Source organism: Agarivorans sp. TSD2052 (assembly GCF_023238625.1).
GTDB lineage: Bacteria > Pseudomonadota > Gammaproteobacteria > Enterobacterales > Celerinatantimonadaceae > Agarivorans.
This window is the reverse complement of the sequence record NZ_CP096670.1, coordinates 1,873,945-1,989,287: the sequence shown is the minus strand read 5'-3', so window position 1 is coordinate 1,989,287 and position 115,343 is coordinate 1,873,945. Positions and strand designations below refer to the sequence as shown.

97 protein-coding genes, 7 tRNA genes and 1 riboswitch (2 of these 105 only partly in view) are annotated in these 115,343 nt (G+C 44.2%); of the genes, 25 read left to right on the top strand and 79 right to left on the bottom strand.

Annotated elements, in window-relative coordinates; all coding sequences use genetic code 11:
- A protein-coding gene (locus M0C34_RS09010; protein WP_248715293.1) for a heparinase II/III domain-containing protein crosses the window boundary here: on the top strand, positions 1-1,759 show its 3' portion. 389 nt of this gene lie to the left of the window's left edge; 1,759 of the gene's 2,148 nt are visible here — the last part of the coding sequence; the start codon falls outside the window, past its left edge; its stop codon occupies positions 1,757-1,759.
- Positions 1,760-2,333: 574 nt separating this feature from the next.
- Here M0C34_RS09010 and M0C34_RS09005 read toward each other — a convergent pair.
- From M0C34_RS09005 to M0C34_RS21245, 6 genes are all read right to left on the bottom strand, one after another.
- Positions 2,334-3,056 carry a FadR/GntR family transcriptional regulator gene (locus tag M0C34_RS09005; RefSeq protein WP_248715292.1) on the bottom strand — a complete coding sequence of 241 codons (723 nt, stop codon included), beginning with the start codon at positions 3,054-3,056 and terminating at the stop codon, positions 2,334-2,336.
- Between the two features lie 442 nt (positions 3,057-3,498).
- Positions 3,499-4,254, bottom strand: a complete 756-nt coding sequence (locus M0C34_RS09000; RefSeq protein ID WP_248715291.1) for an SDR family NAD(P)-dependent oxidoreductase — start codon at positions 4,252-4,254, stop codon at positions 3,499-3,501.
- Positions 4,255-4,368: 114 nt separating this feature from the next.
- Complete coding sequence (locus M0C34_RS08995; RefSeq protein WP_248715290.1) at positions 4,369-5,049, bottom strand: oligogalacturonate-specific porin KdgM family protein; 681 nt, start codon at positions 5,047-5,049, stop codon at positions 4,369-4,371.
- Positions 5,050-5,320: 271 nt separating this feature from the next.
- Positions 5,321-6,169 carry a polysaccharide lyase family 7 protein gene (locus M0C34_RS08990; RefSeq protein ID WP_248715289.1) on the bottom strand — a complete coding sequence of 283 codons (849 nt, stop codon included), beginning with the start codon at positions 6,167-6,169 and terminating at the stop codon, positions 5,321-5,323.
- 1,452 nt (positions 6,170-7,621) lie between these two features.
- Positions 7,622-7,960 carry a cupin domain-containing protein gene (locus tag M0C34_RS08985; RefSeq protein WP_248715288.1) on the bottom strand — a complete coding sequence of 113 codons (339 nt, stop codon included), beginning with the start codon at positions 7,958-7,960 and terminating at the stop codon, positions 7,622-7,624.
- 377 nt (positions 7,961-8,337) lie between these two features.
- A complete protein-coding gene (locus tag M0C34_RS21245) occupies positions 8,338-9,057 on the bottom strand; it encodes a FadR/GntR family transcriptional regulator (protein ID WP_305883160.1) in 720 nt (239 codons plus the stop codon).
- A gap of 475 nt (positions 9,058-9,532) precedes the next feature.
- Here M0C34_RS21245 and M0C34_RS08970 point away from each other — a divergent pair, with 475 nt between their 5' ends.
- The gene (locus M0C34_RS08970; protein WP_248715287.1) at positions 9,533-11,305 is read left to right on the top strand and encodes a sodium:solute symporter family protein; all 1,773 of its coding nucleotides are present in this window, start codon (positions 9,533-9,535) and stop codon (positions 11,303-11,305) included.
- A 336-nt stretch (positions 11,306-11,641) separates the two neighbouring features.
- Here the strand turns inward: M0C34_RS08970 and M0C34_RS08965 are convergent, their stop codons facing one another.
- Both M0C34_RS08965 and M0C34_RS08960 read right to left on the bottom strand, forming a co-directional pair.
- Entirely contained in the window at positions 11,642-12,349 is a 708-nt protein-coding gene (locus M0C34_RS08965; protein ID WP_248715286.1) for an exonuclease domain-containing protein, read from the bottom strand.
- A gap of 10 nt (positions 12,350-12,359) precedes the next feature.
- On the bottom strand, positions 12,360-14,225 hold the full coding sequence (locus M0C34_RS08960; RefSeq protein ID WP_248715285.1) for a DUF294 nucleotidyltransferase-like domain-containing protein: 1,866 nt from the start codon (positions 14,223-14,225) through the stop codon (positions 12,360-12,362).
- A 780-nt stretch (positions 14,226-15,005) separates the two neighbouring features.
- On the opposite strand from M0C34_RS08960, the gene M0C34_RS08955 reads away from it, so the two are divergent.
- A complete protein-coding gene (locus M0C34_RS08955) occupies positions 15,006-15,953 on the top strand; it encodes a LysR family transcriptional regulator (protein WP_248715284.1) in 948 nt (315 codons plus the stop codon).
- A gap of 129 nt (positions 15,954-16,082) precedes the next feature.
- Here the strand turns inward: M0C34_RS08955 and acuI are convergent, their stop codons facing one another.
- The 8 genes from acuI to nifL all read right to left on the bottom strand — a co-directional run bounded on the left by acuI (position 16,083) and on the right by nifL (position 27,362).
- The gene (acuI, locus tag M0C34_RS08950) at positions 16,083-17,063 is read right to left on the bottom strand and encodes an acrylyl-CoA reductase (NADPH) (protein WP_248715283.1); all 981 of its coding nucleotides are present in this window, start codon (positions 17,061-17,063) and stop codon (positions 16,083-16,085) included.
- A gap of 320 nt (positions 17,064-17,383) precedes the next feature.
- Positions 17,384-18,739: a hypothetical protein gene (locus M0C34_RS08945; protein WP_248715282.1), complete on the bottom strand. Its 1,356-nt coding sequence runs from the start codon at positions 18,737-18,739 to the stop codon at positions 17,384-17,386.
- A gap of 487 nt (positions 18,740-19,226) precedes the next feature.
- Positions 19,227-21,350 (bottom strand): methyl-accepting chemotaxis protein, encoded by a 2,124-nt coding sequence (locus M0C34_RS08940; RefSeq protein ID WP_248715281.1) that lies wholly within the window; start codon positions 21,348-21,350, stop codon positions 19,227-19,229.
- A 496-nt stretch (positions 21,351-21,846) separates the two neighbouring features.
- Positions 21,847-22,476 (bottom strand): nitrogen fixation protein NifQ, encoded by a 630-nt coding sequence (locus tag M0C34_RS08935; protein WP_248715280.1) that lies wholly within the window; start codon positions 22,474-22,476, stop codon positions 21,847-21,849.
- Positions 22,477-22,486: 10 nt separating this feature from the next.
- The gene (locus tag M0C34_RS08930; protein WP_248715279.1) at positions 22,487-22,753 is read right to left on the bottom strand and encodes a 4Fe-4S dicluster domain-containing protein; all 267 of its coding nucleotides are present in this window, start codon (positions 22,751-22,753) and stop codon (positions 22,487-22,489) included.
- Positions 22,753-24,093 carry a nitrogenase cofactor biosynthesis protein NifB gene (nifB, locus tag M0C34_RS08925; protein WP_248715278.1) on the bottom strand — a complete coding sequence of 447 codons (1,341 nt, stop codon included), beginning with the start codon at positions 24,091-24,093 and terminating at the stop codon, positions 22,753-22,755. The genes M0C34_RS08930 and nifB overlap by 1 nt, the downstream gene beginning before the upstream one ends.
- Before the next feature lie 159 nt (positions 24,094-24,252).
- Positions 24,253-25,800 carry a nif-specific transcriptional activator NifA gene (gene nifA, locus M0C34_RS08920; protein WP_248715277.1) on the bottom strand — a complete coding sequence of 516 codons (1,548 nt, stop codon included), beginning with the start codon at positions 25,798-25,800 and terminating at the stop codon, positions 24,253-24,255.
- The gene (gene nifL, locus M0C34_RS08915) at positions 25,800-27,362 is read right to left on the bottom strand and encodes a nitrogen fixation negative regulator NifL (protein ID WP_248715276.1); all 1,563 of its coding nucleotides are present in this window, start codon (positions 27,360-27,362) and stop codon (positions 25,800-25,802) included. Before nifL ends, nifA begins: the two co-directional genes overlap by 1 nt.
- Before the next feature lie 304 nt (positions 27,363-27,666).
- Between nifL and rsxA the strand changes: the two genes are divergently transcribed.
- The 11 genes from rsxA to M0C34_RS08860 all read left to right on the top strand — a co-directional run bounded on the left by rsxA (position 27,667) and on the right by M0C34_RS08860 (position 35,488).
- Complete coding sequence (gene rsxA, locus M0C34_RS08910; protein ID WP_248715275.1) at positions 27,667-28,245, top strand: electron transport complex subunit RsxA; 579 nt, start codon at positions 27,667-27,669, stop codon at positions 28,243-28,245.
- 11 nt (positions 28,246-28,256) lie between these two features.
- Positions 28,257-28,781: an RnfABCDGE type electron transport complex subunit B gene (locus tag M0C34_RS08905; RefSeq protein WP_248715274.1), complete on the top strand. Its 525-nt coding sequence runs from the start codon at positions 28,257-28,259 to the stop codon at positions 28,779-28,781.
- A 9-nt stretch (positions 28,782-28,790) separates the two neighbouring features.
- Entirely contained in the window at positions 28,791-30,260 is a 1,470-nt protein-coding gene (gene rsxC, locus M0C34_RS08900) for an electron transport complex subunit RsxC (protein WP_248715273.1), read from the top strand.
- Entirely contained in the window at positions 30,260-31,270 is a 1,011-nt protein-coding gene (locus tag M0C34_RS08895; RefSeq protein WP_248715272.1) for an RnfABCDGE type electron transport complex subunit D, read from the top strand. Before rsxC ends, M0C34_RS08895 begins: the two co-directional genes overlap by 1 nt.
- Positions 31,267-31,893, top strand: a complete 627-nt coding sequence (rsxG, locus tag M0C34_RS08890) for an electron transport complex subunit RsxG (RefSeq protein ID WP_248715271.1) — start codon at positions 31,267-31,269, stop codon at positions 31,891-31,893. Before M0C34_RS08895 ends, rsxG begins: the two co-directional genes overlap by 4 nt.
- Positions 31,894-31,895: 2 nt before the next feature.
- Positions 31,896-32,582: an electron transport complex subunit E gene (locus tag M0C34_RS08885; RefSeq protein WP_248715270.1), complete on the top strand. Its 687-nt coding sequence runs from the start codon at positions 31,896-31,898 to the stop codon at positions 32,580-32,582.
- Positions 32,583-32,594: 12 nt separating this feature from the next.
- On the top strand, positions 32,595-32,864 hold the full coding sequence (locus M0C34_RS08880) for an RnfH family protein (protein WP_248715269.1): 270 nt from the start codon (positions 32,595-32,597) through the stop codon (positions 32,862-32,864).
- A 177-nt stretch (positions 32,865-33,041) separates the two neighbouring features.
- On the top strand, positions 33,042-33,581 hold the full coding sequence (locus tag M0C34_RS08875; protein ID WP_248715268.1) for a flavodoxin: 540 nt from the start codon (positions 33,042-33,044) through the stop codon (positions 33,579-33,581).
- Between the two features lie 285 nt (positions 33,582-33,866).
- Positions 33,867-34,268, top strand: coding sequence for a hypothetical protein (locus tag M0C34_RS08870; RefSeq protein WP_248715267.1), 402 nt, complete (start codon positions 33,867-33,869; stop codon positions 34,266-34,268).
- 20 nt (positions 34,269-34,288) lie between these two features.
- The gene (locus M0C34_RS08865) at positions 34,289-34,825 is read left to right on the top strand and encodes a GNAT family N-acetyltransferase (RefSeq protein ID WP_248715266.1); all 537 of its coding nucleotides are present in this window, start codon (positions 34,289-34,291) and stop codon (positions 34,823-34,825) included.
- Positions 34,826-34,870: 45 nt separating this feature from the next.
- A complete protein-coding gene (locus tag M0C34_RS08860) occupies positions 34,871-35,488 on the top strand; it encodes a hypothetical protein (protein WP_248715265.1) in 618 nt (205 codons plus the stop codon).
- Between the two features lie 551 nt (positions 35,489-36,039).
- Here the strand turns inward: M0C34_RS08860 and M0C34_RS08855 are convergent.
- Positions 36,040-36,447, bottom strand: a complete 408-nt coding sequence (locus M0C34_RS08855) for a hypothetical protein (RefSeq protein ID WP_248715264.1) — start codon at positions 36,445-36,447, stop codon at positions 36,040-36,042.
- A 57-nt stretch (positions 36,448-36,504) separates the two neighbouring features.
- Positions 36,505-36,936, bottom strand: coding sequence for a hypothetical protein (locus M0C34_RS08850; RefSeq protein ID WP_248715263.1), 432 nt, complete (start codon positions 36,934-36,936; stop codon positions 36,505-36,507).
- 815 nt (positions 36,937-37,751) lie between these two features.
- Here M0C34_RS08850 and M0C34_RS08845 point away from each other — a divergent pair.
- Positions 37,752-38,222, top strand: coding sequence for a DUF2780 domain-containing protein (locus M0C34_RS08845; protein WP_248715262.1), 471 nt, complete (start codon positions 37,752-37,754; stop codon positions 38,220-38,222).
- A gap of 92 nt (positions 38,223-38,314) precedes the next feature.
- On the opposite strand, the gene M0C34_RS08840 is transcribed toward M0C34_RS08845, so the two are convergent.
- The 11 genes from M0C34_RS08840 to nifE form a co-directional block, all read right to left on the bottom strand.
- Positions 38,315-39,199, bottom strand: coding sequence for a peptidylprolyl isomerase (locus M0C34_RS08840; protein WP_248715261.1), 885 nt, complete (start codon positions 39,197-39,199; stop codon positions 38,315-38,317).
- Complete coding sequence (locus tag M0C34_RS08835; RefSeq protein ID WP_248715260.1) at positions 39,189-39,647, bottom strand: nitrogen fixation protein NifZ; 459 nt, start codon at positions 39,645-39,647, stop codon at positions 39,189-39,191. Before M0C34_RS08835 ends, M0C34_RS08840 begins: the two co-directional genes overlap by 11 nt.
- A gap of 18 nt (positions 39,648-39,665) precedes the next feature.
- Complete coding sequence (locus M0C34_RS08830) at positions 39,666-39,959, bottom strand: nitrogenase-stabilizing/protective protein NifW (RefSeq protein ID WP_248715259.1); 294 nt, start codon at positions 39,957-39,959, stop codon at positions 39,666-39,668.
- Positions 39,956-41,155: a homocitrate synthase gene (gene nifV, locus M0C34_RS08825; protein WP_248715258.1), complete on the bottom strand. Its 1,200-nt coding sequence runs from the start codon at positions 41,153-41,155 to the stop codon at positions 39,956-39,958. Before nifV ends, M0C34_RS08830 begins: the two co-directional genes overlap by 4 nt.
- A gap of 16 nt (positions 41,156-41,171) precedes the next feature.
- On the bottom strand, positions 41,172-42,389 hold the full coding sequence (gene nifS / locus M0C34_RS08820; RefSeq protein WP_248715257.1) for a cysteine desulfurase NifS: 1,218 nt from the start codon (positions 42,387-42,389) through the stop codon (positions 41,172-41,174).
- A 12-nt stretch (positions 42,390-42,401) separates the two neighbouring features.
- Positions 42,402-43,262, bottom strand: a complete 861-nt coding sequence (gene nifU, locus M0C34_RS08815) for a Fe-S cluster assembly protein NifU (RefSeq protein ID WP_248715256.1) — start codon at positions 43,260-43,262, stop codon at positions 42,402-42,404.
- Between the two features lie 273 nt (positions 43,263-43,535).
- Positions 43,536-44,030, bottom strand: a complete 495-nt coding sequence (locus tag M0C34_RS08810) for a SoxR reducing system RseC family protein (protein WP_248715617.1) — start codon at positions 44,028-44,030, stop codon at positions 43,536-43,538.
- A gap of 187 nt (positions 44,031-44,217) precedes the next feature.
- On the bottom strand, positions 44,218-44,523 hold the full coding sequence (fdxB, locus tag M0C34_RS08805) for a ferredoxin III, nif-specific (protein WP_248715255.1): 306 nt from the start codon (positions 44,521-44,523) through the stop codon (positions 44,218-44,220).
- 31 nt (positions 44,524-44,554) lie between these two features.
- Positions 44,555-45,022: a NifB/NifX family molybdenum-iron cluster-binding protein gene (locus tag M0C34_RS08800; protein WP_248715254.1), complete on the bottom strand. Its 468-nt coding sequence runs from the start codon at positions 45,020-45,022 to the stop codon at positions 44,555-44,557.
- A gap of 7 nt (positions 45,023-45,029) precedes the next feature.
- Entirely contained in the window at positions 45,030-46,415 is a 1,386-nt protein-coding gene (gene nifN / locus M0C34_RS08795; RefSeq protein WP_248715253.1) for a nitrogenase iron-molybdenum cofactor biosynthesis protein NifN, read from the bottom strand.
- A gap of 2 nt (positions 46,416-46,417) precedes the next feature.
- The gene (nifE, locus tag M0C34_RS08790; RefSeq protein WP_248715252.1) at positions 46,418-47,824 is read right to left on the bottom strand and encodes a nitrogenase iron-molybdenum cofactor biosynthesis protein NifE; all 1,407 of its coding nucleotides are present in this window, start codon (positions 47,822-47,824) and stop codon (positions 46,418-46,420) included.
- A gap of 879 nt (positions 47,825-48,703) precedes the next feature.
- Here nifE and M0C34_RS08785 point away from each other — a divergent pair.
- Positions 48,704-51,373 carry a phospholipase C gene (locus tag M0C34_RS08785; protein WP_248715251.1) on the top strand — a complete coding sequence of 890 codons (2,670 nt, stop codon included), beginning with the start codon at positions 48,704-48,706 and terminating at the stop codon, positions 51,371-51,373.
- Between the two features lie 401 nt (positions 51,374-51,774).
- Here M0C34_RS08785 and M0C34_RS08780 read toward each other — a convergent pair whose 3' ends face one another.
- From M0C34_RS08780 to M0C34_RS08745, 8 genes are all read right to left on the bottom strand, one after another.
- Entirely contained in the window at positions 51,775-52,170 is a 396-nt protein-coding gene (locus M0C34_RS08780; RefSeq protein ID WP_248715250.1) for an ACT domain-containing protein, read from the bottom strand.
- A gap of 70 nt (positions 52,171-52,240) precedes the next feature.
- Positions 52,241-52,873 (bottom strand): GyrI-like domain-containing protein, encoded by a 633-nt coding sequence (locus M0C34_RS08775; RefSeq protein ID WP_248715249.1) that lies wholly within the window; start codon positions 52,871-52,873, stop codon positions 52,241-52,243.
- A 207-nt stretch (positions 52,874-53,080) separates the two neighbouring features.
- Complete coding sequence (locus M0C34_RS08770; RefSeq protein ID WP_248715248.1) at positions 53,081-53,758, bottom strand: hypothetical protein; 678 nt, start codon at positions 53,756-53,758, stop codon at positions 53,081-53,083.
- A 109-nt stretch (positions 53,759-53,867) separates the two neighbouring features.
- Complete coding sequence (locus tag M0C34_RS08765; RefSeq protein ID WP_248715247.1) at positions 53,868-54,251, bottom strand: hypothetical protein; 384 nt, start codon at positions 54,249-54,251, stop codon at positions 53,868-53,870.
- Between the two features lie 319 nt (positions 54,252-54,570).
- Positions 54,571-54,741 carry a hypothetical protein gene (locus M0C34_RS08760; protein ID WP_248715246.1) on the bottom strand — a complete coding sequence of 57 codons (171 nt, stop codon included), beginning with the start codon at positions 54,739-54,741 and terminating at the stop codon, positions 54,571-54,573.
- 159 nt (positions 54,742-54,900) lie between these two features.
- Positions 54,901-55,698, bottom strand: a complete 798-nt coding sequence (locus M0C34_RS08755) for a hypothetical protein (RefSeq protein ID WP_248715245.1) — start codon at positions 55,696-55,698, stop codon at positions 54,901-54,903.
- Positions 55,699-56,209: 511 nt separating this feature from the next.
- Positions 56,210-57,298, bottom strand: coding sequence for a sensor domain-containing diguanylate cyclase (locus M0C34_RS08750; RefSeq protein ID WP_248715244.1), 1,089 nt, complete (start codon positions 57,296-57,298; stop codon positions 56,210-56,212).
- Positions 57,299-57,533: 235 nt separating this feature from the next.
- Entirely contained in the window at positions 57,534-58,019 is a 486-nt protein-coding gene (locus tag M0C34_RS08745) for a MarR family transcriptional regulator (protein WP_248715243.1), read from the bottom strand.
- Positions 58,020-58,114: 95 nt separating this feature from the next.
- On the opposite strand from M0C34_RS08745, the gene M0C34_RS08740 reads away from it, so the two are divergent.
- Together M0C34_RS08740 and M0C34_RS08735 are read left to right on the top strand one after the other, a co-directional pair.
- Positions 58,115-59,314 carry a multidrug effflux MFS transporter gene (locus M0C34_RS08740; RefSeq protein ID WP_248715242.1) on the top strand — a complete coding sequence of 400 codons (1,200 nt, stop codon included), beginning with the start codon at positions 58,115-58,117 and terminating at the stop codon, positions 59,312-59,314.
- A gap of 76 nt (positions 59,315-59,390) precedes the next feature.
- Entirely contained in the window at positions 59,391-59,660 is a 270-nt protein-coding gene (locus M0C34_RS08735) for a hypothetical protein (RefSeq protein WP_248715241.1), read from the top strand.
- A 27-nt stretch (positions 59,661-59,687) separates the two neighbouring features.
- On the opposite strand, the gene M0C34_RS08730 is transcribed toward M0C34_RS08735, so the two are convergent.
- The 9 genes from M0C34_RS08730 to nifH form a co-directional block, all read right to left on the bottom strand.
- Positions 59,688-60,746 (bottom strand): acyltransferase family protein, encoded by a 1,059-nt coding sequence (locus M0C34_RS08730; protein WP_248715240.1) that lies wholly within the window; start codon positions 60,744-60,746, stop codon positions 59,688-59,690.
- Positions 60,747-61,130: 384 nt separating this feature from the next.
- Entirely contained in the window at positions 61,131-61,958 is an 828-nt protein-coding gene (locus tag M0C34_RS08725; RefSeq protein WP_248715239.1) for a phosphotransferase family protein, read from the bottom strand.
- Between the two features lie 64 nt (positions 61,959-62,022).
- The gene (locus M0C34_RS08720) at positions 62,023-62,973 is read right to left on the bottom strand and encodes a homocysteine S-methyltransferase family protein (protein ID WP_248715238.1); all 951 of its coding nucleotides are present in this window, start codon (positions 62,971-62,973) and stop codon (positions 62,023-62,025) included.
- A gap of 126 nt (positions 62,974-63,099) precedes the next feature.
- On the bottom strand, positions 63,100-63,528 hold the full coding sequence (locus M0C34_RS08715) for a hypothetical protein (protein WP_248715237.1): 429 nt from the start codon (positions 63,526-63,528) through the stop codon (positions 63,100-63,102).
- Positions 63,516-64,217: a dinitrogenase iron-molybdenum cofactor biosynthesis protein gene (locus M0C34_RS08710; protein WP_248715236.1), complete on the bottom strand. Its 702-nt coding sequence runs from the start codon at positions 64,215-64,217 to the stop codon at positions 63,516-63,518. Before M0C34_RS08710 ends, M0C34_RS08715 begins: the two co-directional genes overlap by 13 nt.
- Positions 64,218-64,264: 47 nt before the next feature.
- Positions 64,265-64,477 (bottom strand): putative nitrogen fixation protein NifT, encoded by a 213-nt coding sequence (gene nifT, locus M0C34_RS08705; RefSeq protein ID WP_248715235.1) that lies wholly within the window; start codon positions 64,475-64,477, stop codon positions 64,265-64,267.
- Positions 64,478-64,545: 68 nt separating this feature from the next.
- Positions 64,546-66,117: a nitrogenase molybdenum-iron protein subunit beta gene (nifK, locus tag M0C34_RS08700; protein WP_248715234.1), complete on the bottom strand. Its 1,572-nt coding sequence runs from the start codon at positions 66,115-66,117 to the stop codon at positions 64,546-64,548.
- Between the two features lie 91 nt (positions 66,118-66,208).
- On the bottom strand, positions 66,209-67,666 hold the full coding sequence (gene nifD / locus M0C34_RS08695) for a nitrogenase molybdenum-iron protein alpha chain (RefSeq protein WP_248715233.1): 1,458 nt from the start codon (positions 67,664-67,666) through the stop codon (positions 66,209-66,211).
- 43 nt (positions 67,667-67,709) lie between these two features.
- The gene (gene nifH, locus M0C34_RS08690; RefSeq protein WP_248715232.1) at positions 67,710-68,588 is read right to left on the bottom strand and encodes a nitrogenase iron protein; all 879 of its coding nucleotides are present in this window, start codon (positions 68,586-68,588) and stop codon (positions 67,710-67,712) included.
- Positions 68,589-69,080: 492 nt separating this feature from the next.
- Here nifH and M0C34_RS08685 point away from each other — a divergent pair, with 492 nt between their 5' ends.
- Positions 69,081-70,481: a hypothetical protein gene (locus M0C34_RS08685; RefSeq protein ID WP_248715231.1), complete on the top strand. Its 1,401-nt coding sequence runs from the start codon at positions 69,081-69,083 to the stop codon at positions 70,479-70,481.
- Positions 70,482-70,864: 383 nt separating this feature from the next.
- Here M0C34_RS08685 and M0C34_RS08680 read toward each other — a convergent pair whose 3' ends face one another.
- The 7 genes from M0C34_RS08680 to M0C34_RS08650 form a co-directional block, all read right to left on the bottom strand.
- Positions 70,865-71,293, bottom strand: coding sequence for a GFA family protein (locus M0C34_RS08680; protein ID WP_248715230.1), 429 nt, complete (start codon positions 71,291-71,293; stop codon positions 70,865-70,867).
- Positions 71,294-71,776: 483 nt separating this feature from the next.
- Positions 71,777-72,253, bottom strand: coding sequence for a hypothetical protein (locus tag M0C34_RS08675; protein ID WP_248715229.1), 477 nt, complete (start codon positions 72,251-72,253; stop codon positions 71,777-71,779).
- 363 nt (positions 72,254-72,616) lie between these two features.
- On the bottom strand, positions 72,617-73,198 hold the full coding sequence (locus M0C34_RS08670) for a hypothetical protein (RefSeq protein WP_248715228.1): 582 nt from the start codon (positions 73,196-73,198) through the stop codon (positions 72,617-72,619).
- Between the two features lie 398 nt (positions 73,199-73,596).
- A complete protein-coding gene (gene modC, locus M0C34_RS08665; protein ID WP_248715227.1) occupies positions 73,597-74,670 on the bottom strand; it encodes a molybdenum ABC transporter ATP-binding protein in 1,074 nt (357 codons plus the stop codon).
- Complete coding sequence (gene modB / locus M0C34_RS08660) at positions 74,667-75,341, bottom strand: molybdate ABC transporter permease subunit (protein WP_248715226.1); 675 nt, start codon at positions 75,339-75,341, stop codon at positions 74,667-74,669. Before modB ends, modC begins: the two co-directional genes overlap by 4 nt.
- Before the next feature lie 95 nt (positions 75,342-75,436).
- On the bottom strand, positions 75,437-76,192 hold the full coding sequence (gene modA / locus M0C34_RS08655) for a molybdate ABC transporter substrate-binding protein (protein ID WP_248715225.1): 756 nt from the start codon (positions 76,190-76,192) through the stop codon (positions 75,437-75,439).
- Positions 76,193-76,217: 25 nt separating this feature from the next.
- Positions 76,218-77,054, bottom strand: a complete 837-nt coding sequence (locus M0C34_RS08650) for a TOBE domain-containing protein (protein ID WP_248715224.1) — start codon at positions 77,052-77,054, stop codon at positions 76,218-76,220.
- A 411-nt stretch (positions 77,055-77,465) separates the two neighbouring features.
- On the opposite strand from M0C34_RS08650, the gene M0C34_RS08645 reads away from it, so the two are divergent.
- Positions 77,466-78,116, top strand: coding sequence for a class I SAM-dependent methyltransferase (locus M0C34_RS08645; protein WP_248715223.1), 651 nt, complete (start codon positions 77,466-77,468; stop codon positions 78,114-78,116).
- Positions 78,117-78,228: 112 nt separating this feature from the next.
- Here M0C34_RS08645 and M0C34_RS08640 read toward each other — a convergent pair whose 3' ends face one another.
- On the bottom strand, positions 78,229-79,005 hold the full coding sequence (locus M0C34_RS08640; RefSeq protein ID WP_248715222.1) for a fumarylacetoacetate hydrolase family protein: 777 nt from the start codon (positions 79,003-79,005) through the stop codon (positions 78,229-78,231).
- Between the two features lie 224 nt (positions 79,006-79,229).
- Between M0C34_RS08640 and M0C34_RS08635 the strand changes: the two genes are divergently transcribed.
- Complete coding sequence (locus M0C34_RS08635; RefSeq protein ID WP_248715221.1) at positions 79,230-79,850, top strand: LysE family translocator; 621 nt, start codon at positions 79,230-79,232, stop codon at positions 79,848-79,850.
- Positions 79,851-79,914: 64 nt separating this feature from the next.
- Here M0C34_RS08635 and atzF read toward each other — a convergent pair whose 3' ends face one another.
- The 7 genes from atzF to M0C34_RS08600 all read right to left on the bottom strand — a co-directional run bounded on the left by atzF (position 79,915) and on the right by M0C34_RS08600 (position 89,649).
- Positions 79,915-81,729 (bottom strand): allophanate hydrolase, encoded by a 1,815-nt coding sequence (gene atzF / locus M0C34_RS08630; RefSeq protein ID WP_248715220.1) that lies wholly within the window; start codon positions 81,727-81,729, stop codon positions 79,915-79,917.
- The gene (uca, locus tag M0C34_RS08625; protein WP_248715219.1) at positions 81,729-85,373 is read right to left on the bottom strand and encodes an urea carboxylase; all 3,645 of its coding nucleotides are present in this window, start codon (positions 85,371-85,373) and stop codon (positions 81,729-81,731) included. The genes atzF and uca overlap by 1 nt, the downstream gene beginning before the upstream one ends.
- Before the next feature lie 119 nt (positions 85,374-85,492).
- Positions 85,493-86,137 carry an urea amidolyase associated protein UAAP2 gene (locus M0C34_RS08620; RefSeq protein WP_248715218.1) on the bottom strand — a complete coding sequence of 215 codons (645 nt, stop codon included), beginning with the start codon at positions 86,135-86,137 and terminating at the stop codon, positions 85,493-85,495.
- Between the two features lie 51 nt (positions 86,138-86,188).
- A complete protein-coding gene (locus M0C34_RS08615) occupies positions 86,189-86,935 on the bottom strand; it encodes an urea amidolyase associated protein UAAP1 (RefSeq protein ID WP_248715217.1) in 747 nt (248 codons plus the stop codon).
- Between the two features lie 12 nt (positions 86,936-86,947).
- Positions 86,948-87,733 carry an ABC transporter ATP-binding protein gene (locus M0C34_RS08610; protein ID WP_248715216.1) on the bottom strand — a complete coding sequence of 262 codons (786 nt, stop codon included), beginning with the start codon at positions 87,731-87,733 and terminating at the stop codon, positions 86,948-86,950.
- On the bottom strand, positions 87,730-88,557 hold the full coding sequence (locus M0C34_RS08605) for an ABC transporter permease (protein WP_248715215.1): 828 nt from the start codon (positions 88,555-88,557) through the stop codon (positions 87,730-87,732). The genes M0C34_RS08610 and M0C34_RS08605 overlap by 4 nt, the downstream gene beginning before the upstream one ends.
- A 9-nt stretch (positions 88,558-88,566) precedes the next feature.
- Positions 88,567-89,649, bottom strand: coding sequence for a putative urea ABC transporter substrate-binding protein (locus tag M0C34_RS08600; protein ID WP_248715214.1), 1,083 nt, complete (start codon positions 89,647-89,649; stop codon positions 88,567-88,569).
- Positions 89,650-89,708: 59 nt separating this feature from the next.
- A riboswitch (guanidine-I (ykkC/yxkD leader) is annotated at positions 89,709-89,803 on the bottom strand.
- Positions 89,804-90,254: 451 nt separating this feature from the next.
- On the opposite strand from M0C34_RS08600, the gene M0C34_RS08595 reads away from it, so the two are divergent.
- Positions 90,255-92,258, top strand: coding sequence for a methyl-accepting chemotaxis protein (locus tag M0C34_RS08595; protein ID WP_248715213.1), 2,004 nt, complete (start codon positions 90,255-90,257; stop codon positions 92,256-92,258).
- Between the two features lie 102 nt (positions 92,259-92,360).
- Here M0C34_RS08595 and M0C34_RS08590 read toward each other — a convergent pair whose 3' ends face one another.
- The 15 genes from M0C34_RS08590 to M0C34_RS08520 all read right to left on the bottom strand — a co-directional run bounded on the left by M0C34_RS08590 (position 92,361) and on the right by M0C34_RS08520 (position 108,847).
- Entirely contained in the window at positions 92,361-95,078 is a 2,718-nt protein-coding gene (locus tag M0C34_RS08590) for a glycoside hydrolase family 3 protein (RefSeq protein WP_248715212.1), read from the bottom strand.
- Between the two features lie 351 nt (positions 95,079-95,429).
- The gene (locus tag M0C34_RS08585) at positions 95,430-96,428 is read right to left on the bottom strand and encodes a LacI family DNA-binding transcriptional regulator (protein ID WP_248715211.1); all 999 of its coding nucleotides are present in this window, start codon (positions 96,426-96,428) and stop codon (positions 95,430-95,432) included.
- Positions 96,429-96,604: 176 nt separating this feature from the next.
- Positions 96,605-96,691: transfer RNA gene (locus M0C34_RS08580), tRNA-Leu, on the bottom strand.
- Between the two features lie 29 nt (positions 96,692-96,720).
- A tRNA-Cys gene (locus tag M0C34_RS08575) sits at positions 96,721-96,794 on the bottom strand.
- A gap of 19 nt (positions 96,795-96,813) precedes the next feature.
- Positions 96,814-96,889, bottom strand: a tRNA-Gly gene (locus tag M0C34_RS08570).
- A 291-nt stretch (positions 96,890-97,180) separates the two neighbouring features.
- Positions 97,181-97,267 (bottom strand) — tRNA-Leu (locus M0C34_RS08565).
- 18 nt (positions 97,268-97,285) lie between these two features.
- Positions 97,286-97,359 (bottom strand) — tRNA-Cys (locus M0C34_RS08560).
- A gap of 18 nt (positions 97,360-97,377) precedes the next feature.
- Positions 97,378-97,453: transfer RNA gene (locus M0C34_RS08555), tRNA-Gly, on the bottom strand.
- A 234-nt stretch (positions 97,454-97,687) separates the two neighbouring features.
- On the bottom strand, positions 97,688-98,236 hold the full coding sequence (gene pgsA / locus M0C34_RS08550) for a CDP-diacylglycerol--glycerol-3-phosphate 3-phosphatidyltransferase (RefSeq protein ID WP_248715210.1): 549 nt from the start codon (positions 98,234-98,236) through the stop codon (positions 97,688-97,690).
- Between the two features lie 46 nt (positions 98,237-98,282).
- Positions 98,283-100,109 (bottom strand): excinuclease ABC subunit UvrC, encoded by a 1,827-nt coding sequence (uvrC, locus tag M0C34_RS08545; RefSeq protein WP_256469357.1) that lies wholly within the window; start codon positions 100,107-100,109, stop codon positions 98,283-98,285.
- Between the two features lie 2 nt (positions 100,110-100,111).
- Complete coding sequence (uvrY, locus tag M0C34_RS08540; protein ID WP_248715209.1) at positions 100,112-100,756, bottom strand: UvrY/SirA/GacA family response regulator transcription factor; 645 nt, start codon at positions 100,754-100,756, stop codon at positions 100,112-100,114.
- 270 nt (positions 100,757-101,026) lie between these two features.
- A tRNA-Ser gene (locus tag M0C34_RS08535) sits at positions 101,027-101,117 on the bottom strand.
- Positions 101,118-101,270: 153 nt separating this feature from the next.
- Positions 101,271-102,761, bottom strand: coding sequence for a glutamate synthase subunit beta (locus M0C34_RS08530; protein WP_248715208.1), 1,491 nt, complete (start codon positions 102,759-102,761; stop codon positions 101,271-101,273).
- 9 nt (positions 102,762-102,770) lie between these two features.
- Positions 102,771-107,417 (bottom strand): glutamate synthase large subunit, encoded by a 4,647-nt coding sequence (gene gltB / locus M0C34_RS08525; RefSeq protein ID WP_248715207.1) that lies wholly within the window; start codon positions 107,415-107,417, stop codon positions 102,771-102,773.
- Between the two features lie 509 nt (positions 107,418-107,926).
- Positions 107,927-108,847 (bottom strand): manganese-dependent inorganic pyrophosphatase, encoded by a 921-nt coding sequence (locus M0C34_RS08520; protein WP_248715206.1) that lies wholly within the window; start codon positions 108,845-108,847, stop codon positions 107,927-107,929.
- Positions 108,848-109,147: 300 nt separating this feature from the next.
- Between M0C34_RS08520 and M0C34_RS08515 the strand changes: the two genes are divergently transcribed.
- The 3 genes from M0C34_RS08515 to M0C34_RS08505 are packed head-to-tail and all read left to right on the top strand — an operon-like array spanning position 109,148 to position 112,305.
- Positions 109,148-109,813, top strand: coding sequence for a Bax inhibitor-1/YccA family protein (locus tag M0C34_RS08515; protein ID WP_248715205.1), 666 nt, complete (start codon positions 109,148-109,150; stop codon positions 109,811-109,813).
- A 52-nt stretch (positions 109,814-109,865) separates the two neighbouring features.
- On the top strand, positions 109,866-111,935 hold the full coding sequence (locus M0C34_RS08510; protein ID WP_248715204.1) for an FUSC family membrane protein: 2,070 nt from the start codon (positions 109,866-109,868) through the stop codon (positions 111,933-111,935).
- 40 nt (positions 111,936-111,975) lie between these two features.
- Positions 111,976-112,305 (top strand): TusE/DsrC/DsvC family sulfur relay protein, encoded by a 330-nt coding sequence (locus tag M0C34_RS08505; RefSeq protein ID WP_248715203.1) that lies wholly within the window; start codon positions 111,976-111,978, stop codon positions 112,303-112,305.
- A 178-nt stretch (positions 112,306-112,483) separates the two neighbouring features.
- On the opposite strand, the gene serS is transcribed toward M0C34_RS08505, so the two are convergent.
- From serS to lolA, 3 genes are all read right to left on the bottom strand, one after another.
- A complete protein-coding gene (gene serS / locus M0C34_RS08500; protein ID WP_248715202.1) occupies positions 112,484-113,773 on the bottom strand; it encodes a serine--tRNA ligase in 1,290 nt (429 codons plus the stop codon).
- A 194-nt stretch (positions 113,774-113,967) separates the two neighbouring features.
- Positions 113,968-115,284 (bottom strand): replication-associated recombination protein A, encoded by a 1,317-nt coding sequence (locus tag M0C34_RS08495; RefSeq protein ID WP_248715201.1) that lies wholly within the window; start codon positions 115,282-115,284, stop codon positions 113,968-113,970.
- Positions 115,284-115,343: the end of an outer membrane lipoprotein periplasmic chaperone LolA gene (lolA, locus tag M0C34_RS08490; RefSeq protein WP_248715200.1), read on the bottom strand. 546 nt of this gene lie beyond the right edge of the window; only the last 60 of its 606 coding nucleotides appear in the window; the start codon falls outside the window, past its right edge; its stop codon occupies positions 115,284-115,286. The genes M0C34_RS08495 and lolA overlap by 1 nt, the downstream gene beginning before the upstream one ends.

Genomic DNA, 115,343 nt, shown 5'->3' with positions numbered 1-115,343 from the left:
ATGTGCTTATTCGTGTATTCGCCATAAACTGCCTGCTGACGAACAAACACTGATCGAAAACGATCTGTTCAAACTAATGATTGAGCTATTTGTTGATGTATATGCGCATGATTTCGACATTGTACACAACCATGGTTTATGGGCTGTTGCAGGTGTAGGCATTTGTGGTTATGCCATTCAAGACCAAGCCAGTGTAGACAAAGCAATGTATGGCTTAAAAGGCGACAGTGTAAGCGGTGGCTTTATTGCTCAACTTACTCAACTGTTTTCGCCAGACGGCTATTACATGGAAGGCCCGTATTATCACCGTTTCTCACTGCGCCCTATTTTCTTATTTGCCGAAGCTATTGAGCGTCGCCAACCAGAAATAGGCATTTACCAGCTTAAAGACCAAGTAATTAAAACCACCACCTATGCAGTAATGGCAACAGCCTTTCCAAATGGTGTATTACCAGCGTTAAATGATTCATCTAAAACCATGGACATCAACGACGAGGGTATCTTAATCGCTACCAGCATGTGTTTTAGCCGCTATCAACGTGATGCCAACCTAGTAGCAATGGCCAAACATCAAGCTAAAGTATGGGTTCATGCCTCAGGTGCAAGTTTGTCTGAAGCCAGTGACAACGCCGACAACATTGGTGGCTTTAACTGGGGCAGCTTAATACTCAGCGATGGCGCCGAAGGCGACCGTGGCGGCGTAGCTATTTTGCGTCACCGCGATGCAACACAAGACGACAGCATGGCACTATTGTGGTTTGGCCAACATGGCAGTGACCACAAATTGCACTCTGCGCTAGACCATGGGCACTTCGATGGTTTGCATTTCAACCTATTCAACCGTGGCCAAGAAGTCCTGCATGATTACGGCTTTGGTCGCTGGGTAAATGTTGAGCCTAAGTTTGGTGGTCGATACATCCCTGAAAACAAAAGCTACGCCAAGCAAACTATTGCTCACAACACTGTAGTGGTTGATTTTCAAAGCCAAAACCAAGGCGATACCGCCACCGCCGAAGAAAAATGGGGCGAGAAACACTTCTTCGTTACCGACGACAGCAAGCTGCAGGCCATGAGTGCGATAGTACGAAACTACTACCCAGGGGTAGACCAGCAGCGCAGTGTGATTATGTTTGAAGCTGAAGGTTTCGCCAAACCATTAGTGCTAGATTTATTTCGCTTAGTCAGCGAAGAACAGCACAACTACGATTACACCTTACATTATTCAGGTCAGTTTATTCGCAGCGACTTTAACTACGAATGTAACGCCCGCTTAAAACCCCTAGGTGATAGTAATGGTTACCAGCATTTGTGGAACCAAGCTAGCGCAGAAGTAAGCGGTTCTAGCTTAGTCACTTGGTTGCAAGGCAACAGTTACTACTCAATGATTAGTTCAGCAGTAGACAATAGCCAAGTGATTATGGCGCGCACTGGCGCTAATGACCCAGACTTCAACTTACGCAGCGAACCTGTTTTGATATTACGTCAACAGGGTAAATCACATCTATTCGCAAACGTTTTTGAAACGCACGGTTATTTCAATGAAGCAATTGAAGCAAGCACCGATGCGCGTGGACAAGTTGCATCTGTAGAAGTATTGGCACATAACAAAGTAGCATCGGCAGTAGCTATTCATTTGCTGTCAGGAAAGCAAATTTTGGTTTGTGTATCTAACCAAGCCAACGTACAAGAGGCGACCCAACACCAATTAGAGCTTAATGGTGAAACGCTTCGCTGGAGTGGTCCTATACTAGTGAAATAAGCTTGCTGGCTTATTTATTTGGCCCCGCATCGCGGGGCTTTTTTGTGTTTAATAATCAGCAAACCTAAGTCTCAAATCATTGGCAAACAATACTTAGCGGTCATTCACATCTACTTGTATGTCATATCGTGTTTCTTAAGGCTACTGTAAATAGCTCTCGACACTTCGCCAATAGCACTCGACATTTCGCCCCTGCAGACGGTGCCCTGATGGGCAGGAAGGTGTTGGTACATCGTCAACAAGTAACAATACCCTACTCCACAAAATCAGCCGCAATAAGACTAAGTCGTTTAGCTATCTTAGTGGCTGCCGATTTCCAAACAGCACTGACAAGGGGCATTATCAGTGTGGGTTTAGTCATCGAGTGTGTTAGGTGAACGACAATGTACGCCACGAACAATATTCGATTAATGTTGTGAGTAACACCGACATTATTTCACCGTATTAAGCAGGTTATTCTGGCCAACTAGCCAAAACCGAAAGCACAAGCGTTACAAAGTTGGCAACAAATAGATGCCGAAATCACAGAGTGAGTTCGGCATTGAGATGGGGGGAATGGAGCGATTAACTATAACTATGCAGCATTATTTGAAGGCAAACGGTGATTGCTATTATTAAGTAACGCTAAGTTTGCTTCACGTGCTTTGTCGGCATTGCCTATCATTATCGCATCATAGATAGCTTTATGTTCTTCAATACAGGTGCCACCCTCTTTAGATGAATGGTCAATAAAGCCCACAAACATAGTACGTAATACGTTCGCGAAAGGAATATAGAAACTATTGCCGGTAGAGAGGAAAACCAACCGGTGGAACTCCATGTCAACATCGGTCCACTGGTGAGTAACATCTTTACCGCTCGCTACGTCAGCCATCTTCTGGAAAACTTCAGATAACAACATGCGCTGCTCAGCCGTGGCATTTCTAGCTGCTAACGCTGCAGCTTCAGGTTCAATTGCCCGTCGTAGCGCCAAAAATTCTTGATATGAGCGCTCGGTATTTTCTAAGCCCATCATCCAATCTAATAATTGGGAATCGAGAAAATTCCAATATTCGCGGTCTCTTACTCTAGTGCCGATTTTTGGACGAGATTCGAGCAGACCTTTCGAGTTCAATAATTTAATAGCTTCTCTTAAGGCCGTTCTACTCACCCCAAACTGCTCGCAAAGGTCTAACTCACCTGGAATGATACTTCCTTGCGGTAATTGGCCGGATAGAATGCCACGAGCAATATCTCTGGCAACTTGTAAATGAAGGCTACGGGAAGAACCTTTGATTAAATCGAATTCATTAGACATGAAAAAACCCTAAAAAATAAATATTAGTAATCCCAGACTAATCGATCTGAGATTACTGCTACTCATTAAGTATTATTAATCCTACCTGATTTGCTCGCTATCATAAACAAAAAAAGCTAGCAATTGCTGGCTTGATCGCTTTATTTATAACACTTAAGGCCCTATTCAAAGGCCGTCCATTAGAAAGATAATCAATATTGCTTTACCTTGAAAGCTGCGAGAAATTAATGAAAGATATTACAATATGTTTACTGTTAGAACATAAATCAGGTTGTATATAGCGGTCAATCAAGCACAAACATAGCAGTGCATTCTACTTTGTGACCACCGAGCCAAACTTCAGTCTTAAAAACAAAAAGACCACACCGTTTACTGTGTGGTCTTTTAGAACTGGCAAGGATTACTATTAATAGCGTTTCTAGCCGCCCAAGCAACTAAATGCCTAGATACCTAAGGCTTGTCCGCCTCCGATTTGCACCGTTTCAGCAGTGATAAAAGAAGCGTTGTCACTGACCAAAAAAGCAATCGTAGAGGCAACTTCTTCGGGTTGGCCTAAACGACCGAGCATGATACTGTCTTTCCATGAAGCGAATACTTCGGGTTTACTTTCTTTTATTTGAGCGTGAAATGGCGTGTCAATGGTACCGGGCGACACAGCATTAACACGAATGCCCGCTGGCGCTAATTCCTTAGCTAAAGCACGCGTTAAGGTGTGAACTGCACCCTTAGAAACACCGTATATTCCTGCACCAGGACCACCGGCATTCCAAGCTGCATTTGATGTAAAGTTAATGATTGACGCATTTTCAGCTTTCTTTAAAAATGGAATGGCGGCGCGCGACACGAAAAAGGCACTGTCTAAATTAAGCGCCATCACGAACCGGTAGAATTCAGTGGTCATTTCTTCCATAGGGCTGCGGCCGCCTAGGCCTCCAGCATTGTTCACTACGACATCAATTTTACCGAATTTTTCACCAATTTTAGTCACGTTTTCTGCCACAGCAGCATCGTCGGTCACATCAAAGCCATAGTACTCCGCTTCAATACCCGCAGCGGTCAGCTGAGCAACACGCTCGGCTCCCCGCTCGTCTTCAATACCATTTAGAATAACGGTATAACCTTCTTGACCTAAGCGTTTAGCCACTTGGAAGCCGATACCACCGGTTGCACCGGTGATTAATGCGATTTTATTAGCCATATTTATGCTCTCATTGATTAGTTTATAGTGATCTCAATTAAAAGAGTAAGCCCCTTTATTCATACAATAAGATTATAAAACTATTTATTGTATTACAAATACCTAGATCACATTTTAAAAACTGTAACGTAAACCAATGCGGCTTCTAAGCTCTCTTTGGCTAGAGTTACTCGATACAGAAACGTCACCAAACTCCAACCACGGTGTCCAATCCCCCATTGAGTAATGAACGGTAAAGTTGTTTTCGTAATTGGTGCGGCCATTGTCAAACAGCAGATACTCAGGGTTATCTGAATAATAATAGTTGCCCTCTAGACCAAAGGCCCACTGTTGATATTTATACGCTATATTAGCGGTATAACGATGGCGATACTTATTGATATCTTCGCTAGGCTTTATATCTAAACGGTAACGCCCACTAAGCGAGAAGCCACTTAGATTCTCAGGGGTATAGGTAAGACGTAATTGCGGCTTAAAAGTCGTGCCGGCGTCACTAAACTCAATAGGCATGCCAGGAATTAGTGCCCACTGGTCATTAATTTTGTAACGGTAACCGAGATCTATTTCTGATCCGTTTGACTGTAAATCTTCCATGAACTTGCCCTCTTCACCTTTAAATTTCAGCTCTAGCGCTAAAGCAAAATTGTTGTCAAAGGTGTGAGCCATTTTCACTCGGCTAGCATGTTGCTTTGTGTCACTTTTGTATTCGTGACGAAAGTCTACCGAAGTAGCTGCTGCATTGGCGCTGACGAAGCCAAGACTAGCGACCAACAAAACTAGGCTATTAGGTTTCATATTTCTCTCTATATTTAGTAATCATCAATTGTATTACAATACTATTTACAGGCGAGTCCAACTTTTTTTTGATGGTTTTGTGATCACTCATCAAGCAATTAGTTAAAGATTGCTTAAGATCACGAATTTTCAACGCGAAATCCCAGTTAACCCCTATATTACAGAGCAATCATTTGGTGAAGAGATAAATGCCAGTGGGACTATATTCAAATAAACCAGCAATAATGCTGGTTATTCACATAAAATTAGTACTAAAAACGGTGTTTTGGGGTCATTGATGGTTTATGACCACTTGTCGAAAGCTGGCTTCAAAAACACCACCATTGTTTTTGTCCACTTGGGGATATAGCCCCGCTTTAAAGTAATACTGCAGCGCTAACCAATCCGTACTTAAATCGACACCATTGAATTTCAGCGTTTGGCTGACCCCCCCTGCGGTAACTATCACACCGGTCGCTGTCATGGTAATGTCATAGCTCCAATAATCAGTATTCACCACGCCTAAGTCGACACTAAAAGCACTGTCTTTTCCTGGTTGTTGATTTAAAATTACTCGTACAGGCCTGTCATAACCTTCCCACAATAGTTTAACCAAAGCTTGGTCAACATCTAATGCGTGTATCTGCCCGACGACGACTTTTGGTCGGGTGTTCTGCACGTAGTCGTCAATTTGTAGCACCGCAGACAACTGATGCTGTCCGCTAACAGGCCAAGTGCTCGCTGCATCACCATTACTTTCACAAGGAGACCATGTAAATAACTCTCTCAACTCTGAGCGCAGATAACTAGAATTCGGCGTAGAAACACCACCATTTAGAGGTACTCGAAAATGAAGCGCATCCTCGGTTACCCAAAAATAGTCATTAGACAAATCTTCATTCAGAGAGCTACCATCAAGGCTACAACCACCGGGAATTACCTCTGCGGCTCCGCTTCCCCCGCTACCAAAGTAGCTGTCTTTACTTTCTGGCAGGGTTAATTTCCATTGACTTAAGGCCCATGAACTATCAGGGTCAACCGGCGGCAAAACAACCGAATTGTCAGAGCCTGAACCGCACCCAGCTAACAAGCCCAGCGTTACGGTAAGCATTACAAGGTGAGCTACATTATTATTTGTCATTTTAGAACTCCCAAAAAAAACGCACTGCCTAAGCAATGCGTAAACCAACTAGGAAAAACTGAAAGGCTATGAACAATGAACTCACAATGTTTGGAATGTATACCCTCAGACAAATTAGCTTCAAGTATCTCAAAACGCTGGTCGGCGACGTTTCCATTTTCTATTTAAGCTTTATGAAATTCAAAATCAGAACATTCAATTTTTGATTGAGCAGTCAGTGACATAGCTGAGCAGCCCAATCAACTATATTTTAATCCTTGAAACGATAAAGGCTAGAATTATTTGTATTACATTACTACCAATATGAACTGAGTCACAAATGAATGATTTAAGTACGCTGATTGTGACATCTTGTGGCGCTTATTTTGCCACAACAAACACTGTTGGGTATTTGCCCTCCCAAACCAGAGGATCACCACTAACAACAGACAACCATGTTCAATTGCCGCTTCTCACCATTACCTGTTATAGGTGATATAGAAATCATATTTGCATTTTCCACGTTGAAGCTAATAGCAGTAACACGCTTGGTCATACCATCAATAAAGGCAGTGCTTTGTTATCGATAATGAGCTCTAGGGCTCTCTGTGGGCTATTGCAAGTGCAGCCAAGGCATAGGCGGTAACAATGTTGAAATAGGTAATAAGTCTAATTTTAGGGCCCCAGCTGTCTGGCACGCCCCCACTAAAAGTGCTCAGATTATCTGAAACATAAGTCGTCGTAATACAAGCCAGGCGGCAAGAATCACGGCCAATACTGTCAGACAATTTTTATAAAGCCTGTCATATCAGAGTGGTTAACTATACTGCAGTTAAACAGCCAAATGACAAGAATTGAGTACCGCAAGAATGGTTAGTGGACTTTAGAGTAGCAGAAAAACAAGACCAGACTCACAGACGAATACTTATTCCGATCACATAAATTGTAATATTATAACTAAAAATTAAATTGGTTAGTGACTTAGCTTAAGCCACTAACCATTCTAGAGCTGTAATCATGACCTCATTGTGTTGACGATAAAGTACCTATCATTCAGCAGCGCTCACAAAAACAGCAAATAGGATTAAACACTTGTTTACACATCACTACAAAACATTCATTATTTAATGATAAACGATAAATAAAATTAATTTCAATCACTGTGATTGACAAGGGAAAAGCAAGCGAAGGAGAAAAACCATGATACATATAGGCGTGTTTCTAGCGTTTATTATAGTTTGCCTAGTGTTAATCGACATAATGACGCTACTAAAAAAGAAGGATTCAGCAGATTAACTCAATGGTTCATGTTTAAGCCACTGCGACAGTGAGCCAGTGATATATACGGGCCGTTCGCGCAACAGGTCTTAAGCATAGCTTAATGTAAACATGGCCCATTAGTTGGCTAAGCCATTAGAGGTTAGACCGCTACTGCCACATTATTAAGGCAGGATTAACCTCTTTAGCCCATCCCTATAAGAAGTCTGCCCTTGGTGGAGAAAATGTATCGATTAAAACACTGTTTTCTTCCAAAGCAACAGCGCCGTGCTTAGAATGTTTGCGCGCAATAAAAGCGTCACCAACTTGTAGCGTCTGCTTTTCACCATCAACCTCAGCTTCGAAGCTTCCCGCTGCGACATAGGCAATTTGGTCATGAAGTTCATGGCTATGTGCAGTGCCTATAGCCCCCTTTGCAAAGCAAACATGCACCACCATTAAAGTATCGGTAAAGCCCACTATTTTCCGTTTAATTCCCTCGCCTAAATCTTCCCAAGGTGTATCTTCCGAACTAAAAAAAGTACCACTATACATAATTTCCATTCCATTGATTTATGGTTTCTCGCCAGTAATAGTGAAACCGAGCTTTCACTAAAACAAACATAAAATAAATATTATATAATAATACATATAAACCTTGTAAGCATAAATTTCAATAGCTAATTGAATTTAAGTTTAATTAGACATTAACTAAAGAATTAACAGCATTCGGCTAACAATTATCGTAATTGAAAAACTTGAAATTATTTAGGAAGGCCAAGTTGCATTCATGGGTGAACGCTATATGTCTGACAAATGAGCCTGTAGCAATGGCCAAGTTGCTATACGATATTGGCCAGAGAATGGCTTACATCTATAAACATAAAAAAACCTCGCATGGCGAGGTTTTTTTATGTGCTCACGAATGGCGTTTAAGCAACATCTTCTGCAGGTAATCGGTGATTACTATTATTCAGTAATGCTAAGTTCGCTTCTCTGGCCTTATTTGCATCACCAGCCATTATTGCCTGGTAAATAGCAGTATGCTCTTCGATGCAGGTACCACCTTCTTTTGAAGAGTGTTTAAAGAATCCGATGAACATAACTTGGAGTACGTTAGCAAAAGGAATATAAAAATTATTTCCGGTGGCAAGATAGATTAACCGATGAAACTGCAAATCGACCTCGACCCAATCTGAAGAATCATCTCCCTTAGCAATCGCTAACATCTTTTGAAAATACTCCGACAGTAAAACGCGCTGCTCAGCAGTAGCATTTATCGCAGCTAACGCTGCAGCTTCGGGCTCAATGGCGCGGCGTAACGCCAAGAACTCAGCCAGAGTATCTTGTAAATCGCCAATGCCTGCCATCCACCCTAATAGCTGTGAATCAAGCATGTTCCAATGCTCTCTGCTCTTAACACGGGTGCCTATTTTCGGCCTAGATTCTAGTAATCCTTTTGAGCTAAGGTGCTTGATTGCCTCACGCAATGCCGTTCGACTAACACCAAACTGCTCACATAGTTCCATCTCTGAAGGAATAATACTCTCTTGCGGCAAGGCCCCAGATAAAATACTTTTGGCAATTTCCCTCGCGACTTGAAGGTGTAAACTGCGAGAAGCGCCTTCTATTATTGCAAATTCATTAGACATAGGTGTTCCTTTACTTTCCTATGAAATAAACCATAGATATTAACCTAGTGCGGGATAAAAAATTCAGCACTCTTTTAGTGCTCTTACCCTAACAGATTTTCATTAGCACTTCATGAGAAACCATTTATCATTCTGATATAACTGTATTTTTTTTATTACACCCGTGGCATAAACGGGTCTTATTTACAGCTTTTTTTAATACACACTAAGCGCAAAAAAACCAATCATGTATTACAATTAAACGCCATCATTAAACAAACCAAAATGTGGCTTAGAGAGTCATCTACTTTCAATTTTCAATTAGGTTTCTGTAAATACTTAGCTTCAGCTGTTTTTAGATGCGATCTAGATAACGTTTTCAGCGAGAGTAGATATAAAAATGAGATCAAAATCGCACTTAGCCCCATATGTCATACAATATTGCCATTGTGGTTGTTAAGGTAGCGCTATCTACTATGGAAGAGGAATTACACAGATGGATTTAAACGTCCTTATTGTACTCATTTATTTTTGCTTTTTAATCGCAATTGGTTGGATGTTCAGAACATTTACCAGTAATACCAGTGACTACTTTAGAGGGGGCGGCAAAATGCTGTGGTGGATGGTGGGTGCAACCGCCTTCATGACACAATTTAGTGCATGGACCTTCACTGGAGCCGCAGGTAAAGCCTATAACGACGGCCTCGCTGTTGCGATTATTTTTGTAGCCAATGCCTTTGGTTACTTTATGAACTATGCCTACTTTGCACCTAAATTCCGTCAACTTCGTGTAGTAACGGTGATTCAGGCCATTCGCATGCGCTTTGGTAAACATAATGAACAAGTTTTCACTTGGTCTGGTATGCCTAACAGTGTGGTATCTGCCGGTATTTGGCTAAATGGTTTGGCGATTATTGCTTCTGGTATTTTTGGTTTTGATATGACTTGGACAATTATCCTAACGGGATTGGTTGTACTGATAATGTCAGTTACCGGTGGGTCATGGGCGGTTATTGCTTCTGACTTTATGCAAATGGTCGTGATCATGGCTGTAACGGTAACCTGTTGTATCGTTGCGATTATTCACTCTGGTGGCGTAGGCAACATTCTGGAAGAATTCCCACGTGACTTCGTGATTGGTGACAACCTTAATTATGTAAGCATTCTAACGATTTGGGCGTTCTTCATCTTTGTTAAGCAGTTCAGCATTACTAATAATATGCTAAATTCCTACCGCTACTTGGCTGCTAAAGATTCAAAAAATGCAAAAAAGGCCGCGTTACTTGCATGTTGTTTGATGACCTTAGGTCCAGTAATTTGGTTTATTCCGCCATGGTTCTTGGCCGGTCAAGGGATTGATTTAGCCGCTATGCACCCAGAAATGGGCAGTAAAGCAGCTGACGCAGCCTATCTAGCCTTTGTTGAGCTATATATGCCTGCCGGTATGGTCGGTCTATTAATTGCTGCCATGTTTGCCGCTACAATGAGCTCTATGGATTCAGGTCTAAACCGTAACTCGGGTATTTTTGTTAAAAACTTCTACGAACCAATATTGCGTCCTCAAGCGTCAGAAAACGAGTTAGTGGCAGTATCTAAAATCACCTCCACGGTGTTTGGTATTCTTATTATCTTGTTCGCGCTATTCATTAACTCGTTAAAAGGCTTAAGCCTATTTGATGCAATGATGTTTGCAGGCGCGATGTTAGGCTTCCCAATGACTATTCCAGCATTCTTAGGCTTCTTTATTAAGAAAACACCCGACTGGGCAGGCTGGGGAACCTTGCTAGTAGGCGCATGTGTATCCTACGTTGTTGGTTTTGTGATTGGTCCTGAACATATTCAAGACATCTTTAACCTTGACCAAGACTTAACTAACCGAGAGTGGAAAGATCTTAAAGTTGCTATCGCTTTGATTGGTCACATTGTGTTGACTGGTGGCTTCTTTATCGTGTCTCAATTGTTCTACAAGGGCTTAAGCGAAGAGCGTTCTAAAGATGTAGATAAGTTCTTTAATAACTTACACACACCGTTAGTGAACGAAAGTGCTGAGCAAGAAGTGTTAGATAACAAACAGCGTAGCATGTTGGGCAAGTTGATTTTAGCAGCAGGTGGATTCGTAACCCTACTGGTATTCTTGCCTAATACTTTTGGAGACCGCATGGTATTTGTTCTTTGTGGCGCCATCATCATGGCTGTAGGTATATTGCTGATAAAAGCCGATACTACCAATAAGCCTAATGTGGGTGATGCTATAGAGTCTGATTCATAGTAAGTCCTTAACTAAAGTAAGACCGGAACTGACCATTCCTTTTGCAGTGTTCGAGGTGTTGGCTTGAACACTGCTTTTTTATCCCATTCACCATGCACATCCCCAGTCGTTTAATCTGGCAATGTTGACCACTCTCTGAATTGCACCACCTCTAACCCAGTGTACTAAATTCCTCACCATGATGGCTTATCAGTCGCGGTGACTCGCCGTCCCAGCACTCTATCACCAGCACAATGCAAACATCGCCGTTTACGCTATGGCTACCTTTAGCGAATTACTAACAAGATGGTTAACCCAATCCAATGTTGTGAATACAGAAATCGCTTAAAAATAGAACTAGACTTGTGGCTTAACAACACCATTCAGTACTTGCGGAGTATTAGAAAATATTCGCTTAGTTTGAGCCATAAAAAGCTCTGCGGTGGCAATAGCATCAATCAGTGCACTGTGTGCGTTATATTCAGGTAAACCATAACGACTTCTTACTGAAGCTAAACGATAATCACCGTTTTTTTGATGATTAGCATTGGCAATGAGAGACTTCTCAAGCGTTAAAGTATCTAGCCACAATAGCGGTAGTCTTTCGCAAAAATACCGCTGTCGTACATATCGCTCAATAAACTGCTTTTCAACACTACTCCCATGCACCACTAATACTTTACCGCACATTGCAGCGAACAGATGGTTCATCACTTCATCTATAGCAAGCCCATCTTGTAACATCTCAGGAACGATATGATTAATAACGGCGGTTTCAGCTTTAACACTTTGCTGACTACTAACATAAAAGTGTTTGGCACTTTTAAGATCAATAACCGATTGTTTTAAGGTTACATATCCAACACTCAAGATGTTGTCTACCGCGGCATTTAAGCCGGTTGTTTCGATATCAAACACTAAAAACTCTAGCTCAGCTAACGGGGTCCCCGCTTGGGGGATAGGATGGCTTAACACATCGCGCAGGCATGGCGCTAAACTAATATTAGTCAGTAGCTTTTCTCGTTCTCTGTTTAGCTTATATAGAGGCGTAAAGCGTTTAAACATGATAACGCACCTACTTTTCACTGAAACGCAGTTTTGCTGCGTCCTGTAAATTACCAATAATGCGAAATGCATCCTTTAAGTGCTTTCGTTCAAAACTGCCAAAACTATTTGGAGCAATATAGTTATTTGCTTCTAGTCCTTGTTTTAACGCCGAAAGCTGATGACGAAAGCGTAATTGGGTGATGAAGCGATACGCTCCAAGCACGTCTTTCAGCGAATCTTCGCTGAGTATTTTTTGTTTGGCGGCATTGTTAAAACGTTGCTCAGTGCCTGTTTCATCACAATTAACTGCGAGACCGTAAATGCGCGCTAAATCAACAATAAGTAACAGCGCATACTTCTTAATATCAAGCATTTCGCTATGTTCCCCACCCTTTTCTAATACGAGATTATTAAATATACCCAGCGGTGGCTGTACCGATACCGAGTCATTAACCAAGGATGTAAGGAAGTTCTTATTGTCTGCCAGTAAACCATATAGATGGCTTTGCAAAAGCTCGGATAAACTAGACTCACCGTATATAGCTCTTACCTCCATAAATACCGTTGCGTTTAGCAGCATACTGTATTCTGGGTTCGACACCCATTTACGATAATACTCTTTCCATACTTTTAGTGGCTGACACCACTTAGGCGTAGCAGCCATAAACTTTCCGCTACATAAGGGATAACCACAAGCATCTAAAGCATTACAAACATACATCGCCAAATGGGTGAAATACACACGGTCTTTATCACAAACATCATCGGACAATATGATTGCGCTATCTTGGTCTGACAACATATGAACTTCATTACGAGCGTGTGAGCCTGCGACGACCCAGGTATATTTACAAGGAGCCTCGCCAAGTTTTAGCTCTGCCATTTGAATAAGGCGGCGACTATACGCGTCCATGATCATTGCCATCACTCTGCCAATAACCTCTACCCTCACCTTCCCTTCAACTAAAGCTTCAAAGATCGCTTGCCGCTCAGGCGTTAACCGCGCCAACCCTTCCACACTTTCGGTATATTTGATTTTTTCAATTAAAAATATTGCTTGTACACGATGCTTTTGAACTAAATGTGAAGTTGTTAGCAAGCCTAATACCTGATTATTGTCAACCACTGGTAAACTTCTAACGCTATGCTCCATCATTAATGATGCGGCAGTTAAAATAAGGTCATTTGGTTTTATGGTTATTGCTGGCGATGTCATCACATCAGCGATAGGTTTAGTAATATCGTAGCCTTTACCGATCACCCGTTTTGTCATATCCCGATCAGTTATGAGCCCAGTGATGATACCGTCTTGTTTAATTAGCGCAGTAGAAGAGCGGCAATCTTCACGCATTGCTTTGGCCACCGCCTGAATAGACATATCAGCATTGACCACCGCAACAGTGCCACTAGCGACTTCAGACACTTTCTTAAAAAATAAGCCTTTTTCGTTATCTGACCAAACAACATTTAGTGCTGATTGCAGCCGAACTCGAGCCTGAGAGGCAAAGCTCTCGGCATATTCAGGATATTGCTCGAGCAGTTTAATTAGCTCTGCATGTGGCACCATATATAACAGAGTATTTTCAATCGCCGTGGCGCTATAACCATCCAAGGCATCCTTTAGCGGCTCCAGAAATGTAAAGCCAAACAAATCTTCAGGGCCAAGCTTGGAGCGTAAGACCCCATCGGGTTTACGCTGCTCCATCGATCCTGTGCGAATAATGTACAAAAAACACTGTTTGTTATCTGCGTCGAAGTGAATTTGTTCACCGCGTGCCAAGTAGGTTATTTGAACGGAGTCAGCCACTTCTCTTTGAACCGCCGGCGGCAGCAAATTAAAGGGATGAATCAGAGAAAGAAATTCTATGATATTTGGTAATAGTGTTTGCGGCATGAGCTCAACCTACGCGATATAATAGTAGTATTATATTTTTTAATCACTTGATTACTATAGATACAGTCAACTTAAAGAAAAATAGTTCCTTATTTATACACTATTAACGCTAACCATTGATAACATGACGCTTATTGAGCTAGCTATCACAATATGAAAGGACGGTTGAGCAGTAATCATTTTTATGATCTGTATTACAAAATAGTCAATGTTCCGCCAAACGCATCACATTATTTGCACATTCCAATTACAAATGTCGCCAAAATGTAAGATCATTACTTAGCTGGTTAACTTGTAAAATAGCATTACAAGTCAGCAAACATAACAATTATAAGATCGACAAAACCAATGCAAATTGCTAACTCGTACATGATTAAAACAAAATAAAAGACACTAAACGCGAGAACACAATATGATACTAGTAGGACTATTTCTAGCACTGATAGCTGTATATGTAGTAGCTTTAGAACTTGCAACTCGACTGGGGTATCGCTTTTAAACGATTTCCCGAATACAGTAACAGCGCTTAACAAGACAAGCGTGTACCGCCTTGTTTGCTATTAAATTTAATCATTGCTGCAATTACTCAACGGTAATATGCAGCGATTTAGTTTTCAGTGTTTGCTCCTCTGATGCCACAGTCTAGTATGTGCTTTCTTAGCATTTAGGCTTGGCTACCCATAATCTTTATTCTATGTGCCCCTGTACTTTTACATTATTATAGTTGCCCTATAAGCATTTGCTTCTCCTTAACTGCCCAGCATATGAGTACCCTTCAGTATGGAATTAGAAGAAATTTATCGCAGAGATCTAAATTTACTGGTCGCGTTAAAAATTCTATTGGAAGAAGGCAGTGTTAGCAAAGCGGCTACTCGCTTAAACTTAAGCCAATCAGCAATGAGTCGAGTGCTAAATCGTTTACGTGAGCTGCTTAACGACCCTTTATTTATACGCCAAGGTCAACATCTGGTGGCTACACAGCGAGCGATAGAACTTTGCGAGCAATTAGCACCGCCTCTAGAGGCACTAAAACAAACACTAAGCCCGAACGATTTTAGACCTCGAGATTGCCAGCAACATTTTGTGATTGCCACTACTGACTATGCGATGCAAACCATTTTGCCCTTTGCCTTGCCGCGCATCTATCAAGAAGCGCCAAATATATCGTTAGAATTTGCCCCAATTCAACATGACAATATCCATTCTCAACTCAGTTTTAATGGTTGCGACATGGCAATTTGCCGGCCAACTCAAAGCATTAAACCCTTGCAAAAAGACAGTCTGGGTTTAGTTGGGGTTTTTTGTATGGTAGCCAAACAACACCCAGTAGCCGAAAAAACACTAACGATAAAAGATTACCTGCAATATCCTCACGCGATGATTGCGATCAGTGATGGGGTTAAATCGCTAATCGACAATGCTCTTGCTAGTTATCCCAAGCCTCAAATGTTACTAAGGGCTTACCACCTTGAAGCTGCAACCGCTATCGCTGACAAAGTCCCCGTTATTATTACTGTTCCTGCCGACTTAGCCTATCTAGTCGCAGATAAAAATGACTTAGTGATTAAACCCTTACCCTTTGAATTTGAACCGTTTGATTACTCCTTAATCTGGCATCCTCGCTGTGAGCATTCGGCTGCCCACATGTGGCTGCGTAATATTATTAAGCAAGAATGCAGTCGCTTAATTAGCAAACGCGTGCAAGACATGGGATTAGCGGAAAATTAGACACCGCTAGAATAACCTTGAGCCAGTCCCTACCACGTAATTTGCCCCAAACTAAGTAAAAAAAACGCTGGCAGTGCCAGCGTTATATAAAAATTATCGGTATCAACAGGGCCGATTTTTTCCCAAGGCTTAAAGCTTGATGACTACCCGGCCAGTTACTTTACCGTTTGTAATGTCGTCGGCGTAGCCTGTCACCTGCTCTAACTCTATTTCGGTGCAAGCTTGTTGGTAATAGCTAGCAGGTAATAACTCGGCTAAACCTTGCCATGCTTTGATGCGTTTTTCAGTCGGGCAATTCACAGAGTCAACACCAAGTAAACTCACATTACGTAAAATGAAAGGCATTACAGTGGTTGGCAAATCAAAGCCGCCCGCTAAACCGCACGCTGCAACAGCACCATTGTAATCCATTTGCGCTAGGACCTTTGCGAGAACCTTGCTACCTACGGTATCTACAGCGCCTGCCCACACCTGCTTTTCTAAGGCTCTTGCAGGTTCTTCAAATACGCTTCTATCAATAATCTGCGACGCCCCAAGCTGAGTTAGCAATGGACCATTTTGCTCTACCCGGCCCGTTACCGCGGCTACCTTGTAACCTAAGGTGGCCAATAAACATACCGCTACCGACCCCACGCCACCACTCGCACCGGTGACCAACACCTCACCAGATTCAGGTGTAATACCGGCGTCTATCAAGGCTTGTACACATAACATCGCGGTAAACCCCGCAGTGCCAATCATCATGGCTTGCTTGCCATCTAAGCCCGCCGGTAAAGGCACTAACCAATCGGCTTTTAAACTGGCTTTTTGGGACATTCCACCCCAATGTCCTTCACCAACACCCCAACCGGTTAATACAACATCGTCACCAACCTTATAACGAGGGTCATGAGATTGTTCTACCGTGCCTGTAAGATCAATGCCGGGCACCATAGGGAAATTACGGACTATTTTTCCCTTACCGGTAATGGCTAAACCATCTTTGTAGTTTAACGATGAGTAACTTACCGAGATAACAACATCGCCCTCGGGTAAATCAGAATCATTAAGTTGGCGAATATTAGCTATTGTGCTTTTTTCAACTTGGTCTAACACCAGTGCCTTAAACATTATTGTGCTCCGAATAACTGACTAAAGTGATTTGCATAGCTAGAGTGTAGTCGCTATAGCTCTATGTATTAAATGAATTTTTATCATTTAATACATGCATAAAGCGCATTTATACAAAATATAGACGGCTTAATGACTGATTGGGAGTACAAAGCAAGCAATACAACACAATGAGGCGCACACTGTTGCTGGCAAGAAAACAAGAACGGCCTGTCAACCGTGTGAATTTAGGATGGTGTAACCAGCAATTGTTTATAAAAAAAGGCCGACTTATAAGTCGGCCTCTACGGGTTGATTACCAATAACCAGGCACCTAACGCCTAGAACAAGCTTGACGTTATATTGTCAAAGTATGCGTAGTTTGCATCACCGCTCGTGTCACCCGTGTAAAGAGTGACCTGAGATGGAGTATTCGCAGAATCTAAACCTGTATCAGCTTGGTCAATACCCGAGCCAACAACGGTATCGTTTAGAGTCACAGTGAAAATACCAGCATCAGTCCAAGACAAATCTACGGTATTCCATTCGCCTATTGTAACATCGCCATCTAAGTCAATGTCGTCAGAACCAGCTTCGTATTGGAAGTTACCGCTGCCGCTAATACGAAGTTCGAAATAGCGGTCTGAATTATTTTTACCTGAACCAACATTAATGTAGGTAGTTTTTGCATTGCCTTCAGGGATGTAAACATCTAAAGAAACCGAACCCGCAGCAGAAGCTTCAGAGAATGCCACCCAAGCAGAAGGTTTGGTTGAGCTACTTTCATCGGCAATGTATAGTGCTTTGCCTTCAGCATCAGCTGGGTCTTCAGCTATCTCTGCACTAGTAGTACCTGCTTCTTGATCACCAATATTTGAAGAACTCCAACCACTCACATCACTAATAGCAGTGCCTACAGTTTGGTCTTCAAAATCATAGCTTGTACCATCACCAGGCTCTTCACCGCCATCGTCATCTTCACCAGCAACAACCGCTTCAACAGCACTATAGAAAGCTTCACCATCTAGGTCATAGTCTAAATCATAATCTTCAAAGTCGTCGTTTAGCACCTCTGTAGTCATTGCTACGTCAGAGTAGATAACTAAATTGTCTATGGTTGAAATACCCGCTGCTATTTTAGAATTAGAGCCGAGTTTTACACCAAAGTACGCTGCACCGGTAGCGTCTGTATTGTTAAACGGCTGCGCAGTTAAGATAGACGTGCCATCAATGCTTAACGTATAAGTAGCCGTCGCTGCATCCCAAGTCACTGCGTAAGTCGCCGTTTCACCAGGAGTATGTTCAACACTTAAAGTATTATCCGCAGAACCATTTTGTCTTGTAACAATTCGTCCATCAGATTTTAGGATAATATCAACGAGCATAGAGCTAGTGCTATTGCTCTCATCATACACACCAATGGAGAAGTCTTGGTCTTGGTTAGTTGGGTACATCACATCAACACTTACGGCACCCGTGTCAAGTTCGAAACCGTGTCCATCTACAATGCTATATTTGAAAGAACCAGAAGTATCAGCTGAGGTATCGGTAATAGCAACATATTGACCTGTAACCGGATCTGGATCGGGATCGGGATTTGGGCCTGTACCGGCATTCGGATCGTAAGTACCACCACAACCAAATAATAATGCACTCGCTGCTAGCGCCGCTGCTATTTTTGTTAGTTTAAAGTCCATATTTAACCCTTTCATTATATTTAAGTGTGCGTCCATTAAATGAACCGTCTTGTTATGTATTATTAAATGATAATCACATATAAGCGTCAAACGCTGTGTGCTAAATAAACGATCTCGCTCACGTTAATCTTATTGGCAGTAGCTGTTTCGCTAACTTTGAGAGGCTGAGCATCGTCGCTAACTTGACATCAAGGCATCCGTAAAAACACGATAAAATAATACAAAAGAAGAGGGGAAAAGAATAATTGAAGAAGTTGTACTTGTTGAGAGTTAGTACACAGACAAGAACGTGTTCACGCTAGCTATTGCGTAAAAACGACCAATAGTTGTGTGAGTTAACGGTTAACGACGTCGTTGGGTCTGTAAGCTAAATAGCGAGGATGTTTGGCATAAACCAATGTAGATATCAGGAAAGTTCTAGCCAAGCTGCTAACCAGCAGCTTGTATTTATTAACTTAAAAGTGCTTATTAAAAAGCAGCCCTTGTATTAAGCTGCTTTCGACACCTCAAAGCGGGCGACCAATTGATGTAAACGAATAATCGAGTTTTTAACCAAGGTTGTTCGTCGAATTAACTGTTGTGACGACAGGTCTAGTGAAGACGTCGTTTGTTGGGCCTGTTGCGCAGTTTCGCTGTGCTGCACACTGTTACCCGCTAGCTCATTAATAGTCGTAAACATGTTTTCTACCGCCTGTTGAAGCTTAGCACTGCGTGAACCTGAATCTAACAGTGCAGAGCTTTGATCTACATTCTTCACCCCTTGCTCCATATAATTAACCGCTGTTTCTGATTGAACCCGTAACTTACCCATTGTTTGGCCGATATGATTAGCGGCTTGAGATGTTTTGGTCGCTAAGTTCCTCACTTCATCGGCGACAACTGAAAAACCTCGACCGTGTTCACCAGCACGCGCCGCTTCAATGGCGGCATTTAAAGCCAATAAATTGGTTTGCTCAGTGATCTCAGAAATCAGTTTTACAATGTCTTCTATCTGTTTCATTTCATTGTTTACATCATTAACACTTTTCGCCGAGGCTTCTACAATCTGCTTAATATCTTGAGTATTTTTAACCGCGCTTTGATATTCCAACTCAGCGTTAGCCACCATTTCCTGCATCACATCTTGCAAGCTTTCAGCCGACTGGGTGGCCTTGATAATCTCAGACTGTTGATGGTGAGCTAAGCTCAATAAAGAATCGATTGAGTTTGACGTTTGTTGGGTGCAGTCGTCCACCACCCCACAACGCCGTAACATAGAACCACTGACTTGCTTCACTTCGTTAGACGCATAAATGATCCCGCTGACTACGCCTTCCAAGTTATCAATAAAACTATTGATCCAGCGCCCTAGCTCTCCTGTTTCATCTGGCCGAAACTTAGTACTGTCCAATCGCCTTTTTAAATCGCCATCGCCTTCTGCAATAGTTTGAATAACTTTGCTCATTTGCTGTAAACGTTGGGCTATAGGTTGAGCCACTAACCCATTGAATATAGCCATCCCTATTACTGAAAAAGTCGCAACTAAAGCCGCTGTTTGGCCGATCGACAACTGCATGTATTGAGCGATTAGAAACGGCGGAACCAGCGTTGAAATAAGGCTTACAGCGTATTTATTGGTTAACTTTTGGCTTAATGACCGATGACGATAAACTTCTTCTAAATCAGCTTCACACATCATTCCCCAGCGGTCTAACGAACCCTTAAGCTGAAAAGTTACGCCCTTACCAATAACAGGGATATGCCGGTAATCAGAATAACCGGGATACTCAACAAATAGATTACTGCCATGCTTTATGGTTTCTCGCACTCCAGGGTGTAGATTTTTAGTCGCAGGATCAGTGAAACGAATTTCAAATTCAGTATGACGACTAACTTTTACCGTTCCCCACTTAGTGGTAACACCTGATTTTAAATTCTCACCATGCGAAAAAGTATTATCTTCAAACCGGGAGCGTGACAAAGCGGTTCCGGCTTGAATCGAACGATCGTAATGGGCATCAACCATAAAAATATAGTTATCGCCTGATTCACTATAAATATGCCCAGCCTCTCGCTGAATCAGATCTCCCAGCACATCGTTAGGAACTCTGCCACATAAGCAGCCAGCAATGTCCCCATCAACTTCAAATGGTTGATAAAACATCAGCGTCACTTCATCATGGAAAGCCGAACTAGAAGCTCCGACCGATAAGGTTCTAGCGTCTTGGTATGGGCCATGCAAAAATTGCTGTTGGGTACCATACTTCAGCGCTTGTTCGTCGACAATCTTCACCCCAACATGTTGATGAAAACTACTGGTAGTAACCTTGCCGTTTAAGTCAGTAATAAACAACTCTGAAAAATCGCTATTGCGTGTCAGTAATTGTTTTAGCACCTCTTGCTGTTGCCCAACAGGCTTGGTTGCAAGATAAAACATTGCGTCCTGTAAGAAATCCCACTGAGTTTCGGCCCAAGCATGCAAAAGCTTAACTCTTGTTTGAGCAATGCTATCAAAAGTTTGTTTTAAATTATTTTGTTGCTGTCTATTTAACCAACAAGCTTTTCGCATTGCTAGCTTGCCAGTCGCACCAAATATCGGTAACCAATTCCGCTCTTGGTTCGTTAATTCCATTAATCTAGTCCATTTACTTACCCGTTGTTTTGACTTTATAAGCAAAAACAATGCCTTAAAATGAGGCCCCAAAAAGCATCAAAAAGCTAAGATACGTACATTTTCTAAACAAATATTTAAATGACTCACCATAATGGTGATACAGACGGTTTAATATGGTGCAAACTGAGTATCAGCAACAAGGTATTAACGACTTATTAGCCCTATCGCTTATTAATTCCACTTAGCCCCTAAAAGTAACAATCTTCTTATTTTTATAAACATCTCCTATAAGCGGGTAAATCCATCATTTTCGGCTTCAGAAGTTAACTATCATCTTGGTTGTTATATCATCGAGAACGCAATGACGAAGCCAAAACGTTGTTACCTATTACACGCTGACTCTTCACTCAAATATCAGCTGGATAAAACACCCTCTATTAGGCTATGGACATAAAAAAACCAGTAAACAGGGTTTATTGGTTTTTTGCTTCGCAATATTTCACTCAGTATTTAACTAAACAAAACACTCGGCATAACTACTACACTCCACACAACTTGGTGCCCGGCATATATAATCTCCCTCTTGTTCACACAGTTGCCGATAAAAGAAACGTTTCCAACGCATGTTCTTGGTATTCATGGCATGCAGCATAGGGAAGTTATGCCTAATCAGTTCACTTAGTTCGGCACGATTACTTAACCCTAAACTGCGCCACAAGTGAATTTGAGACAGGCTAGCACTGGCAATAATAACCGCCATTTGAACAGCATAGGGTTCTTCATCATTGGCATATTGCATCAGTAAAGCGATCAGCTCATTACGTTCTTGGGCGCGTAAATCAGAAACTTCCGCAAATACCGCTGCCCGTTTACGAATTAATTGATGACTTGGCTCTAGCCATAATAACTCTTGCTGTTCCACTTCGTTGTTATTGATGACACGTTTTAATTCAAGATAACTGGCGTTATCTAAACCTAAACCATGCGGTAACGAGGAGCTGCCAGTTAACTGAGCAATACTCATCTGACGAAACCATCGACGGTTTTCCACGGATATTGGCTGAAAAATATTACTTAATGCCCCTAACCATCTTTGACTAATAAAAGGGGGATAAGCATTTGCATTAGCGTTAGTGCTACTCATAACAACGCTCCTATTTTGTCATCGCTATAACATGACTTTTTTGAGGTATACCACTTAATGAACCCGGTGGATTAAGCGCCCGCCCCTGATTATCGGTAATGGCAGTTTCCACCGGGCAAATTTGTCCACATTGAGGTCCATTAGTGTTGCTACGACATTCATCACAACGATGCTCAACGATCATGAAGCCTTGCTCGGCAACTGTCACCGCATTTTTAGGGCACACTTCTTTACAGGCAAAACAGCCAATACAGGCTTGGGTAATTGATAATGCCATTAGCTACACTCCTTTCCACCGCATCCAGCATTTGCTGCGTTGGCCACTAATAAATGATGCTGATTGCTTTGCTCTGATTGCATTTGTTGCTGAATTTGCCGCAAGGCATCCGATATGTCGCGCAAGGCATAATGGGTATCGACCTGCAATCCTAAGTCTTCTAACTCTTGCCTTGGAGCTAGGCCTATTCGGCTGCATAGCAACAAATCAAAGTGTGCCAGCTGATTTAAGTCTCTATTAGCTTTATCGTCGTTGCATTGCTCATCACCCCCGCAATATTGCTGCCAACTAAAATTAGCTTCGGCTTGAATGCTATTTTCGGTAATAAGGTAATGCTGAAATTCTGTGGCATAACCAAAATGCTGGTCCACCAGCAGATTGCTTTTACTAGCAACGGCAACCCTAATATGCGGTGGTAAGGCTGGTTCTACATTCTCTAGGCTATTAATATCAATATCTTGGCCCAACTTACCCACTGCATCTGCTCTACATTGCTGACAATGCGTCATTTGCTGCATACTTTGGCCTGCTTTCTCACGTGCCGCGCCAAGCATTTCACTGCTCGGTTCTCTTTGCCCCATCAAGCCAAAATAAGTACCGTGCGCGGGGTCAGAAATCAGCGGCATAATATTATGAATAAAGGCGCCATATCGCCCCAGTTCAATCGCTAAGGACTCAATATGATGATCATTAATTCCAGGTATTAATACGGTATTCACTTTTACCAACATGCCAGCGTTAATCGCGGCCTCTAAACCCAATAGTTGCTGATCAATCAGAGCTTGAGCAGCTGCTCTCCCGCGTAAACGCTGTTGATTAAAGTAAACCCAGGGGTAGATATTTTTTCCTATTTCGGCGTCAATACAGTTTATGGTTATCGTTAAGTGCTTAACCCCTACCTCGAGTAACTTATCTAAATGCTCAATCAGCGCTAAACCGTTGGTCGAGATACACAAATGCACATCGGGATCTGCTGCAGCGATAGCCTTTAAACTGGCTATCGTTGCTTTAGGATTGGCTAATGGATCACCCGGACCGGCAATGCCCACCACCTTCGTTTCGGGCACGTGCTGTTTCACTTTAACAAAACGCCTAGCAGCCATCGCTGGGGATAGCAATTTCGACACCACCCCAGGGCGAGTTTCATTGCTGCAGTCAAACTTTCTATTACAATAATTACATTGAATATTACAAGCAGGCGCAACGGGTAAGTGAATTCGTGCGTACTGGTGACCTTCTTTAGAGAAACAAGGATGAGTGGCAACCAAAGCCGCTTGCGTATCTGCCTTTAGCTGTGAGGAGTCAGGCTGTTTGCCATCAGTCATTTTATCTAGCTTCATTAGAGTGTCCCTAAGCTGGTTTACTTACTACTAGCTCTGCAAAGCGCATTCCAAATATGAACAAACAACAAAACCTTATAAAACAAACACTTAATAGAAAAACAATCTTTGTAAATATACATCGCTGTCGCATTTGTCGTAAACGCGACAGCGACAAACTTACAGTTGGCGCACGTTAATATTCATCACCTGAATCCGGTAAGCGATTTGCCTCGGCGTCATGTTTAACAAACGCGCGGCTTTAGCTTGTACCCAACCCGCTTGCTCTAGTGCTGCCACCACCCTTTCTCGCTCGTCCATATCAGGGTCTTCAATCAACGCTTTATCCACGCTGGGGCGGCGACTAAAATTTTGGCCCTCAATGCCATCAATGACGATCAAGTCTTGATCGATAATTCCGTTTTCGCTCATCACCGATGCACGTTCCAGTAAGTTTTCTAATTGGCGAACATTACCTGGCCAGTCATACGCCATCATCATGCGTATCGCACTGTCGGTTAACGACAACTTACGACGCTGCTGTTTACTCAGCTTTTCAATCAGGAACTCCGCCAAATCAGGCAAGTCTTCGATGCGATCACGTAATGGGGGCGGAAACATTGGCATCACATTAAGTCGGTAATACAGATCTTCTCGAAAGCGATCTTGTTTCACCTCTTCCTCAAGGTTACGGTTGGTCGCCGCTAAAATTCGCACATCAACAGTAATGGTTTGAGTACTGCCAATGCGTTCAAACTCTCCTTCTTGTAATACCCTAAGTAACTTAGCCTGAAAAGCCGCCGAGATCTCACCAATCTCATCTAAGAACAAGGTACCACCGTCAGCCATTTCAAAACGCCCCTTACGCTGCTTTACCGCTCCGGTGAAAGCCCCTTTTTCATGGCCAAACAATTCAGACTCCAATAAATTGTCAGGTAAAGCTGCGCAGTTAAGCTTTATAAAAGGTCCGGTCGCACGTGGCGAGTTATAATGAATAGCATTAGCAATCAGCTCCTTACCGGTTCCAGATTCTCCGCGAATCAAGACCGTGCTATCCCATTTCGATACCAAACGGATCTGTTCAAATACGCGACGCATCACCTGAGAATGGCCAACAATATTATCTAAGCTGTAATTGCTTCTTACCTTACGCCTGAGCCTATCTCTCTCGGCTTCTAACTGATTGGTTTGTACCGCAACGTCTTTAGCTAATAAAACACTTTTAGCGATTAAGTTGGCGGTCATCTCTAGGAAACGGGTGAACAAGGCCAACTTTTCAGGATCGTCAATTTGCGGTTGGGCGGCCAATACTCCTAATACCTCACTAGACTTTTTAATTGGCACAGCAATAAAAGGTAAATCTAAGGCGTACAAATCAAGCTTGTCGGCAAAACGTAAGTCATTAGAGACTTTGCTCAATACAATTGGCTGCTTTTGGGTTAATACCGTACCTACAATCCCTTCACCGGGGCGATAACGAATATTTTTCCCCATAGAATCACCGAAGTTATTTGGGGTATGTACCGTATCAATAGTCAGTTGATCTTCATTTTCTGAGATTAAAGCTAACATCGCATGTTGCAACATTGCCGTGTCATGCAGAACCTGTAGAACTTTGGTGACACTTTGCTTGTAATCTAAGCTATTAGTTAGCACGCTGCTAACTTCATACAGAGCAGCTAAATGACTTTCTGCAATGCGTGTTTCGCGTGTTGTTGAATATTCCATTATTCACCCCGCTTATTACTGCGTAGAGGGAGTACAACCTTGGCTTTACAGCCACCTAAAGATGTTGCTTGGTATTGCACGGTACCGCTATGATCGCTCACGACTTGTTGAACAATACTTAACCCCACCCCTCGACAGCTGCTGCTGCCCAATGGCTTAGTGCTATAAAAAGGTTCAAATACTTTTAGTTGTAGTTTTTTATCAATGCCAGGGCCGCTATCTTCCACCGATATCTCGATGTCGCCTTCAATCACTTGGGTTGAAAATACAATATCTCTGCGCTTCATCTTAGCGAAATCAATCGCTTCGATAGCGTTATCTAATAATTGTTTTAACGCGACTCTTATCCTTGAAGGCTGGCCGGTAAAAGCGGGTAAAGTACCATTCAAATTGAGCTGAATGGCAATGCTACGCGACAGTAAACGCTGATTGCTCATCTCAGTCACTTCGTGCACCAATTGATTAATATTAACCGACTGCATCGCTTCATAAGGCTTTTGTGGTAAGGCATTTTGCAACTGAACGATAGCCGCATTCCCTGCATTTAGGCCCGCTTGCATCGCATCAATGCGAGAGCATCGATTAGCGCCACCACAAAACATGGTTAAGGCAGAATCAATCATATTGATCGGCCCTTGGATCTGATGAATAGCAGCATGCAGTGCCTCTTGCATACTATGGAGGGCTTCAGACTCAGCCGTAGAACGTTGTAGCTCGATTAATCTCTGCTGCTGTTGGCGACGTTGTTCGCGGGTAAACTCACTTAGCGTAAGCACCAAATAACGACTCGTCGTAGGCGTAAAGTAGTCATCTACATTGCCATCATTGAGCTGTACTGCCGACAAACAGCAAGAAAACCATCGTTTATGGCCACCGTTGCCAACCTCCAAGTTAAACTGCTGTCCATCAGCCAACTGCATGAACGCTACACCAGCTTCATTTTCACCAGGCTTGAATTGCTCCGCCACTAGATCAACAGGCTCACGTTGAAAATCAGACGCTAAGGTCTTATAAGACAAGTTATCTAATACCACGGTTTGGCTGTCATCGATCAAGGCTATCGCAACCGGCGCGGTATTAAGCACCGCTTCAACCATGGCTTTTTGATTAGCTACTTTTGTCTGATTGTTATGGCGCCTACTTATGTCACGGTGCATACCTACATAATGAGTAATCTCACCAGCTTTGTTATATAGGCCTTTTATAGACACTTCAGCCAAGTAGCGTTGGCCGCTTTTTTTACGATTAATCAGCGTACCTTGCCAGTTTTCGCCTGCAGATATGGCCTCCCACAAGCCCTGATATACACCGTGTGGCGTGGTTTTAAAACTCAATAAAGAGTGCTTTTTACCAATAACTTCAGCCGAACTGTAACCCGTCACCTCAGTGAAACACTGGTTAACGTAGAGAAAATTGGCGTCTAAATCACTAATAGAAATAGCTATCGGAGCTTGTTCTACCACTTGTAAATACTGCTCAGATAAACCTGACAGCCCTTCTTGACCTGCCAGATGAAGAGTCTGCTCTAGGCTTGTTTCTGCGTTTGGTCCTAATTCACTCATGAACTGCCTTCCTTTGCATTAACGCTAATGGTGACCTTAATGGCTATAATGCAAAGGCTATTCCCACATGCCAACACCGCGTTATCAACGGCTTAGTAAGCGATGATTGTTTGATTTACAACAAACTTGATTAAATTATCGGTAGGTTTTGTCAGCTTTATCACCAAAAGTCACCGGCAAATATGCCAATCAGAAGCCTGCGTAACACGCTAAATCAAGGCCTTACTCCCTAAAATGGTTCAATTTGCCCTGCTTGGTACAACACCTGCAATTTACTAGTCATGGTAATTATTGGAAGTAAAACATGGGTGAATATCTCTTAATCTTCATTAGTACTGCTGTGGTAAACAATGTCGTGCTGGGAAAATTTCTCGGACTATGCCCTTTTATGGGCGTGTCTAACCGAATAGACAGCGCCTTAGGAATGGGATTAGCCACCACTTTTGTATTGTGTTTAGCCGCTGTGGCAGCCTGGTTATTGGAAGCGCTGATCCTTGTCCCGCTAAATCTTCAAGTGATGCGCATATTAGTATTAATTCTAGTCATCGCCGCAGTCGTTCAGCTCACCGAGTTGCTCATACAAAAAAACAGTCCAGACCTTTATCAAGCCCTTGGCATATTCCTTCCCTTAATCACCACTAACTGTGCGGTATTAGGGGTAGCCTTGTTAGTGGTTCAAGACAACATGAATCTATTAGCCACATTATGTTACGCCTTTGGCTCAGCACTCGGTTTTAGCTTAGTGATCGTGCTATTTGCAGGGTTACGCCAGCGCTTGAAACTGGCAAAGGTCCCTGCTGCATTTAGCGGCTTACCGATTGCCTTTATTACAGCAGGACTATTGTCGATGGCCTTTTTGGGCTTCAGCGGCATGGTTAAATAGGAGCACTTTGGATGATGATTATTTCAATATTTTTATTAGTGGTGATCGGTGCCAGCTTAGGCGGCTTACTTGGCTGGGCCTCTAAAGCGCTCAAAGTAGAAGGCGACCCTAGGGTTGACGAACTAGAAGCCATGTTACCCGGTGGACAATGTGGACAATGTGGTGAACCAGGGTGCCGGCAAGCCGCCGAAGCAATGGTAGCAGGGCGATTATCGGCGCAAAGCTGCCCGCCTGGTGGTGCGGGCTTAGCCGGCTCTATCGCTTCGTTGTTAGGGCTTGAGTTAAGCAGCGAAGAAAATAGCACACCTTTAGTTGCTTATATTGATGAGTCCAACTGCAGCGGATGTACCCGTTGCTTTAAAGCATGCCCCTTTGACGCCATTGTTGGAGCCACTAAACAAATGCATACCGTTATAAACCACATTTGTACGGGCTGTCGTCTCTGCGAAAAAGCCTGCCCACAGGGTTGCTTGTCTATGCAAACACAAGCCGTTCAGCTAAATACTTGGCAATGGCCCAAACCACAAGTGGCTTAAGGAGGCAGTATGTTTAGATTAAAGGCTAGGCCATTCAGTGGCGGTGTTCACCCTAAGGGCTTCAAAGAGTTAACCAATAAACAAAGCATTGTTAAGCATTTTAGTCCTGACCGCGTGTATTTAGGCATGCAACAACGCAATGGTTCAATGTTGCATTGCTTGGTCGCAGCTGGAGATAGCGTTTATAAGGGGCAGTTAATTGCCAAAGGCAGCACCGAGATGACCGTGCCTTTGCACTCTCCGGTTAATGGCACGGTGTTAGAAATAAAACCCTACCTGAGTAGCCACCCAGCCGGAATTAAATGCCAAACCTTGGTTATCTTGAATAATGCAGTGAATCACTGGGGAGTGGATTACCCGCCTAGCGATTATCGAAAACTTACCCCCGAACAAATTGTACAGCGGGTACTAGATGCCGGCGTTGTGGGGTTAGGCGGGGCGGGTTTCCCTAGTGGCATTAAATTAAGGTTGGCCCGTAAAAGCCATGTGCATACCTTGCTTATCAATGGTGGTGAATGCGAACCCTACCTCACTTGTGATGATAGGTTGATGCAAGAACATGCTGCTGAAATCATTGGTGGCATCAATATGATGCTAAAAGCAATTGGCGCCACTAAAGCGGTGATCGCCATTGAAGACAATAAACCGCAGGCCATTGCCGCCATGACTAGCGCTTGCGAGCAGCAGCATAATATCCAGTTAAAAATGGTGCCTAGCCTCTATCCTATGGGCTCTGAGCGTCATCTTATTAAAGCGGTAACGGGTTTAGCCATTCCGCCGGGGCAGCTCAGCACCGCTAAAGGTATTCTGGTGCACAACGTTGCTACTGCCAAAGCCATATACCAAGCAGTAAGATTTCAACGTCCACTGGTGGAAAGAGTGATCACCGTTTCCGGTGATGCGGTAGAAAAGCCGAGTAACTTAACGGTACCTATTGGCAGCTTAGTCTCGCAGGTATTGGCTGAATGCGGCGGCCTAAAAGCCGAAGCAAACCGGATGATTGCAGGTGGCCCTATGATGGGACAAGTATTGCCCTCTCCGTTTGTTCCTGTAGATAAAAGTATTGGTGGCTTACTCGCCTTAAGTGATGCCCAGATAAACAAACGAGAATCACAAGACTGTGTGCGTTGTGGTAACTGCGTAAAAGTATGTCCGATGGGTTTAATGCCTTTTCAGATGGCCGCTCATAGCAACCAAGGTGACTTTAGCGGCGCACAACAATTTGGCCTCGACGCCTGTTTATTGTGTGGAGCCTGTAGTTATATTTGCCCCTCTAGCATCCCCTTAGTTCAATACTTTCAACATGCTAAATCCAATGTAAATGCGCAACGCAGCATGGTGCAAAAATCTAACCTTGCTAGGCAGCTTACAGATGCCCGCCAACAACGTTTGGCTAAAGAACTAGAAGCTAAAAAAGCAGCAAAAGCCGCCAAACGTAAACGCCCAGCAAGAGCGCCACGCAACCAAGGAGAACGCTAATGCTTAACCATAACCCTATTGCCGCTCCACACACTCACTCGGGGACGTCTACCACCAATATCATGTATTGGGTGATCGCAGCACTTAGCCCAGCAGCACTCTACGGAGTATGGCTGTTCGGACTTCCCGCGTTGTTGGTCATGGTCAGTTGCTGCGTTACGGCTTGGCTTTGTGAACTGTTTTGCTTATTACTGCAGAATAAAAATTGGCAGCGTAGCTTTGATGGCTCAGCATGGCTTACCGCACTATTACTGGCGATGAGCCTACCTCCCACAACACCCTGGTGGATAGCCGCACTAGGTACTAGCTTTGCCATATTATTAGGCAAACAAGTGTATGGTGGCCTGGGGCATAACCCCTTTAACCCCGCCATGTTGGGCCGAGTGATGCTACTGATTTGTTTTCCTGTGCAGTTAACCGATTGGCGTAGCATTTCTCCCCCGATACTTAGCGATAACGGCCTTATTTTTAGCTCCGCTTGGACCAGTATTGATGGAACCAGTGCCGCGACCCCCTTAGCCGATCTCAATCAAATTCAAGATTTAGCGACACTATTCACCGGCCAACATGCGGGCAGTATGGGTGAAACCAGCGCTTTATTGATTGCCCTTGGCGGGGTATTTCTGATCTGGCGCGGTATTATTCGCCCCTACATACCCAGCGCATTACTTTGCGGCATTGTTATACCTGCAGCCATTGCCCATCTGATTGACCCCAGCCTTTATGCCTCGCCGCTATCACACCTATTTAGCGGCGGCGCGATGCTAGCGGCATTTTTCATCGCCACCGACATGGTTACCTCACCCACCAGCCCACGTGGCCAGTGGGTATTTGGTTTGGCTTGTGGCTTATTGATTTGGTTAATCCGAAGCTTTGGCAGTTATCCCGAAGGGGTGGCCTTCGCCGTATTGATTATGAATGCTTGCACGCCGGTGATTGATCATTATTTACGCCCCACCATCTTCGGTATGCCAGCACCATTCAGCCGTTCGAAAGGAACCAAATCATGATGCTTCCCTGTATAGAAAAACATATCGACAGCACCTTATATCAATCTTTGTCGCTGGCCTTTGCGGTAGCGATTGCGAGCGTATTGTTGCTGAGTCTAAATATGTATACCGAGCCAGCAATAGCTCAGCGTTTAAATGAAGATAAGTTAGCTGCTATTGACTTAGTCATGCCACAGCAGCTCTACCAAAACCCGATGTTAGCGAGTGAACAGGTGTTTACCGTTCAGCACCAGCAATACACCCTATACACCGCTCTTAATCAAGATAGTGACGTAAGTGGTTACGTGGTGCAAACCCAAGCCAGTGGCTACGCAGGGCCAATTGATTTGCTGATTGGTGTCGATGCTGATCTAGCCATTCTAGGCGTGAGAATTTTAAGCCACAGTGAAACCCCGGGATTGGGTGACAAAATCGAAGTGGATAAATCTTCGTGGGTATTAAATTTTGCCGGAAAAAGCCTCACTAATACCCAACCATCAGCATGGAAAGTGAAAAAAGACGGCGGTGAATTCGATCAATTTACAGGTGCAACCATTACCCCTAGGGCGGTGGTAAACACCGTTCATCAGAGCTTGTTAGATCTTAAGCTTCAAACCCAACACGCTACCCAGCAAGGAGGCTAACCATGAGTCGCTACTCTTCAATTATTGCCGATGGTTTATGGAACAATAACGTGGTGCTTGGCCAATGTTTGGCTTTATGCCCCTTACTCGCAGTTACCTCTAGCGCCACTAACGGCTTAGGGCTTGGCCTAGCCACTCTTGCTGTGATGGTATGTGCTAATGCGGTTAGCGCCCTCATAAAAAACTACGTTAGCCGAGCAGTACGTATCCCAATTAATATTCTAATGATTGCCACACTGGTAACCATTACCGATTTAGTGCTAAACGCTTGGGTGCATCCGCTACATAAAGTCTTGGGGCTGTTTATCCCGCTGATTGTAACCAACTGTGCCATTTTAGGCCGAGTCGAATCCTTTGCCAGTAAGCAAAAATTACTGCCCGCTATTGTTGATGGCGCCGCCATGGGGATTGGTTTCACTTGGGTATTAGTCTTGTTAGGTGGAATACGAGAAATTATTGGCTCGGGCACCTTGTTTGCTAATGCCCATATTTTACTTGGCCCAGCATTTAGCAGTATCGAGCTGACCATTATCCCAGACTACCATGGCTTATTGTTGGTGATACTCCCCCCCGGTGGTTTTTTGGTGCTAGGTGGTCTACTCAGCATTCATCGTTTAATTCAGCAGTATCTTCAGCAAAAACAACAAACACACGCAAGCTGCTGTGTTGACCCAACAACTTCAGCTTAGGAGTAAACCTCTATGATAGTGAGTATTGCCTACGCCACCCCCGCACAACAACTGTGTATCAATGTAGATGTGGTGCAAGACAGTAGTGTCATTAATGCACTGCATCAATCTGGCATATTAGAACTGTGCCCTGAGATAGAACTCGACAAACAAAAATTGGGAATCTTCGGCAAATTTGTCACCTTAGAAAGCCTATTGGTTGAGGGTGACCGAATAGAAATATACCGGCCAATTACTTGGCAACCCGATTTGCTAGACGACGATGATGAAGACGATGACTAAGGTCGATTATTCTCCCGTCAACTCAAAACAGCCATTGTGAGTTTTGCTACATGGCATATTACTACAATGTAGCTAGGGCACAGAGAAAATACAAACTAAACCATTGTTAAATAACAAATAAAATAAGGATTGATAATTGCAGTGTTAAGTTTATTACCTATTTAAAGGAGTACTACCATGGCAGATATAGGCATTTTTTTTGGTACCGATACCGGTACTACACGTAAGATAGCAAAAATGATCCACCAGCAATTAGGTGCCGATCTGAGTGACAAACCGCTAAACATTAATCGTGTTGACGTAGACACACTCAGCGACTACAAAATGCTAATTCTAGGCACCCCAACACTGGGTGAAGGGCAACTTCCTGGGCTAGCATCAGATTGCCAAGCAGAAAGCTGGGACGAGTTTTTACCGCAACTAGAAAGTGCTGATTTTTCGGGCATAAAAGTCGCCTTATATGGCTTAGGCGACCAAGTAAACTATGCCAGTGAGTTTGTCGATGGCTTAGGTGAACTCTACGACACTATCGCCGACATAGGTGCCGAGCTAGTAGGAGAATGGCCAGCAGAAGGTTACACTTTTGATGACTCTGCAGCGCTACTCGAAAATGGCAAATTCGCTGGTTTAGTGTTAGATAACGATAACCAAAGCGAGCTACATGCTGAGCGTTTAAGTGGTTGGCTAGAGCAAATTAAAGCAGAATTTGGCGTTTAAACCCGTAGTTTAAGTGCTCATACCAAAGAATTCCGGTAGTAGGCCAACTCGCCGGAATTCTGCCTCAAGCATTAAGTTAATTCTCTGTTTGGTGCCATATCAACCACGACCAAGCAACACAACCAGACACTCTATGGTCGCTAGCAATGACCACAGGGGCCTTACTCCCTCCGCCAAAAACAGGCCCTTCAGCCTTTTTCCCTGATACGTTCAAAATTAACTAAACTTAAAAAACACGCCTTGCAACAAACATAAAGATATAACCCGTCTTTTAAGGGGGCAGCAATGGACCAAGAACCCGCAATAGTCAAAGAGATAAACAAAGAAATATCTGACCGTTACTTATATTCGAAGTTTGATTTTATTTTTAATCATATCCTCTTATTTATCGTAGTTGTGGCGAGTAGTTTCCCAGCATTCGCACAAATATTCGGTGATGGCCAAAGCAAGTTAACCGCGGCCATTGCCGCTATTCCCGCATTTATTTTGTTGTTCCAACGCACCTTTAAATGGGAACAACGTGGCGAATGGCACTGGGACTATCGTAGGCGACTGATGGCTATTTCTCGGGAAGTAAGAGATCAAGGCTTGTCAGCCGAACAGGCAAGTAAAAAGTTAAATCAACTTGAACAGGAACTCGCCGGCAGCTTTCCTGGTGTAAACTACCCTGCCAGCAAAGAGAAATAACAGCCGATTAAGGTGTATCCATGAAACTAACGACATTTAACCCAGAATTCACCGATGAGCTGATTGTATTTTTCAGCCAAGTATTTAGTGACGCCGCGAATCAAGCTGAGGGTAAGCTTATCGGTGATTTAGTCGCTAAACTTATTACCACGACAGCTCCGCAAGATATCGTTGGTTATCTAGCGATAGACGATGGCATGATTGTGGGCAGTATTTTTTTTAGCCGCATGAGCTTAAGCAACCAACAACATGCCTTTATCTTATCTCCTGTCGCCATTGCCACTAAGCATCAAGGCAAAGGCATTGGTCAGCAGTTAATCAAGTTTGGCATTGAGCAGTTAAAAAGCATCGGAGTTGAACTGCTGTTTACTTATGGAGACCCCAATTTTTACTCTAAGCTCGGCTTTAAGCAAATCAGTGAAACATTAATTAAAGCGCCACTTATACTCAGTTATCCCGAAGGCTGGTTAGCGCAAACACTGAATGGCAAATCAATGACAGCTATAGATGGAGAAACGCAGTGTGTTAAGGCTTTAATGGATCAACAATACTGGTAAAATCAAGCGCATAGTTGAATTCACACCCAAGCATGAGACACTAGCATGAACACCAAATACATCGATGAGGGTTACCCCCTACTCTATTGGGCAAAGCTGATTGAAGCAATATGCCCAAAGTGTGCTGGTGTTGGCGTAATAAGAGGTAAGCCTGATCATCGTGACTGGCACGCAAGTTTTATGTGTGGTTGTTGCCATCACTCGTTAACATCAGAACGGGATAAATGGCATGGCCCATTAAAGGCCTTTGGCAGCCGCCCTTGTAGTCGATGTGGCCATCAATCGGTGTTAGTCAGTCTTCTTTTTGACCAACCCTCGCAAATAACATCAAAGCATGGCCATGCAAAGTGCCCTGAATGTCAGTCGCTCAACGAAATAGAGCTCTCTTTTTCTCGAACCGCCCCCACAGATAATGCAGTCGACCCATTTTTTGGGCTTGAACTAGCATTAAAAGAGCCGACTCGCCACGGGGTGGTTTGGGCTTATAGCGCGCCACACTTAGCAGAATTAAAAGCCTATATCAGTGCCCAACACCGAATATCAGCTCAAGAAAAATGGTCATATTTTGGCAGGCTGCCACAATGGATCAAACTCAGTAAAAACCGACAAATGGTATTAAAAGCCATTAGTAAGCTAGAGCGCAGGCTTACCGCATACAGCTAACAGTAACACTTAATAATAAGTAACTACGAAGCTGGCTTCACTGTCCCTACAAAAAGCGTTTAACCTTAATGCTAACTGGTTCTTCTAAACGGTTAGTATCCTTCTCATCTATTTTCATTTGGGAGTGATTTGGCAACTCACTAACTGACTTATCGAGGGTTTTCTTTGAACTGATACGGATGCAACGATTTGTTTTCACAGCACCAAAAACTTCCGAAGATCCGTTAGAACACACTTTCATTTTTCGGTTTTTTTGAGCCTTTAATGAACATAGTAAATACTTGATTTAAGCTAACGCTTTGATCGTGTCTGAACCCCGCTACTACTTCTATAGCGCCGCAACTATCAACAACATATTGAACCTGCTGATTACGTAACTCAGAGAACAGCAAAATGGCAGTATGCAGCAATAGTAGTATCACCGCGAAGCTAAGTAAGAACCAAATTATTTAAACCCACGCAGGTTTTTTGACTTTATCCTGACTTAAAAAATTCCTTTTGGAAAGTCAGTTATTCGATAAAAAAAGAAGGAAATTCAACGCCTATGTCACCTAAGTACTTTGCTGTAAATTAAAGCGGATTACATCTTTATGGATGCCATACACCATCAAGGCACCGGAGTTTTTGTTAGAGTAATAACGCATCCATCCGTTGTCTAAGGTCATTTCCCATTCATTAAGTGAACCAAAACGCTGAAGATATAGGTCTATTTTGAGAGTTTTACCTTTAGGCCATAATCGACCAAGAGCATCGTTATACCAAACACCTGCTACGATGCCCTTATTCTCATAGATAGTTATACCAAACTCTGGGGTATTAACTGAAAATGAATGAGTATCCTCATTAAGTGTTTCTTCAATTGTACCGTCTAATGCCTTAAGCGTTAACAATGCGCTATCTATACTGCTGCCAAGCGCTACATGAGGAGAGTACAGCTTTTTGGGCCAAATAATATTCATGACTTCCTTTTTCCTTGATGCTTCCTATGTAAACAAGCCAAATAAAGCTTAGTAATTTTATGCTCGACGATGAATGGCCAAGCTAAGTTCAGCAAATAAATCTTTACTATTTTCGTAAGCAATCAAAGTAAGCCTCTCGTTTTCATCTAAATCTACATAAACTAAGGCTAAGCCTAACAAAACAGTCATTTTAACGTTTTTTACTCTGTTCAACCTTATCTTTACGTCATAATCGGTGATTGAATTTGACAGCAACAGTTGATCCTCACTAATCTTAAGGCGGTTTTGGGTACAAATGGGCAAGCGGTGCATTTCGAAGTGAAGAAGAGCGCCAGGTACGATTATTCCAACACCGATAATCAAGGTTGCAATCGAATAGGCTGCTGTTAGTAATGCTATAAAGGCCCCTAAAACGATTAATAATCGAGCAACAAACCTTAACTGAGTCGCTAATAGTTGGTACTGCAAAAGATCAAATTGAAAATTCATAGCTAACCGCAAATTGAACTAAAAGTGAGTATACATTCACTATTCTTACTTTGGAGCAATAGGAAACCCTTTCGGTTGTTCAAGCAAAGAAACTGAAGGTAGAGAGCCCTTCCCTCCCCAGTATATAAGTCCGTCAGGTTGATACTGAACAGCGATATTACAGTTTTGAATTAAAAACCTAGAACAATAGACATCTGAAGAATACTGATAATGTGGTTGAACCAAAAATTCGTATAAGTGAGTGCTACCCGAGTCTCTTATGCTTAAACGGCCAAAGTCAGACTTTATGTCACCAGCTAAAGTCAAATCCAACATAGAGTTCGGTTCGACGGTGACACATTCAGGAACTTTCAAGTTTACATTACATACATCTACACTACTTTTCCCATTGTTGTAGAAAGTCAACGATATGAGTACAGAACAACTTTGTAATAGCCAGGCACAACTCAGTAGCCATAGAAGTCTAATAAGGCGTACATTCATAAATTACTTTTATCGGTTATTGTTAGTTTAGAGCTTATCAGATACTTTTATTAAAAACAGACCTCTACAGCTAAAATTGATAAAAGCATCATAAGGTAAAAGTAACTAAACACTTAGACTCTCACTTTGTGCGGCGAACATAAGGGGGGATAAATCCTTAAAAAATATATAGTGAACAACACACTTACGCCATACAATGTTGTTAGCTTCTATTGATAATGTTTTTATCACCACTTTGACAATCCATTGGCTTAACGCGTAAGTCGAGCCAGGCTCTTTCACAGCAAAACCTTAGCTATAGGCTAAGACTTTTTTCGAATTAAGGACTATTCATGACTAACGTTTCTAAAACCCTTGGCCTAACATTGCTCGCTTCAGTTCTCAGTGTGGCCATGCCTGCACAAAGTGCCGATTTAGGCTCTTTGCTCGATTCAGCCTCATCATTAAGTGGCTCTGATAGCTCAGGTATTAGCAGTGATTTACTCGGCAGTTTAACCAGCCAGTTGGGCGTGACAGACAGTCAGGCCGCCGGCGGCACTGCCGCACTAATGGCGCTGGCTCAACAGCAACTATCTAGCAGCGATGGTTCACTACTCGACAGTATTATTCCTTCAGGCGCTAGCGATTCAATGAGCACTCAATTGCTCAATCAAATTACCAATATGGAAAGTGTACAACAAGCCTTTGGCGCACTAGGCCTAGACGCCAGCATGGTTCAACAATTTGCACCGATCATTATGCAGTACTTAGGCGACAATGGTGGCGCAGATTTGTTAGGCAGTTTAACTAAGATTTGGGCGTAATTATCCTGCTAAAAACGAGTAGTTTAGGCTACTCGTTTTTTGCCTCAACAACGACTGTCTATTACACCATACACTACCGCCTAGCCAGGCCATTAATTGAGAGGCTCACTCTGGCAGATCTTCGCTAGCCACTGACGCTGTCGCTGTTTACAAGCATGTTGAAATAAGGCCTGCTGGATTTTTTCTTTGGCGTGTTCAAAGGGCACTTGGTGCTTTTCAACATGCTGCTTACACCATAGCAAGTGGTAACCCATCTCAGAAAGTATAGGCTGACTAAAGCTGTGATCGTTCATCGCAAACAAAGCTTGGTTAAGTTCAGGTAGCAGTTGTCCTGCTTCCACTAACCCCAAATAACCACCATTCACAGCCGTTGGGCACTCCGAATGACGCTCGGCGAGATGCTCAAAATTGTCTGCATTAACAGTGTTAGCCAGTTTGCCAATTCTGATTTTCGCTTGCGTAGCAGTATTTTCTTTAAACTGCGGGTTAATCGTAATCAGCAAATGATGTGCTTCACAGCGTGCGACTTGAGTAAATTTATCGATATGCTGTTGGTAGTAATCTTGCGCTTGTTGTACTGAAACCGGGTCGATGTCTTTAGACACATAAGCCAGCACTGCATCATTGATTAGCTCATTGGCGACTGCCAAACGCAAGCCATCCACACTAATCTGATTAGCCGTTAGCGCTGTTCTAAACTCGTCTTCAGAGTTAAAACTTTGCCTTACTAACTCAATCGCTTTGTCGAGCTGATGCTGTTCAATATGCACTTGCTTCGCTTCGGCAGAAGCCAGCACTCGCTGTTGAATGGCTTCGGTTTTGCCCACCACTCGAGCCAGCTCTTCGCACTGATGACTATCCAGCTGTTCGGGGTTTAACTCAAACAAAGATAAGCTGGTTTTCATCATTAGATAAGCCCGAGACTCGGTCAAATTGGCGGCACGGATATCGATGCTGCTTGAAGACTTATACGACATAAGACACTTCCTCCAAGGCTGCCAGCGCTCGCTCTGGTACTTCAACGTCTAATTCACCGTATTGAATACGATAGTGTGGCATGGCTTGCTCTTTGCGACGCACCGCGAGCACATCAACAATGCTTCCTTTGTCGGCCACCACCTCTCCTTGCTGAGATAAAGACAGGGTTAAGGCGGCTTTGTCACCATACTCAAATAAATTAGGCTGCCAGACTAACTCGGCATCAATTAACTCTGTTTCTTTACAGCCAATGGTTAAGCCTTTATTAAGAAACTGTATTTGATAGACAATTTGATTTTGCAAATAATATCCAGACTGACGAACATAACCGGTCGCGCCGCGCCTCACTAACAAAGCTCCTTTCTTGCAACCAGGAAAGCTGCCGTCATTGCGAATGTTTTCTACCACCCTCACTTTACATCCATAACCAAACTTTGCGGTATTCATCTGCTTCACCTCTATTGTTCAACATCCTTCACATGCACTACAAGCTGGGGTGGAATGGGCGACCACAACCCCCTTCTCTAACAGGCAATACGCCTTGGCAACCAATACTTTGTAGTCTTGGTAAGTACTCGCTGGTTGCTTGGCTAACAATTGACCTAACAAACGCAAGTACACAACACGTTTGGCTTGTATCAAGCCAGGTTTATATTCCACCTGAAAGCCCTGTAGAAAATCTTCAGCGCCACTAAAAGAAGCCACCATTGTTTCAATATTCTGTTGGTCTACCGCAACAGGCGGTGTTGTATTGTTCATTGCGCTAACCCTCTATCCGCCCATTTGCTATAAGCAAGCTTGCCATTTATATCCTGATTCAACGAAGCCACACCAGCGATGCTATTGTTATAAAAACCCAGTAACTCTTGGTTAGACGGGCTACGTTTGTAAGTTTCAGCCCACTGACTCAACAGTGATTTTAATAAGCCACATTGGGCCGCAGTCAGCTGTATACCCAAATGTTGGTAAACCGAGACAATGGCTTTGCTACCCGAGTGTTTGCCTAATACCAAATGGTGTTTACGACCCAATAGTTCAGGGGCAAAGCCTTGGTAGTTGTTAGGGTCTTTGAGTAGGCCATCAACATGAATACCTGACTCATGAGTAAAAACCTGCTGACCAATAATGCTTTTACTTACTCCCACGGTCCGCCCTGATGCTTGTTCAACCAAAGCGCAAATAGCTGGCAAACGGCTTAAGGAAATGCTTGGAATAGCGCGTTTCCCGGCCAACTGGGTAACACTTAAAGCCATGATGACTTCTTCTAAGGCAGCATTACCGGCTCGCTCACCTAAACCCGTTACCGTAGTATTGACCGAATCAGCCCCAGCCTTAATTGCCGCTAAAGTATTCGCGGTGGCCATGCCCAAATCGTTATGCGCATGCATTTCAATCTGCAGATCAGTGTGTCGCTTTAGCTCGCTGATCAACACTTCTGTCGCAAAGGGATCTAATACCCCTAAGGTATCTGCAAACCTAAGTCGCACAGCTCCCCACTGTTGGGCTTGATGGGCTATTTGATATAAATCATCAAGCTGAGCGCGCGAAGCGTCTTCCATACCAATACACACCGCTAAACCTAAGTCTTGAGCCTGCTTAATGTGACCTTCTAACTGCTTTAGCAACTGGCTTTGGCTAATCGCTAACTTTGATTGCCGCTGCTGTGCAGAGGCTGGGATAGATATATCTAGGTAATCCAGCCCCAGTCCCCCTGCCAAGGCAATGTCATCTCGATGTAAGCGACTCCACCCCATGCTTTTAGTACCACTAAGGCTTGAGCAGATCGTTTTAATCACCTCTCGCTCTGCCTCCCCCATAGCTGGTACACCCAGCTCTAGCTCGCTAACACCAGCGCTTTGTAAGGCGCTGGCAATTTGCAATTTCTCGCTAGCGCTGAAAGCGACGCCAGCGGTTTGTTCACCATCGCGTAGGGTTGTATCGTTAATGATTAACATCAAGCCACCCCTTCATTTATCCATATACTGGGCTAAAGCTTTCTTGGGCCGGTAAGTCGTTTGCTGCGTCCCAATAAGGCGACAACATACGTAACTTGGCGACAATACCGGGCAATACCGCCAACACTTGGTCTACCATGGCATCATCACTAAAACGTGAAAACGAGAACCGAATGGCGCCATGTGCTGCGGTGTAAGGAATGTCCATGGCGCGCATCACATGTGAAGGTTCTAAGGAACCAGAAGTACACGCAGAGCCTGAAGATGCCGCTATACCATGCTGATCTAACATCAGCAAAATTGACTCACCCTCAACAAATTCAAAGGCAATGTTACTGGTATTGGGTACCCGATGGCGCGGGTCTCCAGTAACAAAACAATTAGGCACTTTAGCCAGTAAACCTTGCTCTAATCGGTCACGTAGCATCGCAATACGTGCCGAATCTTGCTCTACCGATTGCTGAGCCAATTCAGCCGCTTTTCCAAGGCCAACAATACCACTGCTGTTCTCCGTACCAGCGCGGCGGCCGCGCTCTTGATGTCCGCCACGTAACAGCGGCCTAAATTTAGCACCACGGCGAAGATATAAGGCGCCAATGCCCTTAGGGCCATGAAATTTATGGCCCGATAAAGACAGCAAATCAATACCACTATCAGCCACTTGAATGGGCAGTTTGCCAGCCACTTGCACTGCATCGGTGTGAAATAGAATGCCCTGTTGCTTGGCCAATTCAGCCATACCGCGAATGGGAAACAAGCTGCCGGTTTCATTGTTGGCCCACATAAAGCTGGCTATTGCCACATTTGGGCTAAGCGCTTTTTGGTAAGCATCCATGTCTAAGCGACCTCGCTTATCAACCCCAATCCAATGGATGATATAACCTTTACGCTCCAACAATTGGCACAACTCTAAGGTAGCAGGGTGCTCGATCACCGAGGTAATAATTTCTTTGCGTTGCGGGAATGCCTCAACCGCCGACATTATTGCGGTGCTAGTGGCTTCGGTGGCACAGGAAGTGAATATTATTTCACTGCTATGCTCTGCGCCAATTAAGGCTTGAACCTGGCGACGTGCAGTCTCTAAAGCTTTGCCCACTTGTTCACCAAACTGATGAATTGAAGAAGGGTTACCATAGAACTCGCTCAAATATGGCAGCATAGTGGCAAGCACTTTAGGGTCAACTTGGGTGGTAGCATTATTGTCTAGATAGGCAAAATCTTTGTAATCATTCATAGTTCTACTCCCTTACGCTAAGCTCGCTGAGCCAGTTGGATACACCGTTATGCGTTCACCCAAGGCTTGGCTGAGTTTTTCTTCAATCATTGCCAAAGTACCCGCCGACAATCCACAGCCAGAACAGGCGCCAGTTAACGACAAAAACACCATGTCATCTTCAACATCAGACAGCAGTACATTGCCACCATCAGCTTGTAATTGTGGGCGAATCTCGTCTAAGGCTTGTTCAATCACGCGGATCCGCTGCACGATGGTGGTTGCCGGGCTTACGGGCGTAATAACTGGGCTAAGCTCCGCTAAAGGTGCGCCAAGGCACTCTTCTAGTACCCACTCAATCTTTTCATGGCAGGCGGCGCATGCCCCCCCTGCTTTGGTGTAATTGATCACATCTTCTAGGGTGGATAATTTGTTTTTAGTCACAACACGTTTGATCAATGCGTCATCAATGGCGAAACATTTACAAATCAAATCTCCCTCTTCGTGCTCTTCAGCCACTTCTTCACCGCGATACTGAGCAACAGCGGCGTGTAAGGCTTCCATACCCATGACTGAACAGTGCATTTTTTCAGGCGGTAAGCCATCTAAATAGTCGGCAATATCTTTATTAGAAATACTCATGGCTTGGTCAAGAGTTTGGCCAATGATCATTTCAGTTAATGCAGAAGAAGAGGCAATCGCGCTGCCACAACCAAAGGTTTGAAATCCTGCGTCTTCGATAACATCGGTATCAGGATTAACTTTAAGTGTTAAGCGTAAAGCGTCTCCACAAGAGATAGATCCCACATCACCAATGGCGTTAGCTTGCTCTACTGCTTTGGCATTTTTAGGTGTAAAGAAATGTTCTTTTACCTTTTCTGAATAGTTCCACATACGCTACCCCACGATGTTAATGATTAAATGAGGGCAGTAACTAGCTAGCTTGAGACAACATTGATGCTTACTGTTGAGTATTGAGATGCCATTGGGAACTAAAACACAGCGTTTCTTGCTCGAAGGATCAATACTCAAATTACCTAGTTACTGCTTAACTAGAGTATTGCAATCTAGATACCGCATTGGTCAACGTATATAAGGTGTTGTTTTTGCGAAGATTTAATTTCATGGGCGGTGTTAACATGGTGTGAGCTACATCACATCTACAATTTAATGTCGGCTTTGCGACATTGATTGTAGCTCTCTAAATTGTGGCTCTTTAGACTTTAGTTTACTCACCGATACCTGCTGTCTAGCCTTGCCTGCTAAGTGACGCGTTAAACGGCGGCTCACTATCACTCCTAAGCTAAAACCTGCCAGTGCCCCCAGTCCAGCCAAGGTGTTTTGTCCATCATGGTGTTGCCAATCGGTCACATAGCTAGCAAAGCTGTAACTCACTAATAAAGCGCCCCCCACTAGGCCTGCCAACGAGGGCAGCAACATAACGGCTATCACCTTTAATAAAAAGCTATCTTGGCAAGACACATTCAGGTGTTGGCCAACTACCATAGACGGTTGTTTGGCTAAACGCGCACTAAACAGGCCACCGTCTTCTGTTGCAACATTAATACAACTACTTTTTTGCGCGCAAGACTTACAGCTAGATTGGCGCTCACCTTGCAGCTCAACCGAGTCTTCATTTATCGCCACAACCTGCATTATCACGTCAGCCAAAATCTAGATCCTTTGTTAAAAAGGTGTCAATACGAGTTAAGCGGAATCACGCCTCTTTGCGGCCCAAACAGTGCTGGCAAACCTTAGCCATTTGCCTCTGCGCTTAACTTACATTGGCGTAACCATTAAACGCCAGCGACTACACTGGCGTATAACTCGCCACACATAGGTAAACGAACTAAGCCATACTGCTAGCCGAAGTATGGGTGTGGCAGTTTTTAGGGCATACCGTTGAACACGCACTACAACCAATACAATCGCCAGCGTTTTTTAACTCCATGACCATCACAACATCATCATCGTAATCATCATAAGCGTCATCATCTTCATCAATCTCACGCTCTACCAAGTCGAATACATCACGCGGACAAACCTTGTAACAACGGCCACAACCAATACATGAACCTTGGTCAAGCTCGGTTACAAACTGTGGCTCCCAGGAGTTTCCATCTCTGGTTAACCCCATATATTTAACATCACTCATTTCGTTTTCCTTTTTTAGTTAAAACTGTGCCCTACCAAGGTTCGTCTAATAACTCGTTTAATCGCGTTTCTGCATCAGCGTCGCTTGAATTTTTTACCATCCATGGCAAAGGTTGGTGAACAAACTGTAAATGCAATTCACCCAGCAATAGGCTTAAGTCCTCGTCAGTATCAGCCATAATGCCTACAATGTTGGCTTGCTTAAGTAAGCGCATGGCTCCTTGCCCGCAAGCGGTACTAAATACCGCTGCACACCCTTTTAGGGCGTCAATGCGTTGTTGCAAGCGTTTGTTGTCATGACCCGGAGGGCTTAGCTCAAATTGGAGCGCTTCAATCAATTGAATATGTTCAGGGCCAAAGCCGTAAACTAAAAAGGTGTGAGCACTGCCAAAGTGTTGATCAACTCTAAGCTTGCTCTCACTAGCAAACGCCACCTTAAAACTGTGCTCCCGTTGCTGTCCGTCTTCAATCAGCCGCAGCTTTCGCTCAATTACTGGCATGCTCGCCTCACTGTTGATTGGTCAATGTTTGCTCTGGACCAAAGCGGTAAGCACTAACATGCGCTGGCACTTCGTCTTGGTGATAAGCTTTTAGTAAATTGGCTAAGGCAAATAAGCGCGCGCGCGCGCCCTCATAACCCACTTGCAATACATCACTATTGCCAAATCTATCGTGACAAGGATATCCCGCTCGCAATACCGGCGTTTCAGGTTCACACAAATTGGCACAATGGGTATTGCCCACCACCAGCTCAATGGAGCCTAACTGCTGGCTAAGATCTGACAGATCGCCAATAATTATTCGCTGTGCGTTGATTTGCTTTAACGAACGACTATTTAAGGTGCTAACCACAAGCTTAATTTGCGCTCCTACTTCACTTAATAATGATGAATAACCGCAGGCGGCATCGGGCTCTAAGGCCAAAGCAATGGTGCTGTTTGATAACAAGAAGTGGGTATCTAATAAACTATCTTGTAGTCGTTTACGTTGGCGGCTTAACCAAGCAGGAACTGGCTTGCCTGACAATCTAGACAAAATCAAAATTAGTTGGTCAGTCTCAGCTAAGCCCATTGCCATACCCAAATGATAACTAGGCATCCCGCATTGCTGTTCTAAAACATGCGCAGCACTACTCATCGACGGCCCCACCACCAAATTGGCCGCGCTATAGGCCATATCCGCTAACTGCTTAATGCTAGTACCGCCGGTAGCAGTAACCGAATAATCTTGCTCAGCCAAATGGCCATCTAGCGACAGCGACAAATTGGGTAACATAATGGCGCTAAAACCAAAGGCACCACAGTAATGCTCTATTAGCTCTACATCGGCACTGGTGAGAGCCACCGAACAAAATACATTCAGTTGCTGGTTATTTCGTTTAGCCAGCGCAGTAGCGCTATCAATAGGGTTGTGCAGCAGCATTTGTTTGACGCAAGCTTGAATAGCATCAGCAAACCCGGTTTGCATAGTACCTACAAAGTCAGGGGTCGTTACCGGCACAATGTATACCTGCTGATATTGCGGATACTGCTGCCTAAACTCTCTAATCACTCTATCTAGATCACAGCCCTGCATCTCCGTTAAGCCAGTAGTCATAACCATAATCAATTTGGGCTGATGTGTATCACACAATAACTGTAACGCTTGGCTTAAGTTGTCATCGCCCCCCATCACCGCTGCAATGTGGTCAATGGCGGTGTTTTGCAATGGGATTGGCTCTCTAAAATGTTGAATTAAATACACTTTGGCAAACGCACCACAACCTTGAGAACCATGCATTAAAGGGATGCTGTCGGCTAAACCCATACAGGCCAGCGTCGCGCCGGTTGCAGCACTGGTTTTTAAGGGTTGTTCTACTAAGGGGCTACGACTTTGTTCGATTAACTGGCTCATGGTTACTTCTCCTGATCGCAGGATTGAACAGCTGAATTTAACCAAGGTTCTGGTTGGCTAACCAAATCCCATACAGGACTTTCTAAGGTACGGCACAATTCTTTGGCAAAAGTAAGCATGCCTAAATACCCCGCGTAAGCATGTTCGCGTTCTTGGTTAATATCTAAGAACGGGAGCCGTGCCTTAATCGCGGTATACATATTTCGACCACCGGCGATCATTAAGTCTGCGCCATGTTGCTGGGCTATATCTAATAAATTTCGAGCGCCACCTTCGTCAAGCATTAAGGCGTCTTCTCCCATAATTTGTTGGATTTTAGCCTTATCCTCAGCGGTTGATTTTTTGGTCCCGGTAGCCACCACGCTAATGCCTAACTCTTGAAGTGCAGACACAATTGACCAAGACTTAACCCCGCCGGTATATAACAGGGCTTTTTTACCTTTTAGGCGTGCTACATAGGGGGTTAGTTGCTCACGAATGCGGCTCTCTTGCTCAGCAATTAAGGCTTCCGTTTCCAGCGTAACTTGTGGGTCGGCCAATAAGCGGGCAAAGCTACGCAAAGAATTTGAGGTATCTTCTACCCCATAAAAACTGCCTTCAAACCACGGAATTTGCCAGCGCTCTTCAAGCATTCTGGCCACGTTAATTTGCGCCCGCGAACACACCACCATGGCTGCATTAGCACGATGCATGGTTTGAATTTCATGAAAGCGCGTATCACCCGACATACAGCTCAGCACCCGATACCCTAAACACTCAAGCAGTGGCGATACATGCCAAAATTCGCCAGCAATATTGTACTCTCCAATCAACACAATATCGTTAACAGCGCGGCTTGGATCGTGTTTCATCATTGGTTTAGCGGGTGGCTCTGCGCGACCAATAACCTGCTTAACCATCACTTCGCCAGCAATACGGTTACCCAAGTTTTTACTGCCATAAAAACCAGCGGCATCAACGGCTATTACTGGAATATGCCAGCGTTGTTGGGCTAACAGACAAATGGCCGCCACATCGTTGCCCTCAAGGGCCGGCACACAAGTAACATAAACAAAAACCGCCGGTGGCTGATGCTTTTCTACCACCGTTTTAATCGCATGCAACAGGCGTTTTTCAGCCCGCCCCATAATCACATCTTGCTCATTCAAATCGGTAGTAAAGCCTAAGCGGAATAAATTACGCCCAGAAGCACGTGTGCCGCGGTTATTCCAGCTATTGCCAGCACAGGCAATCGGGCCGTGAACAATGTGGGCAACGTCAGCAATGGGTAACAGGGTAATTTGCGCCCCATCAAAGCTACAGCCTCCAGCCGTTGCACCGGGCACAGGTCTAGCGCATCCACTTTTCTCACCACTGTTATGCTCGCAAGCTGGCTCGTCTAATAACTCGGCTATTTCACTTCGCTTCATGCTTACCTCTCATAACAATAACGCTGCTTAAATTGAATAAAGCGTTTGTCACAAGCAGTGCAACTAGCAAGCCACCACGTAACGCATTGATTAATATGAATTATGTGTTGTAGGGTTTGCTACAAAGGCTCTGACAAACGATACAATGTGCAACATTTGTAAGCAGAAAATTAAGCCACATTTAGCAAAGTCTGAGCATTGATGAGGAGAATCAACCAATCTATGTGTTGCTGTAAGGTGCTAGGTTAATGGTAGAACCTCGAATCAGGGTTAAAACAGCGGATGACAATTTCGATGATAAACGTGACGGCTTACCTAGCTAATACAAGATAAGCATAAGAAACCCTTAGCCTTATGTATATTAATCAATCAGCTTAATTAATTTTTTTATAAACATTAGCTGATGAAATTTTAATTTAGCTTACAACATATATAAGCATTTACTCATTAATGTTTATAAACAACATGCACCATACAATTGAAATGATTAACACATCACTCAAGTCATTCAATATGCTAAGTTTAACTCGTACGGCTCCAGTTTAATTATTCACATTTAATCCTACAATTTAGGCACCAGCTAATAAACGGATGTAAATAAAGGTAAACAGTTAAGTTGATATATCACAAAATTATTTAAGCGAAATAAATCAATGCGTTATTCTGCGCCCTCATAGAAAACCCTTTAAAACGGGCACTTAACCAGCTCAAGCCATGTGATTACTGTGTTAAGAAATAACAAGCCTAGCGTGGTGAACTATACTACTCACTAGCTAACAACGGTGTTTCTACATATTTTTTCATATTAATTCCCTTGCTCAGCGATTAATTACTGTTCTTTAAATAGACATTAAACCTGTAATTTAAAAAGGGAAAATTATGAACGACATTATCACAGCAATAAATGTAGATGGAACCATGCAAATCCAACCCGCGTTTGGCACTAACAGTGGTTTTGAGTACAAATTTAAAACAAACTTTCGAAATAGCCACACCGTATTATCCGGTAACAAACTAATATCAATTTCGGTTAAGCAAATCAATCCAGGTTTTCAAGTACCTATTGAAGTGATGTTAGTTAAACCAGGGTCAAACAATGAATTTGCGATGGTTCAACCCGATATCGACAATGTACCTGGTGTTTTAGCGGCTATAAATGATGGTATTGGCCCCCTTCCTGAATTTGGTGAAGATGCAGGGGTTTTCATCGACGATAATCGGCCAGGAGGAGCGTCACCGCCAGTAGTCGATGAACGCTATAAATATCTTATTAAAGATGCTGATCTAGATGGAACGTGGACACTAAGAATTAGAAACAAGAGCACCGTTACTGAGAGCTTTAACATTCATCTAATACACCCAGATTTACAATTAACACTTAGCGAAACCGCCGTTCCCTTATCACTATTAAATAGATTACTACTAAAAGTGCACAAACTGGTGGGAATGAGAGTTCGGCTAGATAATACCGCCTCGGTTAAGTTTAATCCTGAGTTTTCAAAAATGTTAGGCGTAGATAATATCACTAAACCTCTAGATTTACCTTTGGGTGCCCGTTTGCGCGATCTCAATCTTATTGTCCCGTGCCCACAAATTGGCAGACGAGGCAATGACACCCTGTCCCTCCCTATCCCCCTTGAATTTGAAACAACTGGGCCAGCAGAAATTGATATAGCAGGCCCCAATATCAATATTACGCAATTCTCTTTTAACATCGAGCTCCTCTTTAAGGGGGCGTTCCCCTATCGTGAGACAAGAAACCTAGCGGCTGAAAAAATTGACGCTAGAAATGCGAATGGCCACTTAACATTAAAACATGACAGTCAGATTAGCATTTCCACCTTAGGCATTATTGAAAGCAGTATTAGAGATGCCATTAATAGTGAAATAAACGGCTTACTAGATGGCGCGGATATGAACAAAACCTTAGCTGACATAGCCCCCCATGTTACTGAAGGGATTATGTTCTTGGCGAAAGGTAACGATGATCGGCAATTTTATGATTTGCGAATGACAGACGCTCAAATGATCGTTCGGCATTATGCTACCCCTAGCCATAAGCTTCGTCTGCAGGAGGCCTTTCAGCCAGACCATGAGTTTGAGCCTTTATTGGTTGCCCAAGCATTTACCCCCGTTACGCCAACCGTTCCCACCACGGTTCCATTTCAATTTTTAACTCAAGGCTTTACTCCAACATTTGTCGGCACAACAGGTACCATGGCACCTGAAACGCCAACTAACGGGGGGGCCGCTAAAAAAATAGAACATATTGTTGTGCTGATGCTAGAAAACCGCTCTTTTGATCATATGCTAGGTTACCTAACATCAAAAAAAGGCCGCAATGATATTGATGGGCTTGGCAATATTGCTAGTTACAGCAACCCAATCCCCGGAGGTAACCAAACCCAAAGCATCCTGCGCTTGCAAGATGGAAAGGCTGTTCAGGTAGACCCAGGGCACAGTGTAACCGCAAACCAAGAACAAATAGCGGGCGGAGAAATGTCTGGCTTTCTGTCTAATTATCTTCGTAAGTCAGCGTTCTCGAATGATCCTGAAGGCGCTAACGTAGTAATGGGTTTTTATGATGACGAGCACCTTGAAGTATTTGACCAACTGGCTGATGAGTATATGGTATGCGACCGCTGGTTTTGCTCACACCCAGGTCCAACCTACCCTAATCGGTTTATTTCATTGATGGGAAGTACGCCCGATGTTAATAACTTAGAACTAGAATCTCGACTGGCTGGTGCAGTAAAAGGTACAACGATTTTCGACTTGCTAAGTGAAGGTAATGTTAGCTGGAATTATGTAGAGAGCAATATTTCATTTTTGCGTATGTTTGAAAAATACCGCATTGACGAAACGAATATAGTGCAGCGCAATAATTGGTTAACCAAGGCGAGAAATGGCAACTTACCTGCGGTTTCTTGGATTGACCCCCATATTGGAAATTTAGAGATAGATGATGATGCCGATGATGACCATCCACCGTCAAACGTGGTTCGCGGTCAAGAAGGCGTATTTGAGATATATGCGGCATTAACAGCCAACAAACAACAATGGGACAAAACACTGTTTGTGATTACTTACGATGAACACGGTGGATTTTATGACCATGTTCCTCCACACGGAATAAATAGCAATACAGCCCCCGAGGTCCACAAAATACATCCCGATGGCGCTACTCATTACGGGCCAAGAGTTCCTGCCTTGTTGGTTTCTCCTTGGATCAAAAAACGTTCAGTTTCTAGTACTGTATTTGATCACACCTCGTTACTCAAAACGATACTCGTTAATTTCTTAGGTGAAGAGGCAGGCAATCAAAACTTATTGGGACCGCGCGTAGATGCTGCAAATAGTTTGCTTGATCAGCTAGAAAACACCAAGCGTGCGAATACCGTGATACTGCAAGCTCCAGCGCCTGCCGCCAACTTTGCACCAGGTGACGTGAATATCCCTATAGAAAAGAGCAGTTTTCACTTAGGAATGAGGCTGTTCCCGTTTGGCTTGCAATTTAGAACACAAGTAGCGTCTAAGGTTGATGATTAAGCGCGATATAAGGCTTGATGGCTTAAGGTCTGTTTAGTGAGCTAAACAGGCTTCTTTAGCCCCAGATGAGTAGCAAGTATTAGATTGATGACAAAGCCTACTGAATACACAACATGCGGGATCAATGTTAAATACCAACGCCGCTAAATGACAATTTTTGGTTATTGTCGTTGGCCACCTAGTGCTTAGGTGAGTTAACCACTTGGATATATTCACCTCGGTGCGCCTTAGAAATAAACGGGCTATATTTCCCGAGTCTTTCAAACGCTTTAAACCTTTGTTGAATCTAGCTAAAAGACCTTGATGATTGATTTTTTTAATGCTATTTGCTCAGCCTTAAGCCGCCAAATAGGTGATAGATACACAGTACTATGGATAGTTGCTGGTGGTAACGTTAAGGCTTATTCGCTAAACGTTAGTAAGGCTGCCAGCGCTTGCTCAGCCTTAGCCGATTGCACAAAGATATGGTCATGATAATAGGCGGCAATAACGTTAGCGCTGATCCCATTTGCAGCCAATTTAGCCGACACCGCAGCAGTTAAGCCCACAGCTTCAAGACTTGAGTGGACCGTTAAGGTTATTTGACGAAACGAAGCTTCAAACGGCAAACCGGCATGTTGAGCAGCCGTTTTTTCCAACACCAAGGTTAAACCTTCCGCCTCAATAAACGTTGCTAGCGGTTTAAATGAAATATAATCTACTAACGAACCCGCCACCGTACAAAACACAAATTCAGGTTCAAGCAATTGTGGCTGCATCGACTTCAATAAGGCCTCTAAGTCTGTCATTCCGGCCATGCGAATTTTCCTTGTTGTTGATGTTGATGTTTACCTTAACTTTCAGCTTAAGCGTCACTCGTGTTTTTAGTCACTGTACCTGAAACCTTAATACCGTTTTGAGCTTCTCAGGCTGCACTTTTCGAGCATCTGAGAGATATATTTCACGATGCACCTTTGATAAACGGGTAAGGCCTTGCTCATCGGCAAACTGTTCCATTTTTCCAAAACTTAACGGTTCATCTTCAAACCGCCCTAAATGTAGCATCTGAACAGATAATCCTTCAACAAAGCTTTCAAAGCTCAATTGACCTAACAACGGATTGTTGGTCTTCAACTTGGCAAGCTCAAGCATTTCAGAATAGAAATTTTGGTCTACAAAATCAGGCTGGCGGATCATCAATTTATAAACAAAGTCTTGTTTATTTACGGTACCGTCAAATGTCGCCTTTGCCTGATCATTAATATCCCATACCCCCTCTAAAGGGTAAACCGTAAAATCGCTATAGCCTTTTGGTGGTTCAGCCATCTTCTTGGGCATCATTTTCAGGGTATAAGCTAGTGAGTATAATGCGCCAATCCTATCGCTAAACTGGCTATTGGCTGGACTACCTTCACCGCTGATGGTAATAAATGTAAACTCGGGAACATTCACTACTTCAGGCTTATTTTTAGGGAGATAAAGGGCCTTTTCTGTTTTACGCCATTCATGTTTAAGCTGCATACGTAACCTTTCAGTGTTGCGCTGATAATTGTATATAGTAACTCACAGTTATAGGATAAAACTGTCGTGATACGCCAGAGTATGTGCAATAACACCCTGACTATTCAGTATCTTAGTAAAAATTAGCTAAGCTCTCTTATTAAAAATCACACAGCGAGTAAACTTCGAAACAGCTGTCGCCTATGCAACAGCTATTCAGATTGGGGTTTACATTGTGAAGCTAATTTCAGGTGTTTCTAACATAAACACCTCGCCGCTATCTAAGCTTAGCTCGATAAAGAAAACGTAACTGCCCGAAAATTCGGGCGCTTCAGCCAATTTAAGCTGAACAACATTACCAGCATGAACATCATCTTGTTCTAAATATTGGTTTAAAGAGTAATATTCCACCCCATCATCGACATAATTATAAAATCGGGTTTCAGAGTCAGCAAAACTTACAATAAATTTAGACTTTAGAGAGTCTCCGCTAGCGAGATCGCTATCAAAAGCAGTTGATGAAGTAATCTTAATGTCGACTATCTTTTCATTGGTGCTTGGTAATGCTGGCGAGCAGGCATAAGCTTTGCTCACTAGTGCAAAAGAAAAGGGCTGAGACGTTGGTTTTGTTAGGGCAATAAGCTCGACTTCAGAATTGATTGAGAAAACAATATCGCTATATTCAACTTCAGTACTTTCACTATAACTATTACCCATAGCCATATCAGGGTAGGTTGACGGCTCAGGTGCCATCAGTACCTCTATATTAGCATCGGTGATATCAAACTCAGTAGGCAAAGAACTGAGGTCACCACAAAGCGATTCTTCTGATTTTAACTGATCACTAACATTACATCCTGCAATGCTGAGTAAGGTAATAAATGGGATTAGTATTTTCAATTTCATGGTTATCCTTAAAAATAAATATTCCTTGTGAACTAAGCCGCTGCGCAGCAAAGTACATGATTATCAATTCTTCACTACTGGCCACTCAGCCCATCGCGGAGATAGTCTTTTAGATGCTGTCTAACTGTGCAAACGCCCCAGTGATTAACTGTTCTTTAGTTAACAAGGCCTCACTGCTTGGAAACGAAACCACCTGCCCCCCGGCACTTAAAGCGGCTTCTTTAAATGCACGTACCTCTACATTGGTAAAGCCACCCTCGGCGTTTTCAAGTAGATGAACCACTATCGTTGTGGGGCCACTGAGAAAAGTTTTTGGGGCTAAATCGTTTACAATGCTGGTGAAGCAACGCTCTACAGCAAAGAAGTCTCCAATCAGGCTTCTTGGATGAGCGAACGCGTCACTGCTGTGGGTAAGCGTTTTGCCCGAGTTAAGCTCAGTCGCTTTAATACTGCCTTGACGAACTTCAAGATATAGCACTGCTTTTTTAAACATTAATCAACCCTTTGCTTATAGATGTAACCGCCAAATAGGCCCGTGGAGCATGCTATTTTCAACCCTTATGATGCTGTTAACTTCGTGGCGGTAGCGGCAATGGTAGTTAGCTATTATTTAGCCTAGGCGCCGTCTACATTGATCACTTTACAAGGAGAGATTCTCTCACTTTTTTTATTGTTAACTTTACATCCGATTAAAGCGCTATTTATTGCATGCTGCTTAGATGTTCTATTTATTTTTGAGCTCCATGCGCCACTGTCTGATTGTGTAAAAGCTTTATGTGAGGTGGCATCTAGATACTTAGTTTCATAAGAGGCTAAAGCCTGATGAATGATAATCGAACAGATATTAAAAGGCGCTTGGCTAACCCGTTCTTTTCGATTTTAGGGGCTGGGTCAGCTTCAGCTAGATTGCCATTAACGGCCACTTTATCGTTAGTTGCGCAGCCTGCCAGCATTAAGGCCATGGCTGTTATATATAACTTCATTCATCTTCCTTGATATGCGGGTAACACGCTTAACTAAATGTCATGTTGAGAGCGCTATCAATCGGTCTTTCAATGATCGGCTTAATCGCCAGAAACAGAGCCTATTCAGCAGCGCTAGTTTCTAGTCTCGCTGGCTGCAAGACACCCTATCCACATTCGTTATGCTTTATCAAAACGAGACTTTAAAATATCGTAACCTTTAGACTTTTCAATAGTAACGATGACATTCTTAGCGTCATTGAATGCTTCTAAAAATTGAGGGTCTGTTTGTTGTTCGTAGCTTAAGGTTAAGTTGTAATCCTGTATCGTCTTAAAAGCTTTGTAGTACTCAGGAATACTTAATAAATCAGCCATAGGCTTCATGTGAGTCAACATTGAAGACTTTATCTCACTACCTTTGTGGGCTAACTCTTTAGCTGATTTCTGATTGTTAGTTTTATCCCATGGGAAGTCATAATTAGGATGGGGGATGACTTCCCAAGTATCAAAACGGCTCACGATATTAGAGTAAACACGAGGCTGCATTATGGCTGGATTTACTACAGAACCAATAGTGTGCCTTAGTGCGCCTAATGCCGAACCAGCACCTCCTGGCGGTGCCGGATGCATATATAACTCAATGGCTCCTCGCGCTTGCCCAGCAAAGAAAAGGAAGCCAGCATCTTCAACTCTGTCGAGTGAAATTGCATAGTTTGAAGCTAAAAAATAAAGGAACGAATTTGCCCATTCAGGCTCTTGAATGACTAATTCAACTAAATCAATTTGAGCTTGTTTATCACTTTGGGCCTTTTCATAAAGCGTATTAAAATCAGGCTTTCGTTCGGTGATATTGTGTTCAACGGTAGACTGGCAAGCTAAAAGGACGACACTCAAAACCAAACAACTCACTATCTTGCCCAAACCAAGCTCCATATAATCAGACCACTTCCCTATAAAGATAACTATGGTGCTAACCATCTGTTATTAGCTCCCTGTTATAAACGACAAGCACAATAACACCAGACATATACCATTTCAGCTAGATAGGAACAAAAATGATAATTTAGTCATAAACAGAGTAGACCTTTATCGCTAAAAATAGACATCGGTTAAACACCCTAGGTCTCTCTTTTCCCCTGCTGACCCACTATTGTTGGCTGACTATATCTATTGCCCCACGAAAGGGCCATACTGGAAAGGTTACGCATTGGCTTAATTATTTGTATAAACCAAGCTATTGCCTAACTCGCCCTAGGGTTGGGTCCCCTCCTACCTCAGGCATTAGTGCTTAGCTCAAAAGGAAAGTATCATGAGTAAAGGACAAGACAGTAAGAAGAACGCTAAAAAGAAACCGCTATTAACCGCAAAAGAGAAGAAAGCCGTTAAGGCCGCCAAAAAAGCACCGTCTAAAGGTTTAGGCATTTAGCTTTAGGTCCTTGGTTTCGGCGGGTCATCGATTAATTCGATGGCTTTCTTATCGGTTTAGCGACTAGCGATGTAGTTCTTCAATCAGACCGGTGCGGCTTATCACTTTATTGCGTCCGGTTTCTTTCGCTTGGTAAAGCGCTTCGTCGGCTAGGGCTATCATGCGATCGGCAAGCATTTCAAAATCATCAGGCAACTGAACATCATTAAACGCTAGGTGATAAGCGCCAATTGAAACAGTAATCGGTTCTGCTGTTAACGATATACTGCCGATGGCTTTCATTACTCGGCTAAATACTGCAGCGCAACCTTGTTGGTTACTGTTAGGTAGCCAGATTAAAAATTCTTCTCCGCCAAGCCGTGCTACAAAGTCATAGTCTCGAATAGAGGCTGAGATTTTATTTGCAGTTTCTACCAAGGCTTTGTCACCTAATTGATGGCCGTAGGTATCATTAAGCTTTTTAAAATGGTCGATGTCGACAATAGCTAAGGTGCCATGGCCCTGAGTTCTAATCAGCTGGTTGATACTCTTTTTGAGCTTGCGGTACATACCGCGACGATTAGGAATATCAGTAAGGCTGTCATAATTAGCTAAGTGCTTTAACTTTTCATTTAAGCGATTTAGCTGCTGTTCTTGTTGGCGGCGGATCAGTTCTACTTCTATCCATGACGCCATCAATTGCAAAGCATCAATGTCTATTTCTTGAAAGTGACGCGGGTATGGATGAGGGCTTGAAAAATTTAAGGTGCCGTAAAGCTTGCCATTTAAACGGATCGGTATACCGATATACGACTCTAAACCAAAGGCCTTATAAGCCGGATGGCTAGCATAAATGTCATTTTCGCCAATATACTCCAGCGCAACTGGCGCACTGGCTTCACACGTAATTCCGCAATAAGTGGTATCTAAGGTAAAGCTATCGCCAGCGTGCAGTTCAACCCCTTCAGGAGTGACACAGTGCTTTACTACATATTCGTTGCCCTGAATTCTAGACAAAATACCAATATCTAGATTAAAGCGCTCCAAACCCATTTTTAGTAACTCTAAAAGCTGGGCTTCAAAACCTTGGTTGTGAGCATTGGTAATTTGATACAAGCGCCTAATGACTTGTTCACTACTGGTGTTAGGAGTGACATCACAGGTGACAGACATTAGTATTCCTTTCTATTTACTCTAGGCATTTTCACTAAAGAATAGATAAATAAATCCTTACTAACAATAAGCTAACTAACATAAACCTTATAAACCCGATACCTTTCACTTTTGTTTTATCTTTTTTATTTTATATTTAGCCTAAAGCGCTATAACAGACCTTGATTAAGACCTTCACAACACAATTAACGGGTTTAGATAAAGCATCGATACAAAGTGCCTAAACTAGCCTGATTTAACTGCCTGCTAGTTTGCGTAAAAGTTGGTCAAGTTGTTGCTGTTCTTGCTGGTTAAGCACCGACAGTTTGGCTTGCTCTTGCTCATGAAGTTCTAGGGTTACTTGCTCAATGAGTACCTTGCCCTGCTTGGTTAAGCGTACAAGCTTGCTGCGTTTATCGTCTGGGTTGTTTATTCGCTCTACTAAACCTGCGTTAGTGATTCGAGTGAGCACCTTGGTTAATCCACCAGAACTAAACAACATTGCGCTGTATAGCTCGGTAGGTGACAAGCAATAAGGCGTAGGATGACGACGTAGTGTTACCAATACCCCAAAATCCGCCCCCTGGAGACCATACTGGCCAATAACCGACTCTAAAAGGGTAACAAACTTGGCGTTGGCACGCACAGTACGCAAAATAATCGAAGAAATACCTTGGTAGGCCTCTGGCCAATTTAATTTGGTTGAGTGCAATATGTGGTCGACGCTTTGCTGTTGGGCCATGGGTATCCTCATTGAGTAAATGCCTCTCCAATATATCTTGCTAGAAAGCTAAACACTAGCTATTATCTTTCCAGAAAGATTAAATAAGGTTATTTATGCAACAACTCATCTCCAAAAAGCTCGTGTTTATGCTTGCCGCGGTCTTTGCCATGACCCCTTTTGCTATCGATAGTTACTTACCGGCCATTCCGCTTATAGCTGAAGATTTTTCGGTAAATACCTCGATGATTTCAATGACAGTGAGTTTGTATGTATTTGGTATGGCGCTGGGTCAATTAATTGGAGGCCCCCTATCAGACAAATACGGCCGCAAACCAGTAATGGTGATAGGCTTAAGTATCTTTGCGGTATGTAGCGTGTTTTTGGCGCTAGCTAATAACTTAGCGTACTTTTGGTTGTGGCGTTGTTTACAGTCTATTGGTGGGGGCATTGCTGTTGTAGGTGTTCCAGCAACTATTCGCGACAACGCTAAAGGCAAAGAAGCCGCTAAGATCTTTTCGTTAGTGATGCTGATAATGATGATTGCGCCTTCAGTCGCCCCATCCATTGGCACACTTATCTTAAAGTACTTTGGCTGGCATTGGATATTTATCAGCTCTGGTTTGTTGGCCGCTGTAGTCGCGATTTGGGCGATATTTGTAATGCCCAAACACACCCAGCCCACCCACTCAGCCACTAAGGTAAGTTTTGCCAGCATACTGGCCAACCGACAAGCGCGCGGCTACTTAATTGCTCATGCTTTTGGCTATGCCGTATTAATGACTTTCATCACCAATGCACCCTTTGCTTACATCGTTAACTTTGGCGTGTCTGAACAGCTCTTTTCAACACTTTTTCTAGCCAACGTTGTGGGTGTAATAACCATTAACCGCCTTAACGCTTATATGCTTAATCGTGTAGAACCTGAAAAAGCCTTAGTTAGCTTTTTGGGTTTACAATGGTTTGGCGGCTTAATCTTGCTTAGTGCGCTAATTTTAGCGCCAAACAACCTTTGGTTTGCTGCCAGCGGCTTTATTATTTGTATGGCTGCCACTGGTGGCACGATGTCTAATTCTAACGCTTGTTTCTTAAAATATTTTGGTCGCGGAGCTGGCACCGCATCGGCATTACTTGGGGCATTACAATTTTTCTCTGGCGCGGCAATAAGCGCCATCGCAGCAATGCTTACTCAACACACCCTATGGCCAATGGTCTTGATCATGCTGGGCTCAGCGAGCATTGCGTTAATAAGCACCCTTAAAGCTAACCAGCTAAACGATAGCCAACTTGCACAAGCCCCTTTAGCAAGTTCTTGATGATTTGAAGTTTGCACAAACAAACATCAAGTCATAGACTAAATATTAAAGCTATTAATACAGGTTTAATCTGCTCATGGCTCAAGATGTTGCCCTAGGCAAATTCGATGAAAGCTGTCGGCTAGTAGCCACCTGCCCAGAGTGCCATTCTCACCACGTTTATCTAAGCCACGTCATTTGTGACTTAGGTAGACTGGGTGGCGTATTAGGGGTTGAGTGCGCCTTTTGCAACAAAACTGGTGAGTTATGGCCAGACCCTAAAAGAAAGGGAGAATTACTAAAATGGGACGGTTCTACTCAGCCGGTCGCTTGTCGCCTACAACACCCGAAAATGCTTATCAAATGAGCGAGGTAGCAACCTGTTTTAGGGGTGTTAACTCTTAGCATGCTGATCAAGTGATCGCGCTTTTACTGGTTTAAAAAAAATCTCCAAATAGCTGTTTTTTTCTATCAGCGTTTTTATTGTCAGTGAGGCCAAAATCGCTAAAGACACTTCAATTATCGAGAACAGCACCACATAATCACTAAAAGGAAACAGACTCACCACAAAATGGTGAAGATGAATCAAAATGAAAAAGTGGAAAATCAGAATATATAAACTGGATGCCCCCAATCGTGTAAAAGTGCTTCTCAAGCACGCTGACTTTGCCAGCAATATCGACAAACACAAAGCCATATATATACCGCATAAACTACCTAAGCAGCTAGCGATTGGGTTTACCAGTAATCGATGGTTAAAATCGATATGTGCCGAAGTAAACAGTGCCACCGTAAAAAAGCCCGCTATAGATAGCAAAACATAGAATACATTTGGCCGAAAACTCACCACTCTATTTCTAAAGATGTAGCCTAAAATGAAATACGCGACGGTGATAGGAGCAATATCCAGAGAAAAAGGCAAACCAGGGAGCAACACCGAACCACCAAATATAACCATGGGCGTATACCAAAATGCGTCAAGCCCCCACGCACCAACACTGAAAAAACTAATTAGTAGTATTAAGGTTGTGGGCAACCTTAACGAACATAATTTGCCATAACGTACCAAGCAATATGCCATTAGATACAAAAGGAATAAATGGGGTAAAAACCACATAGGCGTCCACTCTATGGTGTCTCCAGTGGCATAAAAAATGCCTTTTAGTTGCCAAATAAGAGCATCTTCTTTGGCTAAAAATGACACCACTAGCAAAATAAACAACACAAAAAAGTAAGGCTTAAGCAGAGCTTCCGCTTTCTTCAAAATAAAATGACTTAAGCGTGAACGGGTAGAAAAAAACACGCCTGACAAAAAAAAGAAAAGCGGCATCCTAAACAGTGATAATGAATCAATAATATTCGGTAAAGCACTATGAATTTGGCTATGGTGAAACACCACTAAAGAAATTGAAATCCCCTTCGCGATGTCAATACACTCTACTCTGCTGGCCATTATCATCAACCTAAAGAATACTCATCAACAAACACAAACGCGTGTTCGCCGATTCGGAATCAGCAAGGGTAGATAGTGCAAAGAAAAACAGTTAATTGCTTACTAAATAACCCTATTGTCTTTGAACACTATAGGTAAGGAAATCGCTATCAACAGAGCAACAAGCTGTACAAAATTTATACATTACTGTAAGTGTGCGCCAGCTTGCAAATACACCGCGACAAGATCACAACAAGCACACATGTGGTTAACAAACACTCAACCTAAGGTCGCGCACAACAAGGAGAAAACAATACACAGCGCTATTCCATACTATTTAACTAAGTATGTTGAGCAAAGCTATGGGAGGCCAGGAGCAACGATAGGCTTACGGCAGCTAAGTGACTAACGATGATTCGTTACGCTAAGATACTTGAGGTGCTTTTTTATTATCTTCTTTAGCCACGGTGCTTCGTTCGGTACCTCATCTGACAACCTTGCCGCTGCAATTATCGGCCACCATTTTCTTAAACTATGCTTGCTGATTCCCGATTCCTTTAAGTACTCCCTCAGGTAGAGGGAGGCTAAAAGCCGCTTATAAGCTATAAAGCCCACTTTCTTCAATGGGTTCATCTCAAAGGGGATAAAAGGGGTAATCAGCATTAAATAAGTTCTTAATAAGTCGCCTTCAGCATTTCCTGAGTAGGCATTCATCCAATCAATCACGATAAAGTCCTGTTGATGGCTAATAATGTTGCCTACGTGAAAATCACCATGACACACCCGTTCAGCTGAAGCGAGCTGGCTAACCGCGCGTAAAATTTGTGCCTGATACTCAGGGATCTGGTCAGTACGTTTTATCAAGCTAGAAAGCCGCTCGGCTTGCTTGGGCAAGCCGTCGATAGACTTAGCATTAAGCATCGCTTGCGCCCTAGCTAGGCGTTTAATGATAGATATTGACCGAGAGGGTTTAGCCAATAATTGATTAATCAGTATTTCCCCCGGTACATAGTCATACACTATCCCGCTTCGGTCACCAATGCTGACTATTTCATGGTATTTGGGAGCAGCAATGGCCGAAGCGCTGACAGATTTGGCAATACTCGCTTCATAATTCACAGCGTCTAGGCTGTAATTATTGCTAAATAATTTTATGACTTTGGTTTGTTGGTAGAGATACACATCGGCGGTAGCGCCGCTGCCTATCTGCTGTAGGCCATCTAAATTAATCATGGTGTGTGCTTTGGTTACAGGCAATTAAAAACAAGGTTATCAATATGATTGGTTTTACACAAAGTTAATTGCTGCGCGACGCCACAATGCCCTTTGCCATTTCATCTAAATGGTCACTCCATGTTCCACAGCAGCCCCCCCATATATCCATGTGCGGATGACGTTTAGCTAGCTCTCCACATAACTGGCCAATTTCTTTTGGGTCGCCCGACTCTAGATGGCCAATCGAGCACAATGACATTTTATCCATTTTAGAGGCATTAGGCCTTACGCCGCGAAGCCTGCGGATCCATTCTCCCTCTACCAACGCAGGCTGATACTCAAGCGGATGTGAGCAATTGATTGAATAGTACTCTGGCGATTGGTGGGTTTGGCTATCGATTAAGCCAATGGCTTCGGCCAGACCGATCCCCGATTGAAGCTTGCCCCTGCTGTTTAAGATAAAAGAAATAGCCAGTGGAACCCCAAGCTTTTCCGCCGCTTTAGCCGCACCAATTGACTCAGTAACGCTACTAAATGTGATAGCTTGGGCTAAATCAACCTTGGCTTGTTTTAAGGTATTTAGTTGCACTGAGTGATAGTCTTCGGCTTCATTTACTGACATATCATGGCTTGGCTTATAGGCATCGGCACGCGGCCCCAGCAAACCTTGAATTAATACTTCTGGAATATCCAACGTATACTCAGCGGCTAGCTCTCTTAAAAACGCAATAGAACTCAAGTTAGCCTCAGCCAAGCCTGCGGCTGAATAACCCAGTAACGCACCCCAGTCAGGGCTGGCGCGATAATCTAACCCACCCATCAATGCGCACATCTTATGTTTAGCCACTACGTCTAAGTAGCGTCGAAACATGTCTTTAAGTGTTACCAAGGCGACAGGGTTATCAAGTAAGGGAAACATTGCAAAATGCGGCAGTTCAAAGCCATGTTTATACATCAGTTCTGTTTCTGTGCCGCCCTCAGAAAGAAAGATCCGCCCCTTCTGATAACTCGGAAACGTAAATCTGCCTGCCATCTAAGCCTCGTGATTAATCATTTTGATTAAGCATCAAGTATAGGAAGTATTTAACGAGATAGTTGATTTGCCGGCTTGTGTTTATGTTTATGAACACAAGCCGGTATTGAAAGAGCCTTCTGTTGGCTATTCTTCTAGTGTGGCAAGCACCACTCCTATCGCCATGTCTAGGTCATTGGTAAGTTTGGCGCACCCTTCCCCTTTACCGATGAGGAAAATATCGCATGTCGCCGCTTTTGCATAAGGCTCACGTTCTGCCATGTCATCTTCGCTGCAAACCACCACCCTAAATTGAGGGTGATGCTTTTTAAAGCACTCAACTTTTTTGTCGAAGCTTTCGGCTTCCGCTAACTGTTTAATTAGGGTATCAATGACCGCTTGGCTTAATACCTCGCTGGCTTGGCTCTCGCCTTTACAGCCACAATGACCTTTATGTTTTGAGTGTTCGGCTGAATCACTACTGCACTGGCATTGATGCGGATGTTTGGGTTGATGAGCAGCCTGCTCGCCTTTGCAGCCACAGCTTTTAGTGGATTCACTGGTTACGCTGGACATAAACACTCCTGTTGTTGCTCAATTGATAGTACGCCTTGTCTCTCTAACAGTTTTTCTAACCAGCGAGGCGGCGCTAGCATGACAATTTGTAAACGGTCTAGAATAAGCTCGCTCGCCTGTGGGGTCATTTGCTTTAAGGGCAAAATATCGGCGCGGCTTACCCTCGCAGCGGCTGGCCCACCAATCGATAAAGTTGCAAGAAGCTGGCAATCGTTGATCAGTTCAATTAGATAGCTTGTACGAGCATCACCGGTAAGATTCTCGGCTACTGGCCGCACCTCAACCAACTGATAACCCGCCGCACTCACTTGGTAAATCAAAAATCGCAAACATGAACCAAAGTGGCCGTCTATTTGCTCCATATTATTTGAACTTACCGCCAACGTAACCACCGGCCCAGTGAAACACAACCGCGACTCTGGGAGCTTAGGCGCTTGCATGGGGCTTAATTGAGCAGAGCTTAAAATGGCATGTACTTGATTAATGTGGCTGCGATCAATGTTCAACGTTGGATTTTGTAATAATTCACGCAGAATTTTAGGGCTTAGCGCTCTAAATTTTTTTTCACTTAATGGCTCGCCACATTGCTTTACCAATAAGTTTACAAAATCTTGCAAGGCAAGTTCTGGGATGGCTTTAGATGCCATTGCCACACGTAAGGCAAGGTCATCACTCATTACTGTGCTCATAGTTGTCTCCTCATTGGCGACTCGTCAATTCAGCAAATGGTTGAATACTACGCTCTGCGAGCCCTTACCGTTTTTGGCAAACTTGGCGCAGGGCTAATGGGGTCGATGTAATATTTTGTTCCATCGCTTAACTCAATATCGCCGCCCCACTGCTCGGCCTCGTCAAACTGTAAAGAGCTAATAGGCAGCTCTACATCTTTTTTGGCAATATAGGCTTGCAAAGCACCTGACGCTTCGCGACTAATAATTAGATTGGGCATATTCACATTCCTTGTAAGGCCGAAGCACAGCTTCGGCCTTGTTTATTGGACAACAGTTAACAATTGTTTTAGCGAACTAAATCAAAGCCGTAGTCTGTTTTACCCATTTCACCGGTATCGTCGTCAAGCTTAGCCAACACTTCATTCACTAATGTGGTTAGCATATACATGCCGCCTTCGTAACCTAACGTGGTATTGCGGTGTAAATGGTGACGGTCAAAGATCGGGAAGCCAAGACGAATCAAAGGTACTTCAAACTCGTCGCCTTTGGCTTTGGTATCACGCTGAATGAACTTGCCGTAAGAGTTACCAATCATGAAATCTGGCTTATTGGTAAATACCAATGAACGGAAGTGCCACAAGTCTTTACCGGCATGGATTTCGGCATTTTCAGTCGTTGGTGATTGAGCAATCAGCGCTTCCATTTTCTTACGCCAGCGCTTAGCGCCGTTGTTGCATAAGATGTGTTTAATTTCACAACCTAGCTCTTGCAAGAATTTAGTTAAGCCCATTAGGTAATCAGGATCACCGTAGATAGAAAAGCTCACCCCATGCAACCAGGTATGAGAGTCGGTCATCATGTCGACTAAACGGCCCCGCTCGGTAGCTAATGATTCAGGGATCTCTTTACCGGTTAATTCTGAAATTTTAATTAGCAGTTCGTCGGTCCAGTCTAATCCCATAGGGATATTTAGCGCGGGAACCTCGTGCTGCCACTGGCCTTCTACATACTTTTTGGTTTTAACCAGTTGGTCTGGTTGCAACAATATAGTTGTAATAGCGTTAGGCGCATCTTCCATCTTAGCAATTGGCGTACCACCAGCATACATGCGGTACTCACCGTCTGCAGGTGTATCTAACACTTCAGATGGGTCACACAGCAGGCTGTAATCAACGTCCATTTGCTGCATCATTTTGTGAATAACACGGTAGTTACCAAGGTAGGTTTCAAAGCCCGGTACAATGTTAATTTTACCGTTGCTGCCGACGACTTTATTGTCCATGCTTTTGGCCGTGAAGTACTTCGCAAAGCCTTCGAACATGCCATCCCACCCGGTTACGTGGCTGCCCACAAAACTTGGTGTATGAGCAAACGGTGTGGGTAAATCTTCAGGGATATAGCCGTCTTTTTTGGCGTTACCAATGAAGGCATTTAAATCGTCGCCAATCACTTCGGCCATACAAGTGGTTGATACCGCAATAACCTCTGGCTTGTATAAAGCCAGTGAGTTTTGTAAGCCATCAAACATGTTTTTCTGGCCGCCAAATACCGCTGCATCTTCAGTCATAGAATCTGAAACACAGGCTACAGGCTCTTTGAAATGGCGGTTAAAATAGGTTCTGAAATAGGCTACACAGCCTTGAGAACCGTGCACATAAGGTAAGGTTTTCTCAAAACCTAAACCACATAATACCGCGCCAAGAGGCTGACAAGCTTTAGCCGGATCAACGGTTAATGTTTTGCGCGAAAAGTTAAGATCTTTGTATTCTTCAGTGGTGGTCCACTCAAAGATTTCTTTCACTTTTTCGTCACTTGCGCCTTCTTCATGCTCAGCGCGTTTACGGGCCATCATATCCTTGTATTCTGGCTGTTCAAACAAGGGGTAACCCGGTTTGATATCATCTACTGATTGACTCATTTTACTTCTCCTTTCGCGCCACTCTTCTGTGAACAACGAATTGAGTTAATTTTCTAAGCGCTAACGCACTCAACCTGGTGTCACTGAACGCTTAGGCCGCTTCGGCAGCTTTATCTGCTTTGGCTTTCCATGGTGGCGTTAATTTATCCCAACAAGGGTTGTTCAAGGTCATGTCCATGTCGCGGGCAAAAATGGCGAAACCATCAAAGCCATGGTACGGACCCGAGTAATCCCAGCTGTGCATTTGACGGAAAGGGATCCCCATCTTCTGGAAGATGTATTTCTCTTTAACACCCGCACCAATCAAATCAGGTTTAAGTTTGTCGGCAAACGCTTCTAACTCGTAGCCTGTTACGTCATCGTAAATTAAGGTAGCGTCTTTCACTTCAGGTACGGTTTTGCTGTAGTCATCGTTATGGCCAAACTCATAACCAGCCCCTACAATTTCCATTCCTAAATCTTCATAGGCTCCGATTACATGACGAGGACGTAAGCCCCCCACATACAGCATGACTTTTTTGCCTTCTAGGCGTGGACGATACTTATCAACCACTGCTTGCCATTGGGCTTTGTAACCAGCAATCACTTCTTCAGCTTTAGCTTGAATTTTCTCATCAAATTTAGCGGCAATAGCACGAAGAGACTCTTCACACTTAGTTGGGCCAAACAAGTTGTATTCCATCCATGGCACACCATATTTTTCTTCCATGTGACGACAGATGTAGTTCATTGAGCGGTAACAGTGAACCAAGTTAAGTTTTACCGAAGGAGTGTTTTCAAGTTCAGGTAAAGTACCGTCACCAGACCACTGTGCAACTACGCGTAAACCAATTTCTTCCAACAAAATGCGTGAAGACCAAGCATCACCACCAATGTTGTAATCACCGATAATGGCGACATCGTAATCGGTTGTCGCAACTTCTTTGCCTTCCGATTTATCTAGTACGTAATCACGTAAAGTATCGTTGGCAATGTGGTGACCCAGTGATTGGCTCACCCCACGGAAACCTTCACAACGCACCGGCACAATGGTTTTGCCAATTTCAGCGCCTTTGGTTTTCGCCACGGCTTCGATGTCGTCACCGATCAAACCTACCGGACATTCAGATTGAATCGAAATACCGTTAGCTAATGGGAATAACATTTCAATTTCGTCGACCATAGTGGCCAGCTTTTTATCGCCGCCAAATACGATGTCACGCTCTTGAAAGTCTGAAGTAAAGTTCATGGTACCGAAGCTGTTTACGCCGGTGTAGCCGGTGTAGTAGTTACGACGACCGGCACGAGAGTACTGACCACAACCAACTGGACCATGAGAGATATGCACCATATCTTTAATCGGTCCCCACACTACCCCTTTTGACCCCGCGTAAGCACAACCACGTGCGGTCATTACCCCAGGCAGCGATTTGCGGTTAGCGGTAATACAACTGCCACCTTCGGTATCGTTAGCCCCTAAGTGCTTTCTACGATCGGCCTTGGCTTTCTCTGGATAGACTTCTAGCACCTCATCAATCAGCGCCTGAGTCTCTGCTTTTTTATCTGACATTGCTGCCTCCTATAGCATCAATAAGATCTCTGTTGATAAGCGCCTAAGCGGTTACTTCTTCGGCGACTTGGCCGATAATGGTTTCGTCTTCTTCATCCATGATGCCGAATTCCATTAACAACTCTTCTAACTCGTCCATGGTTACAGGCGTTGGAACAACAAATAGTTGGTTGTTGATGATTTTATTGGCTAGCGTGCGGTATTCATCAGCTTGGTTACATTTAGGGTTGTACTCAATAACTGTCATACGGCGAATTTCAGCTTGCTGTACCACGTTATCGCGAGGTACAAAGTGGATCATTTGCGTGCCAATTTTGGCGGCTAGCGCTTCAATGAGCTCGTCTTCACGGTCACATTTACGTGAGTTACAAATTAGACCCGCTAGTCGAACGCTACCGGTTGCTGCGTACTTACAAATACCTTTTGAAATGTTGTTGGCCGCGTACATTGCCATCATTTCACCAGACACTACGATGTAGATCTCTTGAGCTTTGTTTTCGCGAATAGGCATGGCAAAACCACCACATACCACATCACCTAACACATCGTAGAATACAAAATCTAAGTCTTCTTCGTAGGCGCCTTCTTCTTCTAAGAAGTTAATCGCTGTAATTACACCACGACCCGCACAACCTACACCTGGCTCAGGACCGCCAGACTCAACACAACGTACGCCGCCGTAACCCACTTTTAGTACATCTTCTAACTCGATGTCTTCAACCGACCCCGCTTCAGCGGCCATTTCCATAATGGTGTTTTGCGCTTTTGCGTGTAAGATTAAGCGGGTTGAATCTGCTTTAGGGTCACAACCGATAATCATTACTTTTTTACCGGCTTCTGCTAAAGCACCCACTAAGTTTTGTGTAGTAGTAGATTTACCAATACCACCTTTTCCGTAAATTGCACATTGACGAATAGCCATAATATTTTCTTCCTTTAGCTTGATAAATAGTTCCCGAGTTAACTATTGCGAATACCAAGCCAACCATTCAAAAAACAATAAGCCATTGTTATTTAAAGTTTATTTATTGCGCCACAGAAAACATGTAGTAAGCACAAACAACAAATGAAGGGCCAATGTCGTATTTGTAACAAACGCATTGGTGTAGCTTGAGAGCGAGTACAACAAGGTTTTATGGCAATCACATAGATTGGGCTATCCGCGCTAAGCCGTACACTATCGGTTGCAGCGATGACTTTTTAAAATTTCCCCTTGGCTTTACCAAGTCAGACTAATTAACTAACTTAGAAAAACCAGTTCGGTATGGCTCGTTCTTTACAGCAATACTGCCTTGATGGTGATTTATCCAAGTGGTGTGCATCAAACAAAACGACCAAGGCTGGTCAAAAAGCACAACTTGGTCGCCTGGTCTGCCTCAACAGGTTAAATATCAATTGAAAAAGGATTTTATACATGGCTGAAAAACTGTTTAATCAACTGGCCGTATCAGCGGCAAAATCACTTGCATCAACTTTTGGCAGTAAAATCGGTGGCGTATTTACCGAGATGTTGATGGAGGAAATTGGCGTTAGTCACGATCGCTTTGACGAAGTGATCGATGAGTTAAAAGATATTCAAGCGCGCCTCGATCAAATGGATGTGCTATTACGGCAAATTAATCACAAGCTGGACTGGTTGCACAAAGATGATGTGATTGCCGACTTTAAGGCGCAAGTGGATACGTATATGCGTCGCATCCACACCGTAATTACATCAGATGACAGTGATGATGTAAAAGTCGCCAAAATTCGTAAAATGCTCGATGAGAGTGAAGCCATAGCAATTGAGACTCGCTTAACTGCTGTACACAACATGTACGTCGGAAACGATGGGGCTATAGAGGGCGGCAAAAATCTGCCAGAAACTATGTTTAACAGTAAGTGGGAAATGTTTGGGTCTTCGGCGCGTCAACAAACCATTAATGACGCGGCCAATATCGGTCTAGGAGTGTTTCGTCGCTTGGCAGACTATCAAATGAAGGGAACTGGGCTGGTATACCTTCGTCATGCTTTGGCTGAACCGACAGAGATGTCCCAAGCTAAAAGCGTGATTAGCCAGACACGGGCCAACTTGCGCGAACAGTATATTAAACTGCTAGAGGAAGCTCCTGATCTTATTGCCTATGCTATGTCCGGCTATCCATCCTACGGACCTAATGCGAACTACTCTGTGTCAATGAAAAGCATGCTTCCTGGACAATCGGCACCTTACGTTAAACCCGTACTGGGGATGTATTGGTCTGGTAAAGATGTCATGGAAGAGCAATTCGCCACGACCCCTCAAGAAATTAACCTAGTGCCAGATCCAGACCAAAAAGGGCGCTGGTATTTGCGAAGTATAGATAGTTGGAAAGCGATGTGTTTTGAAGCTAGGCAGTTTATGGTAGAGCCAGGTAACAACGCTCATACTATTAGTACCGTCGGCATAGGGGGAGGACATTCAGTTGTATTCGTTCCTGCAATTGACGCCACCTTTCATAACTTCGTAACCATGGTATTCAACGCACCTGATGCAGACCCAACACGCACGGTGATTGATATCTATACAACTACAAAACCCAATCAGTATGTTGTAGGCAGCGAAACTGAAGGCTACGCCCAACCCCAACATTTTTTTGAAGACCCGAATTGGTTTGTAAAAAGCCAATCTGGTGCCCGCAGCATGGATCGGTATAGGGTCACCGTTTTGCCCGATCATGTTGTTCCGTCGCAGGTCAAAGGCGGTGTCATCACTATAGCCGAGCCTTGGGAGATAAAGGTTTGGGAAGGCAAAAGTGAAATGCTATCTAGGCTTCAGTCTAGTGGCAGCATTTGATCGCTATTTTTGATAATGACTAAAGGTATATCGGGGGAAATAGTGGGATGTCCCTTGTTATTTTAGGTATAGAATCGGCCAATGGCTCCTTGTTACCACCCCTCCAGGCACTGCACCGGCCTTAGTCGAACGAGCTAGCCGAACGGCGAACGGCGAACGGCATAAGGATAATGGCAGGGCTTAGCGCCGTTCAGCCAGTCTCCCCTTGTTAACAGTAACAAGGCTTTGGCCCCGCCAATATCTACACCGTTATTTACTATATAAAGGCACATCGGGCTTGTTCAACACCCCAATAAGGTGTCGAATTGCTCTTTGTTTATAATAGGAATCAACGACAACATCTTTTTAAAGTTCACTGACTTTTTTTCGTATAAATGTATTGCTTATATGCGAGCTAATTCTTCAACACTGATGCTTAGCCACATACTTTCCCAGCGCTTAAGTTTCTCAGAGGGTTCTAGTAGCTTAGGCGAAACTCTTATACCTTCTTTAAGATGGTCTAAATCATCCAGCACAGATACATTTACAGCACCTTTAATACCTGCTTGGAAATTATAAACGACAGAAATTAAAACATCACAACTTGAACAGCATAAAAAGTCTGCTAACTCGGCTCCCTGTTTGGTTATTTTAAGGGGAGCTGCACTCACAATCTTCAGACTACCCGCCGGATCTGAAATATATGAAACATTATTTGCAATACAATAATCACAATCACATGTCCTAGGACTATATTTGCTAATTTTATAAGGAAGCTCAATTGAAACAGTAACTTCTCCACATTTACACGTTCCAGAATAGGTATATTTCATCGAAAAACCTCATATGCATATAGACATAATGCTCCCCGGTGAAAGTGTCGACCTCCTGCGTTTATCGTGGCTTAGTTAAACTAGCGCCACACTGTTAGATGCAAAGTCATAACAGAACAGCAGATCGACATCTAGCAGGGTTTTCATAGCACTAGACGTTCACCAAGAAACCTCAGATGTCCCCTATTGAGTTGATAATTCGAGAGATGAGCTTGTATTTCATGGCACCATTCCCATCCACATTCGTTCTATCAACAAACGTATCAAAAATTACAAAGGCTTGGCTAGTCATCTTTGTGTAGTTTATGACGCAGGGCTTTTTAGATTGGGCTGCTGTTGCTGCAACACTTATCGCCCACCAAACCAACAGCATTGGCACCGTGGTTAACTATGGACGATAGGGCGCATCGGGCTTGTTCAACACCCGAGTAAGGCGTCGGCTGCGCGACACCTATTCTTATCTATTAGATGTATTTGAACACTTTAATAATCTTTTTTCCATTGACCATCTTCCATACGAAGGAAGTGGTTGCCGAGTTTCCAGCTGAGCACTTTTTTATCGTTTTGGATGGACTTATATATGCAAGCAGGAATGATATTAAGACTATTTTTAGCAATGGCAATCCCACCTTTAACGAATTCCTGAGTTTGAGGAGTTTCATTTAATGAACGAAACTCTATATCTAATGGTGCGCGGAAATATAAATAATCTGCATCTTGTGCTTCAAGTTGATAAGTTCCTTTTGGAAGCATAACACCTGAGTTTTTTTGGTAGCCATCAAACCATACTTGAGGTTCATTAAGCGTGATCGTTTTCGATTCGTCTTCTGTAGTCACGACGACTTTCTCTTCAGATATTACAGGGTTTGTGGTTGGCAAAGCACCACACCCAAATAATAAGACAATGATTGATAAATATAAGTATCTAGTCAACGCCAATCTCCTTATATAGCTAGACATAATGCTCCCCTGGTGAAAGTGTCGACCTCTTGCGTTTATCGTGGGTTGGTCAAACTAGAACCTCACTGTTAGATGCAAGTCATAGCAGAACAGCAGATCGACATGTCTACATCTAGCAGGTTTTTCATAGGACCAGACGTTCACCAAGAAACCACAGATGTCGCTTATTGTGTTGATAATTCGAGAGATGAGCCTGTGTTCCATGGCACCATCCCCACCCACACTCGCTCTATCAACAAACTTATCAAAAAACACAAAGGCTTGGCTAGTCATCTTTGTGTGGTTTATGACGCAGGGCTTTTTGCATCGGGCTTGTTCAACACCCGAATAAGGTGTCGGCTGCGCGACACCAATTCTTATCTGTTATGTTTGTTTTACTTCACTACATGCAAGCGTATCCAGTACCGTTAGTATTAATAATATTACGCTTATATTTACCGTTGCGCTCTCTTGTTCATAAATATATCGCCAATCAACAAAAGCATTCGAAATAGTTTTTATATGGTCTTTAAAAAGTGTTTTACTTTGAATTTGAAATTCAACACTCTTCTCTTTGGTTAATTTATTGATTTTGTCTTTGAGTTTATTTGGCAAGTGTTTAAACAGAGAGCTTAAGCTATGAATTTCTTCGGCTTTGCCATAGATGTTTTGGAGTGTTTTTAAATACATTTCACAAGCAAAAGCTGAATTAACAACAAATGGTGCCGAAGCTTCTTGGCTAAAGGGAGGTTTGAGTAAACTTTTTGAATGTATATCCCTAGCTATTTTTGCAAAAGCTCTTGCTTGTTTAAACATTAGTGTTGATTGACTAAATTCAACATACAAGTTTTTGTCTTTTAAAAATTGAGTATATCTCTTAGCATTTTCTACAGGATCACCTGAATCAGGGATTTTGCCAATTTCCTTATCTTTATCCATGATTTTCAAGTATTTCACATCATCCATTGAATGCACCAAATTTGACTACAAACATAACGCTAAGTAGGAAGCACGTGCCTCCCATCCGATTCAATGAGCACGCTTCCTATCACAGAAAGTGTGAGCTAGCGCAAAGTCGCCCGGCTATTCATGCTCTCTCTTTAACTTATTGTCTACTTTGAGGTTTTCTTTTAATTTTATCAATAGTGAGTGTTCAAATTTTGTTGGCAGTTTTGACAAAAGCAGCGTAAAAAAGCCGCACCGCTTCATATTCATACCGCTAAAACGTGCGCAAAGCCTAAATGGTAATTTCTCGATGTGTTTTCTACCTGAAGGCCTTGCCAAAGCGTGTTAAAAAACCGCCACCTGCTTAGCCAAAAGCAACATGCCTTGTCGTTTGCCAACATGGCTTGAGTAAATAAATGCTAGATGATGGCTACCGATTTAAGCTGTAACCATACGCTTTGGCCACATTTTAATGCCAGCAAGGCAGTGGAGTATTCTGAGATAAGTGCCTGTAACAATTGCCCTGACGCTAAGCGCGATGTCACTAAGCATTCGCCGTCTTTTAGCCCTTTATCAATGCTTTGCACCATGGCTGGCAGCACATTAACTATTGAGCTAAGGTCAGGTTTAGTGTTACACAGGCTAACATCGCGAGCGTTCACTCTGCAGCGCACGGTTTCCCCTATGCGCCAATGTTGCCCCGCGACATAAATCAATAAGCCTTGTACACGTAAGGTAGATAAACCAAGCCTGTCTTTAGCGACCACTTGCCCTGTTAGTAGGGTGTTAGCTTGCCCACCAAACAACAGCCCGGCGCGTTTGTCTAACATTAGCTCATTAAGCTTGCCCGCCAGCGCCACCTTTCCTTGATTAAGCATCACCACATAATCTGCCAAACTGGCGACCTCTTCTAGGGCATGGCTTACGTACACAACGGGAATAGACAAGTGCTGATGCAAGCGCTCTAAATAGGGCATGATTTCTTGTTTTAACTTAAGATCTAAGGCCGATAAGGGTTCGTCCATCAATAGCAGTTTGGGAGAGGTCAGCAACGCTCTAGCAATGGCGACGCGTTGCCGTTCGCCGCCCGACAAAGAGGCTGTATTGCGTGATAATAAGCCGGTGATCCCTAACAATTGACAGGTTTCTTCTGGTGTCACTTTGCGTTTATTAGCCGCTATACGGCGGTATCCAAACAACAGGTTTTGTTTTACATTTAAATGTGAAAACAAACTGGCCTCTTGAAATACATAGCCAATGTCTCGTTGGTGGCTAGGGCGCCATATGTGGTGGGGTTCGTCTTGCCAAACGTCACCATTGATTGACACATAACTATTGGCTAAGCGCTCTAGCCCCGCCATGGCCCGTAAGCAAGTCGTTTTACCCGAGCCCGAAGGCCCAAACAACATGGTAACGCCTCGACAAGGTATGTTGATGTTAACATCGAGGCAAAAATCACCTCTATTTGCCTGCAAATTTAGCTGTATGCTCATGCCATTACCCTTCTTCTGGCTAAATCGTTCAAGCTGTAAATAAGCAGTAAGGCGATAAATGAAAACACCAGCATGGCGCCAGCTAGCCAATGCGCTTGGCTGTATTCTAAGGCTTCTACATGGTTATAAATTTCTATCGACATCACTCTGGTTTGACCGGCAATGTTGCCACCTATCATTAGCACTACACCAAACTCGCCAATGGTGTGACAAAAACCAAGAATGGCAGCGGCAAAAAAACCGGGCCTCGCTAATGGAAAAGCCACCTGCCAAAACACCACTAAGGGGCTAGCGCGTAATGTAGAGGCCACTTCTAAAGGTCGTTTACCCATTGCCTCAAAGGCGTTTTGCATGGGTTGAACCACAAACGGCAAGGTATGCACCACACAGGCAATCACAATGCCGCTAAACGTAAAGGGTAAATGTCCAAACCCAACACTGTCTGATAAGCGCCCTACTGCGCCATTGGGCCCTAGTAATAACAACAAGTAAAAGCCCAACACCGTGGGCGGCAATACCAGTGGCAATGCAAATATGGCACCTACCAGCGGTTTAAATGCCGATCTCGTTTGCGACATCCACCACGCTAAAGGCGTGGCGATAAATAGCAGTACAGTGGTGACAACCACCGCCAGTTTTAAGGTTAACCAAACCACCATTAAATCGGGCATTTACCTCTCCTTGTTACGCCACAGCTATACCTATATTTAGCGATTTACCCATCCACCATGTGCTTAGCGACAACTCGTTTGATCTTTTTCTAGCCTCAGTGCACCGCATAACCATAAGCGCGGATCAGCGCGACCACGCTGGGCGACTGCAGATAGGCTAAAAATTCACGCGCCACGGGCTTATGCTCAGCCACCTTAAGTAACACCGCATCTTGCAAAATAGCTGGGTAATAGTGGCTTGGTACAACCCACGCCGAACCGCGTGAGATAGTTTGCTCGCTATATACTTGCGACAGAGCAATAAAACCCAAGGTTGCCGCGCCCGAGCTAAGCTGTTGAAATGTTTGGCTCACCGACTGCCCTTCTACCAGTTTGTTAGCCAATGTTGAGTAACAACCAAGCTGCTTAAGCACCGCTATAGCGGCGGCGCCGTAGGGCGAAATTTTAGGGTTGGCAATGGCTACATGTTGTATCTGTGCCTTAGTGAGTACCTTAGGGCTTTGCGCGATAAGCTGTGTGTTGGCAGACCACAGCACCAGCTTGCCTTGAGCATAAGTAAATTGACTATCAGCCAGCGCTAATCCGGCAGCCACCAGCTTGCCGGGGCGGGTATTGTCGGCCGCTATAAACACCTCAAACGGCGCACCATTAATGATTTGCGCATACAATTTGCCGGTAGATCCCGCCGAAAGCTGAATGCTATGACCAGTCTCTTTTTCAAATTGCGCCGCTATGGCCAGTAAGGGTTTATAAAAGTTAGCAGCCACGGCAACGCGTAACTCTTCGGCCAAGGCTTGGCTGGGTATTATTAGCCACAGAATTAGCAGTAACAATGAGTATTGACTATGCATGCTTAACCACTCCTTGGGGTCACTGTTAATAACAACAAACAATCACTGAAGAAGCCGAAAAGCTAACAGTAACCTGGCTCGATTCTGCTAAGGCTAAGCTTGCTACGGTTTCGCAAGGCACCACCGCTGCCAGCGTTTTCTGTCCGGCAATCGTCATGCTGATGTCGTCACATACCGCGCCTTTAGTGATCCGCGCTACCTTTGCTAATAATTGGTTATTGGTGAATAGTTGATGTTGATTGGGCGGTTGAACCATCATATGAGAGGCTTTTATCAAACACAAAACCTGACTACCAACCGCTATAGATAAGGGGCTTAAAGACTCACAACTAATCATTGCCACGATAATTACCCCTTCTGAAACTTCTACCTTCACTAGGCTGTTTACCGCGCCTAAACTAATCGCTACCACTGTGCCAGCGAGTTGGTTTCGGGCACTGCTGCGCACGCTCATTCGGCGCAGCAATTGGCGATATTGGGCAACGTGTAAATCGTCTTCACTAAGGGGGGCGTGTAACTTGGGTTCTAGCTGCTGATAGGCTTGTTGGTATTCTTGGTCTAAAGCTTTATACAACGCGACTAAACGCAAGGCATAGCGGGTTAGGCTAGTCCCCCCACCCTGTTTACCGCCACTGTGTTTAACCACTAGCGGCTGATCAGCTAAGTTGTTCATGGCATCTAAAGCGTCCCAAGCCGCCTTATAAGACATTGGCAATGCACGTGCTGCCGCACTTAAAGAACCATGCTGATGAATGGCATCTAACAGCTTTATTCTATGGTCACTAAGAAATGGCGCTAACTGGCTGCGGGCAATATTGCCATGACCCGCAGCGGTATGATGACTAGATTTAATTTTACCCACTGTATACCGTCCTATATAACGCCGCTTGGTCAGCTATTTGCCCCGCTACTATTAGCAAGGCTTACTGAATAACCGCTTTAATGAACTCAATTGCAAATCTAGAGCCAAGCCAGTAACACGCTAGAAGCCGCTAAAATAAGGGGCTTGCATTAAATACCAAAGAATGGGGTTTGTTACTTAGGCAACAACTGTCGTTATATTGTCAGCTATATAACGAGGCTATATTGGCTCCTCAGACAGCTTGCGTGCTATATACATATTGCTCAAACTATATGGGGCTATTTATCGGCTTTAGCCAGATAATGTACTAAATCCGTTGTTATTTAAGGGGCTTACTGTACCCTTGAGCCTCATTCCCGTTTTGTCATTTATCGCCAGATAGCTGGCTCAGCGCCAACATTAGGCAGCTCGATGACACCGCTTCGTTATAATTACCAAACTGTAGAATTTGGTAAAACTGATATTCATCTTTGTACTTTACGAGATAACCAGCAATTTTCTGATCCCGACGATATTGCCAAAAAACTCGGTATATCCTCAGCATCATGGCCAATATTTGGCATCATTTATCCCTCAAGTTTAGTGCTGGCGCATTACATTTCAGATTACCAAATAGCGAATAAACGAATATTGGAAGTGGGTTGTGGTATGGCTTTATCTAGCTTGCTGCTTAACAAACGTCACGCCGATATTACGGCTACCGACTACCACCCTGAAGTGGGCAAGTTTTTACTGCGAAATACCACCCTAAACCAAGATAGCCCTATCACTTATGAACGAACCGGTTGGGCCGACAGCAACGACGATTTAGGACAGTTTGACCTAATTATTGGCAGTGATTTACTGTATGAAGACGAACATATCAATTTGCTTGCATCTTTTATCGAAGCGCACGCTAAACCTAACTGTGAGGTGATATTGGTTGACCCAGGGCGAGGCAGAAAAAACAAAATAAGCAAAAAAATGATGGATTTTGGCTTTAGCTCAGACCATATAAAGCCAACACTAACCGCCTATCTAGAAAACGAATTTAAAGGCCATATTTTAAAATTTAAACGTTAGGCTCTCCAGCCCGCGCCGCCAGCGTGGGCTGAACTGTATAGCCTCACGCTGTTTTCGCCTGCTAAAATCGCTATCAACCATGCAAACTGTTAACCCCTTTTCATCACCCTACTTAGCGGTGTACCTTTTTAGCAATAAATTCAATTTGATAAGCGCCTAAGTGTTGATACTCAATGTCATTTAGGCAATCAAACGCTAACTCTAACACCCCTGCATACGACCCTGTGATTAATGCCTGACCCGCCCTAAAGCTTACCCCACGTTTAGACATGTAATTGATTAACCAATAAATGGGGCTAACAGGATTTTGATTAGGGTGTTTACCGTCATATAATTGGGTGGCATCACCCTGAGTGATACTTAAATTGATGAGGCTAGCAGCCAACGCTTTTTGTTTGTCTAACTTGGGGCCTAAAAATAAGCCTTGGTTTACTAATCCATCCGCTAATACTTCAAAAAAACTCGCCTGTTCGCTATCGGCAAAGCGGCGCTGAATCAGCTCTAATGCCATGTGACAATCACCAATAGCATCGTTAATTTGCGCTTCGCTATAATCATCGGTTTGGGCCGGTAAATCTTTAGCCAGTACAAACGCAATTTCAGGCTCTACCTTGGCAACACCTGTATCGGCCATTAACTCACACTGGCGACCACTTTGTATATCATCGGCAAAAATCGGTGCCACTATCAGTTTGTCTGCAGCAATCGGTAATAAACACTTCCAACCGCCTACGCTATCTTGGCGTAATTCAGCCATGGCCGCTTGTATACCAAGTGCGTCATCTATCGATTTGGGTCGTAACTCAGGCTTTAGGCGCGGTACTTTTAAGCTAGTATTACGATTTTTAAGCAACACCGCTGCCGCGTGTAGGCAAACGTCTTTATTCATAATAAAATACTACTAATATAGTAAGGAATTAATATCATACCTAGATATCAACCATTTAACTACGACTTATCTGTGGTTACTGCCTCCCAATGCACGCTAGCAACGGCCACTACTGTTAAGCACCTTAAACTCACCAGGAGGCTAATAAAAAACGTTAATTTTAGCTTTTGACTAAACCACTTGCTATGTACACTACCTTTTTGCTGATTGCCAATGGAACCACCATGGATTTGTCTGTTCTATTAATATTTATCCCTACCTTCTTTTTTGTTTCGATAACGCCAGGCATGTGTATGACCTTAGCCATGACCCTGGGCATGACCATTGGCTTACGCCGTACTTTTTGGATGATGCTTGGAGAGATGGTAGGTGTGGGCATTGTGGCGATTCTCGCTGTACTCGGGGTTGCGGCAGTAATGCTTCGCTACCCAGATATTTTCATTGTATTTAAGTGGATGGGTGGCGCCTACCTCGCTTATCTAGGTATTCAGATGTGGCGCTCTAGAGGCAAAATGGCCATACCGGATAAAATTGCTGAACAGGTACAAGTTAACCGTTGGCAATTAGCCATTCAAGGCTTTGTTACCGCTATTGCCAACCCAAAAGGTTGGGCGTTTATGATCTCCCTGCTACCGCCATTTATTCAAGCCGACCAATCAATTGGTCTGCAGCTTAGTCTATTGGTGAGTATCATTTTAGTATCTGAGTTTGTCTGTATGACACTGTATGCCACGGGCGGTAAAACGCTGCGGGTATTTTTGAACAAAAGTGGTAACGTGCGTTTACTCAACCGTATTTCGGGTAGCTTAATGATTGGCGTAGGCGCTTGGTTAATCTCTAGCTAATCTCACCCATTAATCTAACAAAAAACCAGCTAAGGCTGGTTTTTTAGGGTGAGTAGCAAGTAACTTACAGGCTGTCTAGATATGCCCGCCAACTGGCCAAATGGGTAATATCTGTGGCACCGCTAATGGCATAGCCTTCACAGATAAAACTGGTTAGCCATTGGCCATCGGCAAGCTCTACTTTGCCAAGCCCAAGGGGCTGAGGGATACCTTGTAAAAAACTGCCCACATGTTTAGTGGGTATACTCCATACTTCAACCGCGATTTGTTCGCCATTCTCTTCATCACGGATCAAGCCAGGCCTAGCCGGTGGCCCACCTGCGAGTGCATAAAACCGATAATTTTTAGAGGTAGTGCTGGTCTTAATTAATGTTGCTTCTCGTTCTAATAATTGATGGTTTAACGCTAAACCTGAGAGGTGCGCACCACACACCACTATTTGCAGGCTATCTTGGCGAGTATATTGCGTTGTATCTACCGCTTTTAACTGCGGCAACGCTTGCTTAGTAGCACCTAAGGCATAACCATTGCTTTGTTGAATTAAGGCCGCCATGCTCAATAATTTACGGTCTGCATAAGCTTGGCTAAACAAGGTGATACCAAAAGGTAAACCTGAGGCTTGAAAGCCAGCAGGTACAGAGATGGCGCTGTAATCTAATAAGTTCATAAAGTTAGTGTAATACCCCATATTCGAATTGAGCTGAATAGGGTCGGCGTTTAGTTGCGCAATGGTGTAAGTGCTACCCGCTGTCGGTGTAACAATGGCATCAAACTGTTCAACAATAGGGTCACAAATATTTTTATAGGCTTGCAGCTTATAAAAGGCCTTAAAGGCCTCTACCCCGGTCACGCTTTTCGCTCCACCAATAATGGTTTGAATAACCGGTAGGCAACGGCTGGGGTCTTGCTCCATAAATGATTCAATCGCCGCATAACGCTCGGCAACCCAAGGGCCTTCATAGAGCAGCTTGGCAGCCGTTAAAAACGGTTCAAAATCAATTTCTACCAGCTCTGCGCCTAATTGTTGCAGTTTATTTAAGCTCTCAGCAAATAAATGTTGGGTATCTTGGTTACCAAAAAACTCTAATTGCTCGGCTTGTGGCACTGCTATTTTGTAGCCGGTTAACTCTTTAGCGGCTAGGTACAAACCTGCATGATTGCTATCGCGGTTTTGGCGAGCATAACAATCACTGCTGTCGTATTGCCCCGCTACCTCTAACAGCACATTTAGGTCATCGCTAGTGTGAGCAAAAATGGTCACGCAATCTAGACTTTTGCAAGCAGGCACCACCCCACTACAGCTCACCAAACCCTTCGTTGCCTTTAAGCCTAAGATATTATTGAGTGCCGCGGGTACGCGCCCCGAACCGGCAGTATCGGTACCTAATGAGAAACAAACTTGCCCAGTGGCAACGGATACAGCACTACCTGAACTAGATCCACCAGAGATATAGTCGGGGTCAAAGCTATTGGTAACTGGCCCCCAAGGGCTGCGAGTGCCCGATAAACCGGTAGCAAATTGGTCAAGGTTAGTTTTACCTAAAGGCACTGCCCCCGCCTTGATCAACATGTCAACCACGAAGGCATTTTGCTCTGGTTGGTAGCTATATTCTTTACAGCCTGCCGTCGTATTTAAACCGGCAACATCAATATTGTCTTTTACCGCAAACGGCACACCATATAAGGGTAAGTCGTTGATATCTTGACTGGCTAAGCCCGCTAAATAGCTGTCTAGCTGGCTGTCGCTAATTAACGATAACCAACAGTTATGACTGTCGGCTCTGGCCATACTAAGCTGCTGCTTGAGGTAGTCAGCGGGGCTAAATTGTTGTTCAGTATACGCTGCGCGTAGCTGCTCGATTGTATAGGTTTGTTCCATTATAAAGCCTCCATGACCATTAAACGTTGCCCAGCTTGAACCTGCGAGCCTTGGCTTAAGTTAAGTTGGGTTATGGTGCCACTCTGCGGCGCCAATACCTCTAGTTCCATTTTCATTGCTTCTAATACCGCGACTACTTGGCCACTTTTTACTTGCTGGCCGGGCTCTACCATCACTTGCCAAAGATTACCGGCTACATGGCTATCGATAGCCACTTGGTTGTCTGTTAGCTGGTTTTCTTGGTGTTGCGTTTGCTCGACCACTTCACTGGCAAAGTGCGCTTGGCCGGTTTCTTCCCAACGTTGACGCTCGGCTTCAAAGGCCTGTTGCTGCACTTGTTTAAACTGCTGAATGCTGTCTTGTTGCTGCTCAAGTAGTTGCTGGTAACCATGTAGACTAAATTCGGTGTTTTCAATTTTTAAGGGGTAATCACCACGCGGGAAGTCTTTGCGAATTTGTTTTAATTCATCTGCGCTGACGGGGTAAAATTTTATCTGGTCAAAAAAGCGTAATAACCAAGGTTTGCTAAATTCTTCGGTTTGTCGGTAGCGATTCCACATTTGCAAGGTGCGACCCACAAATTGATACCCGCCTGGGCCTTCCATACCGTAAACGCATAGATAAGCACCACCAATGCCCACTGCATTTTCGGGGGTCCAAGTTCGTGCCGGATTGTACTTAGTGGTCACTAAGCGATGGCGTGGGTCAATGGGTGTAGCCACTGGCGCTCCCAAGTAAACATCCCCCAAGCCCATGACCAAGTAATTGGCATTAAAGACTATCTCTTTAACTTGCTCGATCGAATCTAAGCCGTTAATTCGACGAATAAACTCAATGTTATCGGGACACCAAGGGGCATCTTTACGAACCACATCGTTGTACTTTTGAATGGCTAGGCGGGTAGCTTCGTCATCCCAAGACAAGGGTAAATGCACCACCCTTGCTGGCACAGTGAGTTGGTTAATATCGCCTAGTGTTGCTTCGGCTTGCTCAAGAGTCTCAAGCAGGTCTGCCAATGGCAGTTGCAAATTATCGTAGTGAATTTGCAAGGAGCGAATACCAGGGGTGAGCTCTTCAATGCCATTTATCGCCATGCCTTGTAAGCGAAGCATTAGCGCATGCACCCGAAAACGTAGCGCTATGTCTAATCGTTGTGGGCCATATTCTACCAACAGGTAATCTTCACCTGCCGGCCGGTAAACTACTTTTTCACCATATTTTTCGGCCGCTAAGGTTTTAATGATTGGGCTAGATAACGGCGCCGCTTCTAATTGTAGGGCTTTTACCGCCCCTTGAGATAACAGGCTATTTTGTTCGCGTTCGGCTACCTCAGCTTGGGCAATGCTAACAGGCACAAAGCGAATGCTGTCACCCGCTTTTAATTGCCCCATTTTCCACAGGTCAGCTTTAATGATGGTAGCTGGGCAAACAAAGCCGCCTAGGCTGGGTCCGTCTGGCCCTAAAATCACTGGCATGTCACCGGTAAAATCAATGGTGCCAACCGCATAGGCATTGTCATGAATATTCGAGGGATGCAAACCGGCTTCGCCGCCGTCGGTTCGGGCCCAATCGGGTTTAGGGCCAATTAACCTTACCCCGGTGCGGCTAGAGTTGAAATGCACTTGCCAATTTGCCGAAAAAAACTGTTGAATGTCGTCATCAGTAAAAAAGTCAGGGGCACCGTGTGGGCCGTAAATAACATGAATAGTCCAGTCTTTATTGATGACAGGTGTAGTGGTTAACGCGCGGCCAACAATAAACTCGTCGGTAGGCGTGTAAGCAGCAAGCGGATCCAGTTGCAATACATCACCGCTGCGCAGTGCTCTGCCAGCGTGCCCACCAAATTGACCCAGGGTGAAGGTGGATTTACTGCCCAAATAATCAGGACATTGAATGCCACCACTTACCGCCATATAAGCACGAGCGCCATGATCTAGCACTTTACCTAAACGTACTGTTTGGCCGGCGTCCACTTTAATCACTTGCCACATCTCTTTGGCGGTATTATCAACAAAGATCTCGATATCGGCACCGCCAACGGCAATTAAGCAAGTTTGGTTGAAACGCAAACTGGGCCCTTGCAAGGTAATTTCTAAACCGGCGGCCTGTGCTTTATTGCCTAATAACTGATTAACTAATTGAAAGCTAAGCGCATCCATTGGCCCAGATGGGGGCACGCCAATATCCCAATAGCCCATTCGGGCGGGGTAATCTTGAATAGTCGTTTGAGTACCGGGAGCCAGCACATCCACGCTCGCGGCTTGATAAGAAAACTGATTAAGGCTGCTGGTAAGCAGCTCACCGCTAATCAGACTTGGCAGGGTCAACAGCTGCTTTAAATAAGCAAGGTTATGCTCGATGCCATAGACTTCGCTGGCCTCTAAACTGGCTAACAAACCACTAATGGCGGTGTCACGATCTTCGGCTAAAAACTGCAACTTGGCTAACATTGGGTCAAAAAATGGCGATATTTCAACGCCACTTTCTATCCAATGGTCAATCCGTAACTGCTGAAAGTCACTGTTAAGCAAGTGCGCAGGGTTTGGCCAAGCTACATGGCTAAGTAAACCCGCGTTAGGTTGAAAATCTTTGTTAGGGTCTTCGGCATATAAACGCACTTGAATAGCGTGCCCTTTGGGGCTGAGATTAGCTGCTCGCTGGTCTAAGCTAACACTTTGCTGGGTAAATTGAGCGTAGCCTAGCTCTACCATCCACTCGACTAAATCGACACCATATATCAGTTCAGTCACACCGTGCTCAACCTGTAGACGAGTGTTCACTTCAAGAAAATAAAACGATTGTGTTTTTTGGTCAAAAACAAACTCTACGGTGCCAGCACTGCGGTAATGAATACTGCTGGTTAACTGCTTGGCCGTTTGTTGTATTTGGCTACGTAAAGCAGCACTAAGATTAGGTGCTGGGGTTTCTTCTATCACCTTCTGGTTGCGACGTTGCGCTGAACAATCTCGCTCGCCAAGGGTAATGATCTCTCCCTCGCCGTTGCCAAATACTTGTACTTCGATATGGCGAGCCTGAGTAATAAACTTTTCAAGAAATAAGCCGGCATTACTAAAGTTGTTTTCGCTAAGTCGCTTCACGCTATCAAACGCTTGGCTTAGCTGCTCTGGGTTATCGCAGCGCTGCATGCCGATCCCGCCGCCGCCAGCGGTACTTTTTAACATCACCGGATAGCCCAAACCTTCGGCTTCTTCTAAGGCTTGCTGGCTATTATCTAATAATCCACTGCCTGGTAGCAGAGGCACTTGCGCCTGCTCGGCTAACTCACGCGCCCGGTGTTTCAGCCCAAAGGCGTTCATTTGCTCGGCGGTGGGGCCTAAAAATACTAAACCGTGCTGCTCACATTGCTGCACAAATTGCTGGTTTTCACTTAAAAAGCCGTAGCCCGGATGAATAGCTTGAGCACCACTACGTTTAGCGATATCAAAGATTTTGTCGGTGTCTAAATAGGTTTGACTGGCGCCACCTTCACCTAGGCTATAGGCCTCGGTTGCTTGGCTGATATGTAAGCTGTCTGCGTCTGCTTCACTGTATATAGCAACGCTGGCGATACCCATTTTATTAAGGGTTCGAATGATCCGACAAGCAATCGCGCCACGGTTGGCTATCAATACTTTTTCGAACATAATTTCACCTGAGAACTTCGGGTCGTCCCGGCTAATTAACAAGGCTTGTTGAGGGTCGTCCCTCGCCTATGGTTTAACTTTGCCCTTTTGGGCTTCGAAATGTGGGTTTTACTTAGCTACTACGCTGCGTCCCACACCAACACTTCAACCGGTGTTGGATTATATGCGTTACAAGGGTTGTTTAATTGCGGGCAGTTTGACAGCAATACGATGACATCCATCTCGGCAAACAGCTCTACGTATTTGCCGGCACCGCTAATACCGTCTTCGAAACTTAACCCTCCCTCGTCCGTTACCGGTACGTTCATGAAGAAGTTAATGTTGTGGGTTATATCGCGTTTGCTTAAACCGAAGTGTTCATTTTCGGCTACCGCTAATAACCAACTATCACGACAGGCATGCATGCATTTTTTGTCTAGCGCATATCGAACCGTGTTGCTTTCTGTTGCGCATGCGCCACCCAAGGTGTCATGGCGCCCGCAGGTATCTGCTGTGATCCGTAGCATCGGTCTGCCCAGATTTGATTGCAATGTTGTACCCGCAGTGAGATATACGTTGGCTTGTTCACGAATGGTGTCTATGGCGCTATAACGTTCACTGGGATCATCGGCATTGTAAAACAAGGTATCCGCTGCTTGGTTGCCTTCTAAATCAAGAATACGTACCGTTTGCCCGGCTTTGACAACTTGCATGTAGTAATCACCAGCAGGAACGGTATCTCGTCTACTGGCTAATGATGGTTTAAGTAAGCTTTCTACGATCATCAGAGATCCTTTCAATCGTTAAAATAATATCTATGTTCAATCATCAAGCCACTAGCCACAGCAGCTAAGGCTTGCTTGCGCTTGGCTAATACAACGATAACGCTCGGTATTTTCAAAACCACGGCCGTTTTCAGGTCGGAAGTTTCGGCAAAAGTCATCTTCTGCGGGCACTAAGGCCTCACACATCGCTACCTCTACCCCAGCCTTAGGATAATCTACAGCGGTATTCATTGGGTGTGGGCAGGTTGTCATCAGCACTAAGGTATCCATTTCAAAGCGCAACTCAATAACATCGCCCGCTTTGCTCACCGAACTGTCAAAACTCAAATTGCCCTGCTGATCCGGTGCTACCTTGCTAAATAGATTAACGTTGGCAGCCATATCGCGCTGGCCTAAACCATACTTGGCTAATTCAACCAGCATGCTGTCGTAACCATTTTGTAGCCATTGGTTGCTGTCGCGTTGATAGCTGCGCTCTCCCCATTTTTCAGCGACTTTTTGTTTGTTCGCTAAGCCGCCCACCGAATCTATCCAGCCGGTATCATCTCGCACGATGGAACAAAAAATACGCCCCATGTCAGAATACAAACAGTTGCCTTTACTCAGTTTAAAGGTGTGCTGGCACTTCAAGGTGTCAGGAGCGTTGAAACGCTCTAACAGATCTTTAGGGTTATAAAACAATAGGCTTACGTTCGCCTCACCTTCAGTGTTGGTAAAACGCAGGGTTTTACCAGCAGGAACCAATACCGACCAATGGCTAGCTCCTGGAATGTTTTCGGTATAAATGATGTCTTTCATTGTCTTGTTCCTTTAAGCCAAGCTTAATTGTGCGGCCGCGGTCAATTTAGGTCGCATCGCTTGGTTTTTCATGTCTTTTGAAATGGGAATATCAAAGGTTACCTGCGCTCCATAGCGCTCTGGTTGCTGGGCATCATGGCGATGTTTATCAAATACCCACAGCCGATTACCTAAGCTAAACCCTTCAGAAAGGTCATGAGTAATCATAAAAATAGTGAGTTTGTGTTCTAACCATAATTGATGAATCAGCTTGTGCATGTCTTTACGAATGCCCGGGTCTAAGGCGCCAAACGGTTCATCCAGTAACAAGATCCGTGGCTTCTTCATCAATGCTTGGGCAATCGCCAATCGTTGTTGCATCCCCCCCGATAGCTCCGCAGGATAGCGATCGGCAGCTTGCTCTAAACCCACTTTTGCTAACATGCTTAAGGCACGCTGCTTGGCTTGTTGCTTAGCTTTACCAAATAGATGCACCAATATTGGAGACTGTTCAAATACCTCTGCTAGCATCACGTTTTGTACTGCAGTAAGGTGTGGAAACACCGAGTATTTTTGAAACACAATACCCCGCTCTGAGCTGGGTTCTTCTGGTAATGGCGCGCCATCTAGCAGCAGTTCGCCTTTACTCGCGCGCTCGTTACCTAACAACAAATTTAAGAACGTAGACTTACCACAACCCGAGGCACCGACAATGCTGACAAAGTCGCCTTCATTTACCACAAGGTTCAGTTTCTCTAGCACCACGTTATTGCCGTATTCTTTCCATACATTTTTAGCTTCAATAATGGGAGTGTTCATTCGCCCTCTCCTTGCTCTTGGTGGTACCAGCGAAATGCGTAACTTGAGAATTTACGCAGTAGCCAATCCATCACAAAGGCTAAAAGGCTGATCCATAATACATAGGGAAGAATCACATCCATGGCCAAGTAACGACGGATAAGGAATATTCGATAACCCAATCCTTCGGTGGCAGCAATCGCTTCGGCGGCAATCAAAAATAGCCAAGCGCTACCCAGTGTTAAACGAACACTTTCTATTAATTTGGGTAAGATTTGCGGTAAAACAACACCTACGATGGTTTGCCAACTCGAGGCCCCTAAGGTTTGTGCCTTTAGTATTTGCTCCTGCGGTAAGGCATCGGTTCGCAGTTGCAAATCGCGGATCATAATCGGACAAATACCAATAATAATCAGCATCACTTTAGACAGTTCACCTAAGCCAAACACAATGAACAAAATCGGTAAAATCGCCATAGGTGGCACCAGCGATAAAGCGGTAACCAAGGGTGACATCGGTGCCCTAACAAACGGCACCATGCCGTTGGCAATGCCTATTGTTAACGCAAGCAACGCACTAATGGTTACCCCTGTGATTAACCGAGTTAGACTGGCTAGCGTATCGGCCAGCATCAAGTAATCGCCGGTGCGTTTACTGGGCTCAAAAGCCATCCGTTGTATTGCATCAACAAAACTGGTCATTGCTGGCAATAGCTTGTCATTAGGGTTGTCGACCAAGCGTGCTTGTGAGGCCATCATGTACACGGCGATTAACAGCACAAAAGGCAATAAGCCCAGTAGCAGCCGCGAAATGCGGCTGGGTTTACGGTTAATAATTCGGGTCATAAGCGGGCCTTAAAGTTTGCCTTGCGCTGCCATTTCCATATACGTCGAATTAAAACGAAGTTTAATGTTGCTGCTATCGCCATAAACACCGGCGGGTGTTTCAATACCAATGAAGCTTGCATCTGGAGCACCTTCACCTAATAAACCATGTAGGTGAGAGAATTCGGCTACCTTCGCCATAGTCGCTTTTAAGTCGCCGCTGTTGGTAAAGTCGACTGCTTCAGCAGGTGTGTAGAACATTTTTGTTGAGGCAAGTTGCGCTTCGTAACCCGCTAAATCGGTGCCTGATGCTTCTGCCATAAAGCTACGTGCTTTAATCGCTGCATCGCTATCACCCGACATAGTGGCCATAATTTCATACCACGCGCCCGTTAACGCTTTGCCAAGTTTAGGGTCTTGTTGCAAGGTGTCGGTGTTTACCACCAATAGGTCAATGATTTCACCTGGGATTTTTGACGAATCAAACACCAGGCTGGTGTCTGGCATTGCCATTATTTCGCTAAGTAGAGGATTCCAAGTCGTAACAGCAGTTACATCTTTAGTGGTGAATGCCGCCACTAAGTCAGCATCCGAAGTGTTGACCACGGTAAGGTCTCGTTCGGCCATACCCACCGACTCTAGGCCGCGAGCCAGTAGATAGTGAGAAACACTAAGCTCTACTAAGTTAACATTTTGGCCTTTTAAGTCAGCAAGGGCTTTGTCACCTTTCAAAATAACGCCGTCGTTACCGTTAGAGAAGTCACCCACAATAAGTGCTGTAGAATCAACACCGCTGGCAGCTGGGATAGTCAATGCATCCATATTGGTCATTACTGTGGCATCGAACGAGCCTGCGGTGTATTGGTTAATCGATTCGATATAGTCATTTACCTGCACGACTTCGATGTCAATGTCGTATTTGTCAGCCCATTTTTTAACAATGCCATTGGCTGCCCCGTAGTCCCATGGCATCCAACCAACATAGATAGTCCATGCTAAACGATAACTGGGTTTTTCAGCGGCCTGAGCAATGTTAGAACCGGCCAAGGTAGCGCTAATTACGGTAGCTGCTAAAGCTATTTTACGGAGTGGAGTTTTAACTAAGTTGAACATGTTCACCTCATTGTGGTTATGCACTTAAAATAAAAAGCATGAGAGACTTAGGTACTGTCATCTCCCGGGCTTTTATCCCTCCGTGTAACCTCGTTGAGGTTGACAACTCTCGGTCCAGTCACTGCGCACAGTCGGAACCCTAGATGTCTATTGCAAATTGTTTGGCGGCGCTAAATGTGACCAGAACCTTCGTCTCTCATGCCGCATTAAACAATTTGCAATGGCTATGCCAACTCCTCAAATACCACCATATAGGTAATTAATATAAAACTGCCGCCATTTGACGCTTCATTAAGGTGCGCTTTATCGTCATTCGCACCAATTTAGCGCAAACACGACGCCAAGCCCACTTATCTCAGCTAAGCTAAAATTAATACCCGCTAGGCAACGAGGATGCGCCGATTATTTACGCAAAGATTACGCCGTTTGCTTACTATTTATCAACAACTTAAGTTAATACCTCGCTAACTCCTGGCTTTCTGGGCCAGCCAGGGCCGTTTAGGCTATGATTTATCATTTTTAGCTCTAAAATGGCATAAGTTTGAATGGCCATGGTCGATATATTAATAGCCTTCAACTTGTACTCGATGAATAAGGAGTAATTCATGAGCAGCATTTTTTCCCCCGCGGTCTACCTCAGTGACCGGATTAGCTTTAAATATAAATTTATATTGTGGACCTGTTTATTTCTAATTCCGATTGCCTATGGCTTTAGTTCCATCATCATCACAATGAATAGCGACCTTGAGTTCGCCGAACAAGAATTGGCTGGCTACAAAGTTGTTAGTCAACTTCCCAGCTTGTCAAAATCAATCGTGCAACATCAGCATTTAAACACCCTGCGCACCATGGGTGCTGAATTTGATAAAGCCGAATTATCAGCACTGCAACAAGGCCTTGATGGCAGCCTAAGCCAGTTATCTTCGGTGCTACCTAGCAATCTCCTCCCCGCACTTGAGCAAGTTAGCCAACGCTGGAAAACCGTCCGTGATAGCAGCAGTTCGCTTGGCCAATTACTAATAGAACATGAGGCTCTATTAAGAGAAATAAGAGGTCTTACCCACAGTGTTGCGGCAAATAGCGGGTTAACTCGAGACCCTATCGTTACCAGTTACTATCTTATCGACATCACGGTCGACCGCTTACCAGCTTTACAAAGTAACATTGCAAGGATCCGAGATAAGGGGGGCGATATAGCTGACTTTGGAATTTTAGATGCTGAAGGTAACGCCGACCTGCGTTTTCGTACTGATAACGCTAGCGAAGTACTCAATGATATGCGCAAAGCACTAAGCCAACTGAGCACTTACGATCAACAATTTGAGCAAAAGTTAGGCAGTGACGCAGCACTCACCATACAAAGTATTGAACAAATTGTTAGCCTAATTAGAGATGAGATTCTTAAGGACCAACAGGTAAAAACCAATACCCAAACGGTATTTGCAACCGCCAACCAAAGCCTGCAGCAAATCGAACAATTTACTGAAGCTGCACTAAACTACTTTGGTGAAGAGCTTACCCAGCGTACTCAGAATGCTGAAAATAAACGTATCATTATGCTTCTCGCCCTCGTTTTTGTCTTGTTGGTGTGTAGTTACTTTATGATTGGCGCATATTTGTCGGTAAGGCGCACCGTTAAACAAATCCGCTTTGTAGCGGCACGGGTAAATCAAGGCGATCTGAGTCAAGATTTAATGGTTTACGGCTCAGATGAATTGGCAGACATTGCCCAAGACTATAAGACAACCTTAAACGCTCTGCGTAACTTGCTTCAGCAAGTTACCAGTAGCTCTGAAGAAATGTTAACCGCCACGCAACAGATCGGAGATAAGTCTCAGGAAGTGCGCGAAGCGATAAACCAGCAACAGCAAGAAACCCAACAAATCGCCACCGCAGTTGCTGAAATGAACGCCACCGTAAACAGCATGGCCGATGATGCTAATAAAGCCGCAGACTCTACCTTGGCGTCACAACAAGCCGTGGTCAACGGCCAACAAATTGTTGGCAATACCATATCTACAATTGGCCTAATCAACCAAGAAGTTCTGACCACTTCTGACTCACTCAGCCAGCTTCAAGAGCAAACCGGTGCCATTGGAGGTGTGATAGATGTGATCAAAAACATTGCCGAGCAAACCAACTTACTGGCGCTAAATGCGGCTATCGAAGCCGCCCGCGCGGGTGAGCAAGGCCGTGGCTTTGCCGTTGTTGCCGATGAAGTGCGTACCCTCGCTAGCCGCACTCAAACGTCTACTGCTGAAATACAACGTATGATTGAAAATTTGCAATCAGGTTCTTTGAGTTCGGTTAATGCCATGGCCAATGCCAGCACTCGAGCACAAAGTGGTGTTGAACAAGCGGAAGAAGCCAGAGATTCATTTAGCCACATTACTCAGGGCGTAGACGAAGTCGTTGAACTAAATACCAACATTGCCAGTGCGATTGAGCAACAAAGTAAAGTGATGGATGAAGTTGAACATAACATCGTGCAAATATCTGATGGTGCCAACGCGGCGCTGTTTATCGCCGACGAAGCCAGTAAAGCCGGTGAGAGCATTCGTTTTGAAGTAGACAAACTTAACCAGCTGATTGAACGCTACCAGCTATAGCCAGTTGGCAACGGCTACAAAGTAAAAGAGCAATCTAGACACTCATCTAGATTGCTCTTTTCGTATTTAGGGCAGTATCAAACTTGTCGCTATCGGCCTTCGCTATAGACCTTCACAAGTTAAAGCATCTTCAGCAGCATCGAGTGAGCGAGGTACATAACGAATATTGCCTAAATTGACCGTCACTGGTGCCGCACTTTGCAAGAGAAATACCTTGTCCACGAAAGAGAATTCCATCCCTTCAGCAACCAAGCACGATAGAGGGATTTTTACGGTATCCCACTCGGCGTCTCCTTCAGTACGAACCGCAGGTAATGCACCAGAAATATCTAACTCTGCAGTGCAAGGATACTCACAGTCGGCCCTTAATCGCATTGATGCTGGCGCTTCTGACAGCAGCTGAATATCAAATTGAAGGCTTGAATCGGCATTCACATAGGCGTTTCTATCGCTACCCGCGCCATCAAGCGTTTCAAAAAATATTTCAGCAATACTGCTGCCAAACTCCAGTTTCACCGCATCTTGTTGGTGGAGATAATTGATTGGCGTTACGCTTAATGAGCCAATCGTTGTGACAGCCCCTCGGTCAACATCAACCGCCGCCCAACCGTTTGCTTCACCAGCAATACGTGGTTGATACTCGCCATTTTCCGATGGGCCAAAAATCTCAAGGTTTACGTTAGCAACGCCATTATCAGGCTCATCAACTCCACAGCCAAACTCTCGTGTATCAAGCGGTAAATCATCTAAGTCCTCGGTAACTCCTTGTTGGTCACTGCTGGCATACGCCAAACCATAGCCATAAGGGAACAATGGCTTGTGTTCACCCTCAATGTCTTGTTCCATCGAAGGAGTTACATAGTTTTCTATATTGGGTGCATGGCGATTAATGGTGGTAGAACACTTTTTCATCGGCCATGAATAAGATAAGCGCCCTTTGAAATCGGCACCAGAGTGAGCAAACAATACATCTGTAATACCGCCTGCTTCAGTACCTGGTAACCAGGCCGCTACAAACGCATCTGAGTGGTTAAGCTCTTCGTTCACATATAATGGTCGGCCTGAATAGAATACTGTCACCACTTGTCGCCCCACCTCTTTCATTGCTTTTACAATCGCGAGATCAGCAGCGTAAGAAGCTTTCAACGAAGAGAACTCGAGGGTTTGGCTGGCTTTAATATCACCAAACATCTCGGCATAAGGATCTTCACCGATAACTACAATGGCGATGGCTTCTGGGGGGGCAGACGACTCTGAGGTATAAACGTTTGCAGCGCCGACTTCATCTTCGAGCGCCATTTTAAGGGTGCTAGCGCCTGGGAAGTCTTTAGCGATGGTATTGCCATCACCTTGCCACGTTAAGCTCCAGCCGCCGGTTTGTTTTTGAATGCTGTTAGCTGCACTACCCAAAATAATGTAAGGTTTGCTTTTGCTTAAAGGCAGCACCGCATCTTTATTTTTGAGTAGTACCAAGGACTCGCTAACCGCTTGTCTGGCGAGGGCTCGGTGGCTGTCAGACCCTAAAATATCGTCATTACCTGCTAGTTGACGCAATGACGGTTTTGGTTTTTCCCATAAATTAGCTCGCATCTTCACACGTAAAATTCGAGTTACTGCATCATCAATACGTTGCATAGAAATAGTGCCGTCATTAACTTGGCTGATCACGTTATTGTAAAACGCTTTCCAATCACTGCGCGCAGTTACCATGAATATGTCGTTGCCAGCATTAACCGCTTCGGGGCAATTGGCAGCACTACAACCGCTTAACTCGCCTTGGCCATTCCAATCAGTCACAATTAAGCCATCAAAACCCATTTTTTCTTTGAGAATATCATTCAGCAAATACTTGCTACCATGTAGTTTGTGGTTGTAAGTCGCACTATCGCTACCGGCGTTTTGGTCATAGTTAGCGGGGTTATGCCATGAATTAAAAGAACTCATCACCACTTGCGCACCAGCGTCTAGCCCAGAGAAGTACCCAGTAGCATGAATGTTGCGCAAGTATTCTTCTGAGTAGTAGTTTTCACCTCGGTCTTTGCCATCAAGCGTACCGCCATCGCCCACCCAATGTTTTACATTAGAAATCACATTGGTTTGTCCTTTTAGGCCTTCGGCCCCCCCTTGCAAACCCTCAACCATTTTGCCCGCGTATAAGTGGATGATTTCAGGATCCTCTGAGTACCCTTCGTATACCCGTCCCCATCGGTAATCGCGCGGTGAAGCCACTGTTGGCGCAAATGTCCAATCCAATCCGGTAGCTGATACCTCTTTTGCGGTGGCTTGACCAATTTGCTTAATGAGCTCTGGATTATTTGCCGCGCCTAGACCAATGTTATGTGGGAACACGGTAGCGCGGTATACGTTATTATGGCCATGCACTGCGTCGGTAGCCCACATGAATGGCACTTTAAACCCACGGTCTGCATACGCTTCTTCAAGCGCTTCCCAGTATTGATCAGCTGCATAAACCCAATCAGCAGCGGAGGCATATTTGTTGTTATTAGGCCATGCACCACCGCCATTGAGTATTGAACCCAATTTGTATTGCTTTGCTTCAGCTGGCGTCACTTCAGGCAGGTTGGGCTGAACCATTTGCCCGACTTTTTCCTCTAAGGTCATTTGACCGAGTATTAGCGCAATGTGAGTTTCAATAGCTTGGTCTTTATCGATTTGGCTATCAATTTGCGGCCACTCACTGAAATAAGGCAAGGTACTAGACTCAACCGGTGGTTTAGGAACTGGGTCACTAGAACTATTACAGCCTGTCAATATTGCCATTGCGACTAAACACGAAACTATCGTTCTCTTCTGATGCATATAATTACCTATTTAAATGAGTTACGGCCATCGTGTCATGAGCGATGGGCTAACATTAGCCTTCGTTATCGTTAACCGACACCTACACCTACACCTACCCAAAACGAGCCGCCTTATGGAACCGCTCCCACAACAAGGGCAATAAAAATTGTGATAAATACAAGGGCTCAGCGAAGCCGATTTATTACAATGTGTGTTTGTTGGATTTTCACGGCCATTGTAATACTAATTAATGGGCCAATGATGCGATCCAAGCCTCACTATGAAACCGCTCCCACAACTGTAACTAAAGGCGCACAATTAAGACAATTTTGCTTTATCTTAATGGCTAAACACTAAGCCAATGTTAACTTAGTTTATTTTTTTAACTGAGTGCCTGATGACCAATTCAGGTACCAGTAATTGAGGAATGGGATAGTCCTGTTGCTTTACCAGTGACAGTATCTTGTTGGCGGCTAGGAACCCCATTTCAATGGTAGGAAAGTTGATGGTTGTTAACTTAGGCGTGACGTGCTCGCTGACTAAACTATTGTCAAAACCGACCACTGAAACATCATCACCCACGGTTAAGTGCCGTGCCTCTAACTCATCATATACACCCAAAGCAACATGATCGTTTAAACAAAAAACAGCAGTGATGTCGGGATTGTTATCCAGTAAGTAACGTGGAGCTTGGCGGTTATTTTTGAGATCCAAGCGCCCTTCGACAACAAACTGGCTGTTATATTCTATAGCGTGCTCTTCAAGCGCTCTGCGATAGCCATGAAGCCTATCGCGGCTAATGTTCTGACTCATAGGGCCTGTTATACAAGCAATCTTTGTGTGACCTTGTTCGATGAGGTGTTTAGTGGCCAGGTAACCACCTAACTCATCATCCAAGCCAATGCAATTATTGGCAAGTTCGTCAATCTGGTGATTGAGAATAATGGTCGCAGGAACTTTATCTACAATATCGAGCAGATCTTGATCCGGTAGCTCCCCTGTATGAATGATTAAACCATCCACCTGCTTTGATAACAAAAATTGAACCGCGTCCATCTCGTCCTTTATAGAACCTTGGCCACTAGTAGCAATGAGGTGGAAGCCGTTTTTACGCAAGGTTCCTTCGGTTGAGCTAACTAACGAAGAAAAGTAAGGCCCAGCCAATGTGCCAACCAACATGCCAATACTGTTAGTACGCTTTGACGCAAGAGCCTGAGCAGATGAATTGGGTTTATACCCAATGCTATCGATGACTTTAAGCACTTTTTGCTTCGTGGCTTCAGCGACTCTAGGGTGATCGTTAAGCACTCTTGAAACGGTAGATTTAGACACTTGGGCCAATCTGCAAACGTCTTTAATGGTAGACAAGCTGCATTCCCTATACGAATTATTCGAGCTTCGAGTACAGTACCTTATCGCGTAAAGCTGTCAAGATAAGCAAATATTGTCTGTGAGATGAATGCCTAATCAGATTAGACTCAAACACTAAATTGCGGCTTTAAAAACCAAAAAAACCAGTAGCAAATGCTACTGGTTTTTTGAATTGGTGCCCGGGGCCGGACTTGAACCGGCACGTCCTTTCAGACGAGGGATTTTAAATCCCTTGTGTCTACCAATTTCACCACCCGGGCAAAACTTTTAAATCATTCCATTAATATAATGGAGGCGGGTCCCGGAGTCGAACCGAGGTCCACGGATTTGCAATCCGCTGCATAGCCACTCTGCCAACCCGCCATACAACGTTACAAAAATTTGGAGCGGCACATCAGGTTCGAACTGATGACCTCAACCTTGGCAAGGTTGCGCTCTACCAACTGAGCTAGTGCCGCTTAATTCTTTATCACCATTTAATGTGGTAAGTGCTTAACCCTAAGGTTGCGCTACTCTTTGTACCCACACTGAGCTAGTGCCGCTTAATTCTTTATCACCATTTAATGTGGCAAGTGCTTAACCCTAAGGTTGCGCTACTCTTGATACCCACACTGAGCGAGTGCCGCTTAATTCTTAACAAGAATACAAAATTTTAGGTATTACTAAAGTTAAGTATTACTTCAATATTTAGTATCGCTTAATCGTATTATGCACGACCTTGCCATACTGAGTTTCTCAACTCTAATAGTTGGTGCCCGGGGCCGGACTTGAACCGGCACGTCCTTTCAGACGAGGGATTTTAAATCCCTTGTGTCTACCAATTTCACCACCCGGGCGACACAGTTTTAATAGTATGGAGGCGGGTCCCGGAGTCGAACCGAGGTCCACGGATTTGCAATCCGCTGCATAGCCACTCTGCCAACCCGCCATACTATGTGTGTTAATTTGGAGCGGCACATCAGGTTCGAACTGATGACCTCAACCTTGGCAAGGTTGCGCTCTACCAACTGAGCTAGTGCCGCTTTATCATTACTTAGTATGTTCATTGAGTAGCTAACCAAAGGTTGCGCTGCTCTTTATACCCACACTATCAAATGTTGCCTCATTAACACTGCAACAAAATGTTGCCTACTCAGCTAAAGAACTTCGTTCCCGCTGAATGTGCTGTGCATTTTAGCGACCTAAATCTTTACGTCAACAGTCTTTTTCTAAGTTTCTTACTGTTCGCCTGATTTTTAGTCGAAAGCTGCTAAATATTAGTCATTCTGACGCAAATGTGGCCAAGCCATGAGTAAATAACTCACCATTGACCACAAGGTGAGTATCGTGGCGACAAAAAGAAATGCGTAACTCACTTGTGTAAGCAAGGGACTAAACTGGGCAGTAAGCCCAAAAATCGCAGCCATTTGTGCAGCAGTCTTATATTTTCCAATCCAAGAGACCGCAACACTGGAGCGTTTTCCTAATTCGGCCATCCATTCACGTAAGGCAGAAATGATGATTTCTCGAGAAATCATGATTAACGCAGGGATAGTAATCCAAAAAGATTGGTAGTGCTCAACCAATACCACTAGTGCAGCAACCACCATCGCTTTATCAGCAACAGGGTCAAGAAACGCACCAAATGGCGTAGTTTGACCAAGGCGACGCGCTAAGTAGCCGTCTAAGTAATCAGTGACAGCAGCTAAGCCAAATATGAATGCAGCGGCCAGCATCCCCCACTCTACCGGAAGATAGAAGGCAATTAAGAAAAATGGAATTAGTACAATTCTAAACGCGGTTAGTATATTAGGAATGTTTATCATTATTTTTCATTTATAAAACTACTGGCGCTATGTTGCCTAATCTTGCTTAGTGATGCAACGTATCATGGATTTTTTGCGCCAAAGAAGGGCTAATACCCGGCACTTTCTTAATTTCATCAACGCTTGCGTTGTTCATTTGCTGCATTCCACCTAAGTGAGTCAGCAGGGCTTGACGACGTTTTGCGCCAATACCGGGTATATCCTCCAACACACTGGTCTTGCGTGCCTTGTCGCGACGATTACGATGACCAGTAATCGCAAAGCGGTGACTTTCGTCGCGAATGTGCTGAATAAGATGTAAGGCGGGTGAATCGCTAGGCAAATGCACTTCTTGCATTGTCTTACCAATCAACAAGGTTTCTAAACCTGGCTTACGTGTAATCCCTTTAGCCACCCCGACTAACAGCGGCATGGCTTGTAAGTTTAGCGGCTCAAGACTGGCAAAGGCTGCCGACAATTGGCCCTTGCCACCGTCGATAAACAGCACATCAGGAATTTTTTCAGCCAATTGAGCTTTTTGGTAGCGTCGCGTTAAAGCCTGAGCCATCGCCGCGTAGTCATCACCACCGGTAATACCGTCAATATTAAAGCGTCGATATTCAGACTTATTGGGGCCCTGTCTATCAAATACCACACATGACGCCACTGTGCGCTCACCTTGGGTGTGGCTGATATCGAAACACTCCATCCGTTTAATCGGTTTATCTTGTTTGAGCAGCTGCTCCAATTCGGTCACCCGGTGATGGATCGTCGCCTCTTGATTCAATTTAGTCAGCAAGGCATTTTCGGCGTTAGTATTGGCTAAGGCGACAAAGCGTAATTTCTCACCACGTTTTGGGGTACTGAGTTTTACTTTTGAATCGAGTTCTGCTTCTATGGCGGCCTCTATTTCGGGCCAGTCACCTTCAACGTCGGGCAGCAGTACTTCGTTGGGCTGGTTACCTTTGCGTTGCTCAGACAAGTAGTACTGCATAACAAAGCTACGTAACACTTCAGGGACTTCAGCTTGCTTGGGTACTTTAGGATAATAAGAACGACTGCCTAATACCTGGCCATCTCTAATCAGTAGCAAGTGGACAACTGCAATGCCGTTTCTAAAGGCGAAACCCACCACATCACTGTGTTCGGTATTGCCACTTACAAATTGTTGCTCTTGTACTTTACGCATCGCTTGAATTTGGTCGCGAAAGCCTGCTGCAGCTTCGAAATTTAGGCTGTCACTGGCGGCCGACATCTTTTCTACCAACTGATTGATAACCTGTTGGCTTTTACCTTTTAAGAACATGCTAGCAAGATCCACTTGCTGTTGATAATCATCATCACTGACGAGATTAACGCAAGGTCCTGAGCAGCGTTTTAGCTGATATTGTAAACAAGGGCGCTGCCGATTTGCGTACTCGCTATCGCTACATTGGCGGATTGGAAACAACTTTTGCATTAGATGCAAGCTTTCTCGGACCGCGTTGCCGTTTGGATAGGGCCCAAAATAATTACCCTTAGAACGCTTCGCTCCTCGATGCATAGAAATACGAGGGTGTTTGTGCTGACTGATTAAGATGTAAGGGTAAGATTTGTCGTCGCGTAACAATACGTTGTATTTAGGCAGATACTTTTTAATCAGATTGTGTTCGAGTATCAGTGCCTCTGTTTCTGTATGGGTCACCGTGACTTCAATATGTGCAATGTTAGACACTAAAGCTCTGGTTTTATTACTATCAACCGTTTTTCTAAAGTAGCTGCTAAGGCGCTTTTTAAGAGACTTAGCCTTACCAACATAGATCACTTCGTCTGCAGCGTTATACATCATGTATATACCGCTAGACTCAGAAACCTGCGCTAGAAAAGTTTTACTATCAAAATCTTTAGCAGACAAAATTACAACTTATCTGTATCTATCATTCCATGACGTATTGCTAAGTGAGTGAGCTCTACATCACCATTGATGTCTAACTTGCTAAACAAGCGATAACGATAAGAATTGACAGTTTTAGGGCTAAGATTCAATTGTTCAGAAATGTCGGTGACCTTTTCACCTTTGGTGATCATCAACATTATTTGTAATTCACGCTCAGACAAACTTTGAAACGGGTTGTCTTCAGCGGGGTTAAACTGGCTTAAGGCCATCTGTTGGGCGATCTCGGGCGACAAGTAACGCTGGCCTACATTCACCGCGCGAATAGCTTGTAGCATCTCGTCAGGGGCAGCACTTTTAGTTAAATAACCACATGCACCGGCCTGCATAACCTTAGTAGGAAATGGATTTTCAGTGTGAATGGTTAGTACTATAATTTTGGCATCGGGATCATAGCGAAGAATCTTTCGGGTAGCTTCTAAGCCACCAATGCCAGGCATATTCATGTCCATAAGAATGACATTAGCCTGATTACTTCGACACCATTGAACAGCTTTTTCGCCGCTCTCGGCTTCACCAACAACCTTAAATCCTCTAACGTCTTCTAAAATGCGACGGATCCCTGTGCGCACTAACTCATGATCGTCAACCAGAAATACGTTTATCAAGCGCGTTCTCCGCAGTAACTAAAACATCAATCAATTAATTGGGCGGGTTGGCAAGTCTACAATTACTTGCGCAGCAAACTTTATATCCCATCAAGCCGCGAATTTAAAGGATTAAGCTTTATAAGTTTAGATTTGGTAAGTAATAAAGAGCATTTTAGATAACTAAAACATTTATTGGTTAAGCCTTGAACAGCTTAGGCGATGTCTATCAACGAGCAGTAGTGGCTGCTAAAACGAAAAAAGCTAGCCCAATGGCTAGCTTTTCGAATATGGCGGAGGAGGAGAGATTTGAACTCTCGAAGGGCTATTAACCCTTGCCGGTTTTCAAGACCGGTGCATTCGACCACTCTGCCACCCCTCCGCAGCAACGGGGCGCATATTAACCGCCAATTAGAAGCTTGTAAACTGTCTTTTTAAGGTTTTTTGAAAAAGAGCACTAAGCGCGCAATTAACACACAGAATCTGGACATAAAAAAACCCAGCCTTAGCTGGGTTTAGTAAGGTTTCGCAAGGCTTATTTAGGTAGGTAACTTTTACCCATTAAGAAAGTGTCTACTGCTTGAGCAGCACCACGACCTTCGTTAATAGCCCACACAATCAAGCTTTGACCACGACGAGCATCACCTGCCGCGAATACACCTTTGACATTAGTGGCGTATTCATCGTAAGCAGCTTTAGCATTTGAGCGAGCGTCTTTTTCTACGCCTAACTCATCAATAATACCCGCTTCTGGCCCCATAAAGCCCATCGCCAATAATACTAAGTCAGCTTTAATGACTTCTTCGCTGCCTTTGACTGGCTCAGGAATCATTTGACCATTGGCATTTTTAGCCCAGGTGATCTTGGTGGTATGAACAGCAGTAACATTGCCTTGTTCATCGCCCGCCATCTTCTGTGTCATGACTAAGTAACGACGCGGGTCTTCACCTTGAATCGCAATCGCTTCATCCTGACCATAATCACGTTTAAGCGTGCGCTTAAACTCAGGCCATGGGTTATCTTGAGCACGCTCTTGTGGAGGCTGAGGCATAATCTCAAGTTGCATAACGTTGGCACAGCCATGGCGCAATGATGTGCCCACACAGTCAGTACCGGTATCACCGCCACCGATAACCACAACGTGCTTATCTTTAGCACTGATGTAGCGACCGTCATCCAGATTGCTATCCAATAAGCTCTTAGTATTCTTACCTAAAAACTCCATCGCAAAATGAACACCTTTCAATTGACGGCCTTCAACCGGTAAGTCACGCGGTACCGTTGCACCCGTAGCTAACAGCAAGGCATCAAAATCATCATGTAAACGATTGATTGAGATGTCTTTACCGATTTCCACTGAGGTTTTAAAAATGATGCCTTCTTCACGCATGATATCAACACGACGCTGCACAATTTCTTTTTGCAGTTTCATGTTCGGAATACCGTACATTAACAAGCCACCAATTCGGTCTGCACGCTCAAATACTGTGACGGTATGACCGGCAGAGTTTAATTGCGCAGCCGCGGCCAAACCTGCAGGGCCAGACCCTACGATAGCCACCGTTTTACCGCTGCGTTTTTTAGGAATGTTAGGTTTAACCCAACCTTCTTTAAAAGCGCGTTCGATAATGTTTACTTCTTGGCTCTTAATGGTTACCGGTGGAGCATTAATACCCAGTACACAAGAGTCTTCACAAGGTGCTGGGCATACACGACCAGTAAACTCTGGGAAGTTATTGGTTTTGTGTAAACGGTCGATTGCATCTTTCCAACGACCACGGTACACCAAATCGTTCCACTCAGGGATCAAGTTATTAATTGGACACCCGGCTACACGTGGTGCGTAGTCTGAGTCACCTGAATGACAAAATGGGATACCACAATCCATACAGCGAGAAGCTTGGTCTTTTACCGCTTCTTCGCTCATCGGCGTTTTAACTTCAAGCCAATCTATCAAACGCTCTGCTGGGTCGCGGTCTGTCGATAGCTTCCTGTCTATTTCCATAAATCCAGTTGGATTTGCCATGTCTCTCTCCTAAACCGCTTCAGCTTTTTGTTTGGCTTGCTCAGCCTTGGCTTTTTTCGCTTGCGCGACGCTATCAAGGTGCATATCGAATGCTGCTACTGCAACGTCATAATCCGACTCGAATTCACCTGTCGCTTTCGCCTCTTTCATGTAATTTTGCATACGTTCGTAATCGGTAGGCATTACACGAACAAACAAGCTTAAGGCATTGTCCCAATCTTCTAGCAACTCTTTAGCGACATCTGAACCAGTATGCGCTAAGTGATTTTCAATTAGGGCTTTCAACTCGGCAGCTTCAGCAGCATCTTCAATGCCACCTAACCTAACCATTTCCATGTTACAACGAGAAGCAAACTGCTTGCTGCGATCAAGTACGTAAGCAACACCACCAGACATACCTGCGGCGAAGTTACGGCCTGTTTCACCAAGAATAACCGCTTTACCACCAGTCATGTATTCACAACCGTGGTCACCAACACCCTCAACGATAGCGGTTACACCAGAGTTACGCACACAGAAGCGCTCGCCTGCAATACCACGGATGTAAGCTTCACCAGAAGTACCACCAAAGAAGGCAACGTTACCTACAATGATGTTCTTACGTGCTTCAAATGGGGCATTCGCATCAGGATAAACCACTAACTTGGCGCCAGATAAACCTTTACCGAAGTAGTCATTGGCATCGCCTTCAAGTTCAAACTTGATGCCCTTGGCAGCAAACGTACCAAAGCTTTGGCCAGCACTACCGCTAAATTTAACCTTAATCGTATCTTCTGGCAGACCTTCTGCACCATAACGCTTAGAAATCTCATTCGACAACATGGTACCAACACTACGGTTAGTATTGATAATGTCAGAACTTAACGATACCGCTTCACCAGACTCTAGTGCTGGAGCTGCATCTTTAATTAACTGACGGTCAACAATGTCGTGAATTAAGTGTTTTTGCTCTTGGCTACAGTAAAGTGTTTCGTTACCGCTATCATCGGCTTTATACAAGATTGGCGATAAATCTACGCCTTTATATTTCCAATGATCAACGTCTGTACGCGGTGTTAAGCATTGACTTTGACCAACCATCTCATTGATGGTGCGGAAACCAAGTTCAGCCATAATCTCACGTAAGCCTTCAACCATCATCTGGAAGAAGTTAACAACGTGGTCAACTTGACCAGCGTAACGCTCACGCAAACGACGGTCTTGCGTAGCAATACCCACCGGACAAGTGTTCAAGTGACACTTACGCATCATGGTACAACCTTCAACCACCAGCGCTGCGGTTGCTACGCCCCACTCTTCGGCACCAAGTAACGTCGCTACAGCCAAATCGCGTGGTGTTTTGAGTTGGCCATCGGCTTGTACCGTAATACGGCTACGTAGTTTATTTTGAATCAGCGTTTGGTGAGTCTCGGCTAGACCAAGCTCCCACGGCAGACCCGCATGTTTAATTGAGCTAAGTGGAGATGCACCCGTACCACCATCGTAGCCAGCAATAAGCACTACGTCGGCATAACCTTTACATACACCAGAAGCAATCGTACCTACGCCCGCTTCTGATACTAACTTAACGTTAATACGTGCGTCGCGGTTAGCATTTTTCAAATCGTAGATTAGCTGAGCTAAATCTTCGATCGAGTAAATGTCGTGGTGAGGCGGTGGTGAAATTAGACCAACACCCGGTGTTGAACCACGTGTTTTACCAATCCATGCATCGACTTTATCACCCGGTAATTGACCGCCTTCGCCAGGCTTGGCACCTTGAGCCATTTTAATTTGAAGCTCTTCAGCGTTAGCCAAATAATGGCTGGTCACACCAAAGCGACCAGAAGCAACCTGCTTGATCTTAGAGATCATCGAGTCGCCGTTTTCCATTGGCTTGAAGCGAATGGGGTCTTCACCGCCCTCACCTGAGTTACTCTTACCACCAATGCGGTTCATCGCAATAGCTAGCGTGGTGTGCGCTTCCCAAGAAATAGAACCGAAGCTCATTGCACCTGTAGCAAAACGCTTAAGGATATTCTCAGCTGACTCTACTTCGTCTAGCGGCACACTTGGGCGATCAGTTTTAAACTTCAATAAGCCACGTAAAGTGAAGGCTTCTTTAGCTTGGTTATCTACATTGGCCGCATATTCTTTAAATACTTTATAGTCGTTAGTCGACGAAGCATTTTGTAACAAGCGAATAGTCGTTGGGTTAAATAAGTGACGTTCGCCGTCTTTGCGCCAAGCGTAGTCACCACCGGTTTTAAGGATCAGGTCGCTGAACGGATTATCGTCAGCTGGGAAACCTTCGCGGTGACGGTTTAAAGCTTCGGTAGCAATACCATCTAAGCTTAAGCCTTCAATACGGGTTACCGTACCAGTGAAGTATTTTTTAACCACGTCAGAGTTAATACCTAAGGCTTCAAAAATTTGCGCGCCTTGGTACGACTGAAGGGTAGAAATCCCCATCTTCGAGAAGATTTTTAACAAGCCGCTATTTACCGCATTAGTGTAACGCGAAATAACATCGTCGTTAGACATGCCGCTATCAATAATTGCTTGGTCACGCATATCTAGCAAGGTTTCAATGGCTAAGTACGGGTTAACTGCAGCAGCGCCGTAGCCTAATACCGTCGCTAAGTGATGTGTTTCACGTATATCACCTGATTCAACAATTAAGTCAGCGTGAGCACGAATACCTTCACGAATTAAGTAATGGTGAACAGCCGCTGTGGCTAATACCGACGGTACGGCAGCGTGGTCGCTGTCTACTTTACGGTCACTCAAAATAAGAATTGAGAAGCCATCGTCTACGGCATCTTTAGCATGACGACAAATACGCTCTAAGGCTTTCTCAAGGTCGTTTTCTGCGCCAGAAGCGTGGAAAGTTGTATGAATAGTTGCCGCTTGGAAGTGGTTATGGTCAATGCTACGTAGCTTAGCTAACTGCTCGTTAGATAACACTGGTTGCTTGATTTCTACCTTGCGGCAATGCAGCGGAGTTTCTTCAAGTAAGTTTAAATCAGCGCCTACGTAAGTACGTAAAGACATCACCATTTCTTCACGAATAGGGTCAATTGGCGGATTAGTTACCTGAGCAAACAACTGCTTAAAGTAATGCGATAGGTGTGGGTTTTTGTCAGATAAAATCGCCAAAGGCGTATCTGTACCCATTGCACCTAAAGGTTCTTTAGACGTACCCACCATTGGTTTCAATATTGCGTTGATATCTTCTAGGCTATAACCAAAGGCTTTTTGACGCTTCTCTAGGCTATGCTGAGTAGCAAAACGATCGTAGCCTTGTGGTAACGGCAAATCATCTAAAACAATCTTGTTTTCTTCTACCCACTTGCCATAAGGCTGGCTAGAACACACAGTGTGTTTTACTTCGTCATCAGCGATGATTCGACCTTGCTCTAAATCTGCAATGAAGATTTTACCCGGCTGTAAACGGCCTTTTTGTACCACTTTAGATTGGTCTACAACCAATGCGCCAGTTTCTGAGCCCATGACAACCAAGCCATCGTCTGTCACTAAGTAGCGAGAAGGACGTAAGCCGTTACGGTCTAATGTTGCGCCAATGACTTTACCATTAGTAAATGAAATTGAAGCAGGACCATCCCAAGGTTCCATCATGCAAGAGTAGTACTCGTAGAAGGCACGTTTCACTGGGTCCATGTCATCTTGAGTTTGCCATGCTTCTGGCACCACCATCATCATCACTTGTTCTAACGGACGGCCGCTAAGTACAAGCAATTCAACACACATATCTAGGTTAGCTGAATCTGATCGTGAGATATCACAAACTGGATTAATCATATCCAGTTCTTCTTTACTGAAGTTAACACTTGCAAGCAATGATTCGCGCGCTCGCATCCAGTTTACATTCCCTTTAACAGTGTTAATTTCACCATTGTGGGCAATGTAACGGAAAGGCTGGGCTAAACGCCAAGCAGGGAAGGTATTAGTAGAGAAACGAGAGTGGAACATGGCAATAGCCGAAACCACACGCGGGTCTTGTAAATCTAAGTAATATTTACGTACCTGAGCGGTGGTTAACTGCCCTTTATAAACGATGGTACGTGAAGACATAGACGCCATGTAGAAGTCTTCACTGACACCCGCAACGGTTGCGTCAGCAATGTGCAGTGTGTATTTGCGTAATACAAACAGTTTACGTTCGAATATTTGCTGGTCTAGATCGGCCGGGCGCCCAATGAACACTTGTTCAATTTGCGGTTCATTATCTAATGAGGCCTGACCCAAGCTAGAGTTATCTTTTGGAACAACTCGGTAGCCTAATAAACTTAAGCCTAGTTTCTCAATATTACGTTTGAGAATTTCACGACATTCACGACGAATCGCTTCATCGGCTGGGAAGTAAACCATGCCCACGCCGTACTCACCGGGTTTAGGTAAGCTGAAACCCAGTTTAGTGGCTTCTTCGTTAAAAAACTCGTGAGGAAGCTGAATGAGAATACCTGCGCCGTCGCCGCTATCGACGTCACAACCAGTACCGCCACGGTGCTCCATGCAAGTAAGCATAGTCAATGCGTTTTCGATCACATCATGACTTTTACGCCCTTTTAAATGGGCAACAAATCCGATACCACAGCTATCGTGTTCGAATTCTGGCCTATACAGGCTCTTATTGTGTTGAGTTATGTTTGTCATCCAGTAATTCCTATTTACTGCTATATTAATGTTATTCAGACTAATAAGTCGTAGAACACTAATAGTATTTTCATTTAAAGAGGTGCCCCATCATCGACTGATGATGTGTAAACAACCACCATTCACAGACAATTATTCTAGAAACCTCCAAAACAACAGCATTCAATAACGCAGGAGCTAATCCATTCGTCACGAAAGTAAAAGAAATGCTACCACAGATATAATCCGAATTTCAGACTTGACTTGAAATTAAACACGATTTTTTTTTACATAATTGTATAAGCGGCTAAAAAAACGCGTTTTTTCTCATTATTTTTGCAGAAAAATTCACTATATCTGCACTCAATGGGGTCAAGCTGGTCAACTCGTAATAAAATAACGTAATTTGTAAATCAAATTAGCTGAGGTTGTTATTGAAAAGGTTATCTTGAGTTACAAAAGTAAGTTAGCCAACTTACACTTACAAAAAAGCCAGCACTGTCGGCTGGCTTCATGCAATCGTTTAGGTATTAAACCACGTCAAACTGTCGTTGTAACGGCGGCATTATTTGCTTTTTACGGCTAACAACACCTGGCAGGTCAATGACAGAACCTTCCATGGTGCCACCTAACGTAGAGGCCACTAAGGCCGCTTCGTCACTACAAATTAAACCGGTTGAATTTAAAGTAGTGATATCAGTGAGTACAACTAACGCAGTATGGTAGTTGTTGGCTTGTTTAAGAGCCACTAAAGCGGTTTCTAACTCGTCTAAACGAGCAAGAACAGGTGTCACTGAGGTTAACTCTAATTGAGCGATAGCAAACTGCTTACCATTGATCTCGTAAACTTTTTGGTCTCTAAGTACTAATTCTTCAGCAGGCACTGACGCTACATCTGATTTGGCAGCAAACTGCTCATCGGCAAAAGCGTCAATGTCAGCAACACCGGCTAATTCAGCTAATGCTTCAGCAGCGGTGCGGTCAATCGGTGTAAAGGTGGGTGAATTAAACTTAACCGTATCACTTAAGATAGCACCTAGCATTAAGGTAGCAGCTTCTTTACTTGGGATGATGTTCGATGCTTGGTACATGCTGTAAACAATAGTACAGCTACACCCAACAGGGCGGATCCAACACTCAACCGGCTCAGCCGTGGTTATATCCCCCAGTTTATGGTGATCAACAATACCGCGAATGTTGGCTTTCTTAGCGTCTTTCGGCGCTTGGCCCCAATCAGAGTAATCAATAAGCCAGACATCTTCACCAGCAATTTCAGTGCGGATTTCTGGTGCTTCAAAGCCAATCTTATTTAACAGAAATTGAGCTTCTGGGTTCGGTTCACCTTGCGCAATCGCGGTAGCAGGCGTGCCTTGCTTGGTTAATAACTCTGCTAAAGATATCGCGCCAGCGATACTATCGCAGTCTGGATTAGTGTGTCCTAGTACTAACATCTGTTATCCGTCTCACTTTAATCGTAAATCAAAAGGGATAGGCAAAAAGCCCCGTGTATAGTTCGATCATAGGGCTATGCGTGGATGAGTGCAATACTACCTTTTGTATAAAAGCCAATTGAATTTAAGCGGCATCTTTAAGCCGCTTAATCTTAAAATCTATTGCTCAGTGATGTTTTGGTGACACGAGAGAAGCTTTTTAGATGTCGGATTTGATTTTCTTTAGCAAAAATATCGTTATACTAGCTATTCGTTTTAACAAAACTAACAAACAACTCAGTCAACTACGGAGTGAAATGAATGAATCAGCCTAGCACGATAAACTATAGCGCTGCATCGAAGCTGGAGACCAATAAGGTTTTGCGTAACACTTACGCGTTATTGTCGATGACCTTGTTTACCAGTGCAATCGCAGCGTTCTTTGCGGTAGTCGCCGGAATTGGCCAAATGGCATCTATTGGTATGATGGTTGCCGCGATGGTCATCGTATTTTTTGTAATACCTCGCAGCATTAACTCGTCTATGGGACTTGTTTGGACCTTTGTATTTACTTCGCTAATGGGTGCCTCTTTAGGCCCATTGTTAAGCTTCTACTTACAGATCCCACAAGGCGGCGCCATTGTAATGCAAGCCTTGGGCATGACTGGCTTAATCTTCTTTGGCTTGTCTGGCTACGTGCTGACCACCAAGAAAGACTTCTCATTTATGAGTGGCTTTTTAATGGCTGGTGTCATTGTATTAGTAGTAAGCATGCTGCTTAACATCTTCTTACAAATACCAATGCTTAGCTTAGCCATCAGCGGCGCGGCAGTGATGCTGTTTTCTGGCTTTATCCTTTACGATACCAGTAACATCATGAACGGCACCGAGACCAACTATATTCGAGCTACTATATCTATGTACTTGAATATATTTAATATTTTCGTACACTTATTGCAAATACTAGGCTTTTTGAACGACGACTAGATAGCTTGCACAAGGATAATTACGCCCTGTCCTGTACAGGGCGTTTTCATTTATGGCCTTAACACTCCCTATTGACGCTTCAAAACTCAACTGGACGATAGCTTTAAAAGCAGCAGGCCTTGCTACGCTTATTTTAAGCCTTGGCCTAGTGTTCAATCTTGATATCGCCCTCACTGCGACATTGGGTGTGGTTGCCGCAGGCCTTTCTGACAGCCCCGATTTTTATCAGCACCGCCGACAAAGCACCCTGTTAATGGCGTTCAGTTTCACTTTAGCTAGTGTATCGGTCACCCTACTCTTTCCTTGGCCTTGGTTATTCGCATTGGGCTTATTTAGCTCTACCTATTTATTTATGCGGATGCCGGTATTAGGACAAAAATACGGTGCCATTTCCTTATGTTCGTTAATCATCGCTATCTATACCATGCTGGGCTACAGCACTTACGCTAACCCATGGCAACAACCTTTATGGCTTGTCATTGGGGCTTTGAGCTATGCCTTATTGTCATTATTAATCAATGCGCTATACCCAACGCGTTGGCTAGATAAGCAATTAGATCAAATTTTTCGCCAAATCAGCTTATATCAGCTAACTAAAACACGTTTGTTTCAACGTGAATCGAACATCAACGATATCCAAGTAAAATTAACGGCACAAAGCGCCGATATTGCCGAACAACTCGGCGTAATACGACATGGTTTGTACGTATACCAGCAACGTAACAAACAGCAGGTTGGCTCTAGCCAGATGGACCGCTTCTTTAAGGCTCAGTTATTACACGAACGCTTAAGTTCTTCGCATTTAGATTATCAACGCCTACAAAAAGTACTCCCTAGAACCTTGCTAGCCGAAACACGTACGGTATTAGTAAAAATAGCCCGTGTCATTGGCGCGAATAAGGTAAACAGTGAAGTAGAGGAGGAATTGAACCTCGCCATTGATGACATTGAAAGGTCACGTGCTAACTTAAAAGACGTTCCTCCTCGTTTTGCCTATATGCTTAAAAATTTAAAAAAAGTGACGGCCTTATGTTTTCACGAACAGCACTTCCCCGAGCCTGAACAAAAGTTTTCCCCCTTTAGAGCCATTTCGTTAAAGCAATACTTTCAACAGCTCTTCGATTTTAGTTTATCCGTTAATCGCCATGCCTTGAGAATGGCGACCATTATGTTGGTCGCTTATGGGATGATTCAAGGGGTTGGCGACGAGCACGCATACTGGTTAATGCTAAGTTGCTTACTGGTTGTTAAACCCAATTATCACGACACTAAAAAACGCGTAGATAAGCGAGTATACGGCACTATAATTGGCGTGATACTAGCGGCAGGTTTGAGCTTTTTGGCACTACCTGATCTTGTTACCACAGCCTTACTACCCGGCTTAGTCCTACTGTTTTTCTTATTCTTTCATGTTAACTATGCGATTTCGGTAGCAGTGATAACCATCTTTGTTGCCATGTCGCTAGACATTCAAGGTTACCCTGCCAATGAAGCCTTAGCGGTAAGAACTATTGTTACCATTATTGGTGCGTTGATGGCATTAACCGCGATGCGCTATCTCTGGCCCGACTGGCAACATAAGCAAAGCCGCAAAATTATCAGTCAATTATTTACCAATATTGCAGCATACCAACGCGCTATATTTGAGCAATATTTTAACCAGTCAGCCGAAGAGAGCACAGAATTCCGTTTAAGCCGTTACCATGCATATCAAAGTGAAGCTGAGTTAGTGAGGCATTGGCAACATATGCTGGCAGAGCCCAGCGCCAAACAGCGCCTTTCACCTGAACTCTATCAATTAGTGGGTCTAAGCCATCACTTGTTATCCCACTTGTCGGCTTTATCGACTCACCGCAGCCAATTACAATCTAGCCAAGCCGCCCAAAGTTTGGCGGCTTTAGGTGAACGCTTCCAAGATGAGTTAATCGTAATGCATGATTACTTATTATTAAAATCGGCTCAGCGACCAAGCTTGAGCTTACAGCACGACACATTGATGCGTTCTATCAATCAGTTGCTGCCGCAATTAGTCGGTAATGAGCTGCTCATTGCTTATCAGCTGCAGTTGATTGGCAAAGATCTAAAAGAAATTCGCCAGTTACTGTTGAACGGTAAATGGTAAACTCCCCCTATCACCATGTTACAAGGCAAGTCAGTTTTCCATGATTGAATTTAACGGCCAACACTACCAAACCGATAAAAATGGTTATTTACTTGAATTAGATGTTTGGTCTGAAGATTTAGCGGCGCATATTGCTCAGCTTGAAAATATAGACATGACCGAGGCCCACTGGGAAGTGGTTAGGTTTGTGCGTAATTTCTATTTAGAATTTAATACCTCTCCGGCGATGCGAGCGCTAGTAAAAGCGATGGCGAACAAGTTTGGCCCAGACAAGGGGAACAGTCGTTACTTATACAAATTGTTTCCTGAGGGACCCGCCAAGCAAGCGACTAAAGTGGCAGGCTTACCAAAACCCGTTAAGTGTATTTGAAGCCTACTCTGCCGCTTCTATGCGCGATTGGTTACATAGATTGGATGCTGACCGTCTTGTTGGCGTTGCGATTAACTTCAAATCCACTACACCATAAACAGACCAGATTAGCTGGGCATTGGATAAGTGCTAAAACAAAAAAAGCGCCTAAGGGCGCTTTTGTTGGCTTTACTGCACACTAGATAGAAATAGTGTCTGCGCCGCCCATATAAGGCTGTAAAACCTCTGGTATATCAATGCTACCGTCGGCGTTTTGGTAGTTTTCAAGGATGGCTACCAAGGTACGACCTACCGCTAAACCCGACCCATTCAATGAGTGCAACAACTCTGGTTTTTTAGCACCCGTTGGGCGAAAACGCGCTTGCATGCGGCGTGTTTGAAAATCTTCACAGTTAGATACTGAAGATATCTCACGATAAGCCTCTTGCGCGGGCACCCATACTTCTAAGTCATAGGTTTTAGTCGCGCCAAAGCCCATGTCGCCAGTACACAGAGTCACTACACGGTATGGAAGTTTAAGTTTTTGCAAAATGTTTTCTGCGTGCTGGCGCATTTCTTCTAAGGCATCGTAAGAAGTCTCAGGTTTAACTAACTGCACCATCTCTACTTTGTCGAACTGATGTTGACGAATTAAGCCCCGAGTATCACGACCATAAGAGCCAGCTTCACTACGAAAACATGGTGTATGAGCCGTCATACGAATGGGCAGCTCAGTTTCGTCAACGATAGTGTCTCGTAACATATTGGTTAACGGCACTTCTGCGGTAGGAATCAAGCTCATGCCAATACCTTCTTCGGTAGCAGGCTGAGTGTGAAACAAATCCTTACCAAACTTAGGCATTTGACCCGTACCATACAGCGAATCTGAGTTCACCAAGTAAGGGACATACATCTCTTGGTAAGCGTGTTCTTCGGTATGGGTATCTAACATGAATTGAGCAATAGCCCGGTGTAGTTTGGCAATTTTACCCTTCATGACGATAAAGCGAGACCCACTAATTTTAACCGCATTGGCAAAATCTAAGCCTTGTAAATCAGTCCCTACATCAACGTGGTCTTTCACCTCGAAATCAAAGCTTGGTAGCTCGCCCCAAGTATGTAACTCAACGTTTTCGTCTTCATCTTTGCCAATAGGCGCACTAGGGTGAGGCAAGTTTGGTAGGGTTAAAGAATAGTCTTTAATTTCTTCCAGTAAGGCATTTAACTCGCTTTTAGCTGCATCTAGCTTCTCGCCTAGTTGGCCGACTTCGGCTAACAAAGGCGCTATATCTTCACCACGCCCTTTTGCCTGACCAATTGATTTGGAACGGGTATTACGCTCGTTTTGTAGTTCTTGGGTACGAACCTGTAGCTCTTTACGACGACTTTCTAGTTCAGTCAATCGCGCTACGTCTAGTTCAAAGCCACGAGTCTTTAAGCGCTCTGCGGTGGTTTCTATTTCGCCGCGCAACAAATTAGCGTCTAACATTCAATAACCTACTTCCAATTCAAATAGTTAATTACTAGCAATGTTGGAGACAACAAATCCCTATTCAATGTCTAAAACACCGCTAAATGTATGGTTTACAAAACTTGCTTATTATAAAGCAACTACTAGTAGACACAATCTAGCTTTCCACTAGATTGGGTAATAAAAAGAAAATAGTTTCGATAAGTAGTCGGTTACTTGGCGTGTTGGTCTAAATCTTTTAAGTAACGAAGCTTTTCTGCAATCTGCTTTTCTAAACCACGCGCTTGGGGATAATAAAACTGATGCCCTTGTAAGCCTTCAGGCATGTATTGCTGCCCTGCGGCATAAGCGTTTGGCTCATCATGCGCGTAGCGATACTCCGCGCCGTAGCCAAGTTCAGCCATTAATTTAGTGGGGGCGTTACGCAAGTGCACCGGAACGTCAGCATCACCGTGCTCTTTAGCGGCAATCCGAGCCGCTTTAAAGGCCGTGTATACGGCATTACTTTTGGGTGCACAAGCCAAGTACACCACCGCTTGCGCAATAGCTCTCTCTCCTTCGGCAGCGCCGACTCGAGTAAAGCAGTCCCAGGCGCTAACAGCGATTTGCATCGCTCTAGGATCAGCATTACCGACATCTTCTGAGGCAATAGCTAAACAACGACGGGCAACCGATAAAGGGTCACCACTGGCTTCAAGTATACGGCTATACCAATATAACGCTGCATCAGGCGCTGACCCGCGAATCGATTTGTGTAAAGCCGACAATAAGTCGTAGAACTTATCCCCGCCTTTGTCGATATGGCTATAACGCTCTCCCGCTACTTGTTTCAGTAGCGCAAAGCTCAAATACTTGCCGTGTTCGTTGGTTTCGGCTAGTTCAGCCATCATTTCTAACAAATTGAGGGCTCTGCGCGCATCCCCGCTCACCAAGTTTGCTAAAGCGTCTAATACGCCCTCTTCAAAGCTAAGCCCTTGCTGCTTGAGGATCTGATCATGATTAATCGCTCGATCTAAGAGTTGCAATATGGCCGTACTATCGAGCGAGCGCAGCACATAAGTTTTCGCTCTCGATAACAAGGCGTTATTTAATTCAAAAGAAGGGTTTTCGGTGGTTGCGCCAACAAAAATAACTGTACCGTTTTCTACGTAAGGTAAAAATGCATCTTGCTGACTTTTATTAAAGCGATGCACTTCATCAACAAATAAAATAGTGCGGCGGCTGACTTGTTGATTTTGTTGAGCCCGCTCAATAGCAGCTCTGACCTCTTTAATCCCCCCGGTAACAGCGGATATTTTTTCAACTTCTGCATCTGCATAATGAGCGGCTAACTCAGCAATGGTTGTTTTACCGGTGCCAGGAGGCCCCCAAAGGATCATTGAGTGCAACTGGCCGGTAGCGATGGCTTTAAACAAAGGTTGGTCACTACTCAATATATGCTGCTGCCCCACATAATGCGCTAACTCAGTGGGTCGCATTCTTGCAGCAAGAGGCCGAAAATCGGCCTCAAAATTCAGCTCCAAGCTCATTAACGTTGGTCGTCTATCATGGTATTGGCTGGAATATCAAAGCTAAACAGCGAATCTGA

Bases quoted from the DNA above. Each gene is read 5' to 3' on its own strand.
- M0C34_RS09005 (WP_248715292.1), bottom strand. From the start codon at position 3,056: ATGTCTAATGAATTCGATTTAATCAAAGGTTCTTCCCGTAGCCTTCAT.
- M0C34_RS09000 (WP_248715291.1), bottom strand. From the start codon at position 4,254: ATGGCTAATAAAATCGCATTAATCACCGGTGCAACCGGTGGTATCGGC.
- M0C34_RS08995 (WP_248715290.1), bottom strand. From the start codon at position 5,049: ATGAAACCTAATAGCCTAGTTTTGTTGGTCGCTAGTCTTGGCTTCGTC.
- M0C34_RS08990 (WP_248715289.1), bottom strand. From the start codon at position 6,169: ATGACAAATAATAATGTAGCTCACCTTGTAATGCTTACCGTAACGCTG.
- M0C34_RS08985 (WP_248715288.1), bottom strand. From the start codon at position 7,960: ATGTATAGTGGTACTTTTTTTAGTTCGGAAGATACACCTTGGGAAGAT.
- M0C34_RS21245 (WP_305883160.1), bottom strand. From the start codon at position 9,057: ATGTCTAATGAATTTGCAATAATAGAAGGCGCTTCTCGCAGTTTACAC.
- M0C34_RS08970 (WP_248715287.1), top strand. From the start codon at position 9,533: ATGGATTTAAACGTCCTTATTGTACTCATTTATTTTTGCTTTTTAATC.
- M0C34_RS08965 (WP_248715286.1), bottom strand. From the start codon at position 12,349: ATGTTTAAACGCTTTACGCCTCTATATAAGCTAAACAGAGAACGAGAA.
- M0C34_RS08960 (WP_248715285.1), bottom strand. From the start codon at position 14,225: ATGCCGCAAACACTATTACCAAATATCATAGAATTTCTTTCTCTGATT.
- M0C34_RS08955 (WP_248715284.1), top strand. From the start codon at position 15,006: ATGGAATTAGAAGAAATTTATCGCAGAGATCTAAATTTACTGGTCGCG.
- acuI (WP_248715283.1), bottom strand. From the start codon at position 17,063: ATGTTTAAGGCACTGGTGTTAGACCAAGTTGAAAAAAGCACAATAGCT.
- M0C34_RS08945 (WP_248715282.1), bottom strand. From the start codon at position 18,739: ATGGACTTTAAACTAACAAAAATAGCAGCGGCGCTAGCAGCGAGTGCA.
- M0C34_RS08940 (WP_248715281.1), bottom strand. From the start codon at position 21,350: ATGGAATTAACGAACCAAGAGCGGAATTGGTTACCGATATTTGGTGCG.
- M0C34_RS08935 (WP_248715280.1), bottom strand. From the start codon at position 22,476: ATGAGTAGCACTAACGCTAATGCAAATGCTTATCCCCCTTTTATTAGT.
- M0C34_RS08930 (WP_248715279.1), bottom strand. From the start codon at position 22,753: ATGGCATTATCAATTACCCAAGCCTGTATTGGCTGTTTTGCCTGTAAA.
- nifB (WP_248715278.1), bottom strand. From the start codon at position 24,093: ATGAAGCTAGATAAAATGACTGATGGCAAACAGCCTGACTCCTCACAG.
- nifA (WP_248715277.1), bottom strand. From the start codon at position 25,800: ATGGAATATTCAACAACACGCGAAACACGCATTGCAGAAAGTCATTTA.
- nifL (WP_248715276.1), bottom strand. From the start codon at position 27,362: ATGAGTGAATTAGGACCAAACGCAGAAACAAGCCTAGAGCAGACTCTT.
- rsxA (WP_248715275.1), top strand. From the start codon at position 27,667: ATGGGTGAATATCTCTTAATCTTCATTAGTACTGCTGTGGTAAACAAT.
- M0C34_RS08905 (WP_248715274.1), top strand. From the start codon at position 28,257: ATGATGATTATTTCAATATTTTTATTAGTGGTGATCGGTGCCAGCTTA.
- rsxC (WP_248715273.1), top strand. From the start codon at position 28,791: ATGTTTAGATTAAAGGCTAGGCCATTCAGTGGCGGTGTTCACCCTAAG.
- M0C34_RS08895 (WP_248715272.1), top strand. From the start codon at position 30,260: ATGCTTAACCATAACCCTATTGCCGCTCCACACACTCACTCGGGGACG.
- rsxG (WP_248715271.1), top strand. From the start codon at position 31,267: ATGATGCTTCCCTGTATAGAAAAACATATCGACAGCACCTTATATCAA.
- M0C34_RS08885 (WP_248715270.1), top strand. From the start codon at position 31,896: ATGAGTCGCTACTCTTCAATTATTGCCGATGGTTTATGGAACAATAAC.
- M0C34_RS08880 (WP_248715269.1), top strand. From the start codon at position 32,595: ATGATAGTGAGTATTGCCTACGCCACCCCCGCACAACAACTGTGTATC.
- M0C34_RS08875 (WP_248715268.1), top strand. From the start codon at position 33,042: ATGGCAGATATAGGCATTTTTTTTGGTACCGATACCGGTACTACACGT.
- M0C34_RS08870 (WP_248715267.1), top strand. From the start codon at position 33,867: ATGGACCAAGAACCCGCAATAGTCAAAGAGATAAACAAAGAAATATCT.
- M0C34_RS08865 (WP_248715266.1), top strand. From the start codon at position 34,289: ATGAAACTAACGACATTTAACCCAGAATTCACCGATGAGCTGATTGTA.
- M0C34_RS08860 (WP_248715265.1), top strand. From the start codon at position 34,871: ATGAACACCAAATACATCGATGAGGGTTACCCCCTACTCTATTGGGCA.
- M0C34_RS08855 (WP_248715264.1), bottom strand. From the start codon at position 36,447: ATGAATATTATTTGGCCCAAAAAGCTGTACTCTCCTCATGTAGCGCTT.
- M0C34_RS08850 (WP_248715263.1), bottom strand. From the start codon at position 36,936: ATGAATTTTCAATTTGATCTTTTGCAGTACCAACTATTAGCGACTCAG.
- M0C34_RS08845 (WP_248715262.1), top strand. From the start codon at position 37,752: ATGACTAACGTTTCTAAAACCCTTGGCCTAACATTGCTCGCTTCAGTT.
- M0C34_RS08840 (WP_248715261.1), bottom strand. From the start codon at position 39,199: ATGTCGTATAAGTCTTCAAGCAGCATCGATATCCGTGCCGCCAATTTG.
- M0C34_RS08835 (WP_248715260.1), bottom strand. From the start codon at position 39,647: ATGAATACCGCAAAGTTTGGTTATGGATGTAAAGTGAGGGTGGTAGAA.
- M0C34_RS08830 (WP_248715259.1), bottom strand. From the start codon at position 39,959: ATGAACAATACAACACCGCCTGTTGCGGTAGACCAACAGAATATTGAA.
- nifV (WP_248715258.1), bottom strand. From the start codon at position 41,155: ATGTTAATCATTAACGATACAACCCTACGCGATGGTGAACAAACCGCT.
- nifS (WP_248715257.1), bottom strand. From the start codon at position 42,389: ATGAATGATTACAAAGATTTTGCCTATCTAGACAATAATGCTACCACC.
- nifU (WP_248715256.1), bottom strand. From the start codon at position 43,262: ATGTGGAACTATTCAGAAAAGGTAAAAGAACATTTCTTTACACCTAAA.
- fdxB (WP_248715255.1), bottom strand. From the start codon at position 44,523: ATGAGTGATGTTAAATATATGGGGTTAACCAGAGATGGAAACTCCTGG.
- M0C34_RS08800 (WP_248715254.1), bottom strand. From the start codon at position 45,022: ATGCCAGTAATTGAGCGAAAGCTGCGGCTGATTGAAGACGGACAGCAA.
- nifN (WP_248715253.1), bottom strand. From the start codon at position 46,415: ATGAGCCAGTTAATCGAACAAAGTCGTAGCCCCTTAGTAGAACAACCC.
- nifE (WP_248715252.1), bottom strand. From the start codon at position 47,824: ATGAAGCGAAGTGAAATAGCCGAGTTATTAGACGAGCCAGCTTGCGAG.
- M0C34_RS08785 (WP_248715251.1), top strand. From the start codon at position 48,704: ATGAACGACATTATCACAGCAATAAATGTAGATGGAACCATGCAAATC.
- M0C34_RS08780 (WP_248715250.1), bottom strand. From the start codon at position 52,170: ATGGCCGGAATGACAGACTTAGAGGCCTTATTGAAGTCGATGCAGCCA.
- M0C34_RS08775 (WP_248715249.1), bottom strand. From the start codon at position 52,873: ATGCAGCTTAAACATGAATGGCGTAAAACAGAAAAGGCCCTTTATCTC.
- M0C34_RS08770 (WP_248715248.1), bottom strand. From the start codon at position 53,758: ATGAAATTGAAAATACTAATCCCATTTATTACCTTACTCAGCATTGCA.
- M0C34_RS08765 (WP_248715247.1), bottom strand. From the start codon at position 54,251: ATGTTTAAAAAAGCAGTGCTATATCTTGAAGTTCGTCAAGGCAGTATT.
- M0C34_RS08760 (WP_248715246.1), bottom strand. From the start codon at position 54,741: ATGAAGTTATATATAACAGCCATGGCCTTAATGCTGGCAGGCTGCGCA.
- M0C34_RS08755 (WP_248715245.1), bottom strand. From the start codon at position 55,698: ATGGTTAGCACCATAGTTATCTTTATAGGGAAGTGGTCTGATTATATG.
- M0C34_RS08750 (WP_248715244.1), bottom strand. From the start codon at position 57,298: ATGTCTGTCACCTGTGATGTCACTCCTAACACCAGTAGTGAACAAGTC.
- M0C34_RS08745 (WP_248715243.1), bottom strand. From the start codon at position 58,019: ATGGCCCAACAGCAAAGCGTCGACCACATATTGCACTCAACCAAATTA.
- M0C34_RS08740 (WP_248715242.1), top strand. From the start codon at position 58,115: ATGCAACAACTCATCTCCAAAAAGCTCGTGTTTATGCTTGCCGCGGTC.
- M0C34_RS08735 (WP_248715241.1), top strand. From the start codon at position 59,391: ATGGCTCAAGATGTTGCCCTAGGCAAATTCGATGAAAGCTGTCGGCTA.
- M0C34_RS08730 (WP_248715240.1), bottom strand. From the start codon at position 60,746: ATGGCCAGCAGAGTAGAGTGTATTGACATCGCGAAGGGGATTTCAATT.
- M0C34_RS08725 (WP_248715239.1), bottom strand. From the start codon at position 61,958: ATGATTAATTTAGATGGCCTACAGCAGATAGGCAGCGGCGCTACCGCC.
- M0C34_RS08720 (WP_248715238.1), bottom strand. From the start codon at position 62,973: ATGGCAGGCAGATTTACGTTTCCGAGTTATCAGAAGGGGCGGATCTTT.
- M0C34_RS08715 (WP_248715237.1), bottom strand. From the start codon at position 63,528: ATGTCCAGCGTAACCAGTGAATCCACTAAAAGCTGTGGCTGCAAAGGC.
- M0C34_RS08710 (WP_248715236.1), bottom strand. From the start codon at position 64,217: ATGAGCACAGTAATGAGTGATGACCTTGCCTTACGTGTGGCAATGGCA.
- nifT (WP_248715235.1), bottom strand. From the start codon at position 64,477: ATGCCCAATCTAATTATTAGTCGCGAAGCGTCAGGTGCTTTGCAAGCC.
- nifK (WP_248715234.1), bottom strand. From the start codon at position 66,117: ATGAGTCAATCAGTAGATGATATCAAACCGGGTTACCCCTTGTTTGAA.
- nifD (WP_248715233.1), bottom strand. From the start codon at position 67,666: ATGTCAGATAAAAAAGCAGAGACTCAGGCGCTGATTGATGAGGTGCTA.
- nifH (WP_248715232.1), bottom strand. From the start codon at position 68,588: ATGGCTATTCGTCAATGTGCAATTTACGGAAAAGGTGGTATTGGTAAA.
- M0C34_RS08685 (WP_248715231.1), top strand. From the start codon at position 69,081: ATGGCTGAAAAACTGTTTAATCAACTGGCCGTATCAGCGGCAAAATCA.
- M0C34_RS08680 (WP_248715230.1), bottom strand. From the start codon at position 71,293: ATGAAATATACCTATTCTGGAACGTGTAAATGTGGAGAAGTTACTGTT.
- M0C34_RS08675 (WP_248715229.1), bottom strand. From the start codon at position 72,253: ATGTCTAGCTATATAAGGAGATTGGCGTTGACTAGATACTTATATTTA.
- M0C34_RS08670 (WP_248715228.1), bottom strand. From the start codon at position 73,198: ATGGATGATGTGAAATACTTGAAAATCATGGATAAAGATAAGGAAATT.
- modC (WP_248715227.1), bottom strand. From the start codon at position 74,670: ATGAGCATACAGCTAAATTTGCAGGCAAATAGAGGTGATTTTTGCCTC.
- modB (WP_248715226.1), bottom strand. From the start codon at position 75,341: ATGCCCGATTTAATGGTGGTTTGGTTAACCTTAAAACTGGCGGTGGTT.
- modA (WP_248715225.1), bottom strand. From the start codon at position 76,192: ATGCATAGTCAATACTCATTGTTACTGCTAATTCTGTGGCTAATAATA.
- M0C34_RS08645 (WP_248715223.1), top strand. From the start codon at position 77,466: ATGACACCGCTTCGTTATAATTACCAAACTGTAGAATTTGGTAAAACT.
- M0C34_RS08640 (WP_248715222.1), bottom strand. From the start codon at position 79,005: ATGAATAAAGACGTTTGCCTACACGCGGCAGCGGTGTTGCTTAAAAAT.
- M0C34_RS08635 (WP_248715221.1), top strand. From the start codon at position 79,230: ATGGATTTGTCTGTTCTATTAATATTTATCCCTACCTTCTTTTTTGTT.
- atzF (WP_248715220.1), bottom strand. From the start codon at position 81,729: ATGGAACAAACCTATACAATCGAGCAGCTACGCGCAGCGTATACTGAA.
- uca (WP_248715219.1), bottom strand. From the start codon at position 85,373: ATGTTCGAAAAAGTATTGATAGCCAACCGTGGCGCGATTGCTTGTCGG.
- M0C34_RS08620 (WP_248715218.1), bottom strand. From the start codon at position 86,137: ATGATCGTAGAAAGCTTACTTAAACCATCATTAGCCAGTAGACGAGAT.
- M0C34_RS08615 (WP_248715217.1), bottom strand. From the start codon at position 86,935: ATGAAAGACATCATTTATACCGAAAACATTCCAGGAGCTAGCCATTGG.
- M0C34_RS08610 (WP_248715216.1), bottom strand. From the start codon at position 87,733: ATGAACACTCCCATTATTGAAGCTAAAAATGTATGGAAAGAATACGGC.
- M0C34_RS08605 (WP_248715215.1), bottom strand. From the start codon at position 88,557: ATGACCCGAATTATTAACCGTAAACCCAGCCGCATTTCGCGGCTGCTA.
- M0C34_RS08600 (WP_248715214.1), bottom strand. From the start codon at position 89,649: ATGTTCAACTTAGTTAAAACTCCACTCCGTAAAATAGCTTTAGCAGCT.
- M0C34_RS08595 (WP_248715213.1), top strand. From the start codon at position 90,255: ATGAGCAGCATTTTTTCCCCCGCGGTCTACCTCAGTGACCGGATTAGC.
- M0C34_RS08590 (WP_248715212.1), bottom strand. From the start codon at position 95,078: ATGCATCAGAAGAGAACGATAGTTTCGTGTTTAGTCGCAATGGCAATA.
- pgsA (WP_248715210.1), bottom strand. From the start codon at position 98,236: ATGATAAACATTCCTAATATACTAACCGCGTTTAGAATTGTACTAATT.
- M0C34_RS08530 (WP_248715208.1), bottom strand. From the start codon at position 102,761: ATGGCAAATCCAACTGGATTTATGGAAATAGACAGGAAGCTATCGACA.
- gltB (WP_248715207.1), bottom strand. From the start codon at position 107,417: ATGACAAACATAACTCAACACAATAAGAGCCTGTATAGGCCAGAATTC.
- M0C34_RS08520 (WP_248715206.1), bottom strand. From the start codon at position 108,847: ATGTTAGTACTAGGACACACTAATCCAGACTGCGATAGTATCGCTGGC.
- M0C34_RS08515 (WP_248715205.1), top strand. From the start codon at position 109,148: ATGAATCAGCCTAGCACGATAAACTATAGCGCTGCATCGAAGCTGGAG.
- M0C34_RS08510 (WP_248715204.1), top strand. From the start codon at position 109,866: ATGGCCTTAACACTCCCTATTGACGCTTCAAAACTCAACTGGACGATA.
- M0C34_RS08505 (WP_248715203.1), top strand. From the start codon at position 111,976: ATGATTGAATTTAACGGCCAACACTACCAAACCGATAAAAATGGTTAT.
- serS (WP_248715202.1), bottom strand. From the start codon at position 113,773: ATGTTAGACGCTAATTTGTTGCGCGGCGAAATAGAAACCACCGCAGAG.
- M0C34_RS08495 (WP_248715201.1), bottom strand. From the start codon at position 115,284: ATGAGCTTGGAGCTGAATTTTGAGGCCGATTTTCGGCCTCTTGCTGCA.